The 86,772-nt window shown below is 28.5% G+C and carries 77 protein-coding genes, 4 tRNA genes and 2 other RNA genes (1 of these 83 cut by a window edge); 33 read left to right on the forward strand and 50 right to left on the reverse strand.

The window, feature by feature from the left end; genetic code table 4:
* From atpD to VBM88_RS00180, 8 genes are all read right to left on the reverse strand, one after another.
* A protein-coding gene (gene atpD / locus VBM88_RS00145) for a F0F1 ATP synthase subunit beta (protein WP_323680143.1) crosses the window boundary here: on the reverse strand, nt 1–1,020 show its 5' portion. The gene continues 417 nt to the left of window position 1, outside the view; the window shows 1,020 of its 1,437 coding nt (coding positions 1–1,020); it begins with the start codon at nt 1,018–1,020; its stop codon lies beyond the left edge, outside the window.
* Nucleotides 1,021–1,039: 19 nt separating this feature from the next.
* The gene (gene atpG / locus VBM88_RS00150) at nt 1,040–1,897 is read right to left on the reverse strand and encodes an ATP synthase F1 subunit gamma (RefSeq protein WP_323680144.1); all 858 of its coding nucleotides are present in this window, start codon (nt 1,895–1,897) and stop codon (nt 1,040–1,042) included.
* A 5-nt stretch (nt 1,898–1,902) separates the two neighbouring features.
* Nucleotides 1,903–3,483 carry a F0F1 ATP synthase subunit alpha gene (gene atpA, locus VBM88_RS00155; protein ID WP_323176568.1) on the reverse strand — a complete coding sequence of 527 codons (1,581 nt, stop codon included), beginning with the start codon at nt 3,481–3,483 and terminating at the stop codon, nt 1,903–1,905.
* A gap of 3 nt (nt 3,484–3,486) precedes the next feature.
* Entirely contained in the window at nt 3,487–4,047 is a 561-nt protein-coding gene (gene atpH, locus VBM88_RS00160) for an ATP synthase F1 subunit delta (RefSeq protein ID WP_257088733.1), read from the reverse strand.
* Between the two features lie 62 nt (nt 4,048–4,109).
* Nucleotides 4,110–4,655 (reverse strand): F0F1 ATP synthase subunit B, encoded by a 546-nt coding sequence (atpF, locus tag VBM88_RS00165; RefSeq protein WP_323189714.1) that lies wholly within the window; start codon nt 4,653–4,655, stop codon nt 4,110–4,112.
* A 5-nt stretch (nt 4,656–4,660) separates the two neighbouring features.
* The gene (gene atpE, locus VBM88_RS00170) at nt 4,661–4,963 is read right to left on the reverse strand and encodes an ATP synthase F0 subunit C (RefSeq protein WP_323680145.1); all 303 of its coding nucleotides are present in this window, start codon (nt 4,961–4,963) and stop codon (nt 4,661–4,663) included.
* A 19-nt stretch (nt 4,964–4,982) separates the two neighbouring features.
* A complete protein-coding gene (locus VBM88_RS00175) occupies nt 4,983–5,762 on the reverse strand; it encodes a F0F1 ATP synthase subunit A (protein ID WP_257088739.1) in 780 nt (259 codons plus the stop codon).
* A gap of 20 nt (nt 5,763–5,782) precedes the next feature.
* Nucleotides 5,783–6,238: a hypothetical protein gene (locus tag VBM88_RS00180; RefSeq protein ID WP_323680146.1), complete on the reverse strand. Its 456-nt coding sequence runs from the start codon at nt 6,236–6,238 to the stop codon at nt 5,783–5,785.
* 674 nt (nt 6,239–6,912) lie between these two features.
* Here VBM88_RS00180 and VBM88_RS00185 point away from each other — a divergent pair.
* The 15 genes from VBM88_RS00185 to VBM88_RS00255 all read left to right on the forward strand — a co-directional run bounded on the left by VBM88_RS00185 (nt 6,913) and on the right by VBM88_RS00255 (nt 27,318).
* Entirely contained in the window at nt 6,913–8,490 is a 1,578-nt protein-coding gene (locus VBM88_RS00185; protein ID WP_323680147.1) for a type I restriction-modification system subunit M, read from the forward strand.
* 18 nt (nt 8,491–8,508) lie between these two features.
* Entirely contained in the window at nt 8,509–9,837 is a 1,329-nt protein-coding gene (locus VBM88_RS00190) for a restriction endonuclease subunit S (protein WP_323680148.1), read from the forward strand.
* Nucleotides 9,838–10,021: 184 nt separating this feature from the next.
* Entirely contained in the window at nt 10,022–10,555 is a 534-nt protein-coding gene (locus VBM88_RS00195; protein WP_323680188.1) for a restriction endonuclease subunit S, read from the forward strand.
* Between the two features lie 61 nt (nt 10,556–10,616).
* Nucleotides 10,617–11,144 (forward strand): restriction endonuclease subunit S, encoded by a 528-nt coding sequence (locus VBM88_RS00200; protein ID WP_323680149.1) that lies wholly within the window; start codon nt 10,617–10,619, stop codon nt 11,142–11,144.
* Between the two features lie 76 nt (nt 11,145–11,220).
* Nucleotides 11,221–14,463, forward strand: coding sequence for a type I restriction endonuclease subunit R (locus tag VBM88_RS00205; protein ID WP_323680150.1), 3,243 nt, complete (start codon nt 11,221–11,223; stop codon nt 14,461–14,463).
* A 115-nt stretch (nt 14,464–14,578) separates the two neighbouring features.
* Entirely contained in the window at nt 14,579–17,152 is a 2,574-nt protein-coding gene (locus tag VBM88_RS00210; RefSeq protein ID WP_323680151.1) for a UU173 family protein, read from the forward strand.
* Between the two features lie 415 nt (nt 17,153–17,567).
* Nucleotides 17,568–20,483 (forward strand): DNA polymerase III subunit alpha, encoded by a 2,916-nt coding sequence (gene dnaE / locus VBM88_RS00215; protein ID WP_323680152.1) that lies wholly within the window; start codon nt 17,568–17,570, stop codon nt 20,481–20,483.
* On the forward strand, nt 20,476–21,387 hold the full coding sequence (locus VBM88_RS00220) for a 5'-3' exonuclease (RefSeq protein WP_323680153.1): 912 nt from the start codon (nt 20,476–20,478) through the stop codon (nt 21,385–21,387). Before dnaE ends, VBM88_RS00220 begins: the two co-directional genes overlap by 8 nt.
* Entirely contained in the window at nt 21,368–21,931 is a 564-nt protein-coding gene (locus VBM88_RS00225) for a hypothetical protein (RefSeq protein ID WP_323680154.1), read from the forward strand. The genes VBM88_RS00220 and VBM88_RS00225 overlap by 20 nt, the downstream gene beginning before the upstream one ends.
* A gap of 59 nt (nt 21,932–21,990) precedes the next feature.
* Nucleotides 21,991–22,953 carry a hypothetical protein gene (locus VBM88_RS00230; protein ID WP_323176557.1) on the forward strand — a complete coding sequence of 321 codons (963 nt, stop codon included), beginning with the start codon at nt 21,991–21,993 and terminating at the stop codon, nt 22,951–22,953.
* Between the two features lie 15 nt (nt 22,954–22,968).
* Nucleotides 22,969–23,877, forward strand: coding sequence for a hypothetical protein (locus VBM88_RS00235; protein ID WP_323680155.1), 909 nt, complete (start codon nt 22,969–22,971; stop codon nt 23,875–23,877).
* A gap of 7 nt (nt 23,878–23,884) precedes the next feature.
* Complete coding sequence (gene fmt, locus VBM88_RS00240) at nt 23,885–24,733, forward strand: methionyl-tRNA formyltransferase (RefSeq protein WP_323176555.1); 849 nt, start codon at nt 23,885–23,887, stop codon at nt 24,731–24,733.
* 73 nt (nt 24,734–24,806) lie between these two features.
* Entirely contained in the window at nt 24,807–25,679 is an 873-nt protein-coding gene (gene cdd, locus VBM88_RS00245; protein WP_323176554.1) for a cytidine deaminase, read from the forward strand.
* 2 nt (nt 25,680–25,681) lie between these two features.
* Nucleotides 25,682–26,563, forward strand: a complete 882-nt coding sequence (gene era / locus VBM88_RS00250) for a GTPase Era (RefSeq protein WP_323176553.1) — start codon at nt 25,682–25,684, stop codon at nt 26,561–26,563.
* A gap of 164 nt (nt 26,564–26,727) precedes the next feature.
* On the forward strand, nt 26,728–27,318 hold the full coding sequence (locus tag VBM88_RS00255) for an FMN-dependent NADH-azoreductase (protein WP_323176552.1): 591 nt from the start codon (nt 26,728–26,730) through the stop codon (nt 27,316–27,318).
* Nucleotides 27,319–27,379: 61 nt separating this feature from the next.
* Here VBM88_RS00255 and rnpB read toward each other — a convergent pair.
* Nucleotides 27,380–27,657: RNase P RNA component class B (gene rnpB, locus VBM88_RS00260), an RNA gene on the reverse strand.
* A gap of 153 nt (nt 27,658–27,810) precedes the next feature.
* Here rnpB and VBM88_RS00265 point away from each other — a divergent pair.
* Nucleotides 27,811–28,458, forward strand: coding sequence for a chromate transporter (locus tag VBM88_RS00265; RefSeq protein WP_323176551.1), 648 nt, complete (start codon nt 27,811–27,813; stop codon nt 28,456–28,458).
* Nucleotides 28,458–29,111: a chromate transporter gene (locus tag VBM88_RS00270; protein WP_323176550.1), complete on the forward strand. Its 654-nt coding sequence runs from the start codon at nt 28,458–28,460 to the stop codon at nt 29,109–29,111. The genes VBM88_RS00265 and VBM88_RS00270 overlap by 1 nt, the downstream gene beginning before the upstream one ends.
* A gap of 57 nt (nt 29,112–29,168) precedes the next feature.
* On the opposite strand, the gene VBM88_RS00275 is transcribed toward VBM88_RS00270, so the two are convergent.
* Together VBM88_RS00275 and VBM88_RS00280 are read right to left on the reverse strand one after the other, a co-directional pair.
* The gene (locus tag VBM88_RS00275; RefSeq protein WP_323680156.1) at nt 29,169–30,074 is read right to left on the reverse strand and encodes an SPFH domain-containing protein; all 906 of its coding nucleotides are present in this window, start codon (nt 30,072–30,074) and stop codon (nt 29,169–29,171) included.
* 172 nt (nt 30,075–30,246) lie between these two features.
* Entirely contained in the window at nt 30,247–32,118 is a 1,872-nt protein-coding gene (locus VBM88_RS00280; RefSeq protein ID WP_323176548.1) for a ribonuclease J, read from the reverse strand.
* Nucleotides 32,119–32,337: 219 nt separating this feature from the next.
* On the opposite strand from VBM88_RS00280, the gene VBM88_RS00285 reads away from it, so the two are divergent.
* The 3 genes from VBM88_RS00285 (at nt 32,338) to ffs (ending at nt 34,437) form a co-directional block, all read left to right on the forward strand.
* Nucleotides 32,338–33,615 (forward strand): hypothetical protein, encoded by a 1,278-nt coding sequence (locus VBM88_RS00285; RefSeq protein ID WP_323176547.1) that lies wholly within the window; start codon nt 32,338–32,340, stop codon nt 33,613–33,615.
* 1 nt (nt 33,616) lies between these two features.
* Nucleotides 33,617–34,327 carry a pseudouridine synthase gene (locus VBM88_RS00290; RefSeq protein WP_323176546.1) on the forward strand — a complete coding sequence of 237 codons (711 nt, stop codon included), beginning with the start codon at nt 33,617–33,619 and terminating at the stop codon, nt 34,325–34,327.
* Between the two features lie 15 nt (nt 34,328–34,342).
* Nucleotides 34,343–34,437, forward strand: an RNA gene (gene ffs / locus VBM88_RS00295) — signal recognition particle sRNA small type.
* A 129-nt stretch (nt 34,438–34,566) separates the two neighbouring features.
* Here ffs and rplL read toward each other — a convergent pair.
* Both rplL and rplJ read right to left on the reverse strand, forming a co-directional pair.
* Nucleotides 34,567–34,938, reverse strand: coding sequence for a 50S ribosomal protein L7/L12 (gene rplL / locus VBM88_RS00300; protein ID WP_257088781.1), 372 nt, complete (start codon nt 34,936–34,938; stop codon nt 34,567–34,569).
* 31 nt (nt 34,939–34,969) lie between these two features.
* Nucleotides 34,970–35,467, reverse strand: coding sequence for a 50S ribosomal protein L10 (gene rplJ, locus VBM88_RS00305; protein WP_257088783.1), 498 nt, complete (start codon nt 35,465–35,467; stop codon nt 34,970–34,972).
* A gap of 456 nt (nt 35,468–35,923) precedes the next feature.
* Here rplJ and VBM88_RS00310 point away from each other — a divergent pair, with 456 nt between their 5' ends.
* Nucleotides 35,924–36,577: a hypothetical protein gene (locus VBM88_RS00310; RefSeq protein WP_323680157.1), complete on the forward strand. Its 654-nt coding sequence runs from the start codon at nt 35,924–35,926 to the stop codon at nt 36,575–36,577.
* Nucleotides 36,578–36,697: 120 nt separating this feature from the next.
* Here the strand turns inward: VBM88_RS00310 and rplT are convergent, their stop codons facing one another.
* From rplT to infC, 3 genes are all read right to left on the reverse strand, one after another.
* The gene (gene rplT, locus VBM88_RS00315) at nt 36,698–37,048 is read right to left on the reverse strand and encodes a 50S ribosomal protein L20 (RefSeq protein WP_257088787.1); all 351 of its coding nucleotides are present in this window, start codon (nt 37,046–37,048) and stop codon (nt 36,698–36,700) included.
* 62 nt (nt 37,049–37,110) lie between these two features.
* The gene (gene rpmI / locus VBM88_RS00320) at nt 37,111–37,299 is read right to left on the reverse strand and encodes a 50S ribosomal protein L35 (RefSeq protein ID WP_257088789.1); all 189 of its coding nucleotides are present in this window, start codon (nt 37,297–37,299) and stop codon (nt 37,111–37,113) included.
* A 1-nt stretch (nt 37,300) separates the two neighbouring features.
* Nucleotides 37,301–37,918, reverse strand: coding sequence for a translation initiation factor IF-3 (infC, locus tag VBM88_RS00325; RefSeq protein WP_323680189.1), 618 nt, complete (start codon nt 37,916–37,918; stop codon nt 37,301–37,303).
* Nucleotides 37,919–38,321: 403 nt separating this feature from the next.
* Between infC and whiA the strand changes: the two genes are divergently transcribed.
* Nucleotides 38,322–39,194, forward strand: a complete 873-nt coding sequence (whiA, locus tag VBM88_RS00330) for a DNA-binding protein WhiA (RefSeq protein ID WP_323680158.1) — start codon at nt 38,322–38,324, stop codon at nt 39,192–39,194.
* 69 nt (nt 39,195–39,263) lie between these two features.
* Here whiA and VBM88_RS00335 read toward each other — a convergent pair whose 3' ends face one another.
* The 18 genes from VBM88_RS00335 to VBM88_RS00420 all read right to left on the reverse strand — a co-directional run bounded on the left by VBM88_RS00335 (nt 39,264) and on the right by VBM88_RS00420 (nt 57,544).
* Nucleotides 39,264–41,117 (reverse strand): transglutaminase-like domain-containing protein, encoded by a 1,854-nt coding sequence (locus VBM88_RS00335; protein WP_323176543.1) that lies wholly within the window; start codon nt 41,115–41,117, stop codon nt 39,264–39,266.
* A gap of 557 nt (nt 41,118–41,674) precedes the next feature.
* Nucleotides 41,675–42,100: an MscL family protein gene (locus VBM88_RS00340; RefSeq protein ID WP_323176542.1), complete on the reverse strand. Its 426-nt coding sequence runs from the start codon at nt 42,098–42,100 to the stop codon at nt 41,675–41,677.
* A gap of 142 nt (nt 42,101–42,242) precedes the next feature.
* On the reverse strand, nt 42,243–44,630 hold the full coding sequence (gene gyrA / locus VBM88_RS00345; protein ID WP_416234935.1) for a DNA gyrase subunit A: 2,388 nt from the start codon (nt 44,628–44,630) through the stop codon (nt 42,243–42,245).
* 373 nt (nt 44,631–45,003) lie between these two features.
* The gene (locus tag VBM88_RS00350) at nt 45,004–45,723 is read right to left on the reverse strand and encodes a pseudouridine synthase (protein WP_323680160.1); all 720 of its coding nucleotides are present in this window, start codon (nt 45,721–45,723) and stop codon (nt 45,004–45,006) included.
* Entirely contained in the window at nt 45,723–46,847 is a 1,125-nt protein-coding gene (locus tag VBM88_RS00355; RefSeq protein ID WP_323680161.1) for a nicotinate-nucleotide adenylyltransferase, read from the reverse strand. Before VBM88_RS00355 ends, VBM88_RS00350 begins: the two co-directional genes overlap by 1 nt.
* 5 nt (nt 46,848–46,852) lie before the next feature.
* Nucleotides 46,853–48,067, reverse strand: a complete 1,215-nt coding sequence (locus VBM88_RS00360; RefSeq protein WP_323680162.1) for a DNA polymerase IV — start codon at nt 48,065–48,067, stop codon at nt 46,853–46,855.
* Nucleotides 48,051–48,473: a Fe-S cluster assembly sulfur transfer protein SufU gene (gene sufU / locus VBM88_RS00365; protein ID WP_323680163.1), complete on the reverse strand. Its 423-nt coding sequence runs from the start codon at nt 48,471–48,473 to the stop codon at nt 48,051–48,053. Before sufU ends, VBM88_RS00360 begins: the two co-directional genes overlap by 17 nt.
* The gene (locus tag VBM88_RS00370) at nt 48,463–49,617 is read right to left on the reverse strand and encodes an aminotransferase class V-fold PLP-dependent enzyme (RefSeq protein ID WP_323680164.1); all 1,155 of its coding nucleotides are present in this window, start codon (nt 49,615–49,617) and stop codon (nt 48,463–48,465) included. Before VBM88_RS00370 ends, sufU begins: the two co-directional genes overlap by 11 nt.
* Nucleotides 49,617–50,135, reverse strand: coding sequence for a hypothetical protein (locus tag VBM88_RS00375; RefSeq protein ID WP_323680165.1), 519 nt, complete (start codon nt 50,133–50,135; stop codon nt 49,617–49,619). Before VBM88_RS00375 ends, VBM88_RS00370 begins: the two co-directional genes overlap by 1 nt.
* A complete protein-coding gene (locus VBM88_RS00380; protein ID WP_323680166.1) occupies nt 50,135–50,578 on the reverse strand; it encodes a transcription antitermination protein NusB in 444 nt (147 codons plus the stop codon). The genes VBM88_RS00375 and VBM88_RS00380 overlap by 1 nt, the downstream gene beginning before the upstream one ends.
* 105 nt (nt 50,579–50,683) lie before the next feature.
* A complete protein-coding gene (locus tag VBM88_RS00385; protein WP_323680167.1) occupies nt 50,684–52,117 on the reverse strand; it encodes a hypothetical protein in 1,434 nt (477 codons plus the stop codon).
* A gap of 124 nt (nt 52,118–52,241) precedes the next feature.
* Nucleotides 52,242–52,315 (reverse strand) — tRNA-Gly (locus VBM88_RS00390).
* Nucleotides 52,316–52,409: 94 nt separating this feature from the next.
* Nucleotides 52,410–52,486: transfer RNA gene (locus tag VBM88_RS00395), tRNA-Arg, on the reverse strand.
* A 5-nt stretch (nt 52,487–52,491) separates the two neighbouring features.
* Nucleotides 52,492–52,566: transfer RNA gene (locus VBM88_RS00400), tRNA-Cys, on the reverse strand.
* A 211-nt stretch (nt 52,567–52,777) separates the two neighbouring features.
* On the reverse strand, nt 52,778–54,580 hold the full coding sequence (dnaK, locus tag VBM88_RS00405; RefSeq protein WP_323176533.1) for a molecular chaperone DnaK: 1,803 nt from the start codon (nt 54,578–54,580) through the stop codon (nt 52,778–52,780).
* Between the two features lie 102 nt (nt 54,581–54,682).
* Nucleotides 54,683–55,579, reverse strand: coding sequence for a nucleotide exchange factor GrpE (gene grpE, locus VBM88_RS00410; RefSeq protein WP_323680168.1), 897 nt, complete (start codon nt 55,577–55,579; stop codon nt 54,683–54,685).
* A gap of 36 nt (nt 55,580–55,615) precedes the next feature.
* Nucleotides 55,616–56,659, reverse strand: a complete 1,044-nt coding sequence (locus VBM88_RS00415; RefSeq protein ID WP_323680169.1) for a heat-inducible transcriptional repressor HrcA — start codon at nt 56,657–56,659, stop codon at nt 55,616–55,618.
* A gap of 108 nt (nt 56,660–56,767) precedes the next feature.
* Nucleotides 56,768–57,544 carry a class I SAM-dependent methyltransferase gene (locus VBM88_RS00420; protein ID WP_323680170.1) on the reverse strand — a complete coding sequence of 259 codons (777 nt, stop codon included), beginning with the start codon at nt 57,542–57,544 and terminating at the stop codon, nt 56,768–56,770.
* A gap of 197 nt (nt 57,545–57,741) precedes the next feature.
* Here VBM88_RS00420 and gap point away from each other — a divergent pair, with 197 nt between their 5' ends.
* The 5 genes from gap (at nt 57,742) to VBM88_RS00445 (ending at nt 62,441) form a co-directional block, all read left to right on the forward strand.
* Complete coding sequence (gene gap / locus VBM88_RS00425) at nt 57,742–58,743, forward strand: type I glyceraldehyde-3-phosphate dehydrogenase (protein ID WP_323188493.1); 1,002 nt, start codon at nt 57,742–57,744, stop codon at nt 58,741–58,743.
* Between the two features lie 95 nt (nt 58,744–58,838).
* A complete protein-coding gene (locus VBM88_RS00430) occupies nt 58,839–59,609 on the forward strand; it encodes a hypothetical protein (protein ID WP_323680171.1) in 771 nt (256 codons plus the stop codon).
* Nucleotides 59,610–59,763: 154 nt separating this feature from the next.
* Nucleotides 59,764–60,225 (forward strand): YhcH/YjgK/YiaL family protein, encoded by a 462-nt coding sequence (locus tag VBM88_RS00435; RefSeq protein ID WP_257088829.1) that lies wholly within the window; start codon nt 59,764–59,766, stop codon nt 60,223–60,225.
* A gap of 13 nt (nt 60,226–60,238) precedes the next feature.
* Nucleotides 60,239–61,594 (forward strand): asparagine--tRNA ligase, encoded by a 1,356-nt coding sequence (gene asnS / locus VBM88_RS00440; protein ID WP_323680172.1) that lies wholly within the window; start codon nt 60,239–60,241, stop codon nt 61,592–61,594.
* Nucleotides 61,595–61,670: 76 nt separating this feature from the next.
* Nucleotides 61,671–62,441, forward strand: a complete 771-nt coding sequence (locus VBM88_RS00445; RefSeq protein WP_323680173.1) for a hypothetical protein — start codon at nt 61,671–61,673, stop codon at nt 62,439–62,441.
* A 41-nt stretch (nt 62,442–62,482) separates the two neighbouring features.
* Here VBM88_RS00445 and VBM88_RS00450 read toward each other — a convergent pair whose 3' ends face one another.
* The 13 genes from VBM88_RS00450 to VBM88_RS00510 all read right to left on the reverse strand — a co-directional run bounded on the left by VBM88_RS00450 (nt 62,483) and on the right by VBM88_RS00510 (nt 79,846).
* Nucleotides 62,483–63,226, reverse strand: coding sequence for a hypothetical protein (locus tag VBM88_RS00450; RefSeq protein WP_323176525.1), 744 nt, complete (start codon nt 63,224–63,226; stop codon nt 62,483–62,485).
* Nucleotides 63,227–63,333: 107 nt separating this feature from the next.
* Entirely contained in the window at nt 63,334–65,136 is a 1,803-nt protein-coding gene (locus VBM88_RS00455) for a Vmc-like lipoprotein signal peptide domain-containing protein (protein ID WP_323680174.1), read from the reverse strand.
* A 175-nt stretch (nt 65,137–65,311) separates the two neighbouring features.
* A complete protein-coding gene (locus VBM88_RS00460; RefSeq protein ID WP_323680175.1) occupies nt 65,312–67,354 on the reverse strand; it encodes a hypothetical protein in 2,043 nt (680 codons plus the stop codon).
* A 6-nt stretch (nt 67,355–67,360) separates the two neighbouring features.
* On the reverse strand, nt 67,361–67,633 hold the full coding sequence (locus tag VBM88_RS00465; RefSeq protein WP_323177368.1) for a hypothetical protein: 273 nt from the start codon (nt 67,631–67,633) through the stop codon (nt 67,361–67,363).
* A 3-nt stretch (nt 67,634–67,636) separates the two neighbouring features.
* Nucleotides 67,637–68,659 carry a carbohydrate ABC transporter permease gene (locus tag VBM88_RS00470; protein WP_323680176.1) on the reverse strand — a complete coding sequence of 341 codons (1,023 nt, stop codon included), beginning with the start codon at nt 68,657–68,659 and terminating at the stop codon, nt 67,637–67,639.
* Nucleotides 68,583–69,599, reverse strand: a complete 1,017-nt coding sequence (locus VBM88_RS00475; protein ID WP_323680177.1) for a sugar ABC transporter permease — start codon at nt 69,597–69,599, stop codon at nt 68,583–68,585. The genes VBM88_RS00470 and VBM88_RS00475 overlap by 77 nt, the downstream gene beginning before the upstream one ends.
* A 34-nt stretch (nt 69,600–69,633) precedes the next feature.
* The gene (locus tag VBM88_RS00480) at nt 69,634–71,712 is read right to left on the reverse strand and encodes an ATP-binding cassette domain-containing protein (RefSeq protein WP_323189049.1); all 2,079 of its coding nucleotides are present in this window, start codon (nt 71,710–71,712) and stop codon (nt 69,634–69,636) included.
* Nucleotides 71,713–71,782: 70 nt separating this feature from the next.
* Complete coding sequence (locus tag VBM88_RS00485; RefSeq protein ID WP_323680178.1) at nt 71,783–73,198, reverse strand: thermonuclease family protein; 1,416 nt, start codon at nt 73,196–73,198, stop codon at nt 71,783–71,785.
* Between the two features lie 87 nt (nt 73,199–73,285).
* Nucleotides 73,286–75,691, reverse strand: coding sequence for a P68 family surface lipoprotein (locus VBM88_RS00490; RefSeq protein WP_323680179.1), 2,406 nt, complete (start codon nt 75,689–75,691; stop codon nt 73,286–73,288).
* A 311-nt stretch (nt 75,692–76,002) separates the two neighbouring features.
* Nucleotides 76,003–76,680: a TrkA family potassium uptake protein gene (locus tag VBM88_RS00495; protein ID WP_323189046.1), complete on the reverse strand. Its 678-nt coding sequence runs from the start codon at nt 76,678–76,680 to the stop codon at nt 76,003–76,005.
* Nucleotides 76,681–76,694: 14 nt separating this feature from the next.
* A complete protein-coding gene (locus VBM88_RS00500; protein WP_323680180.1) occupies nt 76,695–78,392 on the reverse strand; it encodes a potassium transporter TrkG in 1,698 nt (565 codons plus the stop codon).
* Nucleotides 78,393–78,473: 81 nt separating this feature from the next.
* Nucleotides 78,474–78,719: a YneF family protein gene (locus tag VBM88_RS00505; protein WP_323177362.1), complete on the reverse strand. Its 246-nt coding sequence runs from the start codon at nt 78,717–78,719 to the stop codon at nt 78,474–78,476.
* 47 nt (nt 78,720–78,766) lie between these two features.
* A complete protein-coding gene (locus VBM88_RS00510; RefSeq protein ID WP_323680181.1) occupies nt 78,767–79,846 on the reverse strand; it encodes a M42 family metallopeptidase in 1,080 nt (359 codons plus the stop codon).
* 104 nt (nt 79,847–79,950) lie between these two features.
* Here VBM88_RS00510 and VBM88_RS00515 point away from each other — a divergent pair.
* Nucleotides 79,951–80,035: transfer RNA gene (locus tag VBM88_RS00515), tRNA-Leu, on the forward strand.
* An 89-nt stretch (nt 80,036–80,124) separates the two neighbouring features.
* On the opposite strand, the gene VBM88_RS00520 is transcribed toward VBM88_RS00515, so the two are convergent.
* Together VBM88_RS00520 and VBM88_RS00525 are read right to left on the reverse strand one after the other, a co-directional pair.
* Nucleotides 80,125–80,388, reverse strand: coding sequence for an HPr family phosphocarrier protein (locus VBM88_RS00520; RefSeq protein WP_257088861.1), 264 nt, complete (start codon nt 80,386–80,388; stop codon nt 80,125–80,127).
* A gap of 107 nt (nt 80,389–80,495) precedes the next feature.
* Complete coding sequence (locus VBM88_RS00525; RefSeq protein WP_323680182.1) at nt 80,496–82,013, reverse strand: phospholipase D-like domain-containing protein; 1,518 nt, start codon at nt 82,011–82,013, stop codon at nt 80,496–80,498.
* Nucleotides 82,014–82,249: 236 nt separating this feature from the next.
* Between VBM88_RS00525 and VBM88_RS00530 the strand changes: the two genes are divergently transcribed.
* Together VBM88_RS00530 and rpsT are read left to right on the forward strand one after the other, a co-directional pair.
* Nucleotides 82,250–83,935, forward strand: coding sequence for a hypothetical protein (locus tag VBM88_RS00530; protein ID WP_323680183.1), 1,686 nt, complete (start codon nt 82,250–82,252; stop codon nt 83,933–83,935).
* 55 nt (nt 83,936–83,990) lie between these two features.
* Complete coding sequence (rpsT, locus tag VBM88_RS00535) at nt 83,991–84,251, forward strand: 30S ribosomal protein S20 (RefSeq protein WP_257088867.1); 261 nt, start codon at nt 83,991–83,993, stop codon at nt 84,249–84,251.
* Nucleotides 84,252–84,339: 88 nt separating this feature from the next.
* Here rpsT and VBM88_RS00540 read toward each other — a convergent pair whose 3' ends face one another.
* Complete coding sequence (locus VBM88_RS00540; protein ID WP_323680184.1) at nt 84,340–85,209, reverse strand: Cof-type HAD-IIB family hydrolase; 870 nt, start codon at nt 85,207–85,209, stop codon at nt 84,340–84,342.
* A 66-nt stretch (nt 85,210–85,275) separates the two neighbouring features.
* On the opposite strand from VBM88_RS00540, the gene VBM88_RS00545 reads away from it, so the two are divergent.
* From VBM88_RS00545 to VBM88_RS00555, 3 genes are read left to right on the forward strand one after another with little or no spacing between them, the layout of a single operon-like run.
* Nucleotides 85,276–85,758 (forward strand): hypothetical protein, encoded by a 483-nt coding sequence (locus VBM88_RS00545; RefSeq protein WP_323680185.1) that lies wholly within the window; start codon nt 85,276–85,278, stop codon nt 85,756–85,758.
* Nucleotides 85,758–86,264 (forward strand): hypothetical protein, encoded by a 507-nt coding sequence (locus VBM88_RS00550; RefSeq protein ID WP_323680186.1) that lies wholly within the window; start codon nt 85,758–85,760, stop codon nt 86,262–86,264. The genes VBM88_RS00545 and VBM88_RS00550 overlap by 1 nt, the downstream gene beginning before the upstream one ends.
* Nucleotides 86,245–86,658, forward strand: coding sequence for a hypothetical protein (locus tag VBM88_RS00555; RefSeq protein WP_323680187.1), 414 nt, complete (start codon nt 86,245–86,247; stop codon nt 86,656–86,658). The genes VBM88_RS00550 and VBM88_RS00555 overlap by 20 nt, the downstream gene beginning before the upstream one ends.
* Nucleotides 86,659–86,772 lie beyond the last annotated feature (114 nt).

The raw sequence follows: 86,772 nt of genomic DNA on the forward strand, positions 1-86,772 counted from the left end.
TGGGTCAATAGCTGGATAAATTCCAAGTGCTGCTGTTCCACGGTCAAGAACTGTTTTGGCATCTAAGTGAGTGAAAGTTGTAGCAGGCGCTGGATCAGTTAAATCATCAGCAGGCACATAAACAGCTTGAACTGATGTAATTGAACCTCTACGTGTTGAAGTAATTCTTTCTTGAAGCGCACCCATTTCTGTAGCAAGTGTCGGTTGGTAACCAACAGCTGATGGCATACGTCCTAAAAGAGCAGAAACCTCTGAACCAGCTTGTGTAAATCTAAAGATGTTGTCGATGAATAAAAGTACGTCTTGATTTTGTTTATCTCTAAAGTATTCAGCCATTGTAAGACCTGTAAGAGCAACTCTCATACGTGCCCCAGGTGGTTCGTTCATTTGTCCAAATACAAGTGCAGTTTTATCTAAAACTCCTGCAGCTTTCATTTCATAGTAAAGGTCATTTCCTTCACGTGTTCTTTCCCCGACTCCAGCAAATACTGAAAGTCCATTATGCTCTGTAGCTATGTTGTTAATAAGTTCTTGAACAAGAACTGTTTTACCAACTCCAGCTCCACCAAAAAGACCAATTTTTCCACCCTTTGCGTAAGGAATAAGTAAGTCGATAACTTTAATTCCTGTTTCAAGCACTTCTGATGAAGTTTTTTGTTCTTCATAAGAAGGTGCTGGTGCGTGGATAGGATCTCTTTCAATGTCTTTTGGTAAAGGTAAGTTGTCAATTGGGTTCCCTAAAACGTCAAACATTCTACCTAAAACAACGTTTCCTACAGGCACAGAAATTGGTGCACCTGTGTCAGTCACAACCATCCCTCTTTGAAGTCCATTTGTAGAAACCATTGAGATTGTACGAGCTGTATCATCCCCAATGTGTTGCGCGACTTCGAATGTGTAAACTTTTCCATCATGTTCTAATTCAACAGCATTAAGTAAGTGAGGTAATTTTCCTTCTTCAAATCTAACGTCCACAACTGGACCTAAGATTTGAACGATAATTCCTTTGTTTTTTACCATTCATTCCTCCTTATTTTAATTAAGTAGCATCTGCACCAGCTACAATTTCATTGATTTCTTGAGTTATGTTACTTTGACGTTTTCTGTTAAATTGTAATCTTAACTCATCAACTAAGTCTGTTGCATTATTTGTAGCATTTTCCATAGCGTTACGTCTTGAAGCGATTTCTGAAACTTTTGAACCTGTAGCAAGTCCATAAACCATACTTGCTAAGTAAAGTGGAATTGAGTTTTTAAGCACCACTTCTGAGTTAGGCTCAAATTCAATTGTGTTTTTAGCTTGCACACTAGCATTTTCAGATTCAATGTCTAGTGGGAAGAGTTTAAGTTTTTTAGCTTCCTGTGTAATGTTGTTAATAAATTCTGTGTAATAGATGTAAATGTTAGCAACTCTTTTGTTTGAATATTCTTCAAAAGCTTTTTTAGATACAACAGAACTAAGTTCATAAGAGATTTTATCTCCTAGTTCTGTGTATTTAGAAATGACTTGTTCATCATATTTAAATGAATGTAATAGAGCAAGTCCTTTTCCTCCAAGCACAATGATTTTGTCGCTTGGTTTAAGAGTTTCTTTAAGTAATTTGACAATATTAGTATTGTATGAACCGCATAATCCTAAATCAGATGTGATGATTATGTGTAAATCAGAATCAACATTAGTGTTTTTAGGGAAAATTGAGTAAAACTCTCTCGGTTCAACGTGTGATGCTAATTCTCTAAACATTTCGTTTAATGAATTTAAATATGTTTCAATACTTTCAAATTCATTTCTAATTCTACGTAATTTAGCAGTTGATACTAATTGCATAGCATTAGTAATCTTTTTGGTATTGTTAATTACATTAATTCTATTTTTAATTGAATTTAAGTTTGCCATTTTAATTATTTAAGTAAGTCATTGTATTTTTTAGGAAATGCTTTATGCAACTTAGGATCATAGTTAGGAATTGTAGCGATGATGTTTTGTACTATCTTAACTAATACTTTTTCTGTTGTTTGGTAGTCTTCAGGTGTGAATAAACCTTTTGAAGCAATGTTTGAGAAAAGTTCCATACCTTCAGCTGTTTTGTTTACAAATGCAATAACGTTATCTCTGTATTCTTTAATATATTCTTTTGGAAGTGGGTTAATAATTCTTTCTTTAACCCCTAAAAGAATAATAGCTTGTGTAACTTGTGGAATCGCAAAGTATTGTTCTTGTTTTAAAAGTTCATATACTTTAGCACCGTGTTCTAAAATTGATTTAGTTGACTCATCAAGGTCTGAACCAAATTGAGCAAAAGCTAACATTTCGTTGTATTGAGCAAGTTCAAGTTTAAGTGAACCAACAACTTGTTTCATAGCTTTAATTTGAACAGCAGAACCAACACGAGAAACTGAGAAACCAATATCAACAGCAGGTCTTTGCCCTGAGTTAAATAGTGATTCTTTTGTGAAAATTTGACCATCTGTAATTGAAATTACGTTAGTTGGAATGTAAGCTGAAATATCCCCTTGTTGAGTTTCAATGATTGGAAGAGCAGTAATTGAACCTCCACCATTTTCTTTGTTAAGTCTAGCTGCACGCTCTAAAAGTTGAGAGTGTAAGTAGAAAACGTCTCCAGGGTAAGCTTCACGACCAGGTGGTCTTCTTAAAAGAAGTGAAAGTGTTCTATATGCAACTGCGTGTTTTGATAAATCATCATAAACAATTAATACGTCTTGTCCTTGAGACATTCAGTATTCTGCAATAGTAACTCCTGTATATGGAGCAATGTATTGTTGTGGAGCTAATTCTGAAGCTCCTGCAACAACTACTGCTGTGTAATCAAGCGCACCAAATTCATTAAGTTTGTTAACAATTTGCGCAACTGTTGAGTTCTTTTGACCAATTGCTACGTAAACACACTTAACGTTTTTACCTTTTTGGTTGATGATAGCATCAATAGCCATAGCTGTTTTACCAGTTTGACGGTCACCGATGATAAGCTCTCTTTGCCCTTTACCGATTGGAATCATTGAGTCAATCGCAATAATACCAGTTTCAAGTGGTTGGTTAACTTCTTCTCTAGTCATAACACCAGGAGCAATTTTGAAGATTTCACTTTTAATTGTTCCTTGAATTTTACCTTTACCATCAATTGGTTCTCCAAGGGCGTTAACAACTCTACCTAAAAGAGCATCGCCAACATTTACGTCAATAACTTGACCTGTTCTTTTAACAATGTCCCCTTCAGAAACAGAGTTAGCATCACCAAATAAAGCAACTCCAACTGTTTCTTCTTCAAGGTTTAAAGCAAGTCCATAAACACCGTTGTCAAAAACTACAATTTCGGCATTTTTAACCTTTTGAAGACCTGATACAACAGCAATACCATCACCAATTGAGATAACTTGACCAATTTCTGATCTGTCAGCTACTTTACCAATGTTTTGAATTCTTTCTTTAATGATTGCAGAAATATCATCTAATTTGATAGCCATAAATTACACCTCCTTTTCTTTTTGTTTAAAAATAATTTCGTTTTTGATTTTGTTTAAGTCGTGTAGTATGTTCATTTCAATAACTTCAGTTTTAGACACAATTCTAAATCCACTAATAATATTTGGGTTAATTACATTGTGAATTTCAATTGTACGTCTTGTAACTTTTTGAAGTTTATCGTTGATTTGTTGAAGTTGCTCATCACTTAATGGGAAAGCTGATTCAACTACTACATAACGAATTCTTAATGCATCATTTGATAACTTTAAATATTCAATGATGATGTTTTTTAATTGAGACACCATTTTTCTTTGAACTATAACTTTAATTGAGTTAATTACAATATAGTCAAATTGATTTTTATCAAAAGCCATATCGATTGTTTTGAATCTTTCAGCTTCAGGAATTAAGTCGTTTCCTAAATATTCGATAAAACCCGGAATTGTGTCAATTAAATCTTTAACAGCCTCAAATTGAGGTTGAATTAATTTAAATTTATCTTGTTTTTTGACCAAGTCATAAATTGCTACTGCATATGCAGATGTATTTCTTTTTTTGTACATAATAAAATCTTAAAAGTTTTGCTATTTTACTTTTATAGTAGTTATATAGCTGTAAAAGTTAATTACTCACTTGATTCAAGATAGTTTTTAATAATTTCATCTTGAGTTTGTGGAGAAATTTCTTTACGTAAGATTTTCTCTGCTAATTCTGTAGCTACTTGGATTACATATTTTTTAGCATTAGCATCAAATTCTTTCTTTTGCAACGCTATATCTTGGTTAGTTTCTTCAAGTAATCTATATGATTCAGCTTTTGCTTTGTCAATATAAGTTTTAGAAACTTCACCAGCTTTTATTTTTGCTTTGTTAACAATGCTATCTGCTTGCTTGTGAGCTTCTTTAAGTTTTTCGTTTGCATCGTTTAAAACTTGTAAGCTGTCTTCTTTTTGTTTAATAGCATTGTTGATATTTTCTTGGATGAAATTTGTTCTATTTTTCATCATCTTTTTAACTGGTTTATATAAAAGATATGTAAGTAATAAAAACACAATTAAAAAAGCGATGATAGTAGCAATCATCATTGGAACACTTGGAAATAGTCCATTGAATTTTTCTTGGACTTGTTGATTCAATGATTCTTGCTTAAGATAAATTAAATTTTGAACCATAGTTATTATTTAATGAACATTAATAATAAAGCAATAATAAATGCATAAATAGCAGCTGTTTCAGCAATACCAACACCGATAATTAACATTAAACGGATTTTTGATTCTGCTTCAGGATTTCTTCCAACAGCTTCTGCAGCTTTACCAGCAGCATAACCTTGTCCGATACCTGTTCCTAAAACACCGATTGCAGCTAATCCTGCACCAATAGCAACAAGACCTGATTTGATGTCTCCACCATTTTGTGCAGCTGCTTGAGCAGTGTTATTTGCAGTTTCTTCTAAAAATTTTGTTACTGTTTCAATCATAATTAATCCTCTTTTCTATTTAATAAATTGCTTGTGATAATTGTGAATTAAGGTTTTTGTTACTTCTTACAATTTTTGATTTACCTTTTTTAAGTTTTTTAGGTTTAACTTCTTCTGCAGTTGACTCAATAGTTCAGTATACAAGTGTTAAAAGTGAAAATATGTAAGCTTGTAATGTAGAGCCGAATAGGTCAAAATAAAAGTGTAATGCAGGTGATAAAATCAATCCAAAGAAGAATTGTTGATTACTTGACCCTGTTACTTTTGTCCATATTCATCCACAGAATGAATAAAATAAGAAAATAACTGTAGATCCTCCTATAACATTTCCATAAATACGAAAACTAAGAGAAATAAGAGGAGATACTTTACCAGGTAAATCAAGTGGGTTGATAAATGATTTTAGATATCTTCACTTACGGTACACTGCGCCACAAACAAAGATACCAAGTCAGCTCATTAAAGCTAATGTTAACGGAACTGAATAAGATGTTACGATCGGTTCTAAACCAAAGACAGCTGTAAGGTTACCAATTAGAATAAAAGTAGCTAAAGTCAAAATATAGTATCTTGAATTTTGCACTTGTGTTCCACCGGTTGCATCATCAAAAGTTTTGTCAATGAACTTAACATAACCTTCAGCGATGAGTACTACACCTTTCGGAGCTTCATTTGGTTTAATTTTTGATACTTTGAAATAAACAACTAAACAAATAATTAGTACTATAAAAACAGTAACTACAAGCGATAACATTTGTGGTTGATTTCAAACTCAAAGACCTTTTAAAAATGTATCCATCCTGCTCATCTCCTTTCTTTTTAGTTTCTTATTTTTTTATTAACTATTTCTGTGATGATAATCACAAAAATATTAGTTAATATTCCTCCAGCAAATGCAAAGAAATTAAATGGTTGATCTAATGCTTGCAATACTGAATATTCGGTAATCTGCATTTGTTTTAGGTACTCTCTATTAATAAAAAACATTAAGTACATGATCGCACCTAAAATTAAGAAAAATAAAACTGATTTTAAAATCGATAAAGCATACAATTTTGTTTTTTTATTTCTTAGAAATAAATACGCAAAAAGTCAGTTTAATTTAAATAAAAAATAAATTAGTAGACCACCTAATGCATACCCGAAAAATAGACCAAGATTAATTCCTATAAGAGATAAAAACACTACAGAAATTAATAAAAAAAAGATTGCAAATATAAAAGTATGCATTTGCATATATGTCATTTTTTTTATAGCCTTTTTAATTGGTAGCATGTTTCTATTTTAATACTTTTAGAAAGTTATATCACCTTTTTTACAATATTTTTTTAGGTTGCTAAAATTTGAGAAATAAGCTACTAAGAGAACAAAAAAGAACTCATAAAATCGAATATTTAGTGAGGTGGTAAATCCAAATACTTGAATTTTATGAATTCTTCATTTGAACCATACAAAATAAGTGTGTTAACCCTTAACCTCAAACAGGGGTGGTTTTTTTTATAAAGGAGTTCAATTATCAATTTTAATTGGTAATTTTTTATACTACATACTAAAATCGATTTTAATGTAAATTCAATAATTTTAAATAAAACAATTCATTCCAACACTTGCGATAATAATGCAAAATTAGCAGTACATAGAATATTTAATTAAATAAACGAATTTTAATCAGAAAATATATTTTTTATTATTTAGCAATAATAGTTTCTCTTATATATTTTTTGTAATTTTGCCTATTTTCTTTGTTTTTTTTTTTTTTTTTACAATAACAATAAATAACAAAAATATAAATTGATTGTGTAAAACAATCAATGTGAATTAACTAAGTGTTAAATAGTTTTTTAAATAAAAAATCAACACCAGAATAACATATATCTAGCATTAAAATATAAAATATTTTAATATAATTTAAAATAACAACAATTTAGGTGTAAATGAAAGGAATTTTTATGGATAATACAAAAGAAATACAAAGAGCTGAATTACATAAAACAATTTGAAACATCGCTGATCAATTAAGAAGTCAAGTTGATGGATGAGAATTCAAAAATTATGTACTTGGAACACTTTTTTATCGTTTTATTTCAGAAAGTATCACAAGATATGTAAATACCATTCAACACGAAAGTGGTGATTTAGATTTTAATTATGAGGCTTTAAGTGATGAAGAAATTACTGACGATATAAAAGAAGCTATTATTTCTGCAAAAGGGTTTTTCATTTACCCTTCACAACTTTTTACAAATGTTGAAGCTAATGCAACCAACGATGAAAACTTAAATGAAACACTTGAAAATATCTTTAAAAACATTGAAAATTCTGCAAAGGGTCGTTCAAGTGAAGGTGACCTTAAAGGGCTTTTCGAAGATTTTGATGTTAACAGCAACAAATTAGGAAACACAGTTGCAAAATGTAATGCTACATTAAGAGCACTTCTTACAGGTATTAAAAAAATGGAACTTGGAAACTTTGAAGACAACACTATTGACTTATTTGGTGATGCATATGAGTTTTTAATTTCTATGTATGCTCAAAACGCAGGTAAATCAGGTGGTGAATTTTTCACTCCACAAGAAGTAAGTAAATTACTTTTCAAACTTGCTCTTGGAAATAGAACTGAAGTTAGAAAAGTTTATGATATGTGTGCTGGTAGTGGTTCTTTATTACTTCAATCAATTAAAGTGCTCGGGAAAGACAACATTAAAGAAGGTCTTTATGGACAAGAAATTAATGTTTCTACTTATAACTTATGTAGAATCAATATGTTCTTACACGATATTAACTACAGTAAGTTTAAAATCATTTGTGATGACACATTAACTCATCCTGGTTTAGATGAGGAAGAACCATTTGATGTAATCGTTTCCAATCCACCTTACTCAATCAAATGGGAAGGAGATGCTAATGCAACATTAATTGCTGATCCTAGATTTGCGCCAGCTGGTGTGCTAGCTCCTAAATCTAAAGCTGACTGAGCATTCGTCCAACACGCGCTTCACAAACTTTCAGCGGATGGTGCAGCTGCAATTGTTTGTTTCCCTGGAATTATGTATCGTGCCGGAGCCGAAGCTAAAATCAGAAAATACTTTGTAGATAACAACTTTGTTGATGCAATTATTCAATTACCAGACAACTTATTCTATGGAACAAGTATTTCAACTTGCATCCTTGTAATTAAGAAAAATAAAACAAGCAATGAAGTTAAATTCATTGACGCAAGTAAGGAGTTCATTAAAATCGCAAATAACAACAAGTTAACAGATGAAAACATTCAAAACATTATCAACTTATACAATTCAGACGAAGATAAAGTAAATGTTCTTAAAATTGTTAGAACAGAAGATATAGCAAATAATAATTACAGCCTTTCTGTAAATACTTATGTTGAAAAAGAAGACACAAGAGAAGTTATTGATATTAAGAAGTTAAATCAAGAAATCAGAGAAATTGTTACAGAGCAAGCTGTGCTTAGAGCAAAAATTGATGAAATTGTTGAAAGATTAGATAAAAGTTTTGGAGACTTGTAGAAAAGGATTTTAAATATTATGAAAAATGAAAATCAAACCAATTTTTCTATTGAAAACTTCCTTTCAGCAAACGACATAAAAAATGTACAAATTAAGAAACTTTATGAAGTAACAATTTGAAGCAAATCATTCGCTAATTTTGACAAAAATAAACTCTTAAAAAGTGAAATAAACTATAAGTCAATACTTTCAAAAGAAGCCAAAGAATTGGTTGTAGAAAATGGAGATATAAAACTACTTACAACATATCCATCTGATATGTTTACATCTACAGATATTTGAGATGGAGATGTTTATGAAGAAGAAATTGTTTATATCCCATCAGGTGGTAACCCTTACATTCAATACTATAATGGTAAATTCATTAATGCAGGCAACATAATCGCAACATCATATGATAAAAATGTTGTATCAACAAAATATGTATATTACTTCCTAAAATCTAAAAACGATTTAATTGCCAAAGCATTTAGAGGCAGTGGAATTAAACACCCATATATGCCTGAGATTTTAGAAATTGAAATCCCTATTCCATCAATCGAAGTTCAAACCCAAGTGGTTAAAATATTAGATATCTTTTCTAGTTACGCAGAAAAGCTGAAAGCGGAGCTGAAAGCTAGAACCACACAGTATGAATACTACAGAAATTCATTGCTTTCAGATTCTCAATCAAAAGACAGTGTTTTAACTAAAAAATTATGAGAAGTAACATCTTGAAATAAAATCTTTGCTGATTTTGATAGAACTAAACAAGTTAATAATACTTCAGAATATAAATCAATATCGGCACAAGAAGCCAGGGAATTAATTGTTGAAAATGGAGACATTAAACTCCTCACAACATCACCATCAAATCTCTTTACTTCAATCTCAAAATGAGTTGGGAATGTCTATGAAGATGAAATTGTTTATATTCCAAGTGGTGGGAATCCATATATTCAATATTGAAATGGTAAGTTTATAAATGTCGGAAATGTAATCGGAAAGTCTTTTGATAAAAAAATATTATCAAACAAATACTTATATCATTTCTTAATGTCAAAAAGTGATTTGGTAGAAAAATCATTCAGGGGTTCAGGAATTAAACACCCTTATATGCCTGAAATTCTAGAAATTGACATAACAATCCCTTCAATCGATATTCAAAATAAAATTACTGATGCATTAGACAACTTCGAAGCTATTTGCAAAGATCTTAAAATCGGACTCCCTACTGAAGAAGTTAAAAGAAAACAACAATACGAATTTTATAGAAACTCTATCTTTGAATATCTTGAAACTAACTCATTTGAAAAATTAAGGAGAGAGAGAGAGAGAGAGAGAGAGAGAGAGAGAGAGAGAAGATAACTTAACCACAGGTTTAATTAAGTTAATTCAATATATCTTTGATCAAACTATTTCATTAAAATTATCTAAACTAATTCAATTTACAAATGGATTTAACTTCCTAACAAATGCAAATTTTGATGATAGCAAACCTGCAGCATCAATCATAAAAATAGCAAACATTGACAAAAACAACAATTTAAACATTAATAATGCTGAAAAATTTAATTTTACTTCATATCCTAACAATGATTTATCTAAATACAAAGTTAATAAAAATTGCATATTAATAGCTATGTCAGGAAATACAATTGGTAAAACTTATTATTCAAGTGAAGAATTAAACTGCTATATAAATCAAAGGGTTGGAAAAATCGAAACCCAATTAGATATTATTAACCTAAAATTCATTTACTTTTATCTTAATAATATAATCCCTAATTGAATTAAACAGTTTTACTTAAAATCTTCACAACCAAATATAAATACTTCAGATATCTTTGATATTGAAGTAAAAGTTCCTTCTCTGGAAATGCAAAATAAAATAGTTAATACACTAGAAAATTTTGAATCAATTTGTAAAGACCTTAAAATCGGTCTTCCAGCTGAAGAAATTAAAAGACAGCAGCAATACGAATTTTACAGAGATTCAATCTTTGAATATCTTGAAACTAACTCATTTGAAAAATTAATGAGAGAGAGAGAGAGAGAGAGAGAGAGAGAGAGAGAGAGAAGATAACTTAACCACAGGCTTAATTAAGTTAATTCAATATATATTCGGAAACACAATTTTAATTTCTTTGAATGATATATTTGAAAAAATTTACACAGGAGAATTCATAAAAAAGAATTTAGATACAGGTAAATTTGAGATTATTAATGGTGGTAAGAAACCACTTGGATATACAAATGATTATAACTGTGAAAAAGCAATAACAGTGGCCAGAGTAGGGTCTTCTGCAGGTTATGTTAACTTCATTGAAAACAAATTTTGATTGAGTAATAGTTGTATGGCATTAATAAACCCGATTAAATCTATTGCTAACCAAAAATATGTTCTCTATTATCTAAAAAATAATAGTTTAAAACTTAAAAGTTTAACTACTGATGGTGCATTACCATCCATAAACTTGAGTGATTTAAGAAAACTAAAAATCAAATTACCATCACTAGAAACTCAAAACAAAATAGTCGAGATTTTAGATACTTTTGACACTATGTGCAACAATTTAAAAATTGGTCTTCCGGTTGAAGAAGCAAGAAGACAACAACAATATGAATATTATAGAAATTTAATATTTGATAAATTATCAGATAAAAATAATTAACACTTTAATACCTATATCCAAACTATATAAACTAATATAAGCAACATATAACAACAAATAAAAAGGTGGATTTACTATGGCAAAAGAAAATCATGCAATATTACATACTCCTGAAAACACAGTTATTGCTGAGTTTGATTTTGAAAAACAAAGACAAAGACCTACAAATTATCAGTCAGAAGCTGATTTAGAAAAAGAGTTTATTAATCTTCTAACTAGTCAAGGTTATGAGTATATTCAAATCAAAAATTCAGAAGAACTTAAAAATAACATTAGAAAGCAACTTGAAAGATTAAATCAAGTTACTTTTACAGATAGTGAATGAAAACATATTCTTTCTGAAATTTCAGGAGAAGGTAAAGGTATTAAAAAGAAAACTGAAATTATTCAAAAAAATAACATTATCCCACTTAAAAGAGAATTATCTAATGGTGAATCTCAGACTAAAAACATTAGATTAATTGACTTTAAAAATCCACAAAGCAACATACTTCAAGTGATTAATCAATATGAAGCTGACCACGGTAAATATAAAAATAGATATGATGTAACTATTTTAGTAAATGGTCTTCCTTTAGTTCACGTTGAACTTAAGAGAAGAGGTGTAGACATCAGAGAAGCTTTCAATCAAATTGAAAGATACCAAAGTGAAAGCTTCTGATCTGATGAAGGTTTCTTTGAATTTATTCAAATCTTTGTTATTAGTAATGGAACTGAAACAAAATACTACTCAAATACAACTAGGGATTTAAAAACTTCATCAAACAAATCCGGTTCAGCTGTTAAGAAAAGTAAACAATCATTCCAATATACATCATATTGAGCAGATGGTAAGAATAGAAAAATAACTGATCTTATTGACTTTACTAGAACATTCTTTTCAAGACACACATTATTAAATATTCTTACTAAATATTGTGTCTTTGATTCAAATGAACAACTATTAGTAATGCGTCCATATCAAATTGCAGCTACTGAAGCAATCATTTCAAAAATTAAAATGATGTCTTCATTAGGCAACTGAGGTAAAAAAGATGCAACTGGATATGTGTGACATACTACCGGTTCAGGTAAGACACTTACATCATTTAAGACCGCTGAATTAGCAAAAGAATTAGATGACATTGAAAAAGTTATCTTCGTTGTAGACAGAAGAGACTTAGACTTCCAAACAATTAATGAATATAACCGTTTTGAAAAAGGAAGCGTTAAAGGTGTACAATCGACAAACATTTTAAGTCAAGTGCTTGAAAATGAAACTGTTGAAGATGAAAGATCTAAAATCTTAGTCACAACAATTCAAAAACTTTCAAAATTTATTGAAAAAACACCTAAATCAGCTATATATGATAAAAAAGTTGTCTTCATCTTTGATGAATGCCACCGTTCACAATTCGGTAAGATGCATAAAAGAATTGTTAACAAGTTCAAAAAATACTTCTTATTTGGATTTACTGGAACTCCTATATTTGTTGAAAACGCAAACACAACAAATGGTCAAATGCTGACAACTGATATATTCAAAGACCAACTTCATACTTACACAATTTTAGATGGTATTAGAGACCATAATGTTCTTAAATTTAAAGTTGATTTCTTGAATACATTTAAATCTGCTTCTGGTATCGAAGATAAGAAAATATATGGAATCGATAAGAAAAGTATCAAGGAATCAGACAAAAGAGTCGCAATGAATGTTCAGTACATTCTTGAAAACTTTGATAGAAAAACCAGAGCAAAAGATGGTTACTCATTTTCTAAATTAGTTAACTATGATGAAATGGTTAAAAGCAAGGATAACACTGCTAAAGAAATAAAAGTTGATACAAAACTTCAAGGTTTCAACTCTATTTTTACAGTTGAAAATATCTTGATGGCTAAAAAATACTACCTTGAATTCAAAAAACAATTAGCAGAGCAACATAGAAATTTAAGAATTGCAACAATATTCACATATGCACCTAATCCAGATCCTGAATCAGGAGTTTTCGAGGAAGAAGATATTGATATCCCTACAAACGTAACCTATGATTCAACTGATAAAGAATTCTTAGCACAAGCTATGGATGATTATAATCAAATGTTCAAAACTAACTTCTCATTAGATGGTGCCGAAGGGTTTGCTAACTACTATAAAGATGTTTCATTAAGAATGAAAAACAAAGATATTGATATCTTAATAGTTGTTGATATGTTCTTAACTGGATTTGACTCACCTACATTAAATACTTTATGAGTTGATAGAAAACTTGAATATCACCGTTTAATTCAAGCATTTTCAAGAACAAACAGAATTTTAAACTCTGTTAAAGTATGTGGAAACATAGTTTGCTTTAGAGATTTAAGAAAAGAAGTTCAAGATGCTATTGCATTATTTGCTCTTAACGATAAAGAAGCTTCTAATACAGCTTTATTTAGAGATTATAACTTCTACTTAAATGGTGAAACTAATGAGAAAACAGGTGTGCACGTTAAGGGTTACGTTGACTATGTTAATGAAATAAAAGAAAAATTCCCACTTGAGAATTTAGACCAAAGAATCGAATACTTCCCTGAAAGTAAGAAGAAAGAATTTGCTAAGTTATTTGGAAAAATCTTAAAATGTAAGAATACATTAATGGTGTTTGATGAATTCCAACAAGATGCTAATAAAATTATTCCTGACAGAGACTTGCAAGATTATCAATCTCACTACTTAAATATTTGAAATGAATTTAAGGACAAAGAAAAGAATGACGTTTACAAAGAAAATATCATCAATGATATTGTCTTTGAAATCGAATTAGTTCAACAAGATGAAATTAATGTTGAATACATCATTAGATTAATTGCAACTAGATTTGCTCAAAAAACAGATACTGAAAAAGTTAAAAAAGAAGTTGGTAAACTTGCACAATCAAGTACTTCTCTCAGAAACAAAAAGGATCTTATTTTAGAATTCATTGACCAATACAATATTCAAGATATTTCAAAGACTGCTACTGAAAATGAAATTGAAATCAACACTTGAGAAGAATGAGAAAAATTCGTTCATCAAAGAGCTGGACAAGAAATTAACACAATTATTAATAGCCAAAACATTCAAGGTGAGCAAGCTAAAGAATACATTCTTAACTCACTTGAAAGTGGAAGCTTAAAATTTGATGGACAAGGCTTGGATTCAGCTATCAAAGCACCATTATTTCCACGTGGAGCAAATTCATCAAATAGATATGAAACTAAGAAAAGAGTGTTCTCAATCTTCCAAAACTTCTTTAACAAATTCAAGGATATTCTTAATATCAAAAAGTTCAAGAATACTTTAAAAAATGATAAATAATTCAATATTACCAGAGATTCTTCTGGTGATATTTTTATTTATCCCTATGGTTCAAACACAGAAGTTACAATCAAATATTGACAACTTGATATAATCAAAATAAGGGGTGTAAATTATGGAGCAAAAAAACATTATTAAGATAACTGCAAACAACTTTCTAAAGGTTTTTTTCAAAAATCCTTTACTTATTTTTCATTCAAATAATTTAGTTGATTGAATTAAACAATCAGCTTATTTTGATAAATATAATGTATCAATTGATGATTATTTGAGCAATATTAAATTCGGCAATATTGATGAATTAGATGATGATGAGGACGAATCTGGAGAAAATGCAATTGATGCAAATAAAGTGTCTGAATTTATGTCTGAACAAAGCTTGCAAATGGAACTAGATACAAATTCAGATAAACTTGTTTGAAGCAATAATTTCTTACACGAATTAGATTCAATTTTTGCAAAACAAGAAAACAGCGAACAAGTTGAATTTATTAAAGTTAACGTTTCTGAATTCTTGCAATTTAAATTGGATGCATACAACTGATATTTAAATAAACACAACTATAAACCAAATGAAGTTGGTTATATTAAGCAAATTGATAATTTAGAAGTCAAATTACAGCAAACTCTTAATTACTTAAATGATGACAAAATCAAAGTAATTATTGAACCTGTATTTGCTTATAAAATCGAGAATCAAAATGATGTATTTTATTTAACTTCATCATCACTTATATATGATAAACAACTTAAAAAATATGTAGGTTTATCATATGTTGATAAAGCTAAGAAAGATTTATATCAAAAAAACTTTTACAACTACAACGTACTAAAGAAATCAAATATTCCTCTTGAATCTATTAGCGAAATTATTATTAATCCATTTGTTAATAAACTTAGATTAACACAAAAAGACAAGATTGATTTTTATGAAGTCTTTTCAGTAATGACAAAGATAAAATCTCCTTCAAAACCAAGTAATAAATCTGATAAATTAGATTGAATGAGCGAAGATGATTTTTATAATTTATTCACTCCAATCGAACACGGATTGTTAAAATCAGGAACACTTGTATTGTATGATTCGTGAAACGAACAAGACTACTTAAATAACTTTACAAAAAATTCAAATTCCTTTATTTTGAGTGCTAAAAGAGGATATTATTGCGATAGAAGTTTAGGTCTTAATTTAGAAGAATTTGTAACAATACCTAATGCAATTAAGATATTTAGTGAATTCATAGACCAAATAAAAGAAACTCATGATATCTATAAATCAGTTAATTCATTAATTGAAAAATCAAATGGTGTTTTTCTTACAAAAGACAAGAGAGGAAGTTCACCTGAGTCATATGTTTACTATGAACCATTTGATAGTTACATTGACAAAATCATCAATTCTTATTATTTAGCACCCGAATTATCTAATATTGATTACAACTTATTTAGATATTGTTTTAGCAAAGATGCTGAAGATAATTTTGAATTAATGAATAGTTTAAATGATTTCATAAATGCATACAAAAACTCAAAGATTTCAAACAGTTCTCTTATTAATATACCTACAGATGTATTCAAGTCACCTGATAAATTAGTTATTAGAGCATTTCTTTATGGAAAAGATTTTATACCTTATTCATTTGGTAGAATAGTCAAAGAGTCAGAAGATAAAGTGCTTGAGCTAATTAACAAATATGAAAAAATAAATGCAATAAATGTTAAAGCGGCTCTTGATAAAATCTTTAAAATTCACTTAAAAGATTCAGTAATTGTTTGATATGACTATGAAGGTTTTTCATCAATCTATCCAGTTATTCCTGGTACATCATCATATCAGCAAATCGTTAACCAGGTATCGGTTATCAAAACTCAAAATGGTAAAGAAATTTACAAAGAGAACTTTGTCATAGACACAAAAAACTTTGATTTATCGAAAACAATATATATGTTTAAGATAATTCACGATAAAGATGCTAAAGGTTACGTTGTATATAACAAGACATATGAAAATACAAGAAACAAAGAGCTTCTTAATTTAATTGAAATTGAATACAAAAATAATAATGAAAAAATTCAAGAGCAAATTCACTTGCATTTTGAAACATTAGGAAACTTCAAACAGGCAATTAATGAAATCAACAATTTAGCAATTGACTTAAATGATATTTTTAAATCAACATCAACAGAACTTAAATCTAGGTTAATTTCAGACAAATATTTCATTGTATTTAAAGAAAATACAAGCAATGAAACATTAGAATTAGTTAAATTAATTAATAGTGATATTGAAACATTTTCATTAGATAGAATTTGTTATATTAATGAACTACTGAGATTTAGTAGTATTAAGAAAGTTGAAAAATACATCACACATAACAATTTAAAACTAAAAACATTGATTACACCTTATTCAGAATTAGTTATTCAAAAAGGTACTATGGCAATGGAAAAAGCGCAAATTAGACACGCAAAACTAATTGGGGATTCGCATTGAGAAAACGACATTGTTCCTGAACTTAAAAAGTACTGTGAAAATGATGTTAGAGCTATGATAATGGTTTATGAGCTTATTATGTATATTCTTAGACTTAAGTTCCCAAAACTTGATGAATATGAGTACAAAATTGATTCAGAAAAGTATGAATACAAGATAGAAAATGAGCAAATAACACTAGCTCCAAGAGATTAAAATAAAAATACAAGCAATTATTACAACTGAAACTGTAATTATTTGCTTGTATTTTTTTAATTAGATTTAAGAATGGCGATTAATTCATTGAGAAATTCAATTGTTCTATCGATTTGGTAATTAGTTTTAGATTTAACATCATTACTAAAATAATTGTTTTGATTTTCTTTTAATTTTAATTTAAATGTCTATAGCTCCTTATTAGTTGCAATATCTTATTTATTTGTAATTTTTCATAAAAAACTCTATTTTTTATATTTTTTTACATATTGTCCTTCTAAAACTGAAAAAATGATTTTTACAGTGTCACAAAATAGGGTGATTAACGAAATTTTTATGAATTTAGTAGATATATTCAATTAAAAAAAATCAGCTATTTTCTGTTAGTTTGATAAAAGAAAAATATAATTTAAATATGAAAAAAATATATCTTCACACAAATACTGAATATTCATTTTTAAACTCTGCTATCAGAGTTGAAAAACTCATTAAATTAGCAGTTGAAAATAATTTAGAATTCTTACCTTTAACAGATAAAGAAAACTTATATGCATTGCAATATTATTGAGATATGCAAGATAAGTTTAATATCAAACCACTTATTGGTATTGAACTTGATTTGTCAGAAGGATTTACTGTTATTGTATTAGCTAAAAACAATGATGGATATGCTTTTATTAATCAACTTATTTATGCTAAATCTGAAGGCAAAGTAGTTTCATACAATCAACTTGATAATTCAGATATTTTCATTATTGATCATCAATACCTAGGACACAGATCTAAAGGTATTGAAGTTGATAAATATTTAAGTAATTTTTATTTAAATAATAAAACTCCACTTGAATATCAAACTGTCTATGCACCAGCTAAAAAAGTTTTAAATTTTGAAGATAACGAAATCCTCAGAGTTATTCAAAAAATTGGTTCAATTAACGAAGAAATTCAAACATATAATGAATATTTAGATGAAGAAGATTGACAAGATCTTCACGAAGATGTATATAAAAATATTTTATACATTGCACAAAATTGCAATGTTTATAAACCTAATAATTCAATTAAATTGGCTAAATTTTCAGACAATGCAACAGCAGAATTTAAAAAATTATTAATTAATGATAGAACTAAAGAACTTATTTACAAATTCGGTGAAGATGTTGTTGTAAATAGAGTTAATTATGAGATTTCTGTTATTGCTAAATTAGGTTTTATTAACTACTTTTTGATTATTCAAGATGCAATTGCTTGAGCTAAGAAAAATAAAATTGAAGTAGGACCTGGTAGAGGTAGTGCTTCTGGATCAATTATTTCTTATATATTAGGAATCACAGATATTAATCCACTTGAATTTGGATTGCTATTTGAACGTTTCTTAAATATTGACAGAGTTTCTCTTCCTGATATTGATATTGATATTCAAGATAACAGAAGAAATGAAGTTTTAGAATACATTAAAAATAAATATGGAGGAGAAAATGTTGCTCTAATTACGACATTTCAAACTTTAGCACTAAAAAACAGCATCAGAGATGTTGCAAGATACTTAGATGTACCACTTTCAGAAGTTGAAAAAATTTGTAATGCAATTAAGTCAACTGACTTAAGTCTTGTTGATGCTTATGAAACTAATCCAAAATATAGATCATATGTAGATAAATATCCTAACTTACACGAGTATGCTTCAAAAATTGAGGGGTTACCAAGACAAATCGGAACACACCCTGCTGGTATTATTGTTTGTGATCAACAAATTAATAAACTTATTCCCACAATTTACAATAATGGATTAATTCAACAAGTTCAATTTACATTAAACCATTTAGAAAAATATGGTCTTATTAAAATTGACTTTTTAGCACTTAAGAACTTAACTATTCTTAAAGAAATTGAAGATTTATTAGAACCTGAACAGACTTTTGAAAAAGTCATAGGAGATAGTTATTCAGTTCAATTAGAAGATAAAACTAAAAAATTACTTAATAACACACATACAAATGGAATTTTTCAACTTGAATCAATAGGAATGCAAAGAACAATCAAGGAAGTTAAAATTGATTCATTTGATGATATCTATGCAATTGTGTCGTTGTTTAGACCTGGTCCAATGGAATTTATTGGTACATATGGTAAAAATAAACAAAACCAAAACAGAATCGAAACAATTCATCCACTATATGACCAAATTGTCAAACCTACATTTGGAATTATTGTTTACCAAGAGCAAATTATGCAAATTGCACAGCAAGTTGCAAATATGTCTTTTGCTCAAGCTGATTTACTTAGAAGAGCAATTTCTAAAAAAGATGAAAAGCTATTACATAGCTATAAAGCTGAATTTTTCGAAGGTGGATTGCAAAACAATATTTCTATAGACTTATTAGAAAGAATTTATTCAAATATTGAAAAATTCGCTGCTTATGGATTTAATAAATCTCACGCTGTTGCTTATTCATTAATTTCATATAAGTTAGCTTTCTATAAAGCAAACTATCCACTTATTTTCTATAAAGTGTTAATTTCAAATTCATCTTCAGACCAGCAAAATATCAAAAAATACACCGTTGAAGCTAGTGAACAAGATATAAAAGTTCAATCACCCGAAATTAACAATTCATCAAATATCGTTGAAATTGTTGATAATGAACTTTATTTACCATTCAATATGATTAAAGGAATTGGTGAAAGTGCTGTTGAAAAAATACTTGAAGAAAGAAATCAAAATGGTCAATACGAAAACTTTATAGTTTCGTATCTTAGATTAAGAAATTTAGGAAATGTAACTGAGTCAAATATTGAAACACTTATCAAAGCTAATGCATTTAGAGAATTTTATGGAATGCAAACTTTATTAAATGGACTAATCATTTGCAAGCAACTTAATGATTTATTTGTCGCTTCATATAAGAAAATTGAAGGTGACAAAAAACAACAACTCCAAGAGTTTATTAAAATGCAAAATATTGAGCAAATTGAATTTGAACTCATACCAAGTGATTTAAATGAACAAATTCAATATGAATCTCAATTATTAGGAAGCATTTATAACTTAAATTCAAATATTTCAAACAAACACAATACATTAACATTAGATCAGCTTACAGATCAATATGAGTGAATTGAAGTTATGTTAACCAAAGTGACTAAGGATGCTAAAGGTAGACCTAGATTATCAGTAACAGATTCAACAAAATCTGTAACAGTTTTTGGTTTTAATAATAGAGCTATTGAAATTCTTAATGATACAAGACCTAGAAAAATGTTGATTTTAATCAAAATTAGCAAAGGATTTTATAACTTTAGTGATTGAAAAGAGGTAGATAATGGATAAGAAAAACTTACATTTATTAGTTGATGGAAACTACTTAAGTTTTCAATCATTTTATGCAACATATTATGGAAATCCTAATGACATTTTAAGAACTTCAACAGGTTTCCCTACTAATGCAATCAACTTATTCTTCCATCAACTTCTTAAAATATTCAACAAATTTAATCCAACACACATTTTTATAGCTTTTGATAGTCAGGGAAAAACTTTCAGACACGAAGCTTTTGATGAATACAAAAGTGGTAGAGCTTCAGCTCCATCTGAATTATTTGTTCAAATGGACAAAATTAAAGAAATGTTAACTCTTTTAGAAATTCCTTGAAAAGAGCAAACTGGTTATGAAGCTGACGATTTAATCGGAACTTATGTTAAAAATGTTGCTCAAGGAGAAGAGAAAATTATCTTTTCAAAAGACAGAGACTTACATCAATTAATTGATAAACACACATCAGTTATTATTAAGAGACCTAAAAAAAATAAATTTGATTTATTAACATTAGACATTTATCCTGAAGAATATGGAATTTATCCAAATCAAGTTCCTGATTATAAAGGTTTAGCAGGAGATAGCAGCGATAACTTACCAGGTATTAAAGGTATTGGAGAAAAAACTGCTATCAGTATTCTTGATAAATACAAAAGTTTCATTAATTTATATGAACAAAAAGATACTTGAACTGATAATTTTACAAAATCAATTATTACAAAATTAGAATCCGGATATGAACAAGGCCTATTCTGTTATAAAATGGCTCAGTTATATATAAATGTTCCAGATTTTAATAAATCAAAAGATAACTACTTATTAAAACTTAATATACAAAATGCAATGTCTATTCTTGATGAACTTGAATTAGTTAGATTAAAAGAAAGTATGCTAAATTATGATAGCAATAGTAGGTAGAATTTGCTCTGGTAAAACTTACTTTTTAAATACTGCAAGAGAATTAGGTTATAAAACATTAAATCTTGATGAATTTGTAGATGGTTTATATGAAAAAAATACTGATTTTATCGACAAAATTAACAATAAAATCGGTAGTTTTTTAATCAAAAATAATCAAGTTTGAAAACCGTTTATTAAGCAATGGGTAAGTTTAAATCCAAATAACTTAAAAATACTTGAAAAGTATGTTTTTGAAGTAATTTTTGAGCACCTTAAATCAAATCAGTACGATTTTGTAGAAATACCAATTTTATATACAAAAATAGTCGATTTTTCAATCTTTTTCTCTACGGTCTATCATATGCAAATAGATGAAGAAAATAGGTCAAAATTCTTAAAAATTAGGGGTGTGGATAACTTCACAAATGAAATTTTAGACAACCAAAACAACTACAATTGAGACACAAAAGATTTTTTTAGGTCAAAAAAGGTTGTGCATATCCCTATTAATATTAGAGATAGTAAGGAAAAAATAAAAGAATTTTTGGAGCTAAAAAAATAAGTAAGTAAAATTAGAGTACCAAAAATTTCAAACACAAGAAAAAACAGGAGGAAGCACCGATGATTTATCAATATTTCGCAGTTGAAAAAGTTAACGAAATAACAATGGAGGACCTTAGTAATTTACGTGAATTTTACGGTCCATTTTTAGGTGCTGACCCTGTTTTTCTTTACCAATATTTATTAGATATTGTTAAAGATAGCAAATACAAAAGAAGTAGCTATGATTTTTTAACTCTAACTACATTCTTAAATATGCACGAAAACAGATTAAATCAAGCTAGATTACAACTTGAAGCCGTTGGTTTAATTGATACTTTGAGAGATGATGAACAAAAAATCACTATCTTTAGTATTCAAAAACCACTTAATGCAGCTGGTATTAAAAATAACCATTTAATTTCAGAAATGTTGAAATCTAAAATTGGTGATACATACTTCAAAATTAAAGTTAATAATAGATTGAAAAAATCAAACATCATTGAAACACCACACATCCAAGATGTTTCAGCAAGTTTCTTTGATGTATTTAATAATGAGAATGAGCAAGCTCAATATCCAAATAATGAATTTGTTGACAATTTAATTAATTTAGGTAAATTAAGACAACAAAATGCCGATTTTGCACCAGTAGATTTTTCTATGTTAGAGCCTATTAGCTTATTAAACGAATATAAGTATTCAAATAAATATGAAGCTTTAATTAAATTAAGCACAAGAGATTTCTATAAATCAATTTCATATGGTTTTAGAAATGAAAAAATTGAAAACAAATTAGATGAATGAATCAGTAAATTTGCTGATTCAAAAATCATTAACTATGTTTTATATATTTCTAAAGAAAAATCTTCAACTCCTAACGAGTGATTTAAACATGCAAACTCAATGATGGTTGAAATTAAAAATGCAGGTCTTATGAGATTTGACACAATCGAAACTTATTTTGATGGAAAATTTAAAGATCAAAAAGAACAAAAAATTTTCCATGAAAAAGAAGCTTTTAAGAATGCTCTTAAACATTAATTGGAGACTTAATTAATGACAAAGAATAATCAAAATCTTGATTGAAGAATTTTTCTAGATAAAAACTTGAAAATAGATCCTGCACAGATTATTGCTGATATTAAGAAAAAAGAAATATTAGTACAACTAATTGATGAATTAAATATCTCAGATAAGGAAATTTGAGATTATTTTGTTCATTTAATTGATTACTATAAACAAAGAACTATCGATAAAAATCTACCTATTAGAAATTATTTTTTAAGAGATGAAAATGGTAAATTGCAGTTAGTCAGAAAAATAGCAAATAATGATGAAGGTAGAAAATTAAGATTAGAAAATCACTTAATTTTCACAGACATCAGTGAACCGATTAATGATGAAGTTATTGAAAATGTAGTTATAAATGATGATGACTATATTGACTTACACAAGTATGTAGAAGAGTTAAAAGTAAAATTAAAAGAACACAATGAACTGTCAATGAAGGGTCTTTTAATTTCTGGAGTAAGAAAATCTCAAAGAAGTAATTTACTTTCAAGAATCGCAAACTCTTTTGCATTAGATAACAAAACTGTTGCTTACATCAATATAAACGATTTAGACCAAGAAATCAAAAGAACATTTGATAAGAAAAACTCAAATGACATTGATTTTATTAAAAAACAGCTTAGTGAAGTTGATTTGTTAGTTTTAGATGAAATTGGACTTAAAAACTTAAGTATTTGATTCTGAGATTCAGTAATTATGGAAATTTTAGAACAAAGATCAATCAATAATAAAATTACTTTCTTTGGAACATACTTTACATCTGAAAAAATGTTTACACACTTAAAAGAAATTAATGAAAATAGTAAATCAACGACTAAATTAACCGAACAAATGCTTACTAAAATTGTTGAAGTTATGAGAGAGCTAATTTACAAGGAAATCACAATCGGATAGGAGAAAAATGAATAAAACAAAAATTTTATTAGCAGGAACACCGGAGTTCTCGGTTCCTATTTTTGAAGAAGTTATCAAAAACTTTGACGTTGTAGGAATTGTTTCGCAACCTGATAAACCAGCAAATAGAGGTTATGCACTTTTACCTACTCCTACAAAATTATTAGCTCAAAAATATAACATTAGACTTTTTCAACCTGAAAAAATCGGACAAATTTATGACGAACTTAAAGAATTAGATTTTGATATCTTACTAACTTGTGCTTTTGGTCAATATGTTCCTGAAAAAGTTTTAGCACTTCCAAAATTAGCTTCAATTAATATTCACGGTTCACTGTTACCTAAATATAGAGGTGCTGCGCCTATTCAATATTCACTTCTTTATGGAGATAAAGAAACCGGACTTTCATTAATGTATATGACAAAACAAATGGATGCAGGTAACATTATTAAAATGGTTTCAATTCCAATTGAAGACACAGACACATCTGATACATTGTTTGTAAAATTATCAAAATTAGCTACTGAAAATATCACAAAATGACTTGTAGACTACGTTAAAGGTGATTTTGAGGAAATTGTTCAAGATGAAGATAAAGTCGTTTTGAGTCCAAAATTATTAAAAGAAGATGCACTCTTAACAAGTGATTTAACAGTTGAACAAGCATTTAATAAAATCAGAGCATTCTCATCTAACCCGGGTGCTTATGTTATTTTAGATAACAAAAGAGTCAAAATTTATTATGCTGCAAAACACAAAGTTCCAAATGGATTACCACTTCAATTCACTGATGGAAAACTATGAGCAGTTGATTATCAATTTGAAACTAAAAAACGTGTTAAATTAAATTACTAAACTTGATTAATTTCAAGTTTTTTTATTTTCTTCAACTAAATATGTTTACATATTTCAAGTATAATTATAAAGTATGAAAAAGGTAAAAGTATCATTAACTATTAATTCGAAAATCAAAGATGCAATTATTTTCGAAAAAGAAATGAAGCAGATTATCAAAAATTTTGCAGAATACTTCGGTATCAAAAAACAAATAATTGTTGATGTTTCTTTAGTTTCTCCTCAAAAAATTAAGAGATTAAACAAAGAATACAGAAACAAAGATTATGTAACTGACATCCTTTCATTTGGATTTGATGATAGTTCTATGTATGATGAACTTCCATTTATTCATCTTGGAGAGTTAGTTATTTGTTGAAACAAAGTTGTAAGACAAGCAAAATATTTTGGACACTCAATTAAAAGAGAATTCTGCTACTTATTCACTCACGGATTAGTCCACTTAGCTGGATATGACCATGAAATTGAAGAAGAAAGAATTCAAATGAATAAAATAGTTGATGATATTTTTAATCCTTTAAAAATAACAAGAAAAGAAGGAAAAGACATGACATTTGAAAAATTAAAAGATTTACTTAAATACTCTTATGTACCATATTCAAAATTCCCAGTAGCTGCAATTTTAGTTGCTGAAGATGGAAAAGAATACTACGGAGTTAACGTTGAAAACGCTGCTTATCCATCAGGTTTATGTGCTGAAAGAAGTGCTATGTTTGGTTCAGTAGCATACGGTGGAAAAGTTGGAAAATTTAAAGAAATTCACATTATTAGTGGAAAAAATGAAATCATTAGTCCTTGTGCTGGATGTAGACAAGTTATGACTGAATTTATGCCTCTTGATGCAAAAGTTTACCAATACAGTAATGATGGAAAACAATTAAGAGTTAACACAGTTGAAGAAATAGTTCCATACAGCATTAGAGCTGAAGAAATTACAATTAAATAATTATGAAAATATGTTTTGCAAGTATTTTAGGAAGACCAAACGTAGGTAAAAGTAGTCTTCTTAATGCTATTATCGGCTACAATGTTGCAATTGTTACTAATGTAGCTCAAACAACCAGAGACCAAATTACAGGTATCTATACAGAAAATGATTTACAAATCATTTTCATTGATACACCTGGTATCCATAAACCACAAAATAAACTTGGAGAAGCTTTAAACAAAAACGCTTATGATGCAACCAAAGACATAGATGTTCTTTTATTCTTATCACCTGCTGATGAGGCAATTGGCAAAGGTGATGAAATGATTTTAGAAAAAATCAAGCACGTAAAAAACAAGATTGCTGTTATTTCTAAGATTGACAAAATTAAAAAAGATCCTCAAAAGCTACTTGATAAAATCAAAGAGCTTAAAGAACACGGTTTTGAAACAATTATGTCTACTGATGTAAACGATCCTAAATCAATTAGTGCTTTAATTACTGAAATTGAAAAATACGCTTACGATGGTGAAGCTCAATATGATCCTGAATACATCACAGACAAATCTATGCGTTTTATAGCGAAAGAAATCATTCGTGAATCTGCAATTAATGAACTTTATGAAGAGCTACCTCACTCAATTGCTGTGGAAGTTCTAGAATTTGAAGAATCTGAAGATAGATTAGATATTGATGCAATTATCTATGTTAAAAAAGCTTCTCAAAAAGGTATGGTTATAGGTAAAAACGGTGAAAAAATCAAAAAAATAGGTACAGTTGCTAGAAAGAAAATTGCGCATCAATTCGATATTCCTACATCATTAACTTTAAAAGTTAAGATAGCTAAAAAATGAATCGATGATGCAGATGCACTTGAAAAATTTGGTTACTCTACTAAATAATTTTTACAGTTGGTATTTGTTAATTAATACCAACTTTTTATATTATTTTTGTGTTTTATCATACCTATTATTAAAAGTTTGCTAAAATATACTAATATAAAAAGTGATTTTTTAAGCTAAAAAATAACTAAATATTAACTTTTTATAAAATTTAAGGGGGAAATATGAAAAAAGTATTAATTTTAGATGGAAATCTTTTACAAAATGAAAAATCATACTCAACTAACATTTTAAATTACATTGAAGAAGCACTTAAATCAAAAGAAAATGCATTAATCGAAAGAGTGGACTTATCAACTACAAAGCTAAATGAACATTTTTTAACTAAGCAAACATTTACTACTTATTACACAGATGTTGAGTCAGATAGATGAATTCAAAAACTTAAAGAAACTGATTTATTAATCATTTCAAACCCAATGATTAACTTTGGACCTAGTGTCATAGTTAAAAATTTCATCGATGCTATTTCAGTTGCTAATAAAACATTTAGTTACAAATACTCAAAGCAAGGTGACGCAATTCCTTTATTAACTAACTTAAATACAGTTATAGTTTCAACTCAAGGTGCACCACAGGGTTGATACACTTGAGGTAATCACTCTGATTGATTAAAAGGAACATTTAAATTCTTAACAGGTAATGATTCAAAAGAAATTAAATACTTTGGAACAAAAGTTTCTCCAATTAATCAAACTGAACCAAATCACGTTGATGAACACATCAAAGAACAAGTAAATCAAATATTTAACTAATCCATCATTTGGTGGATTTTTTATATTAAATAAAAAAACATTCAGTTGCCTGAATGCTTGCATCTATAAGCCGTGTTCTGTCTAGGTCGACAATTTATCTAATGACTTAATGTCACTCCATTATTTTATTCAGTTCTAAAATAATGATTCCTCTACCAAAATTTGAGTTTCTAACTCGTGGAGTTTACCCGTTTCATATTTCTCGTCTCTGTGGCACTAGTCGTTTATACACATAATGCATAACCTAAGCTTATTTGGCTTAGCACGATCACTACCATCATCGCAGATGGTGTTAGCACGGACTTTCCTCTACATAAAATGCAGCTGTCGACTGATGCAAATATATAATAGCATTTTATTTATTTTATAGTCATAAAAATCTTAAAAATTCTTAAATTCGTCTAAATTAATGAGAAAAATCATTAAACTTTTTATTATTGTTTAGTTATTTTGAAAAAACTATAAAATATTGCTAAATAAATAGGAGACATAATGAATAAAAACAATAAAAAAGTTAGTTTTTGAGAATTATTTTGATTTATTATCAAAGTTACTTTTATTGGATTCGGTGGAGGTAATGCTCTTTTACCAGTTATTAAAAAAGAAGCAGTTGATAATAAAAAATGAATAACTAACGAAGAAATGGATGATATTGTAATTGTTACAAATATGCTTCCAGGTGCTTCGGTTATTCAAACAATTTCATATATATCTATAAGTCTTTTAGGTAAATTCAAGGGAACATTAGTTACTTTATTAGGAATATTACCTCACGTAATATTTGCATTTATTTTCTTAGTTATCTTGACTAAATACATACCTAGCGAGTACTTAAAAATAATTTCAGTCGGTGTACTTGTTTCAATTATTGCTTTTTTGATTGCATTTGCACAAAGATATATAAAGCAATCTAAACAATCACTCAAATTACCAGTCTGATTAATTATTATGCTCTTTTCAATCTGTATTTCCTTGTTTGTTCCATCACCTTACAATTTACCAATTTTCTCAATTGTAATTATCTTATTTGTCTTTGCTGTAGTGTTTTTAGTAAATAAAAAGCACTTTATCAATAAGCAATCATTAAATAAATCACTTGAGGAAAATGGGATTACCTTCATTAAAAAAGGAGGTAAATAATGCTACTTACTGCTTTATTAGTTTGCTTACCTCTTTTAATTTTAATTTCGCTTTCAATCTTTGGTGGTGGTCAAGTTTTTATGCCAATATTCCAATGATTGTGAAACTTTTTAGCACAAGTTTTTGGTGCAAATATTGATGAAAATGCAATCAATAATGTGTTTGCAATTTCAAATACTACACCTGGTGTTGTGTCAACTAAATTCGCCTTTTTCACAGGTTACCTAGTTGCATCTGGTCAATGATGAGGTTATATAGCAGTTTTCTTAACTTATGTAATTTTCTGCTTACCAGCTATTATCGTTATGGTAATTGCAATGAAGTATATTAAAAAATTTAAAACTAATACTTTCATTGCTAATATGTTAATCATTATGAAACCAATTGTTTCAGGAATAATTATTGCTCTTGCGATTCAATTATTCATCTCTATTTATGTACCTGAAATTTTCTTTAATTCATCTTCTAAAGGTTATGCAGGATGGACAAGCAATAATTATTTTGTGGGATACAAAAATATTCTGTTAAAAATCTATGTACCAATAGGTATTTTAGGTTCATATTACTTAGCTAAAAGAAGAATTTCTTTATTCTGAATTATTCTTATAAATATAGCAATTTCACTTATTTTATTTGCTCCTTATGCTGGATAATTAAAATCAAAAAACGAACAGTGTTTTTTTAATGATTACACTGTTCGTTTTTAATTTCTATTTGTTTCCTTTAGCTTCTTCTCTAGAAGGTAAATCTAAAACTTCTTTTGCAACTGACATTGATTTAGCAACATCTGCTAAGTTAGGTGGAATGATGATTTTTGTAGCATGACCATTTGCAAGTTTTTCTAATTGTTCGATACTTTGTAATTGTAAATATTCAGTCGAAATGTTTGCAGTTGTAATAAGTTCAATTGCTTGTTTTTTACCTGTTGCTCTTTCAATCATACTTTCTTTTTCTGCTTTCGCACGTAAGATTGTACTTTCATATTCCCCTTGCGCTCTAAGAATTTTACTTTCTTTTTCAGCGCTAGCTTCAAGTATTTGAGCTCTCTTGATACGTTCAGCTTGCATTTGTTTTGTCATAGCTTCTTGAACTTCTTTTGGTGGAATAATGTTTTGAATTTCAATTCTTTTTACTTTAATTCCTCAAGCATCTGAAGCTTCATCTAAGATTTTAGTTAACTTAGCGTTAATAATTTCTCTAGATGTTAATGCTTCATCAAGTTCAAGTTCCCCGATTAAGTTTCTAAGTGTTGTTGATGTTAAAAACTCAATAGCTAAAAATGGATCTTCAGCTCCATAAGCAAATAATTTTGGATCAAAGATTTTTAAATATACTGTTGTGTCCACTTGAATAGTAGCGTTATCTTTTGTAATAACGTGTTGAGCAGGGTAGTCAAAAACTTTTTCCTTAAAGTTATTTTTAACTCTGATTTTATCAATGTAAGGAGCCATAAAATTTACACCCTTAGTCATTGTTTTCTTGTATTTACCAAGTCTTTCAACAATGCAGAAGTTAGTTTCGCTAACAATTCTCACTGAAAGACAACTTGTAATCACAAGCATTACTACAGCAAGCACTGCAACAATTATAATCACAGCAATAATAATACCTGACATATAACCTCCTTAATAATTTGGTTATTTTAATTATACTCCTTTGATTTTACTACCTTATATTATTTGAAAAGTTTGCTTAAAAATATGAAAAATTTACATAAAAATTTAGGATTTTACTTTTGCAAAATAAAAAGCACATAGAGTGTTTATCCATGTGCTCAAGTGTTATTGGTTAAATTTCATCTTCTTCATCAATTTCTAATTCATCGTTTTCAACTTCACCAAAAATTGATTCTTTAACCTTAAGTAATTGTTTCTTCAGTGATTTGCTTAAATTCTTTGTTGTAGGATCATTTAATTGTTCATCAATATCTATCTGTTTACCGAAGTTAAGTTTAACTTTAGCTAATTTTTCATCAGTCGGTTCGTCAAGGAACATAATTGTAGGAATAATAATAGGATTTCTACGTTTTTCCTTGTAGAATAATGTACTTAATCTATCTTGAATTAATTTTTCCAAATCTTTAACAGATCATTCTGGATTATTTTTAATGTAGTATAGAACTGCACCGTGAGCAACTCTCCTTGTTTCTTCAATTAATTGTTTTGAAGTTTTTACAAAGAAGCTTCCTCTTGTTACGATTTGAGGTCTATTAACGATAGCATTTTTGTTTCTATCAATTAAGAAAACAATATTAACAAATCCACTATCTTTAAGTTTTGCTCTTTCTTGAAGCATTTTTTCTGAAATGTTTAAAACTGTGTTTCCATCAATGTAAATAGGTCCAAAGTTAATCGTTTTATTAGTTGGCTTAATAACGTTATTGTACATTTCAAACACTTGACCTTTTTTAGGTATTAAAACATTTTTAGGATTAACTCCATTTTTAATAGCTGTTTGTCCGTGAACCAAACACATTCTGTAGTCACCGTGGTATGGAAGGAAATATTTAGGTCTAGTTAATTTAAAGATTTTATCATGCTCTCACTCATAAGCGTGACCTGATGTATGTAAGTAACCATCAACACCATTTTCTTTAATAATTGCACCTAATTTATAAAGTCTGTTTGTAAGTAACTCAACGACCATTCTGTTTCCAGGGATTGGACTTGATGAGAAAATAACCATATCACCTTTTACAATTTTAATTGTCGCATGCTTACCATAACTCATTCTAGATAATGCAGCAAGTTCTTCACCTTGAGAACCTGTTGTTAAAACAACAAGGTCTGAATCTTTAATGTTAGGCAAGTCTTTTTTATCAACAATCACACCATTCGGAACATTGATGTAACCTAATTTTCTACCAATTTTAATCCCTTGGATCATTGAACGACCGAATGGAATAACTTTTTTACCTAATTTAGCAGCAAGTTCAATAATAACTTTAACTCTTGTTAAGTTAGAAGCAAATGAAGTAATAATAATTTTTCTTTTTGCAGCACGCATATGACGTTCTAAGTCAGTTAAGATATCTGATTCACTAGGTGAATGCTCAGGTCTCATAGCATTAGTTGAATCTGATAAAAGAACTGTAAGTCCCTCTTTACCAATTTCATCTAATCTTGCAAAGTCTGTATAGTTTCCGATTGGTGTATAGTCAAATCTAAAGTCTCCTGTACACATAAGTGAACCGTTTGGGGTAGTTAATCTAACACCAAATGCATCCGGAATTGAGTGTTGAGCGGTTCAAAAGTCAGCTCTACATCCATTTGCAAACTTATAAACATCTGATTTATTGATTTCAATAAAATCAATTTTTCTTGTAATTTTGTGCTCTTCAAATTTAAGTTTTAAATATTGAATTGCAATTCTTGGAGCAAAAATCTTTTTGATTTTTGTTTGTTTAACTAAATAAACAACACCACCAATGTGATCTTCATGTCCGTGTGTAATGAATAAACCTTCAATTATTTTTCCAGGTTGATTTAAGTATGAATAGTCAGGAATAATACCTTTAACACCAGTGTTGTAAGTGTCTGCAAATTTAATCCCTGAGTCAATTAAGAAAATATGGTTCATATGTTCTACAACTAATGTGGATTTACCAATTTCTTCAACGCCACCTAAACCAAATATGTAAGTCGGTTGTTTCTCTCTCATATTACCTCCAAAATATGAATAAATAATGTAATTTTTAATCAAATTATTTAAATAAAATAATGTTAAATACATATAAATATGTATTTGCTTGCTATATTATAAACTATTATTAGTTTATATCATGACAATATCGAATTTTATTATAAAAATAAGTGTTTTAAGATAGTGAACTCTAAAAATAAATATAAAATTTAATTAACACTATTAATAAGGAGAAAAATGTATAAATTCGGTAACCTAAATATCCAACTTAAGGATGTGAATTCAATATTAAAACACAGCAAAATTAATGAAATTATTAAAAAAGTTAACAGTATTCATAACAACTTAGTTTTAAATTTTCAAAACACTGACGATGAAGAAACTAATGTGCTTAAGTATATTGATGATAATCTTGAATTTAACTTAGAGTTAATTAAAGCTAAAGTTGAATTTTTAAAATCTAGCAAAGTAGATACATTAGTTGTGATTGCTGATGGAGAATCATATTTAACTACTAAAGCGATTTATGATTTTATTTTTAATAATTATTTAAATAATAAACCTGATTTTAATATTATCTTTACACAAAACAACATTTCTCCTGAAGTTTTAACAAATCAACTTTCTTCATTAATAGGGCAAAAATTTGCTATCTATTACATTTCAAAGAGTGCGATTTCTATTGAAAGCTCTGTTTCATTTAGAGAATATAGAAAACTACTTGAAGCTAACTTAAAAAAAATCGATAGTATTGAAATGCTAAATGCACTTATTACAGTTGCAAGCACTGAAGCAGATAATATACTTAATAAGATGGCTAAAATTCATAATTATTTATTCTTGAAATTACCTACAAACATACCTGAAAGATATGTTTCAATATTTGATCCATCATCATTATTTGTACTTGAATTCTTGAATTTTAATTCAAGAGAATTAATCGAGACATTTGTCTCAATTATTGAAAAGACCTTGAACACACCAATAAAAGAAAATATTGTGTTCCTTACAGCTATTTTTAGATACATTTTTGCAAGATACAATAACAAGACTGTTGAAGTTGTTAATGATAATGATTTTATATTAGATTCCTTTGTTGAATACATTTGTTCATTATATAACTCAAGTGAAAATAAAGAAAAAAAAGGTTATTTAACAATTAAGGATTCTGTTAATAATACAAATAGTTTGGATAGTGATTTTTCAATCACAACAAATATTGTATTTAACAATAAAAAATACAACTTAAATCAAGACAATAAAAAATTCGATCAGCTAGGTCTCCTAGGCACAAAAGGTGAAAATCAACCTAATTTTAATATCAAAAATAATGCATTTGACAATGATGATTTAATTATTGAATTTGATGAAATTTCAATCAATAATTTGGCTCATTTATTTGCTTTCTTCCAGTTTGTTGCAATCTTATCTTCATTGTTATTTGGAGTTGACCCATTATCTCAACCAGGGGTAGAAGTTTATAAACACAACATTTATAATGCTTTACTAAAATAATATGACCAGATTAGATAAATGACTTTCATTTAACTTAAACATCAGTAGAACTGATGCTAAAAAGTTAATTTCCTCTAAAAGAATTAAAGTTGATAACAAAGTGGTTAAATCAATTATTAATATAATTAATGAAGAAGTTTGTTTGGATGATAAATTAATTGTTCCTAAACAAGAATTTATTTATGTTTTACTAAACAAACCTGCTCACTACGTTTGTGCAAATTACGATAACTTAAATAAAACTGTTTTTGAATTATTAGATGAAAACATTAACTCATATAAAGATATTCATACAGTGGGAAGATTAGACAAAGACACTACAGGACTACTATTAATAACAAATGATGGACAATTAACTCACGATTTGCTTTCACCTAAAAAACATGTTGAGAAAACTTACTACGTTGAAGTTGATAACAAAATTCACCAAAACTTAATAACTGAATTCGAAAAAGGTTTTGATATAGGAGATAATGAAATAGTCTTACCTTCAAAACTTCAAATTCTTTCAGATAATTCTGCAAATCTTACAATAAATGAAGGTAAGTACCATCAAGTTAAAAGAATGTTTAAACATTTTGATTTAACAGTGACTAAATTACAAAGAATTTCATTTGCTTTCTTGGATATTAAAAAGGAAACACTACAAGAAGGTCAGTTTAGATATTTAAATGAAGATGAAATTTTAAAATTAAAAAATAGAGAATATTAAAAAATGGTGTTATAATATTTAAGCCATCAGAACAGTAACCCACTAACCTGGTCAGGACAGAAATGTAGCAGCCACATGAGGAAGTGCTGTGTCTGGTGGTTTTGTTTAGATATTTTTAAAGAGAGTCTCACGTACAGCCATGAGCTCTCACTTTTTTTATAGTTAATGAGATAAAAAAGAAAAACCTTACAGATTTTGTAAGGTTTTTTAATTATAAATTTGAATTAATTGAAGTTATATTATTCAACTGAAACATCTGCACCAGCTTCAACTAAAGCTGCTCTAATTTGTTCAGCTTCTTCTGGTTTAATGTTTTCTTTAACAACAGCTGGTAATGTGTCAACGATTTTCTTAGCATCCATTAAAGCAACACCTAATAAGTCTTTAACAACTTTAATGATTGCAACTTTTTTACCGTTGTCAGCTTTTAAAACAACTTTAACGCTTGTTTTTTCTTCTGAACCACCTTCAGCAGGAGCTGCAGCAACAGCGACAGCAGCTGTAGGGTCGATTCCGAATTCTTCTTTCATAGCGTCTACAAGTTCCATAACTTCTTTAATTGACATTTCTTTTAATGATTCGATGAATGTTTCTTTTGTTAATTTAGCCATAATATGTTTCCTTTCAAACTAAATATTTTTATTATTCTGTTTTACCTTCACTTACTAATTTAAGTGATAATGAAATTTGTTGTAATGGTGCCATCATTGAACGTGCAAGAATTCCAAGTGCTTCTTCGTATGTTGGAAGAGTAGCAACTTCTTTAACACCTGCAGCGTTGATAACTTTACCTTCAAATGTTCCAGCTTTTACAACTAATAATTTGTGAGTTTTAGCATATTTTGTAAGTAATTTAGCTGCTGACATATCGTCATTGTTTGAGAATGCGAAAATGTTTGGACCAACTAAGTATTCTGCTAAGTCAGCAAATCCTGTTTGTTGTGCTGCTAAGTTGAATAAACGGTTTTTGTAAACTTTGATGTCAACACCAAGTTTTTTAGCTTCTTTTCTGAAATCTTCTAATTCAGAAACTGTTAAACCACGGTATTCAGCAAAAGCAACAGCTTTAGAGTTTTGAATTTTATCAACAATTTCTAAAACAACTTCTTTTTTAGCTGCTTTTAATTTTGATTCTGACATACTTGTGCCTCCCTTCAAAATCTATTACGCAATACAATTTGAACAGGAATGAGATACACTCGGTAACAAATTAAGTATAAGCATTTATACAGTTACTGTCTATATGTATTGCTTTTATATTATATAGCATAACTTAAAAATTAGAATAATACTTTTGATACTTTTATACCTATAGCATAGTAATAAAAGTATTTTTATGAAATAAAATTAAATTTTTAATTTTCTAATGTTATTGGTAAATTTTGCTAATCAAAAAAATTGTAATTTTCCTATTTTTCACATTTTGTGAAAATTTCAGCTATTTCTTTTTGTTTTTAAATTTTGTCTTTATAATTCATTTACAGCAATCAGAAATTAATCAATTTCTATCGTTGTTTTTATTTCAAATTTAGATTCATAAAATGCATAATTTAATGCACTATTAACAATAAATTTATATAGATACAAGGAGACAATATGAGCAAAAACAAACACGTTATTATTTTAATCAATGGTAAAAGACGTAGTGGAAAAGGTTTATTAAGTAATGAACTTTCAAAACAATTAAAACCTCAATTTGAAGATAACACACACATTTTATCTTTTGCACAACCAATTAAACAAATTACTCAACCTATCTTAGATGAAATTAATTGAAATGGTCAAGACAAAGAAATTGTTAGACCACTTTGGATCGCTATGGGGGAAGTTGGAAGAAACATCGATACAAACATTTGATGTTCAAGAGTTTTTGAAAAAATTAAATCAATTGCTAGCGAATCTTCTAAAGCAGGTAAAAGCAGTTTATTTATCATTGACGACTTACGTTTCCCTAATGAGTTAGAATACTTCAAAGGAAACATTAATTCAGTTAGAGAAATGGTTTCACCTGATGATGAAGTTAAAATTGTTTCAATCAGAATTGAAAAATACTTTGACCCTGAAAAATTTGTTAAAGGTGTTGATGACAACTCAACTGAAACAAGTTTTGATAAATTAGTAAACATTAGTTTCGATCATATTGTTCCTCAAAATACATTAATAGATTGAGAATGAAAACCAATCTTTGCTAATGTTGATGTTACAGCTAAAAGTATCATTAGAAACTTTGTTGACAAACCTCAAAGTTAATTTATATAGCTTATATACTATCTCGGATGTTTATTCTGAGATTTTATTTTGCAATTTTAAGACATCAAAAAAAGCAAAATAAAAACACATCCATTCGGATGTGTGAATAGCAATTTAAAATTAAGCTTGTTTTGCAATATCAACTAAAACTGCAAATGTTTTTGGTTCGTTGATAGCTAATTCTGAAAGCATTTTACGGTTAATTGTTACACCTGCTCTTTTTAAACCGTTAATAAATCTTGAGTAACTCATTCCTTCTGCTCTAACTGCAGCGTTGATACGAGCGATTCATAATTTACGGAAGTTTCTTTTAACTTGTTTACGGTCTCTGAAAGCGTATGTTCAAGATTTTACAACTGCTTGTTTAGCAACTTTGTAACCGATTGATTTGTGTCCAAAATATCCCTTAGCTAATTTTATTCATTTTTTACGTCTTGCTCTTGTAACTGTTCCACCTTTAACTCTTGCCATAATTTAATTCCTTTCTTAAATAATGTTAATTATTATCTTGTTTATGAATTAACTTAACAAGATTAGATTAAAGCTTTAAATCTTTTAAGGTCTGATTTAGACATAAGAGCAGCTTTACGTGAGTGACGTTTTTGTTTTGTAGTTTTGTTTTGTGCTAAGTGTGAACGGTAAGCTTGTTCTCTTAAGATTTTACCTGTTCCTGTAACTTTAATACGTTTTTTTAACGCACTTTTAGTTTTCATTTTTGGCATTTTATTCTCCTTCTTTAGCATCTTGATCTTTTGATTCAAGACTCTTTTCTTTTTGGTATCTAAGTACTTTTTGTTTATTTGGTTGGAGATTCATGTCAAGGAAACGATTATTGATTAATTTAGGTTCTGATGTGATTTCAGCAATATCTTCTAATGTTGCGAAGAATTTTTCTAAAGTCTTGATTCCTAAATCTTTCATCAATAATTCACGTCCTCTTAATTTTAATGAAACTTTGATACGATCACCTTTTAAAAGAAATTCTCTAGCTTTTCTACTTTTTGTAAGTAAATCATTTTCTCCAATCATCGCAGTTAATCTAACTTCACGATTTTGAATAATTGTTTGTTTTTCTTTTAGTTCTTTATTTTTCTTTTTACGGTCATATTTGAATTTACCGTAATCAAGAATACGACAGATTGGTTTAGGTTCAACGCTTATTAAAACTAAGTCCATTCTCTGGCTTTTTGCCAATTCAATTGCTTCAGATGTGTACATTACACCAATTTTTTCTTGATCTGCTCCGATTACAAAAACTTGTTTGAATGGAATATCAGAATTTACGTAATGTTCTGAAGGTGTTTTCTTTCCTTTTGCTTGAATAATATACTCCTTAAATAAATGTTAAGTAAAAAAGTGGTTACCCACTTCCTTGTTCTACTAAAAAAGGTATCAGAATTTTTGATACGTTTAATTGTAGCTAAACCCAAGACTATGGTCATCAGGTGAGAAGTGTCTTCTACTTTTCTGCAATTTAAACTTTTATATTGCTTTTTAATTTTATCAAAAAAATATTTTTTGATTAACCTTACATATAACTATGTTATATGTTAGTTTTTAACTAATATACCTATGTGTAAGGTAAAAAAGTTTTAGCAATTTCATTTATGCAAGTAATTATAAATAAATTTATTTTATTTGAATGTCTAAATCCGACTTTTATATGCATTTTTATGAACTAAAAATATTGCTTATTTGTTAAAAAATAACTTACATAAAATATTATATTTTTTATAATTAAACTATGAATAAAGAACATAAAACATCGTTTAGTTGAGAGTTAAAAAAAGAAGTCATAAACAACTTATCTAAACCACACGAAATTAAGAGGTTTTTAAGTGGTTTACTTTTTTGTGCTGCAGAAGTTGAAAAAGAGTTTTATGTTCTCAAAATTAAAAATGAATATCTTTATTCAAAATTGCTTAGAAAACTTGAAAAAATTAATATTAAACCAATCATTAATCTAAAATGAAAAACTAAAATCTTAATTAAGATTTCTGACTTTGAAATGATTGAGAAAATTGATTTTAAAGATTCACTTACAAGTTTTTTTGCTGGTGTATTCTTTGGTAGTGGTAGCATCTCAGGAAAATCATCAACTTCATACCACTTAGAAATTTCTTCACATAATTCTGGACACTTAGTAAAAATTCAAGAAAAACTAAATCAATATGACTTTAATTTCAACTTCTTGAATAGAAATAATAAATACATAATTTACCTTAAAAATAAGGAAAAAGTTATTGACTTTTTAGCAGCTATTGATGCTAAAAAGTCTTGGTACAAGCTTCAAAACATAATTATTGCTCGTGACTTTGAAAATGTTGTTAACCGTATTAATAATATCGATATGAGTAATATTAATAAGATTGCAAAGAGTACAATTAAGCATATTGAAAACATTAACTATATGTTTGAAAATGGATTAGATATTCATTTCACAGACAATCAACTTGTTTTATTTAGATTAAAAGTTGAAAACAAATGATTGTCACTCCCTGAATTATCAAATTTACTTAACACTGAACATAATGTGTATGTTTCAAAAAGTGGAATAAATCACTGATTTAGAAAACTTAATGAAATTGTTTCAGAGCACAAGAATGCTAAAAAATAGAGTTTTGCATCTCAGTAACTTGAGATGTTTTTTTAATCAAAAAGCAGACATTTTAGTCTGCTTCAATTTCTATTGATCTTGTAAATTTAAGTCAAATAACTTAACTAATTTGTTTTCTGAATTTTGATCTCCAAATGAAAACTCAAGTTTGTTTTCATTTTTATTCAGGAAGATAAAGAAGTTTTTGTAGTCTCCACTATATACAAATTCTTTTTTAAGTCCAGACGTTTTAATATTGTATGAATAAATATAATTTCCATTATCATTTTGAGCCATAAAGAACATTTTATCCCCATGCATAGCAGCTTTTGGTAAAACTTTTAAACTTAGTCCACTAACTAATGAACCAAATTCATCAACTGTATGAATTGAGTTTTCAATATTTTCAATTGGGATAGTTTTGTTTGTTTCAACGTATTGCAATTTAGGTTGATTATCTTTTATCGAAACAAAATACAACTTATGATCGTTATAGTTTAATGATGAAATTTCTTCTCCATTTGCATACATATCTTTAAGTTTGTAAACTCACTTATTAAATAATGAATTATGCATTTCTTGAGAAATAAAGTTAATTGCTTCATTTGAACCATCATTTGGTTTTAAATCAAATAATGTGAAATCTGTTGTAACTGCATTTTGATAATTAAAAAAGTTTTTCATTTCAAAATCTAAATCGATTTCACCTGATTTTCCTAGAGGGAAGTATTTTTCAGCTTTTCCTGTATCTGCATGTGTTGGATCAGTTGAGAACCATTTACCATCTTCATTTTGGATATTCAATCAAGTGTGGTAGTCACCTTGCATCACTTTGTATGAAATATTTACATTAGATAAAAGTAATGCCATTTGATCAACATAATGTCTACATACACCTTTATGTTCTATGTAAGCAAAGTCAAGTGAGTTCATTGTTTCTGTACCTGGTTTAGTTTTATAAATTAAGTTTTCTAAAACGTATTTACCTAGCACATAGACTTTTTCATAAGTATTCATTGAGTTATCGACTAAACTAAGCGCATTTTCAACATATTTATCAACAACTTGATTCATATCATTTCTTCTAAAGTCATTTGCATTTATTAAAATTCCATAAACTTTATTCTCTGGTGTAACTTCAAATGAAATTGCTGATGTTGCAACTAACGAAATTTGTTTGAAATTTCTAAAACCTGATTTTAAGAAATCTTTAACAACTTCATAATATGTATCAGCAGGAATTAAATATCCATTTTTATCATAATTGATTCTTCCATTTAATTGTTTGTAGTTTTCATCGTTTGAATGATCTTCATTTTTATCTGCAACAACTCTTTGAACAACTTCTTTGAAATGTTCTCTAACTTCATCAATTGTCATTTCAGATTTTAATGAATAAGTAGGAGGATTTATCGCAGCTAATTGCTTATTAAAACCTTTAACAAATGTCGAAAACATTTTGTTAATTTTTGCATATTCTTCTTTTGCAGACTCTACATTATTTCCTACTACAGTATCTCACCCATCAATTACTGTATTAATTTTGCTAAAAATCACATCGGCAAAATTTTTGTAAGATCCATATTGCTCATCAGTTCCTTCAGGTCTAGCCATATGAAATACAAATGATTCAGCACGTCCTTTATAAACATTTGCATAATTGTTCAAGTAATTGTTAAAATCAACTCTTGTTTGCTCAATTTGTGATTTATATGATTCAACACTATTTAATTTTTCTGGAGCATCCGGTTCTGGTGTTACTGGATTTGGTTCTGGATCTAGTGCAGGAGCAGGATTTACAGGTTTTGGTTGTATTGGCGTAGGTTTTTCTGACTCAGCAGGCGTCGGCTCTTCAGTATTTTTATTACCACAAGAAATTGCTGAAATCAACAAACTTGTTGCAGGTGCTAAAAATAATAATTTAAATAAACTTGATTTTTTCATAAGTCTCCATCTGTAAGTAAAAACAAATAATTACTTTACTTACTCTTTATATAATTAAATGATATAACATTTATTATATTTTTACCTAATTAATTAATTTATTCTAAAAACTTAATAAATTAATAAAAATAAAGAAATTTAAATCCATGGATTTATATTGAATTGATCGTTTTCCTTACAGTCTCAAAATCTAAACGTTTTTTTAAAATGACCAGTCTTGGAAACATCTTTAAATGCAGAACATAAATAATTACATTTATTAATTCTTAAATCTTCAATTTTCTTATTAAATTCATCCTCAATTTAATTATAGACCGTTGGTTATTGCGAAGATTTATTTCTTACCCCCCACGTCACATAGGTTTAAACAACTATTCGTCACTGTCATAGGTTTAAAAGTATTAAAAATAATAAAAAACATGAATGATATAAACTCTAATTTTCAATATCGAAAATATCTATTGACCATTATTTATTTTTCAATTTGAACTTCATTTGAAAAAGTCAGAAAAAAACTACCTTGTTAATTAAAAGGTAGCTTTTGATTTTTGAATAAATTATTTTTTATCCATTTTGTCATTAAGTTTAACTAATTCTTTTAAGATCAATTCTTCTGTTGTAGGTTTAGCTGGAGCTTCAGCAACTGCTGGTCTTTTGGCAGCTTTGTGAGCTGCAATAGCGTTGGCAATTAAGAAGTATCCTAATAAAATTGCAAATACAACAAATGAAACAATAATAAATGTTAATAATGCAGCTAAGAATTTTCCGTAAAGAACACCATTTGATTCCATTTTTGCTAATTCGTCAAATCCTAATAATTTAGAAATTGGGTTCATAATAATATCGTTTGCTAATGAAGCAACTAAAGCACTGAATACTGCTCCTAAAATGAAAGCAATAGCTAATAATAAAATGTTTCCACGTTTTAAATTGTTTTTAGCATCAACTAATGACTTTTTGAAAATTGAAGGTTTTTTAGACATTTCAATTCCTTTCCAAATTAAGTTTTTTATATATTTTTGTCGTTTTGTATTTTAATAAATTAACGACGCTATTATACCCTTTTTTAACTTAATGCAAGCAATAAAAAAATAATGCTAATTTATTTTAGCATCATTTTACTTCTTAATTATCTTGTGAAATAACTTCAACAGCAACGATTGAATCGTTGTCTTTTAAGTTAATAATTTTTACACCTTTAGCATTTCTTCCTGTTTCAGAAATTTGGTTAATTTGAGTTCTTATTGTTGAACCTGATGATGTAATTACTAAAAGCTCATTGTTTGTATTAACAAATCTAGCAAATACTAAGTTTCCAGCTTTGTTACTATCAATACCAGCAACTCCTTTAGAACCTCTTCTTGTTAATCTAAATTGTTCTTTGTCTGTAAGTTTTCCAAATCCTTTTTCACCAAGTGTAAGGATTAATGAACCTTCGCTATCTGATGAAGCTGATACAACTTCTTGATTATCATCAAGTTTAATTCCCTTAACTCCTAATGAATTTCTTGAAAGTGGTCTAATGTCATCAGATTTGAACATACATACATTTCTGTAGTTGTTTGCGATTAATACAGATTCTTCATTTCCAATCACAAATGCTCTAACTAACTGATCACCTTCTTTTAATTTGAATGCAATAAGTCCATTTTTTCTAATGTTTGCAAATAATTTAAGATCAGATTTTTTAAACATACCTTGTTTAGTTACAGTTACTAAATATTGATCATCTGAGAATTTATCAACATTAAGAATTGAGATAATTTTTTCTCCATTTTCGACATCTAATCCTGAAAGGATGTTTACAAAAGGAACTCCTTTTGATTGTTTTGAACCTTCTGGAATTTGGTGACCTCTTAATGCATAAACTTTACCAATGTTTGAGAATAATAATAAGTTTGTATGTGTTGATGCGTGAATAATCATTGCAATATCATCATCTTCGTAAGTTTTCATACTTACTGAACCAACCCCACCTCTACGTTGTGTGTTGTATTCATCTAAGTCGATTCTCTTTACATAACCTTTTGAGCTTGATGTAATAACAATTTCTCTTTCATGGATTAAATCTTCATCTGAAATAACACCAACAGCTGATTCATCAATAACAGTTCTACGTTTGTCATTGAATTTTTCTTTGATTTCTTCAAGTTCTAAAACAATTTGGTTAATTAATTTTTCTTCTGAAGATAAAATGTCTTTGTAATGAGCGATTTCAACATTTAATTCACTAATTTCAAGATCCATTTTTTCAATGTTTAATCCTGTTAATCTGCTTAAACGCATTTCAAGGATAGCTTTTGTTTGTCTTTCAGTTAAATTAAATCTGCTTGATAATTTTTCTTGAGCTTCAGCATCTGTTTTAGATTGTTTAATTATTTTAACTACTTCATCAATGTTTGATACAGCGATTTTTAATCCAGCTAAAATATGAGCACGTTCTTCTGCTTTATTTAAATCAAATTTAAGTCTTCTTGAAACAACATCTTTTTGGTGTTCGATAAACACTTCAAGAGCTTGTTTTAAGTTTAATGTTTTAGGTTCTCCATTAACAATAGCAACTAAGTTAAAGTTGAATGATGTTTGGATATTTGATTTTTGGAATAACTTGTTTAAAAGAATGTGTGGATTTACACCTTTTTTAACATCGATAACTAAACGAATACCTTCTCTGTTAGATTCATCTCTTAAGTCAGTAATTCCTTCAACAACTTTTGCTTTGTGTAATTCAGCAATCTTTTCAATGATTGTAGTTTTCTTAATTGCATAAGGAATTTCTCTAATAATAATTTTTGATTTTCCATTAGGTTGCTCAATAACTTCGCATTTCGAACGAACAGGAATACTTCCTCTTCCAGTTTCGTATGCTTCTAAAATTCCTTTTGTTCCAAGGATAATTGCACCGGTTGGGAAGTCAGGCCCTTTAATGTGTTGCATTAATTCTCTAACTGTAATTTCAGGATTTTTAGCAAGAGCAATAGCTGCATCAATTGATTCGCCTAAGTTGTGTGGTGGAATTTCAGTTGCCATACCAACAGCAATCCCTGATGAACCTGAAACAAGTAAGTTAGGAAATCTTGAAGGTAATACTGTAGGTTCCTTTTCACTTCCATCATAGTTATCTACAAAATCAACTGTATCTTTTTTAATTCCTTCTAGCATTTCAGAAGCAATTTTAGACATTCTTGCTTCTGTATAACGCATAGCAGCAGCAGAGTCACCATCGATTGATCCGAAGTTACCATGCCCATCTACAAGTGGATAACGCATTGAGAAATCTTGAGCCATACGAACCATAGCTTCATAAACTGATGAATCACCGTGTGGGTGATATTTCCCTAAAACATCCCCTACAATACGAGCTGATTTACGATGTTGTGAACCAGGTGTAATTCCTAATTCTGACATATCGTAAAGAATTCTACGGTGAACTGGTTTAAGTCCATCACGTGCATCTGGAAGAGCACGTGAAACAATAACACTCATAGAGTACTCAAGGAATGATTGCTTCATTTCGTTATCAATAACAATTGGAATTAATCCTTCTGTTGGTGACTCAATGATTTGAGATTGAACTTGATATTCATCATTGTTTTGAGGTAATTCTTCCTCTTCTTCAACTTGCTCAACTACTGGTTGTTTTTTCTTGAAGATCATTTTGTTATTTTCTTCATATTCAAATTCTGTATCGTCTGAAGCTTTTAATGTAACATCAATTTCTTCAATTAATTTATTGTCTTTGTCTTTATTGTCTATCATACAAACTCCTAACAGGATATATTTAAATGTAATTTAAATATATTATATATTTTTTACAAATTTATATACATACATTATTTTTACCTTTTACAATAGTGTGCAAGCTTTAAAAGTAAAAAAACAAAGACTATTTTTTAGCCTTTGGTTTGTTTACTCATGCTTTTAAAGTTTTAACTTCTTTGATTGTAAGTGGTCTATATTTTCCTACAGGAATGTTTTCAACTGTAATTCCACCATATTCAACTCTTTTAAGATTGATAACTTCTTTATCAACTAATTTGAATAATTCCTTAACGTGATGGTAAGTCCCTTGTGTTAAAACAACAAAATAACTTTTTGATTCAATGTGAATAACTTGTTGGTTTGAAAATTTTTTGTTAATAATTACAGGTTTGTTTAATTTAGCTAATTCTTTTTTATCAAGCGGTTCATTTAATCTTGCTCTATAAACTCTTACAACTTCATATGATGGGTGCATTAATTTATTAGCTAAATCTCCATCATTTGTAAGAATAAGAACTCCGGTTGTATCATAATCTAATCTACCTACAGGAAAAATTTTGTAAGGTGTATCAATTAAATCAGTAACTTTTGCTCTATTGAAATTATCTTTAAGTGTACATACAGTTTTTGGTGGTTTATTTAGAACAAAATAAACTTTTTGTTCTTCGCCATTAATTGGTAACCCATCAACTAAAATTTCATCATTAAATGAAGCTTTGTCACCTAATTTAGCTATATAACCATTAACAGAAATTCTTCCATCTAAAATCATTTGTTCAGCTTCTCTTCTTGAAGCAACTCCTGCTTTAGAGAGAATCTTTTGTAATCTTTCTTGCATTTCCATTAGTTACCTTCTTTCAAATCTATATCTAAAGGTGATTTACCACTTCTGTATTTGTTATATAAAGCAAGTTGCTTATCTGAAAAGACAACTCCTTTGTTAATGTTGTAATCATAAGCATCTTGAACCGCTTGTGAAAATCCTGCTTTTAAATCTTTTAAAGCTAGAGATCTTACTTTTTGGATACCAGGATACTTTCTTCCTTGACAAATTTTGTCAGCTATATAAACCACAATATCAAGTGGCGTCATATTTTCTCTCATAGATGTGTGATATTTAACTGCATTTAAAATATCTTCATTTTTAATTCTCAAAGCGTGTTTAAGAATTATGTATCCTGTGTATTGATGCAGCATATGGTTTTCAAAACTATCTAATAATTCAGGTTTATTTTCTTTAATTATCTGCATTGAAACTTCGGGATCAATTTCTTTTGCAATGTCATGAACTAAACCTGCAAAATAAGCGTCTCTAGCAGATAGTCCGTGTGCTTTTGCAAGTGCAACTGCAAATTCAGCACAAGACATAGAGTGCTTTGCTCTAAGTGCTGTAAGTGTATTGAAAATAATTTGCTCTATATATAATCTGTGTTCTGCAATGTAATCTGCAACAACTTCTGGAACAAAGTTTAATTCACCTTTTTTATATAAAGTGGATGATTCAGGTCTAATTGGGTTATTTAAAATTAAAGCATTATATTTTTTTGCATAAATTTTGTTGAAATTGTTACTTCTTTTGAAAACAACAATTTTTGCAAGCTTACAAATTTCATCAATATTTTTTCATTTATTAAGTGACATTAAGTTGTCTGAACCAATGAGCAAGAATAATTGGTCATTTTTGTATTTGTTTTTAAAGTATTTAAGTGTGTCAATTGTATAACTAACTCCACCACGTTTAACTTCAAAATCAGATACTTCGATTTTATCTTCTCCATCTGTAGCTGATTGAATCATTTTAATCCTGTGCTCACCTGAAGCAGTTTTTTTATTTGTCTTAAATGGTGATGAATATGTAGGAACAAAAATTAATTTATCTAAATTAAGCTCATTAATTGCATATTTAGCAATTTCTAAATGACCTTTATGAACCGGATCAAATGAACCACCAAAAATTCCTATTTTCATAATACCTACTTTCTGTATAAGCTACCTTGTAAGGTGAATTTGTTTTTTTCTTTGTTTACATTTTTATTTACACCAATGTTTGCAAAGTTAATATTTATGTTTTCATACTTTTTAATTTCAGTCGCTTCTTGGAATAATGGAACTGGTATGTAAATATCAAAAACATCTCTAAGACCTGATATTCTTACACCTATACCAATGTATTCTTTATCCCTGAAGTGTTTATCAAATAAATCAAAAGCAACTCTATGTAAATCTTCATATGTGTTGATATATTTGGAAATTTTATGTTGCTTTGTAAATCATTTTTTCTCTTTGGTTCTGATTAAAACAGAAACTACATTTCCAACTAAATTGTGTTTAATAGCTCTTCCTGAAACTTTTTTAATTAGATCATCAAAGTATTTAATTTTAATTTCTTCATCCATATAGTAATCTTCAAAAGTAATTTCATTCCCTAACCCTTGAAGTTGTTCTTCGTGATGTTGAATATTTTCATAATAATAAGGTTGTAAATTTTTAAGTATTGTTTCAGCATACTTACCAAATAATGTTTGCATTAGCAGCGTATTTGTAGACGCTTTATAAAGGTCGCCAATTGTTTTTAGTCCCATTGATTCAAGTTTTGGAGCAGACCTTCAACCAATTCCGTGAAATTCGCCAATTGGTAAGTGAAAGAATTGATCTTTGAAATTAGCTTCATTAGTAAATCCAATTCCAAATGGTTTTGAAATATTAGTAGTCATCTTAGCTAAAAATTTGTTGTGAGATATACCGATTGTAATCGGAATATCAAAAACTCTTAAGATTTCTTGTTGGATTTGTCTAGCTAAAAACTTTGGTGAAACTTTTGTTTTATAAACTAAATTAGTTACATCTAAAAAACATTCATCAATTGAGGATATATGAATATTTTCAGTGTATTTTCTGCCTAAAAAACCAAAAATAGAGTTAGATGTATTAATGCATAAATCCATATCAACATCAACGAACACTGTTTCAGGAACTAGTCTTCTGATTTCTTCTTTTTTCATTCCAACATGAACTAATTTTGTGTTTTTTAATTCATAACTAATAGATACAGCTATTGCATGTGATTTACTTTTGCATATTGCAATTGGTTTTTCTTTGAGTAGTGGATATTTTAATCTTGCTACTGATGCAAAGTAACTATCAAAGTCAATATGGAAAATAATTGGTTTTTTAGTTGTTGTTCTCATCTTGATAAGCTTTTGTGATTAACAGAGCACAATTAACTCTATTTAAGTGTGATTTAACATTATAGAAAACTCAAAGGTTTTCTAATTTTGTAATTTGCTCATCGCTTAATTGTTCTTGATTAACAAACTTTTCAAAAAGCGAAATAAGATTTGAGATTTCTTCTTTAGTTTTGTTTTTAATTAAATTTAAGAACATATCAGTTGAAGCAACAAAAATTGCACATCCAATTCCGTTAAAGTTTGCTTCTTTGATTTTGTCATTTTCTCATTGAATGTCTAATTGAACTTTGTCAGAACAAGTATTACTGTAATGAGTTTGAAATTTATCATCTAAATCTTTTTTGTTAACTGGGTTTTTATAATGCTCCATAATCATTTCACGAGCTTCATTTTGATTAAAACGCATAAAAGTCACCTCCATTTTTTAACTCTTCAATAAGTTTGTCAATATCTTCATATGAATTGTAAATTCCAAGTGAAATTCTTAAAAATGAATAATTATCTTGAATGTTTCTTAAATAAGGAGCGCAGAAAATTCCTGCTATTGTGTAAATTCCTTTTGAACCTAAATAAGTAGCAACATCTTGAGGATTAATTCCCTTTACATTAATAAGCGCAATGTTGTCACCTGGTTTCGAGAAAACTTCAATATTCTCTAATGTAGCTAATTGATTGTGTAAGTAAGTTGATAAATCCTTAAGAATTTCTTGAGTTTTTTCATATCCAATTGAGTTGAAAAAATCAAGTGATTTATCAAACATAAAGAAACCACCTAAATCAGGTGTTCCTGGTTCAAATCTTGAAATTGTCTTTTTAATAGTTCAATTATTATCTTTACCGATCGCGTCAACTGAACCACCACCAAATTTAACTGGTCTAAATTGTGAAAGTAATGTATCTTTAATTGCTAAGACACCCATTCCTGTTGGTCCATAAAATTTATTTGTGCTGAATGCTATTGCATCAAAATCATTTAAGGAAGTTTTTTTATGACTAATAGCTTGTGCTGCATCAGCTAAAATTACAATATTTTTTTCTTTTGCTATCTTACAAATTGCATTAATATCTAACGAAATATTAAAGTTGTTAGTTTCGTTAGAAAATGAAATGAGTTTAGTTTTCTCATTAATATCACTTAAAATGTCATTTGATATAACAACTTTTGAATTTGTTTTTTTAGCAATTTCTAATCAAGGAATAATGTTTGAAGAGTGATTGTATGAGCTTAATAAAATTTCATCACCATCTTTTAGAATTTGTCCCATCATTTGAGCAAACATATTAATTGATTCAGTTGTTCCTGATGTGAATATAACTTCTGTTTCTTTTGCATTGATTAAATCAGCAACTTTTGAACGAACTCTTGAAATTGTTTGATTAACTTCACTACCGATTGGTGTATCTGCTGTACGTGATGAAATTGATTTATTAGAATAAAAATCAACTAAAGCATCAACTGCAGTTTGAGGTTTCAAAACTAAGGCAGCTGAATCAAAATAAACAATAGACTTTAAGATTGGAAATTGTTCTCTAATTTCTTTATTTTTCATTAAAGCACCTTCTTTAGAATAGAACGTAAAACAGTGTTGTAATTTGGCAATTTTTGAAACTCATCTAAAAAGTCATAGTAGTATGTTCTTTTAACTTTATTAACTAAAAGATCAAACTCGTGTTTAGTTTCTTTTTTTGATAATGACTTATTGTTAACTAACTTAATTTGGTTATTTTCTAAATACTCAATATCAAAAGTGAGATTATCAATGTTGTAATATTTAGCAATTAGTTGATAGAACATAAAATGATAAAAGTTGCTAATCATTTGCTTTTGAGCATCAGTTGCATTTTTTTGAAATTCAATGTGACTTAAAAACTTATCAATAAGTTCATTAAGTGTATTTGAAGAAATACTCATTTCTTTTTTATTGTAAGCTGAATTATCTACTTGCTTTTTGATTAACTTGTAGTTAGCGAACTGCTCAATTGTAAAATAAAATTGCTTGATAATCTTTTTTAGATGTGAGTTGTATGCAATTACAAATTTAAGATTGTTAATTTTGATTGATGACATTATTTTGCTTTATCCATTAACTGAATTAATTTGTAATAGTTTTCTAAAATACCATTAACAAACTTGTAGTAACTTTCTTCTTGTGTCACGTTTGATTGGTCTAATGCTGGTGGGAAGAACATTTTTGTAATTTCAACTGACTCATTGAAAACAATTTTAGGTTGATTATTGAACAACTCAAAAGCACCATTTAAAATGATTGCTCTAACAACTGGAGAAAGTCTTTCTCAACTTCAGTCGCTGTTTAAAAGCGATGATAAAGTCTTTCTTAAAAACTTGTAGTTAGATGCAATTAAACTTAATCTTTTTGTTTCTTCAATATCAATAAAATCAAATTCAGTAACTGCAGTAGGAACATCGATTGCTTCATTTAAAAGTTCGTATTTGTAAAGAACTTGAATAACATTTAATCTGATTTCTCTTCTTGATTTTTTATTACTCATAAAATACTCCTTAAATATTTTTTTAATTATATTAAAAAAATGTTTTTGTGTATTTTGCTTTTAGTTCTATGGTATAGAAAGTTTAAAAAAATATCTAACTTTTAGTTAGATATATTTAACACTTTTTCTTGCTTCAATCTTGTTTTTGATTAATTCCAGAAGAGAGAATAAAGTAGATAAAATAAGTACATAAATAGGAATTGAAATTAAGGTTCTGAATATGATTGGTATCATAATTATTAGATAATTATTCCCTACTGTGTAATTACGTTTTAAGAATAAGTTTGCATAATTAATGAAGACATAAGGTCCATAAATTCATCTACATACAACCATAACAATTAGAACGATTCCGATAATCATGAATAAGTTTATGAAATAACTCGCAATTCTCTTATTTTCATCTTGTTTTGTATACACATAGAGCATTATGAACAATAGAACAAAAGTTAGAATAAATGAAATTGCAATTATTATGTATAAAGTAGCATCTGTAAGAGCGCCAACTCCAAAAATTTTACTGATCTTAAGACCCTCAATTAATTTAGTTTTTTTATTTTTAACAAAGAACTTTGGATTATCTGAATTCGATACTAAAATAATTGTAAGGAAGGTAGAAAAGAGTGAAATAAGTATCGTTACAAAAGTTACGATAATCGCTTTCATTGACTTTGTTTTATACATAAAAATGAATAGTTTTGTAATCAATACAACTGCAATCGGCACTATTGCATACATTCAGTATCAAGATCAAATTCCACCATTAAATAATAGTGCAAAAAAGTCTGACGCAACTCCTAAAAGTGCTGCTTTATAAGTTGTGAAAAAGATTGCATAGATAATATAAAACACATATTCAAAATTTAATCCAACTTTTGAAAGTGCTGTAAATTTAACAAGTGTCTGAACTATTAAAAATAGTCCCATTGTTATTCCGGCAATTGACATTTCATAAACATCAAATTTAAATTCAACATTTTTTAATCTTGAAAACTTGTTTTCAGATTCTGAATTGATTAAATAAATTAATTCATCAACTTTTTCAATTGAATTTCTTTCCTTATCAGAAAGGCATAAGGTGTTTATAAAGAGAATTTTGTAAATAACATCAACAAGTGGTATTACTGCTGTTAGATAAAGTAAATTTATAAGGTGTTTTTTATTACTTAATACAAAATGCATTCTCGGGTTAAAGGTGTAATAACCATTTTTAACTTTTTTAGCTAGCTCACTAGTATCGTAGAGCGATTTAAGAGAATAAATAACCCAAATTATTGGAGCAAAAATTAAGTATGTATATCATTGATTATTCTCAACTACATTTGATTTTCCTAAAATTGCTAAAACAACAAATGTAACAATTATTAAAAAGGTTATTATTTGAGAAATTGATTTAATTATCATCTTTTTATTTAAAAGACTTCTAAATAAATCATTGATATATCAATGATCACCTTTATATTCTAATGTTTTTATAAATTTTGGCTTAATAGTTCTTTGTCTTCATATATTTTTGTCTTCATATATTTTTGTCTTCATAATTTTTTTATATTATAAGTAATAAGCAAATTTTAGTAAGTAAAAAAGATAAAAAAACAACTCCCAAAAGGGAGCTGTCTTTCATAACAAAAAAACAAATGAGGTCAGCGATTTCTCGCTGATATGGAGCGAGTGAAGGGAATCGAACCCTCACAGTCAGCTTGGAAGGCTGAAGTTCTACCATTAAACTACACTCGCATTCGTTATTGGTGTAAATATTATAACACACAATTAATTTTTATAACGAAATTTTTTAAATTTTTTATTTTCTCGCACAAAGCAAAGCAACATCTGGCGCGCCCGACAAGACTCGAACTCGTAACCTTTAGGGCCGTAACCTAACGCTCTGTCCAATTGAGCTACGGGCGCATTTATGGAGGCACCAACGGGATTCGAACCCGTAATCAAAGTTTTGCAGACTCATGCCTTGGCCGTTTGGCTATGGTGCCTTGTGCTAACTTATTATAGTATATTTTTTATACTATGAAAATTTTTTTATTAAATTTTTAAACAATTTAATGCACTATTTATAAATCTGATAAAAACATATATTTATTAACAATAAATATAGAAATAAATTGGTTTTATTAAGTTTTTTTAATTACAAAAGCAAATAAAAACACCATAGTTTGCACTATAGTGTCTTAATATCTATATAAATTATTCTTCAACTACTTCAGCAACATCTTCATCTGAGTTATTTTGTGATGCTTGTTGTGCATTTTGAGCATTTTGTTGAGCTGATGCATTAGCAAAGTTTTTAATAACTTCTTCAACTTGGTCTAATTTTGTTTTAAGAGCAGGAATGTCTTTTTTGTTAATTAATTCTTGTAATTCACTAATTAATTTTTCAGATTCTGCTTTAGCTTTTTCATCTAATTTGTCACCTTGTTCAGCGTTAGCTTTCTTAATTTGGTCAATTAATGATTCAGCTCTAACGATTGTTTCAGCTTCTTCTTTACGTTTTTTGTCAGCTTCTTTGTTTAATTCGGCTTCTTTAATCATTCTTTCAATTTCTGCTTCTGATAATTTTGAAGAGTTTTGAATTGTGATTGATTGTTCTTTATTTGTTTTAACGTCTTTAGCTTTAACTGTTGTAATACCGTTAACGTCAATTGAGAAGCTAACTTCGATTTGAGGAATTCCTCTAGGAGCTGGTTCAATACCTGAAAGGTTGAATTGTCCTAATAATTTGTTGTCTGAAGCCATTTCTCTTTCACCTTGAACGACTGTAATTGTAACTTCTGTTTGGTTATCTGCAGCTGTTGAGAAGATTTGAGATTTTGTAACTGGGATTGTTGTATTTCTTGGGATAAGTGGTGTAGCAATACCTCCAAGTGTTTCAATACCTAATGTTAATGGTGTAACATCAAGTAATAAAATGTCATCAATGTCTCCTGCTAAAACAGCACCTTGAATAGCAGCACCGATTGAAACAACTTCATCCGGGTTAATTGAACGGTTAGGTTCTTTACCTAATGTTCTTTTTACCATTTCTTGAACAGCAGGCATTCTTGTTGACCCACCAACTAATAATACTTCGTGTAAGTCGTTAGCTGTAATTCCAGCTTCTTTTAAAGCATCTTCAATAGGTTTTCTTGTTCTATCTAATAAGTTAGCTGTCATAGCTTCGAATTCGCTACGTTTTAATTCTAATTCAACGTTTAATGGTCCGTTTGGTGTGATTGCTAAGAATGGTAAGTTAATAGCAGCTGTTGATTGGTTTGATAAATCAATCTTTGCTTTTTCAGCTGTTTCTTTTAATCTTGACATAGCCATTTTGTCGCTTCTTACATCAAAATCGTATTTTGATTTAATTTGTGAAATCATTCATTCAACAATGGCGTGATCTCAGTCATCCCCACCTAAGTGGTTGTCTCCTGAAGTTGATAAAACTTCAAATGTTCCGTTTTCTAATTCAAGAACAGAAACATCAAATGTTCCTCCTCCTAAGTCATAAACAAGAACTTTCATTGATTTATCAGTTTTTTCTAAACCGAATGCAAGTGCAGCTGCAGTAGGTTCGTTGATAATTCTAAGAACATCTAATCCAGCAATTTTACCTGCGATTTTTGTAGCTTCACGTTGAGCATTGTCAAAGTAAGCTGGAACTGTAATAACAGCTTTAGTTACTTTTTTACCTAATTTAGCTTCTGCATAATCTTTCATATATTGTAAGATCATTGCTGAAATTTCTTCAGGTTTGTAATCTTTTCCATTTAGCTTAACTGTTTTATCTGTTCCCATTAATCTTTTAATAGAAACAACTGTGTTTGGGTTTGTTTCAACTTGTCTTTTAGCAGCATCACCAACAATAATTTCATCTCCTTTAAATGCAACTACTGATGGAGTTGTTCTTTTCCCATTAGGGTTTTCTAAAACAACAGGTTGTTTATTTTCAATAACAGTAACAACAGAGTTTGTTGTACCTAAGTCAATTCCTAATACTATTTCTTTAGCCATATTTAATCTCCTTTTGCAATAAAATGTTTTTTTATCCTCTTTTTAATGTGAGTATATTATAACAGAAATTTAGCAAAACAATAATTTATTTGCTAAATTTTTTTATTTTACTTTTGAGATAACAACTGATGCAGGTTTAACTACTCTATTACCAATTTTTAAACCATATCTAACTACTCTTATAATAGAATTGTCAGCTTTATTATTATCGTGTTCGATTTGAACAACTTCTTGAGTGTGAGCATCAAATTCAGAACCTACAATTGGGTCAATTAATTGAGCACCATTTTCGTTAAAAAGATTTTCAAATTGCTTTGCAACAATTGAAAATCCAAAGCAGTAGTTTTTAACAACTTCATTATCTGAATTCAAACCAGCATTCATAGCCCCCATATAATTGTTATATGGTTCCATAAATTCTTCTAAAAACTTAGATAATGCATATTTTTTGTTTTCTAAAACTTCTTGTTTTTTTGCTTCATTAGTTTTTGAAACTAATTCTTCATATTTTTGCTTGAAGTTTCCGTCTAATTCTTGAAGTTTTAATTTGTATGTATATTGATCTAATTGAATTTTGTTTTCTAATTCTTTAACTTTTGCATTTAAAGAATCAATTTGTGAAGATAATTGAATTTTTTCTGCATTAAGTTTTTCAATTTCTGCAGCTAATAATTCTTTCTCTTTATCATTAGCTTTTGATTCTTCTTTTTTAATGTGTGAAATCTGAAGTTTTATGTCTTTTAAATTAACATAAGCTTTTTTACCACGGAAGTCTTTAAAAATGTAATCACTTGGAAACACTAATTTAATAGTTAATTTTTTATTAAATTTTTGACCAATTAAATATTTGTCAAAATCAGGTAAGTATTCATTTTTACCAACTGTGATTGTTTTTTTACCTTTAAATTCAATAATTTCTTTTGAATCTAAGAAAAGCTCAAATTCAGCAGTAATTTTATTACCCTCAAAAATCTTTCCCTTTGTTAAATAATTATTCATTTTTCTCCTCTTTTATTCCTAATTTTTACAGCAAGATTATTTTTTCTTATTGCTTAAAATTCTTTCCAACATTGCAAGCGCAGTCTTCATATCATCATATTTTGAAGTAGTAGCACCTACTATAGCAATTTCAGTGATTTGATTGTGATTGCTAATTTTCTTAGACATATATGTTCCTGAATTATCAATTTGAATTCTTATGTTTTCCTCATCTTCAATTTGAGATTCAATACTTTCTCAAATTGAGTGATTTTCAATCAACTCAATCATTTTTGAAAGGTCTTCTCTTTGAATATTTTGACTCAAGATAATGTTATTTTTTCCATAAACATTATTTTTATTTCTTGTTCTAGTCTTGAAGTTCCCAAAAACATTTCTAACAAATGAGTTGATAAGCTCTTGATATTTTTGAACTGCTTCTTTTAAAATAGGTTCTAAAATTGCAACAGTTTCAGGAATTTCACAAAGTGGTTTATCAACTAATCTTTCTTTGAAAATTCTTACTGCTGTTTTAACATCAGTCATTTTAAATTCGTTATTTTCAATATTTAAAATTCTTGAAAATACATCACCATTTGATGTAACTAATACAATTGTTGCTCTTGTAGGTGACAATACAACTAAATCAATACTTTTAAGAAGTGTTTGATCATCGATATTATTAGTTGTAATCATTGTATAACCTGACATATCAGCAATAATTTGAGCTGCTTTTTCGACTGTATTATCAATATCAACTTTTTTGTTTGCTAATATAGCTTCAATTTTGTTTTCAAATTCAGATGTCTGTGGTTTAGCAAGATATTTAGCATAATAATTAAGACCTAATAAAGTAGGAATTCTTCCACTTGTTCCTGACTCTTTTATAAGGTAACCTAACTCTTCAAGCTCACCTAAAATGTATCTCATTTTAGCACTTGAAAAATCTAATTCAGGATGTACTTTACTATATTTTTCAACTAAATATGCGCTACTTACAGCGTTTCCTGTTTCAATGTAAGCTTGAACTGTAGATCTTAAAACTGGTTCGTGTTTTGGTTTTAATCTTGTGTAATCTGAAGTTTCTTTTTTTGTTTCCATAGAAAATATTTTAGCATAAGTTAGCAAAAAACAAAGCTAATTGCTAAAATTATTTACAATATGAATTCTTCTTTAATTAATTAAAGAAATCATTTGCTAAATTAACAATTAACTTTGTTTTTTAATTACATAATAGATAGCATTATCACTAAAATCTAATGCATTTTTGCTTTCTTTTCCTAAACTATCTCTATGTGCATATTTATAAATTTGTTTAATTCCAGCTTCATTTAAAAGCGACATAATTTCATCAAAATCATAATAAGATAAAACACCTTTTTGCCCTTCCTGATAGTAAATAAAGTCACCTTTATCTCAGTTAGAAATATTTTTAAACTTAATTTCTTTTTCTTGCTGCTTAATTAATTTTTCTCTATTAATATCACCTTTAGCTTCGTGAGCACTAAAAACTATGTATCCATTAGGTTTTAGTGCAGTATAAGCATTTTTTAAAGCATTAATTTTATTAGTTCTATAAGGAATGCACATTAATGAATTGAATGTGAAGATCATAAAATCATATTGCTTTTGATATTTATAATTTGATAAATCAACTTCATAAAAATTCACATTTATGTTAGTTTTATTTGAATGATTTTGAGCTAAATATTCTTTAGCTTTTTTAATTGAATTTTTACTAATATCATAGCCGTCAAGGTTTAAAAATCCTAAATCAAGTGCTCCAAATATAAAACGTCCAGTACCTGTTCCTAAATCTGCAATGCTTGCAGTTTTAGGAATATTTAGGTTTTTTAGTCAATATTTTTCAGCATTTAAAATTCCAACATTTTCAATAGCTTCAAAATAATGTTTCAGTGAACTATCAGTATCATAAACTGAAGTCAACTCATTAACTGACATAGTAATAGTTTGTGAATTTTTCATAAAGCAATTATATTAAAAGTTAGATTATCACACTCAATTTTTAGACTAATTCATAAGCTGCATAAAGATAAAAAGCTAATATTTAATTTATAAAATTAAATAAATACACTTTTTTAAAAAAAGTATAATATATAAGCAATTTATAAATAGCTTTATAAATTATTAAAAGTTTAGTTTAGATATAGAAAGGAAGCAAAATTATGAAAAAAGTTGCTATTAACGGATTTGGAAGAATCGGAAGATTATTCTTACGTAGATTATTACAAACAAACTCAAAAGATATGCAAGTTGTTGCTGTTAACGACTTAACAGATCCAGCTACATTAGCTCACTTATTAAAATACGATACAGCATACCACACATTACCAGTTGATGTTGAAGTTAAAGAAGGTGCTATTGTTGTTAATGGAAATGAAATTAAAGTTTTATCAGAAAGAGACCCTGAAAACTTACCTTGAGCAGAATTAGGAATTGACCTTGTTGTTGAATCAACAGGATTCTTCACAAAACGTGAAGGTGCAGAAAAACACTTAAAAGCAGGTGCTAAAAAAGTTGTTGTTTCAGCTCCATCAGATAAAGATGTTAAAACAATCGTTTACAACGTAAACCACAACATCTTAACAAGCGAAGACAAATTAATCTCAGCTGCTTCATGTACAACAAACTGTTTAGCTCCAGTTGTTAAAGTTTTAGTTGACAACTTCGGAATTAAAAGCGGTTTCATGACAACAGTTCACGCTTACACAGCTGACCAAAGATTACAAGATGCTCCTCACAAAGACTTAAGAAGAGCACGTGCAGCAGCACAAAACATTGTTCCTACATCTACAGGAGCAGCAAAAGCTATCGGATTAGTAGTTCCAGAAGCTACAGGTGTTTTAAGTGGTTCAGCTCTTAGAGTTCCTACAATTACAGGTTCAGTAGTTGACTTAACAGTTGTTTTAGACAAACAACCAACAGTTGAAGAATTAAACGCAGCTGTTAAAGCAGCAGCAAGTGAAACATTATTATATACAGAAGCTCCATTAGTATCTTCAGATATCATTGGTGCTACATATGGTTCAATCTTTGACGCTCAATTAACAGACGTTTTAGAAACAGAAAATGGAAGACTTTACAAAGTTATTTCATGATATGACAACGAAATGTCATACGTTTCACAATTAGTTAGAACAGTAGAACACTTCGCTAAATTATAATAATCCATGACACAGCTAAAATAGCTGTGTTTTTTGTTGCACATCTCAAAAACTTAATATAATTAATAATATATTAATCATATTAAGGAAAAAATATGCCTTTTACATTAATCGCAATTTCTATAATTCAAGTTATCTTAGGTTGATTTGTTATTTTCGAAAAATCTGGTCTTTTATTCTACAAATCACTTCTAAAATTAACTAATGCAAAAATTGAACAACTTAAAACTTGAAATAAACAAAACAAAGTGGTAAACATAAAATACCTTGAAGGTAAAGATTATCTATTGAAAACTATTCAAAACAAGGTTATTATTCCTGCAATAGTGTTATTTTTCATTCACGTAGCTTTATATGTTGTTTTATTTTTAGAACTATTTTTACTACCTGGTAATGATCGCTACAATGAAACATATAAAACATTATTCCCGATAGTTGTTATACCAATTAGTTATTTACAATTCTTTTCATTGTTTATTATTCCTTACTTTTTTGTGTTCAAGAAAAGGTTAAATGATGAATTCAAAAAAGCTAAGAAAGTTAAATTTAGCCCTAATGCAGAAATGTTTGAAGGGGTTGAATTAACTGAACCACAAATGTCTGACATAAACTTATTCAAATTTAATGACAAAAACCCTAGATTAATTATTTGAAAACCTTTTGTTTTCTATGGTAAAGCTGAATTATTTAGTTCAATTTTCCCTATTAATATAGCTTCAAGAAAAATGAAAAACAGAGCTGACATCGAAAAATTAGCATACTTCTTATTAAACTTCGATTCAATTGGAGATTGGCTCAAATCAGAAGATAAACAAGTTTATGTTAAAGTATATAGAGCATTATTTGAAACTCAAAATTTCTTATAAATTAAACTATAAAACTACTTTTAAAGCTTACTCACTAGCTTAAAAGTAGTTTTTCTTATTATCAAGTTAACTGAAAATACTTTTTATTTTCTTTAAGTTCATAAGTTGTAAAAAATAATATAATATTAAAATATTATATTATTAGGAGGTTTAAATGATATATGACAAGTTTGTCAACGTAGGTAAATATGATTATGGCAATAGTAGCTTAAGTAAAGCAATGAATTTAATTAATTCATATGATTTTGATAATTTACCATATGGTGTAACTAATATTGATGAAAATATTAGAATAGTGAAACTTAATTACACACCATTTTATAACCATTTATTTGGTGAAATTCATAATAGCACTATTGATATTCATATTAATTTACTTGATACAAAAGAAGTTGTTTATTATGATTTAAATCCAAATAATGTAAACAATGAAATTTTGAATGAAAATAAAGATAATGATGTTAAATTCGTTCAAATGAATTCATACGATAATAAATTAATGTTAAACAAAAATGAGTTTGTTCTTTTCTTTGAAAATGAAACACATATGTTTGATTTATTAGACAAAAATAGTCCAAAAGACAAGATAATAATTAAAATTAAGACCAATAATTAATTAGGAGAAATTTATGTACTCAATTAAAAAAATATTATTAAGACCTGAGTTTTTTGATGGTTGAACTGATGTAACTATTAAAGGATGAGTTTCATCAAACAGAGGAAACAAAAAAATTCGCTTCATTGAAGTAAACGATGGTTCAACTATTTCAAACTTGCAAGTAGTCTTCAAAGGCGAAGCTTTTGATTTTGACTTATTAGACCAAACTAAACCTGGTTCAGCAATCATTATTAAAGGTTCATTGCATGCAACACCAAATGCACCTCAACCAATTGAATTAGTAGCTACAGAAGTCACAGTAAAAAAAGTTGATGAAGATTATCCAATTCAAAACCAAGAAATCAACCTTGAAACATTAAGAGAAATCCCACACTTAAGACACAGAACAAACTTAATTAAAGCAATTATGCTTGTTAGATCAACATTAGCTCACGAAATTCACAAGTACTTCATTTCAAAAGAATTCTTCTTAATGGCTTCTCCAATTATTACAAGTAACGATGGAGAGGGAGCTGGAGAAACTTTTATAGTTTCAGATAACGAATCAAAAGATCCATTCTTTGGAAAATCTAAGAAAGCTACACTAGGTGTTACTGGACAATTACATGGTGAAAGTTACGCAGTTGGAATGAACAAAATTTATACTTTTGCACCTACATTTAGAGCAGAAAACTCAAACACAAAAAGACACTTAGCAGAATTCTGAATGATTGAACCTGAAGTTGCATTCTACAACTTATTTGATGTTATTCATTTAGCAGACGATATGCTTAAAGTTGTTGTAAGAAACACATTAGCTAAAAACAAAACTGAAATTGAATATTTAGATAAAGTAACAAACAATGGTTTAATCGAAAGATTAGAACACTTTGTTGAAACACCTTTAAAAATCATTGATTATAAAGAAGCAATCGAAGAACTTAAAAAAGTTGCAGATACATTTGAAAACAAAGATATTTACTTCGGTTTAGATTTAGCTTCAGAACACGAAAAATACTTAACAGATAAACTTTATAAAGCACCTGTTGCAGTAATTAACTTCCCTAAAGATTTCAAAGCATTCTATATGAAACAAAATGAAGATAGTAAAACAGTTGCTGCATTTGACTTATTAGTACCTGGTGTAGGAGAAATGATTGGTGGTTCTGAACGTGAATCTGATTATGATAAATTAGTTACACGTGTAAAAGAATTAGGCATTGACCAAGAAGACTTACAATGATACTTAGACTTACGTAGATTTGGGCATATGTTAACTTCAGGATTTGGAATTGGATTTGAAAGATTAGTTATGTATGTCACTGGTACAGAAAACATTAGAGAAACAATTCCATACCCAAGATCAAACGGAAGCATCAAAATGTAATTTAAACACTCTTTATGAGTGTTTTTATTTTATAAAAAGACGTGTAAGTAATATAATAATTAAATAAAGGAGTTTAATGAAATTAATATTTAACGATTTGCCAATTTGAGCTCACTTACTCATCTTAGCCGTATTTTTTGCAATTTTAATTGTAATACTAACTTTTGCACATTCTTTCATTCAAAAAACTGTAAGATTAACAAATTCATATAAACAAGCACAAATTCAAAAATGAAGTGAAGAAAATAAAGTTGTGAATAAAAAGTATTTAGATGGAGCTAAAAAGATTTTTAAATATATCACTATACCATTTGTTATGCTTTCTGCTTGAATTTTTATCTCACTTGTCTTTTCTATTATGGATATAGTATATTCAGCTAGAGAATTAAGTATTAGTGATTCACTTGATACATCTGTTTTATTTACATTAATAATAGCATCCAGCTGCATAATAATCACATTAATGTTCATTTTTCATATTGTTATGTATTCTATACAATATGCAAAATTTGTTAAATTACTTAAACAAATTAAAAATAGCAAAATACAATGAAAAGAAAATGCAAAACTATTCACTAAAGCATATGACAATAATGGAAGCTCAACTGAATTTGAACTTAAAAATATTGGCGCAAATAGCGACTTCAATAAATTTATGAATAATGGTGTTATAGGATTAGCTATTAATGGTGTAAGAGAGTTGTTTGCTCCTAAATTATGAAAATGAAACAAAGAAACTTACAGCGATATTACATATTTTGTATTTAATTTTGAAGATATCGAAGAATTTTTAGTTAATGAAAATGATTCATATGTTAAAACTTGAAAAGAATTAAATCAAAAGTAAATGAAAATCAACTAGATAAAAATTCTAGTTGATTTTTTTAATTAATAAAACTTTTTAATTAATTGGTAAAGTGATTCTATAACATTTGTATCATCAACATGCATTGAATCAACATTTACATATTGAGTGTCAAATAATGCATAGTATAGAACCTTACCCTCTTTAAATCATTTAGGTAATATTGCGTTTTTATATAATTTTGTGAAATTTGGAAGTCTATATGAGAGTGTTGTTGCTCTGTTTTTGATTATTAATTTGTCTAATTTCATTTTTTTAGGAAATTCTTTAGTTGAAATTTTTGAATAGAAATAATCTGCAAGATCTTTATGTTCTTCTGTTATATCAATAATTTCTCAACCTCTCATTGTTTTATGTCATACACGAGCTACTACAATGAAGTTTTTAAATAATAAATATGAGAAGTATCCGTTCATTAAGATTAAAGCAATGATAATAAGTAAGTTTGTTATTCTAGTAATACCTTTGTCAGTATTTGTTCCTAAAAAATCTTTTAAAAAATATACTGATGCAAGACAAATTGCAAATACATTAAAAATAAATTGCAGCGAAATTAAAATAATTAACATAATGTAATGAAAGTTTCAATATTTATTCATTCTTTCATCAATTTTGTAAGAATTAAAGAATTTTTCATTATTTTGAAAATGTACTGCATTCATTTTTGTATGATTAATGAAGTTTCCATAAATAATAGCAATAGATGCAAACAGCAATAGTCCTGTACTGCTAAATGCAACTGCTAATCAAAAAAATACACTTGACATAAGACCCCCTTTTGGTTTAATGATATTTATTTTAATAATTTTACATTATTAAAATTAAAATAAAAATAACTAGATTAATCTAGCTATTTTTCAAATTTATATAATCATTATATTAATGGAATTTCAGCTTTGAATGAATCTCCAATTTTGTTGTTTTTAAAACTTGTAGGATCAAAGATATTTGCATCATAGATAATTACAACTTGCTCTTTTTGTGAGTCATATTTAGCTCATTTACTATCTTGGGGATATACTGCCTCTTCTCTATCTTGAGCAATCATTTTTCAATTTGAACCATCTTTATTTAATTCATCTAATATAGCTTGAACTTTATCTGCCCTGTCGTAGTTAATTTCAGTTAAACCAACTATGTCAAATCCTAATGCTTTAATAATTTTTGAGATTGCTATATATTTGAAATCTCTGGTACTTAGGAATGTTTCATAATCATCAGATGTTCCATAGTTTAACACATTTCAGTGAGCTATACGAAGTGCGTTAGCATCTTTTCTATGTAAATCTATAGAATGGTTTGAATGTGGTAAAGTAACATTATTTTTAACTTTAACATCAGTTCATACAGGGGCATGATCTGATAATCTAGCTCTAATTGGTTCTTTAGGTTTATTACTTGTGTAGTAATTTAAGTTCATATCTTCAGGTGCAAGCACATTGTTTCTAAATGAACTTCAAATATCAAATTTAAATGCTAATTCAGGCGTATTAACTTGTGTCAATGTTTCTAAATATTGTTTATTTTTGTTCTTAAAGAACATTTTATCATATGGTTGTGAATATACACCATTTGTTCTACCTAATGATGTGTAGTGAGTCTTATCGTCAGCTTCGCCTAAATTAGTAATTGTAAATTTATAGCTTTCTGGATAAAGATTTTGAATACTGAAGAAATCAGCACTAATGTTTGTATCACCACCAAAAATAACAAAACTATTATCTTGTGAAATTGATTCAAAATGTCTTGCTACATTTGGTAATCCTAAAAATTCAGAAACTTCTTGAGCTCCTGCTGATTTTGGTTTACCATTTGCTGTTTTAATATTGAAGTAGTCTGTATTTATTGATTGTTCATCTTTAGCATTTTTAGCAACACCTGGAGAGTCTAAGTGGGCGAAAATTGTTGTGAAGTATGTATTGTCATTTTTAAGTTTAAATTGTGCTCCAAAAGGTGGTCTAACATATACTGTTCTTTTTTCGCTATTAATAATGTATCCTTCAGGTTCTTCTGGATTAACAGGTTCTGGTTGAGTTTCAGGATCAGGTTGAGGGTTAGGATTCTCATTTCCTGGATTAAGATTGTTTGGTTGTGGATTTGTTGGTTCTACAGGAGGATTTTGAGTACCTGGGTTATTTGGTGGAGTAGTTGGCTGTTTTGGAGTTGTTGTTGTTTCTTCTCCAAATAAGAAGACTTGTTCTCCACCTTTGTTGTGTAGTTTATCTCAGAAACGAAGAGTAACTTTTTTATCCTTTTTGTTAAATCTACATCTAATTTTCTTTGTTCTTAATCTTTTATTGTTAGCATCAGTTTCATTTTTATATAAATCATGCTTTGTTCTGTCGAATCTGAAGACAAATTCTTTAACAGTTCCTTTTTTAACAAAAACATTACCATCATCATCTAATGTTAAATCAAATTCAACTTCTTTTGTGTTGTTTTGATCTAATGATTCTACATAGTTTGTTAATGTTTCTTTTGTATTATCTAATGAAACTGAAACACTGAGAGGCTGAACTGATAATGATGGTTTAGGCTGTTCTGGATTAGATGGGTTTTGTCCATCAACTGGAGTTGTTGGTTTATCTGTTTTTGTTGAATTACATGAAACAGCAACAGCGGCGACTGTTGGTATTGAAATAAGTGAAGCTAAAAGTAATTTAAATTTAGTTTGCATATTGCGCCTCCTTAACTTAATTTAATATGAACTGTACATATTTTTAATTGTAATAAATTTACGAAATTTGTTAAGGTTAAATTCAAATTTAATTAATTTTTTTCACATTTTGTGAAAATTAAAAAAGCAAAACCTTTTTAAGATTTTGCCTTTGTTTTTCAACTTTTTTGAATTCTTATTTAATATTTGCATATGGAAGATACTCAGCTGATACTGTGTATCCTGTTGGTAATGAAGTTTGAATTTGACTATTAATGTATTCAACTGATAAGTTTGAAATATCTTTTCTTGAACCAATACTGTTAACTAATTTCTTAGTTGCATTTTCCCCTTCACCTTCAGTTACATATTCATTGCTTGTGTAATAGAATTCTGTGTAAAGTTTAAATACATCTAAGAAGTATCATTCACCTGTTTTTCTATTTTGGAATTCTAATCAGTAACTATTTTCAAGTTCTGGTGAATTCCCACGAATTACTTGGATGTTTGTGATACCTAATGTAAATCCAATTTTTGCAAATAATTCTGCAAATGATTGAACGTTTGTACCAACTTTAGCTTTTCCTTGTAATAACTTTTTGAATGATTGTTCATAACCTTCTTGTAAAGTTACATCTATTGTTGCTTCTAAGTTTGTTGCTCTTCTAGGTAACTTGTATTGATGAGTCATAATTGCATCAATTTCTTTATCAATAGCTTTAGTTTCCTCATTTTCAACACCATTATTTGCTTTTAATAAAGCGATTTTTTGAAGCTCAATTTCTTTTAATCTTGCAATATCCATCATCATTTGGTCATAAATAGGTTGACAGTGATCAAGATACTTTTGGAATGTTTCTCTATCTTTGGCTTTAGTTGTTGATGCTTCTAATTTCATTCTAGCATTTTGGTATTGTCCTTGTAATGATGTGAAGTACCCGTATGCTGTAAGAGGTTCTGTACCAAATCAAGCTAAATATTTGTGTGTTTGGAAGAATTTAAGTGGGTCACCACTAAATTCAGATGCCTCTTCAGGTGTAAGAGCTGTTTGATTGAACTCTGCAATATTATGAGACGTTATCTTATTAATGTTATCAATTGAAATTTGTTTAAATATTTTGAAATCATCTGATGGTTCATTTGTATCTGGGTTTAATCCATCAATGAAGTATAAAGGTGAAAATCCTCCTCCAACTCCCATCAATGATTGAGTCATAATGTTTCCATCTTTATCTCTTTTAATTGTGAATGATTGTGATTTTTGTATTAATAAGTTAACAATATTAGAAACCATATCACGTTCTTTAGAAATTGTTGAATCATAATCAAAGTTTAATAATGAACCTTGAATTGTTTTAAAGAATGATTGGAAAAGTGATGAAGAAATACCTGAATTAGTTTTGTTAACTACTGAGAAATTGATTGTGTAACTTCTATCAGCTGCATTTTGTTTAAGAATTCTGCTATTTGAATCTCTTGTTTCATCTTCAATAATAGCATCCATAAATGGAGAATTTTTAAAGTAAATTTTAAGAGCTTCTTTGACATCTTCTAATGAAATGAATTTGGCAGGATCTTCGTTGAAGAAAACAACTTTCATTAATGAATCAATTTTTGAAACGATTGCAATTTGCTTTTCTGAGTAACCTGCATCTTCTAACTGTTTAGCAGTTAATTTTTGAATTGCAACTTTTTCGAAATCTTCAACTTTTTCAGTAGGGTGTTTTGTATTTGTATCTTTTGAAGCGTAATAGTCATTAAGTAATGTTGCAACGCTACCAACTAATGTACGTGCCTTATCTTTTGCATCATTATTTGCATCTTTTAATGTTTCTGAAAATACTTTTTCATCTACTGAAATTGATTTGTGGTTTTCGCTAATTGTATATAACTTATCAGCAACAATTTTTACATCATCGTTTTTAATATCGAATGAATTTTTGAATAAGAAATCTCAGTATGTGAATGTATAAGTCATAACATTACTGTTATCAAGTTCTTTAAAGAATTGAATTAAACCAGGTTTTTGTTCTCATTCTTTAAATTTAGCTATAACATCAGCATCTTTACTTCTCTCTTGTGTTCTTTTTACAAATGAGTTATTGACATCATAGTTTTTAGCAAATTTTACAGTAACATCATCTTCATATAAACATGAGACTGCTGTAAGTGGCATTGTTACAACTGCAGCTGTTCCTAGTAAAAATGGGAAAGCTTTTTTAGAGAATAATTTTTTCATAAATAACTATCCTAGCATTTCAGAATATCTTCAAGATTTAATTCCGGCATATGTTATGACTGAACCCATCAAGAATAATAAGCATGAAAATGCTAAACCTCCTATTGAATAAGCTTTTGTATATTGATATGATTGTAAAATTTTAGCATCTAAGGTAGTTTTGTTAATATCAAGTAATGATTGAACATTATTAATTAAAATTGATAAACCAATAATTGCACCTAATGCAACCACTGTTAATATTGCTCAAATAACAACTTTTGTTCTAACGTTTTTCATATACTATCCTTTAATTGTTGAACCTTGTCTACTGATTGATGCCATAATACGTTTTCTAAAGATTAAGAAGAATAAGAACACAGGAATAATTGAAAGAAGTGATGCAGCTAATTTAACGTTTTGCATTGTGTTTGCTCCTGATTCTGGATCACTTGGATCGAATCCAGCTTTGAATAATCACACTGACATAACTTGTAAGTCTTGACCACCAATTGTAGAAATAAGAGCTGGTCATAAGTATGAGTTTCATGAAGCAAGAGATGTAAGAATAACGATTGTTAATGTTGTTGGCATAACCATTGGGAATGCAACTTTGAATAAGTATTTCATTCCTCCAGCACCATCAACAAGTGAAACTTCTTTAATTCTTCCAGGGATTGCTTCGAAAGCATTTTTATACATAACTGTATTGAAAATACTTGCTGTGAATGGGAACGCAACTGCTAATAAGAATGTAATGTAAGTTTTGTAAAGTTTTGTTTTAAGAACAATTAAGTATTGTCCTGATAACAAGGCAACTTCTGGTAATACAAGTAAGGCAAGAGCAATAAATCACACAAGTCCTTTTCCACGTCAGTTTCTTAGTGAGAATGCATATCCCATTAAGAATGTAACAAAGACCTTAAGTACAACTGAAATAATAACATTGAGCGTTGTGAATACAAAGGCCTTACCATAACCTGTTGAGAATGCTCTCTTATAAGTGTTAGCTACAACTTCAGATCATGAAGCAATAACAAGGTGCCCTTCTATGTATGTTTTTCCTTCTGCAAATGAAGGTAAGAATTTAAATTGTTGTTTTAATGATTGAGATTCACCATCGTTCATTAATGAAATTGAGATCATGTAGAAGAATGGGAATAGGATAATAACTCCAAATAATGCAAGTAAGAATAATTTTAATGCTGATGAGGTAAGGACTTTTGAAAATGAAGTCTCTTTAACTTGACTAGCTGACTTCTCTTGATTTTTGCGCAATTTCTTTTGCATCATGCGCTTGTGTATTCATAACTTTAACTCAAACATTTCTTTCTCCTAAGTTATTTAATGTTAACTGCATCAAGAAGAATCCTCCACGGATCATTGATGAGAATATTACCCCGATCACGAATAGCGAGATACTTGCTGCTCCGGCTAAACGTCTGTCCCCTGTAGATGTAGCGTAGTACACGAACATCATAAGAGATGAACCCCCGTTGTTTAAAGCGTTATTTGGTTTGTTTTCAAATAATGCTAATGGGAATACTTTAAGACCACCAATAATTCCTAATGTAATTAAGAAGTTAATTGTACTTTTAATTGATGGTAATGTAATTGCGAAAAATTGTTTAACTTCACCTGTTCCATCGATTGATGCTGAACGGTATAAGTTTTTATCAACACCCAACATAGCTGTTGTGAAGATTAAGATATTGAAAGCAAGACCACTTCAAATACCATTAATAATCATAGCTACAAGAGCGTTGAATGTGTAAGGATCACCTGTTGTTAATCATGGAATATTTTTTCCGATTAATTGGTTAACAAGTCCATATGTACTGAATAATTGAATGAATGCTAAAGAAACAGCAACAGCATTTGTAACATAAGGCATGAAGAATACTGTTTGTCAAAATCCTCTAGCTCACTTTCTGTAAAGCTTAGCAATAACTGATGATACTACTAAGGCAATCATCATAACAAATGGAAGAACAAATAAACCATAGATAAATGAGTTTCTAACCCCAACAGCAAAGTATTGGTTTGTGAAAACACTTGCATAGTTTTGTCCTGTTAATGATCCTGTTTCTGTTGTTAATGATTCATAAATATTAATGAATAAAGGTGTAATTGTGAATAATGATAACAATATAACACCTGGTAATAAGAATAACATCGGAATTCAGAACGGTGTTTTCTTATCTAAAATTGTGTGTGATAAAGTAGATTTTCTTTTTGCTTGTTTTTTTGTAGATCAATTAAACAAGAAAGGAAAATTTTCTTGTATAAAACTATGAAACTTATTTCTTGATATCATATTCTATTCTCTCTTCAGATAAAGCATCAAAAATGTGTAATTTCTTCAATGGTACATCGAAGTAAATTTCATCATTTTTAGCAAATGAGTAGTTGTTGTCTAATAAGAAGTTAATTCTTCCTACTCCTTCAACTAAAACAACTAATTTACTTTCTTTTCCGAAGTTTTCTACCACTACTACTTTACCTTTGAACATAGAACCTTGTTCTTTTGATTTAATAATGAAATCTTCTGAACGAACACCAATGTTTAATGTGATGTTGTCTTTATTGTCATGAAGTTTGATTTCTGGAAGTTTTACGTCAGCCATTGTAACTACACCATCTTTAACTTCTGATTTGAATAATCCCATTTCTGGCATACCAAGGAATCTTGCAACGAATTGGTTTCTTGGTTTTGAGTAAAGTTCCATTGGTGTACCCATTTGTTGAACTCTAGCAGTTGACATACATACGATAATGTCTGAAATAGACATAGCTTCTTCTTGGTCGTGTGTAACGAAAACTGTTGTAATACCTAATGATTGTTGGATTTCTCTAATTCATTGACGAGTTGAGATACGTAATTTAGCATCTAAGTTTGAAAGTGGCTCGTCCATTAAAAGAATTTGAGGTTTTTTAACAATAGCACGTGCAATAGAAACACGTTGTTGCTGTCCTCCTGATAAACGAGTAGGTTTCTTTTGTAAGATGTGAACAATTTCTACACGTTTAGCAACTTCCATAACTTCGTTGTGAATAGCTTTTTTAAGACTGATAACTTTCTTAGATAATTCTCTAATTTGTTCTCTGTCTTCATCTGATAATAAAGCAAAACCAATAGTTTTTCTTTCTCTTTTCATTGCTTCTTTAACAGAATATTTGTCTTCAAGTTCTTCAACAATACTGTAGAAGTGTTCTTCAGCTACTTTTGGTAATCTCTTTTCATCAGAAACTAACCCTAAGTATTCTTCATCTTCTTTAATTGTTTTGTTGTATTCTGCTTTAGCATCTAAGTATGCAGCTTTTTTTTCAGCTTTTTCTACTTGGTATCTAGCAATGATTTCTTTTTGTTTTAATAAGAATTTGTAACGAGTTAATAATTTAATAGCTTTTTGTTCTAATTTAATAATTGCTATTCTGTCTTTTAAGACTAATTCACTTAAATCAAGTTGAACTAACTCAGCTGTGAAATCTTGTAAACTATTAATTCTTTCTTGATACTCTTCTTCTGATTTTGGTTTTGAGAATTTAAGAATGCTCTTGTCATATGAAGCTAAGAATTCTGATTGTTTTAATTCATTTTCATTAATTAACCCATTAGCTTTATCATGAGCGAACTTGTATTTAATGTCTTGGATTTTTGTCGCTGAATCTTGTTTTGTTTTTTTGTTAGTTTTAATAACATTCTTTGTTAATACTGAAATTTCTGCATTTTCGTGAACTACTGAAACTGAATAATCAGTATGTGCTTTTTCAAGTTTGTTACTGATTCTTGAGTATGCTTCACTAACTTGACGTGAAATTTCAGTTTTAACTAATTTATAGTTTTTGAATGCTTTATTTAAGTGTTCAATTTCTGCTTCAGAAGCTCCTAATTTTCTTAAGTAAATAGAACGAATTCCATTTTTAGCTTCTTCTTTTTCTAAATAGAATTTTCTTTGTCATTCTGAGTCATTTCTTAATGGGAATGCAATATTGTGGTAAACACTCATGTGTGGGTATAAAGCATAGTTTTGGAAAACAAACCCGATTTTTCTGTTTTGAGGTGTGAAGTCAGTAACATCTTTACCTCTGAAAAGAATTTTTCCTGATGTAACTGTTAATAAACCTGCAATAGCATTAAGAGTTGTTGTTTTACCTGAACCAGATGGACCAAGTAATGTAACTAATTTTCCTTCTGGAATTCTAAAACTAACATTATCAACAGCTAATGTTTCACCGAAGTCAATGTTTAAGTTTTTTAATTCAATAGCAGGAATAGAATCGACATCAGTCGCTTCTAATTCTGAAACATATTGATTAATTTTACGAATATCTGCTTCGTGAGCTGATGAAAATGTTGTATTTTCTTTTTGTTTCATTTTATCCTTTCTTAATAAGAAAATTTAAAAACTAAAATTGCTTAAATCAATATTGTTAATTTTATTAATTCTAAGCCTCATTATTTTTTTGTAAGATTTTGTAAAGTTCCTCAAATGCTTGTCATTTACTATTTCTCTTTGCTATATAAACATATTTTTCAATTTGTTCTGCCTGTTCAAAGTAGTGGAAAAATCCTAATTTGTTTTCACGAGCATGGTTAAATGCTAATGCAATTTCTGGATAAATGCTGTTTACGTAGTTTGGAGAAGTTTTTGGTTCATTGTAATTTGCTTTTCAGTTAGCAAATGAATCATATGGTAATGTTAATCCTTCTCTTGTAATCTCTGCGTTATATGAATATCCAAAATCCTCACCAAAGAATATATCTGCAGTTAATCTACCATATGAGTCAGAACCAGATGTGAATCCGATTTTAACTTCATTTTTAACATTATAGAATTCTGAATTTGGATCATCATTAAATAAGATTTGTTTTCCAAATTTTGATGATAATAATGCGAATCCATATTCGAATGGACAAGATAAAGTACTTGATACAGCTTTTTCTGGTGTGTCAATTCCTGAATATCTAATTGTGTATTTTGATCCTTTTGTTATAGAAGTGTTAATCATTTTCTTGTCTTCTAATGCTACAACAGTTGCTGTATCACCATCTGATACGCTAATAACTTTAGCTCTAAATGAGTTCATATCAATGAGTTTATTGTTTCAATCAATAGATAATTTTTTCATTTTTGTATAAGATGGTTTTACTTCGAAATCAGACAATTTAGGCGTAATTGTAGAAGAAACGTTTAAACCGCTAGCTTGTGCAACAGTGCTAAATTTAGGCACTTTTCATAATTGACCATCTAATTTAATTGAAACTTCGAAATTAAAGTTAATTAATACAGGAATAGATGTCATATTTTGTAATAAAGTTTCTCTATTTAGTAAATCTTGTTTGAAATAATCACTTTTTGTATTTAATCCCATTGAATATGGATTTTTTTTATCTATTTTTACAATAACTTCATATTTTTTACCTGCATTTATATCATTAATAAAGTATGTATATTTTTTATTAATGAATGACTCTTCATATGATACAGCTGAATTAGAAGGAATTAAATATTGTGATTGTGCAACTATTTCAGGGTTAATGCTGAAACCAGAAGTCATCTCATTATTAAGATCAGCACCAATAACATCTTTAATAGAATCAACAGCTTTAGCGAATTCAACTCTTGAATCTATAGATTCAATTGCCGGAACAACTTGTGCTGTTTTAGTAAATTTATTTTTTTCAAATTTTAAAGAAGTTAGAACAGGACCACCCACTTCTACATCCACTATGTTAGTACCCTCTCGAACTTTAACAACAGTAGCTTTATTGTCGTAACCACATGAAACACTCATTGCAATTGGTGTTAATGATAATGCTGAACCTAATACTAAAGGTATTAATTTATTTTTTAGCTTCATGTTTCTCCTTAATTTAAAAGCAAAAATATAGTTTTAACATAATTAAAACTATATTTTCATTTGTTTTTTAATGTATGAGAATTTTTGTTATTTAACTGTAGCGTTTCTAATAAAGTCCTCAAATGTTGGTTTTGCATGTGAAGAATCTGCTTTGTTTGAATCGATTCCTGCTTGTAATGAGTCTCATGCTCCTTGAACTCCACTTCTGAATGAATCAGCAAAAATTGCTCCTGGTTCTTCAAATGTTACATATGGAACTTCATCTGCATCTGTTGACTTAGCAACGTTTGAGAATAATTCGAATGCTGTTTTTAAGTATGGGTTAAGTTTTCCTTTTGTAGGGAAATCTGTATTCTTTTCAAATCCTTTGTAAGGAAGAATGTATCCCATAGCACTTTGGAACATGTCACGTGGTGTTAAGTTTTCTGCAATAACTTCTTCTTTTCCACCGTTACCTTGAATTGCGAATTTTTCATATGAAGTTTCTGATGTTATTAATCAATTTACAAATAATTTTGTTGCAAGATCACCTGCTTCAGTTGTATGAACACCGATCATTGATGGTCCTTGTACATAAACAACATTATATGGATCTTCAGAAGTTCATCTAAGTGGAACTGGTTGAGAAATTAATTCCTCTTCACCTAATAATTCAAGAGCTGAAGTTACTTTAATTGTGTATCCCATTGCAGTTAATTTAGCAACAAGAGCTTCGTCAGTGCTTTTAAGTGATTTGTTATCAACTGAATCTAAAAGTAAAATACCATAGTATTTTGTGCCATTTTTCTTTTTCAATTCAGCAACTGGAACATTTTGTGCTTTAGCTTTTTCAATAATTTGGTCGCTACCATCTTTGTTAATTATAATTAATGATGCTTTTGGTAATGCTTCATCTGTTAATGCATCAGTAAATGTTCTTTCTTGAGCTGCATCAACAAATTGAAGTTCATAATTAGCATTTTTACCATCAGGGAATGTTGCTACTGATGCACTGTGAATTGCATTGTTGTAACTTCCGAATGCTAATTTTCCAGATTCTAATTTTGATAATAAAACTAATCCTGGAGTGCTCTTGTTTTTAGAAAGTTTTAATGAGCTTCCTTTTTCATCGATTTTTAATGATGCACCTTTGTTAAGACTGTTAATTAAATTTGATGACTCACCTGAAACATAGTTGTGTGAATATCCAGCTGTTGAACCAATTGAAAACGCCATGTAGTGTTTTGTTTGGTCATTTGATGAATATTGACCACCAGGATAGATTTTTAATCCTCCTGTTTCAATAGCAGCTTTTGTTTTATTAAAGATTTCTTGTGTTTTTACATAAGCTGATGTACTTTGTTTGCTAAGAACATCATAGTTAATAGATAATTTTCCAGCATTTCTTGATACTGATTCAATCATTGCTGCTGAAGCTTGTTTAAGAGCATCTTCTTGAGTTAATGTTGTTCCAGCTGATTTAGCTGCATCAACTTGATCTTTAAGTAAAGCACTATATAAAGCTTGGTTGTATAAAGCTGTATAGTCGTCTACTCCAAATACGTGTAATGTTGAATTTGTTGCAGCTGAGTTTACAAATAATTTTTGTGCCATAGCTGCAAAATCAAGTAATTCAGCATATGAGTTAAAGATTGCTTTACTTAATTTCTTAACATTACCACCTGTTCCTTTGTATTCGTTAACAATTGTTTCAACGTTTGCAACAGGTTCTCCTCAGATTTTCTTAACACCTTCACGGTCTCCTTGACCTTTTGCTTTAATGTTGTTGTATTCTTCTTGGAAATCTTCTGCAACTACCATACCTTTTTCTACTAAAGTATCAAGAATGTATGAAAGAACCGGTGCGTTAATTGAGAAAATTGTTGTTGATTTAAACGCAGGTAAAATTCATGTTGATGGTAAATCAATATGTTCTGTTTGGAAGTTAGAAGTAATGAATTTTTCTGAGAATTGTGATAAATCTGTACTTGCTGATTTTAAGTTATCATTAAAACTTAAAAGCATTTTTGCTTTTGCTAACTCTGAAGCAACTGTACTATAGTTTAAGATAAGGTTCATAAAGTCTGAGTTTTGTCTTGATGAAAGACCTTTTGTAACAATATCTTTACCAGCTGAGTATCCTGAACCTAAACGTTTTAGTCCTACTGGTAATGAACCTTTAAGTTTTGGTGCAACTTCTGTATTGTATTTTTCAACTAAAGCTGCTAAAGCTTTTTGTTGAACACCACCATCTGAGAATGTGTGACCAATAAGAATTTTGTCACCAACTGTAATTGTGTAAGGTTCAGTTGATGACATGTTAGGTGTTTCATTGTTTAAAATTCTGTCACCTAATGTTGAACCATTAATTTCTGATCCATTTTTTTCTTCTTGAGTAAATGTTTCACCAGATGCGCTTACACCACCTTCTTTACCACAAGAGATTGAAATAACTGGAGCTGTAAGAGCTAATAAAGCTGCTCCGTTAATTAATAATTTTTTGAATTTTGTCATTTTATCTCCTATATTGAAATAAAAATTTGAATAAATTTAAATTGTTTTGTTTAGATATTTTTGTTATGAGATTCTATTAGAAATCAATATACACAAATATTTTTTACGAATATGAATGTGAAAATTTCTAATTTCTAAAATTGAAAAAAAGTCAATTTAATTTCTGTATATTAGATTTCGTATTTATTATAAATAAATAAATAAATTTATTTATAAATATTTTCAAAAATTACTTATTTTTTTCACATTTTGTGAAAAATTAAGAAAAAAATAATTCCACATGTGGATAACTTACACGTGGAATTGAAATTTTAGTCTACTTTATTAAATCATTCAAGCGCAGTTGTTACATCACCTATCTCACCAATGATTGTAATATTGTCATCTTTATGTAATGTAACATCCCCTGTTGCGCGTTTAAAAACCTTATCAGCTGATTGAATTAAAACAATAGTGATACTCTTTTCATTTAAACCAATTTCCTTAACTTGTTTGTTAAATAAGTTTTGGTTCTTAATTTTTGTTGAACCAACAACAAAGTTTCCTCCAATTTCTTGAAGTGTTTCACTATATCGAATAAAGTTTTTGTTAGCTGCAATTAAGGCTGTTCTTGTACCTGATTCAAACTCAGGACGAATAATCACGTTAACACCAATTTGCTTTAAAACTCTTGCGTGACGTTTTGTTGATGCTCTTGCAATAATGTTTTTTACTTTAAGTTCTAAAAGTGCAGCAACAATTTCGATGTTGTCTGATACAGCAACAACAACGGTTTCCATTTGGTCAATACCAATAGCTTGAAGCGTTCTTGTATCAGCTGCATCACCAATGATAATTTTGTCAACTTCATCTGCATAAAGTTTCGCATTTTCATCATCTTTATCTAAAATGACAACGTCTTTTTTAAGTTTAATTAATTGATCGATAACAGCTTGACCGAATCTTCCTGTTCCGATAACTACTATTTCATTTTCATATTTGAGTTTCATATTTTCTCCAATCATTAACCAATGATAATGTCAGCTTCAACATATTCATAGGTACGACTAAAATCTTTTTTACGTTTTCAAACATTAAGTGTTGAACTAATTCCAAATTGTCCAATGAACATAACAATAATTAATGTTAATTTTGAAACTATATTTAAGTTTTTTGTAATTCCTGATGATAAACCAGTTGTTCCAAAGGCACTTGCTACTTCGAAAATTAAATTTTCCATTGAGAATCCTTCATTAGGATCTTGCAAGAATGCGTTTTCGATTTTTCCACCATAATCTTGGAATGAACTGAATAGAATCATTGAAGCAATAAGAATAATAATTGTTGCAATTGTTAATATTTTTGCAGACATATTAACAGTGTCTTGGTTGATAGCTCTCTTGAACACTCTAACTCTTGGTCTACCAAATAAAATTCTATATAGACCTAGAATTATAAGAGCTAAAGTTGTGGTTCTTATACCTCCACCGGTAGATGCAGGAGCTGAACCAATTATCATCATAAAGATAAACACAAAGGTTGAGCCGTGTGTAAAATGTTTCATATTTACAGTAGCAAATCCAGCACTTCTTGTTGAAAGAGATGTGAAGAATACTGCAAAGAATTTATCAAATGTATTTCCGTATAATTGACCTTTTTCAATGTATTGCTTAAGATTTGAGAATTTTTCTAATTCTAAATCTTGGACATTTGCACCTTTTGAGAATCATTCAATGTAAGTTTTGTGAGTTTCATTACCAACTCCCACAGGTAAGTGATATTGATTTCACAATGAATATGGATTTGAAGATGAAAGTTCAAATCCTAAGGAAATTCCAAATCCAATTAAAAATACAATTACATAAGTTGTAAGTGAAACTTTGGTGAATATTGAAAATTTAAATTGTGTATCCTTTCTTCTAAGTTTGCGTTTGATATAAGACACAATATCGTGAAGAGCTGGATAACCTAATCCACCAATAATAAGTAAGATAATAAAGCAAATTTGTAAGAAGTAATTTTGATAATACGGCATAAGTGAAGAGCTTGACATAATATCAAAACCAGCATTATTGATTGCTGATATAGTATGGAAAATTCCATATTTTAAAGAAAGAACAAAATTACCTTGAGGATTTTTGAATGATCCATCAGTTAAAATTTGTTTCATTCCCTCTGTATGTTTTGGTGTTGCGAAATAGAAATAAAATGTAAGAATAACACTGAATAAACAAATACAAATAAAAATAAATTTAACTGATGAAATAATTAATTTTGTAGTCTGTGTTACATCAGATACACCCCGTTCAGTTTGCATAATTTTAATCTCAGCAAGGGTGGATGTTTTTTTACCAAATAAGTAGTTAATGGCAAAAAACTTAAGTGCAAAAATACCAATTCCACCAGCTAAAATCAAGATAGCAATAATTGCTTGACCTAAATCATTTCACTGACTAAATGTATCAACAGTCACCAGACCGGTATCACTAAATGCACTAGCTGTTGTGAAAAATGCATCAATGTATTTAACACGTGCAGCTTCAGGATTTTGTGCTATTGGTGAGAACAAAATCAAACTGGAAACTAGAATAATCAATAAGTAAATAAATAATAAATACTTAAGTTTTGATATATTGTTTTTTCAATATCAAAACTTTCTAATTAATTTTGCTAATCTCGAGTTCTGAATCCTTAACTTAATACTATAAGAAGTCTTACTCAAAATTCCTCCAAACTTACATTATTAAATGTAATTTAATTATATTAAATTAAAAAAATTCATTATTAAAATGAATTTATTAAATTATTTTTTATTTTTTTCAGCATTCATTGATTTCATAATTTGACGAATTTGTGTTTCTGATGCTGTTCTACCCATTTGTTTGAACATTACTCTAATCATTTTTTCATTGATAGGTGGGTTTTCTCTAAGTTGTTTTTCAAACATTCTTTTAGCAATAAAGAATGTTACTAAAGCAGCTGCAATAACTACAAATATTACAACAGCAATAATCATCCCAACAAATGCTCCAGTTTGCATTTCAACCATAATTATTCTCCTTAAAATAAATTTTGTAATGAGTTTTAATAATTAAATTAAATATATTTTATTTTATCATAGTTTGTCTTATTAAAATCTTTTAAAAAGTTAACCAATAAATCTTTAGTAGCTATTAAATCAGAAATTGAACAAACACCAATAGGGCTATGTAGATATCTTTGTGGGAGTGAAATTGTTAAAGTTGCAGCTCCACCTTTTGCAAATTGAAGCTCATGAGCATCTGTACCTCCACCCATTGCAACAAATTTGTAAGCTGGAATTTCATATTTAGCAGCAACTTCTTCAAAGAATTGAACTAATTTTGTATCCATTAATGTTCCACCATCTTTAATTCTAAGAGCAGCACCTTTAAATAATTCTGTTGTTCCCGGAATTACATCTGGTGTATCGTGCGAAGAAGTTGTATCAAGTGCTATTGCGACATCCGGATTAACAAGTGCAACTGAACTTCTTGCTCCTCTTGTCCCGACTTCTTCTTGAACTGTTCCAACCAAATATAAATCAACATCTAGATTTAAATCAGCAACTTCATTTGCAATAAATTCTAAAACAGTTACACCTGCTCTATTGTCCATTGCTTTTCCACCAATTAAATCAGGATTATCAAATAAAATAGTTTCTCCACTCATTTGAACTCTATCACCAATTGTTACTCCTGCTACTATTGCTTCTTGTTCATTTTTAAATCCAAAATCAGCATAAAGTTCATTATTAGTCATAGCTTTTGAAACTTTAGAATTTTCCATAATGTGAATACTTGTGTGTCCAAATACACCTAAATATTCTTTGTTTGCTGTGATTAATTTAGCTTTTGTTCCAATAACTGTTGAAGCTCAAATTCCACCAATTGGACTTAATAATAATTGGCCTGTTTTTTCAATTCTTCTTACAATGTAACCTACTTCATCCATATGTGCTGCAATCATAACTTTTGGAGCAGATGGATTTTTAGATGGTTTGTGAAAAATGATTGAACCTAATTTATCTCTTGAAATTCTGTAAACTGATGAAATATTTTTTCTTAATTCATCTGCTACAGGTTCTTCGTATCTTGACATAGCTTCGATTTCTAAGTATTTAATTAATTGATTTTTAAATTGTTCTTTGTTGTTCATAAACACCTTCTGATTTGTAAAAATAGCTTTAAATTAAAGTTAATTTAAATTATATAAATCTTTATAAATTTTTTTAATTTTGTTTTATAATATTTTTGCTAATTGCGTGAGTGGTGAAATTGGCAGACACGCTAGATTAAGGCTCTAGTGGGGCGACCCATGCAGGTTCAAGTCCTGTCTCGCGCACCATATGACACTAAAAAGTGTCTTTTTTTATTTTCTTTTTGTACAAAAGGTAAAAAGAAAAATCGCCATTATTGTAGCGATTTTCAGAACAATTAAATTAAACCATGATTTTTTAAAGCAGCTTCAATAGCTTTTACTGCTGCTTCTTCATCTTCTCCGAGCACTTTAACTGTAATTTCAGCTCCGTGTTTAATTCCTAAAGCCATAATGTTCATAATTGATTTTAAATTAGCTTCACGTCCATTGTAAATTAATTTAGAATCTGATTTGAATTTTGTAGCTGTTGAAACAATTAAAGTTGCTGGTCTAGCATGTAAACCAATTGGATCAATAATTTTAGCTGTGAATTCTTTCATTGTTTTCTCCTTTGTCTCTTTGCAATTGATTTTAATAAAATGCTATTTAAAAATTTAACAAAAATAAAATTAAAAAAAGTAGTTTATCTAACCAAAATATACTCTTATTATATCAATGGTTTAGTTATATCAAAAACAAATTTATTAAATAGATTACTTTTTTTCTTATTTTTACAGTTTTTTTTCATATTTTCAGATTTTTTATCATATTCGTCAAAAATCTGAATTAGTTTTTGGACCGATTTTCCTTCAAAAACATCCATTGTTTCATATTGTGAAAACATACTTCTACTATCTCAGTTAGTTGTTCCAACTCAAGCGATTTTGTCATCAACTATCCCTGCTTTAGTGTGTAAAAAATGGTCATCATAAATTTTTACCTCTAAACCATATGGAATTAATTCTTCAAGTTGAGATAAACTGATTTTATAAACCAACTTCTTATCTGGTAACCCTGGGAAGTAAATTGTGATTTTCACATTATTTCTCAATGCTAAAATCAATTGTTTTTTAAGTGCATTAGTAACTGAAAAGTATGGTGTGCAAATACGAATTGACTTTTTAGCAGTTGCAATTAATTTTAGTCATAAAAATTCTGATTCTGAATAGTCAAAATTAGGTGATTCTAAAATTAAAAATGAATTATTTTCATATTCTCGATCACTAGCATCAATAAATAATGAACTTCTAATTTCAATATTTTTATTAGTTATTATTTTTCAAAACTTAATAAAATGAATTATATATGTATTTATATATGGGCCTGTAATCTTATAGTTAAGATCAATTCAGTGTCCATATTTTTTTGACATTGATGAATATTCATCTGAAATGTTGTTTCCACCTGAGAAAACCATCTTGTTATCTATAATAATAAACTTCTCATGGTTTCTTGAGAAACTACTTGCATTAATAAATGGATAATAAATTTTTCCGATATAGGCAAACTCAATGTTTGGATGTTTAGATAATTTAGATAACTTTCTTTTTTGTGATGGCGTAGCACCAAAATCGTCAACAAGTCATTTAATTTTTACACCTTCATTAGCTTTTTTAAGTAGTAAGCTTAAGAAGTGTTCTGAGATTTCTGATTTTTTAATTATGTATGTAATGATGTAGATTGTTTTTTTTGCATCATTGATTCCATTAAATAAGTGATCATAGAATCTATATCCTTCTTCATAGAATTCAATGTTCGCAGGTAGGATAACATTATTATTAAGATTTGTAAGCTCTGTTAAATTATTACTTTTATAACTTAATTGATTTTGATTTTTCACAAACAATGGAACATATTGTTTTAAACAGTACATCGGATTTTTATTAACCTTAATTTCATTTTTATTTTTTCAATGGAAACCATAAACAATAAAAATAACATGTCCGATTATTGGTAATAACATCGTTAAATAAATTCAAGAAAATTTCGACTCATGTTGCTTCTTTTGACTGTAAATAACAAAGACAAAAGTCACATTAATTACATAGAACAAGAAGATGAAAAAATATGAAACTTCTTTGTAAATATTAAGCACTAAAAACGATACAAAAACAACAGTTAATGTAACAATAAAAAATGCAATGATAAATGAAATTAATCACTTTAAGTTATTTTTAGTAATCATGATTTAATTTTATATCATTTTATTCTTTTTGTCCTAAAAAATAGCACTTAAAAAATATTTTAATCACAAAAATAAATTTGGTTTTGGTATAAAATAAACATTATTTTAAATAATTAAAATCAAGACAAAAAGGATTTATGAAACAGCAGAATTTACTTAGAAAACTCAAAGCTTGATCAGCAATTATTATAATTGCTTTAATCTCAATTTTTACCTTTACTTTAGTCGGTGTAAAAATGAGTAACAGATTTAAACCATCCTTCTTTAATTACAAGTCTTATATCTCAGATGAGAATAGGGATAAAATTCAAGAAAACTTCTCTTACAAAACATTTGATGAAATTAACGAATTCACAGTTGCCCTTGTAAATTCAAAAGCAATTGCTGGAATTGGAAGCGATTTCCAAGCAGTTAATTTAATCAAAAAAGACCTATTAGCACCAATTGATTTTAAAAAGTTGCTAAATTTATCAGAAGAGCCTGATAAGGAGTTGCTTAAAAACATCTTGCAAACTATTTACACACCTATTGTGTTTGAACATTTAGCAAGTTATGATGAAGATCTAAAAACAGATCAATCAGGTAAAAAATATGAGGAACCAAGACACTTGTGAGAATACTTTGTTCCATACTTTATGCAAGATGCAGTAGTCGCATTTAACACAAAGAAACAAAAACAAACTAACGGTGTGCAACCAATCACAAAAGAATTATTAGATCAAAATAAAACAAAATTACAAGCTAACGGAACAAACCTTGAAGAGTTCGGCTCACTTAGTTTATATAACCAATTAAATACATTGTTTAGTAATGGATATTCCAACTTAACTATTACAGATGCTGTTAGAGCTAATATGTTATATGGTTCATTTTATGACTTTAAGCCTACCGGTGTAGTCTTAAACACAAATAATGATGTTACTAAAGATAACTACACAAAGTTTATCGACAACTTCTATTCGCTTGTTCAAAAAGGTACTGGAAAAAATCCAAATGATAGCAAGTACATCACATATGATGGTGATGGTCAAGGTATCTTAAATAAATTAATTAATCCACAATATCCAGAAGCTGACTCAGCTGTTATGTATAATGGTGATGCACTGGATGCTTACTTCTCAGATAACAACTATGAAGAAGTTGAAAACGGAACAGTACAATCATTTAAAATTGCACAAAACATCTTACTTATAGATGGATTAGTAGTTGCTAAAAACACATCAAAAGGAACTCTTGATCAACTCTATGAAACATTAAATTCATCAATTTATTCAAATATGGGTGAGTTATATAGATTCACAAAACAATTTAAAAATGATATTCAGCAAGGTATAAATAATTATTCACTTAAAATGTATGATGAATATATTGATTTAGTGTTCAGAGACTACTATACAGATTTAAATAAATATAATGATTTCAAGAGTCAACTACACGAGCTTTATAAAGCTACATTAATTGATATCAATACACTTAGTTCATATAAAGCAAAAGTTGAAGAATTATTTATTATTCAAGAAACTAAAAATGTTTTTGTAAGGTTGATTCAAGATTTAAATAATGAAGATCCTGAAAATGCAGTCGATATGAATGATGAAGATGAATTTAAGAAAAAGATTGAGTTTATAGTAAATCACATCGATTTTACTAATAGTAAATTTGTTAAAATAATGAATAAAAAATACTTACAACTTAATAACTTCGACTTTGTTAACTATACTCCTCCAACAAGATTTGAATATGAGTTAGTTAAAAGAAATTACTTCATTACAGATGACAATGAAGTAGATAATAGTGCATTATACATTTATCAAATTGAAAATGATCCAAACGAAAAAGTAACACACACTAAGATAAATGGTGTAGATGACAACTTATCTTCAAAAATCGGAATTGCATATAACCAAAAATTCAAAAGCTAAAAATATAGTATAATAGAAAAGATTTTTCACTTATATTTAGAAAAAGGGAGGATTTATGGCTAACATTAAATCTAAAGTTAAAAGTATAGCTAAGATGGAAAAAGCTCGTGTTAAAAACGCTGCTATGAAATCAAGAGTTAAAACAGCTATACGTAAAGCTAGAGAAGCTGTTTTAGCTAAAGATGCAAAAGCTGCTGAATTAGTTGCATTTGCTCACAAAACAATTGCTAAAGCTGTTTCTAAAGGTGTTTTCCACCCAAACAAAGGTGCTAGAAAACGTTCACGTTTAGATGAATTTGTAAACAAAAACAAATAGTTTAAACATCACAAAAAAACGGACTAATGTCCGCTTTTTTTATTTCTCTTTTTCACTTTTACAATAGTGCGCAAGTTATAAAAATTTTTTAGTACATAATTTTCTTATTTGTTTTTGCAATATTTCCCATTTGAGAAACAGCTCTTTTAAGTTCATAATCTCCACGGTATAAATAATCAACAATAGCTTCAGCTAATCCATCTTGAAGCACATCTGATGTGTAATATTTTGCAAATGATTTTGTATATTGGTCAGAATTATCCATTGCATATGAATATCCTGATAATTTAAACATTGGAATGTCATTTGGACTATCTCCAATTGTCATAACGTCAGCTAAATCAGCATTGAAAATGTTTTCACATAATCATTTCATTCCTGAACCCTTATTTACACCAGGATTAGACATTTCGATATATAAATAATCAACATTAACTAAGTCCAATTTAATATCTGATTTATTATATAAATCAACAAATTTTTCTAATTGTTCTTTTGTCCCATAAGCTTCAATTCTGTGTAAATCAGCTGGAATAGTTCCATCCGTAATTCACTTATCATATTCATTAAATGATGTTAAAAACTCATATATATCATCGTGAACATTGTATAAGTAGAATTGATTAACACCTGCATAATATAATGTAACATCAGCTTTGAGTGCTAAATCTCAAACTTTTTTAGCTTCATTAGGATCAATAATTTCAATGTGTAATGGTTTTTCTTCTTGCATATCATAAATAATCGCACCACTTGAACAAGATAAATATCTTGAATTAAGTTCTCTAGCTAAACGTTTGATTTTTTCTAAAACAGGATTACCTGTGTTGATTACAAATGGAATATTTTTAGATGATAAATCTAAAACTTGTTCTTTTACTTTTTCTGATAATTTTTTATGTGGAAATCCGTAAATTGTTCCATCCACATCACTAAAAACTGCAAATGATTTATTCATGCGAATATTATAAATTAAACTATCAAAATATAGCTAAAAATAATATTTTCAATTAAAATATATTTCATGAAAGATATTATTAAATATTTAAACAAAAGACTTAAGCATGATAAGAAGAAACTGCTTACTTACAAGATTATTGATATCAGTTTTTCTATCATAATTGCACTGCTTAATATTTCATCAATTATCATAGCTGCAATTGCGCTTTCAATCATTGTGTCACATGGACAAACAAATGGAGATGATGAATTACAAAGAAACTCATCATACATTTCAGTTATCTTACTTTGTGTGTTTATGATTATTCTATTCTTTTTAAACATTGGAATAGCTATTTATCGTAGCAATACTAAGATGTCAACTTATAAGAAAGTTCATGAAAGTTTGGAATATCTTGAAATTAAGTATGCTAATGGTTTAATTTCAGAAGAAAACTTAATTAAATTCATTGACTATATGTACACTGAAGCTAAATCATTTAAGAAATTAGTAATCTTAGAAGTTATTCAGGATGAAATTACCTCACCATCAGGAGGTAAGAAATAATGAAAAAGAAAAACATTACATTGAATGCTTATTTCAAGCTTTATAGAGAAACAAAACTTAAACTTATTGTGTATTCAGTTCTATATTATTTACTAAATGCATCAATAATCTTGTTTACACTTTTAAACGGTGTGATAGCAATTTTATTCCTTGCAGGGGCATCTTCTTATTATCCTGACGGTATGACTAATCCGTACAAAAGTTTTTTAAACTCAAATAGTAACTACATTATCTTGTTAACAATTGTTAATGCAATAATCACTTTTACTTCAGGTATATTATCATTCTTTGTTATTAATAAAAAAGCAATCTTTTATCAAAGTAAAATTAAAGCAATTCAACTGGAACACCTTTTATACAAATCTAAATTACACATATATAAGGATTTAAATAATAAAGAAGCAAACTTTACATTATTTAAAAGAACAATGAGCATATTAGAAATAGACAGATACAAATCAAGCGACTTTGAAAAAGAGGTTAATAATGGACAAAAACAAAACTAAAGAACAAAAGAAAAACAAATTACAAATCAATAGCATTAATGATATTGATAAGGTCAAAAATAGAGTTTATTTTAAATACATTACAAGTAAAACTTTATTTACATTATTAAACGTTATTTCTATTTTCTTATCTGCTTCAATTATTGTTCTAAACTTATATTCAATTAGATTTAATATCTTGCCTGCTAAAACAATGGACTTATTTGTTGCGATTGCTTTATTCTCTGTTATCATAACAATGCTTGTATCAATTCAAAGCTTCTTGGCTATAACAAACAAGACAAACGAATATAAAGATAAGATTTCAAGAAATGTTGAATTCTTAAAAGAGTTTAAAGAACAAACTCAAATAACTGATGATGATATCGAAGTTATTAAGCAAATTATTGAATAAAATGGATGAATGAAACTGAATTAAAAAAGTTTCATTCATTTTTTATTTGCCTTGCACATCCCGAGTTTCCAAGTTTGACCTTTTTTAAGGGTCGTTTTTTAATCCATATATCTA

The organism is Mycoplasma sp. 1232, assembly GCF_034863345.1.
Taxonomy (GTDB): domain Bacteria; phylum Bacillota_I; class Bacilli_A; order Mycoplasmatales; family Metamycoplasmataceae; genus Mycoplasmopsis.